Consider the following 115,343-nt stretch of genomic DNA (forward strand, 5'->3'; position numbering starts at 1 on the left):
CGTGTGCGATTTCTTCATGTCGGAGACGGCTTTGGAAGCCGATCTGGTGCTTCCCGTGACCCAGTGGGCGGAAGAAGAAGGCACCCTGACCAACCTCGAGGGGCGGGTCATCCGGCGCCGGCGCGCGCTGACCCCTCCCCCGGGCGTCCGCAGCGAGCTGTGGCTCATGGCCCGGCTGGCTGAATTGCTCCAGGCTCCTTCAACGTTCAGCGACGACCCCGAGACGGTGTTTAGCGAACTCCGCCAGGCCTCTGCCGGCGGGCTGGCCGACTACTCCGGGATCGACTACGCCATGCTGGACCGCGGCGAGGCTGCGTACTGGCCCTACCCCGTGGGCAGCAATGGCACGCCTCGGCTGTTCACCGACCGTTTTGCCCATGCGGATGGCCGGGCCGTGATGGTCCCGGTAACTCCGTCCAAACGGGCCGTTCGCTCGTTTGCGGATGACTCGCTGGCCCTGGCAACCGGCCGCCTCCTGGAGCACTACCAGTCCGGCGCCCAGACCCGCCGCGTTGCGGAGCTGTTGGCGGCCCAACCCCAGGTCCGGCTGCTGATCCATCCTGCGACGGCTGCTTCACGCGGGATCACCGACGGCGACTACGCCACCGTGACCAACGAGCGCGGCGAAGTGCTGTGCCGCGCCGAACTGAGCAACGCCGTGCGGCCCGACACCGTGTTCCTGCCGTTCCACTTCCCCGGCCAGGAGAACGCCAACCGGCTCACGGAGGCCGCGACCGACCCCATCTCCGGCATGCCGGAATTCAAGACCAGCCGGGTATGGGTCCGGCGGGCAGCGTCCACCCCGGTTCCCGCGGTCCTTGCGGATGCGGGACTGCCCTTGCACTCCAAGGAGGCTTCATGAGCGAGCGCATTGTTGTTGTTGGATTCGGCCCCGTGGCCGCGAGGTTGGTGGAGGAACTGGTTCCTGCCGTCCGCTCCGGCCTGGTGCAACTGCTGGTTGTTGGGCAGGAGGCAGAAGCTGCCTACAACCGCGTGATGGTGGCTGAACTGGGCGTGGGACGTACTTCAGTGGAGGCACTGGCAATGGCCGACGCCGCGGAGCTGGAGGCTGCCGGAGTGCAGGTCCGCCTGGGTACCAAGGTCCGCCGGATCGACCGGGCCCGGCAGCACGTCGTGCTCTCGGACGGCTCCGCCGAACACTATGACCGGCTGGTCTTCGCGACAGGATCACGGCCCGTCATCCCCAACCTGACAGGTTTGAACCCGGATCCTGCCGGGCCGGTACTGCCCCCGGGCGTGATCACCCTCCGGGACCTCAATGACGCCGCCGTCCTCCGGGCAGCTGTGGCCGGACGCAAGCGGGTGGTAGTCCTCGGCGGCGGCGTGCTCGGCCTGGAGACGGCCCTCGCTGCCTCGGAAGAAGGGGCGCAGGCCACGGTGGTGCACAACGGCCCCTTCCCCCTGGGCCGCAGCATCGACCGCGGCAGCGGATCGGTCCTGACCAACAGCCTGGGGCCAGCGGCGTCCGCATGGCCGGCAATGCGCGCTCAACCGCAGTGGAAACGTCTGGTCCTGACGGTTCGTTCTCAGCCTTGCTCCTGGACGACGGCTCCGCGATCGACGGCGACCTCCTGGTTTTGTCCTGCGGCGTCCGTCCGCGCATCGGACTGGCCGAGGGCTGCGGCCTTCCGGTCGGCACGGGAATCCTGGTTGACCACCATCTGCGCACGTATCACGAGCCCCACATGTTCGCCATCGGCGACTGCGCGGAAGTGCGCTGCCCTGATGCTTCCTGCGTTGAGTGCCGGACAGCCGGCGGTCCTTCCGGCCTGGTGGGACCGGGGTGGCGCCAGGCGGAGTGGTTGGCCGACTACCTGCTGGTCCTGGCACGCGACGGTCAGGAGGCAGCCGATGCCCTTGAACCGCTCGCCACCGAGAAACCGGGTGTTATTGTCCTGAAGGCCCGTGGCATCAACCTGGCCCTGGCCGGAGACAACCAGGCCGATCCCTGGGATGACGAACTCCTCGAAGCCGGGGCCGTGGCCGGACGCGCCCGTCGGCAAGTGTCGCAATGGGCGGATCCGGAACACGGACGCTACGTCAAGATGACCACTCGCGGCGGAGTGCTGGAAGGGCTCGTCGCCGTCGGAATGCCCCGGACCGCGGCCGAGCTCGTGGTGCTTTTCGAGCGTGCCTCGGAACTCCCGGCGGACCGCTCGCTGCTGCTGCGCCTGGATGGACCTGACCAGCTGGACGGGGCCAACGCCAACAGCAACGACCCCCAACGCACGGTGTGCCGGTGTGCAGGAGTCAGCGCCGCCAGCATCGGGGATTCTGTGGAGGACGGTTGCTCCACCGTGGCCGAGGTTTCCAAGGCCACCCGTGCCGGAACCGGATGCGGCGGCTGCCACGATGACATCAAGGGCCTCATCGAGAAGCACTTCCAGGCGGCGGCTGCCTGAGCCTGGCCCGCCGCCGGCTACATGTGTACGTGCAGGCGCCGGGCGGCTTCCGAGATGGATCCGGTCAGCGACGGGTACACCGTGAAAGTGCTGGCGACGTCGTCGACGTGGAGCTTCTGCGCCACGGCCACGGAGATCGGGAAAATCAGCTCGGAGGCGTTCGGCCCCACCACAACGCCGCCAATGACAGTGCCGGAACCCTTGCGGGCGATGATCTTGACGAAGCCATCCTTGGTGTTGCGCATCTTGGCACGGGCATTGCTCAGCAGGGACAACATCACAACATCGCCCTGGTACTTGCCGGACGCAAGATCCGCCTCGGACACACCCACGGAGGCGATCTCCGGGGACGTGAAGATATTGGAAGCCACCTGGTTGAGCTTGAGGGGCTTCACGCCGTCACCCATGAAGTGGGCAATGGCGATCCTGCCCTGCATCGCGGCGACGGAAGCCAAAGCGAACACGCCCGTGCAGTCGCCGGCAGCGTAGATGTTGGGGGCTGTGGTGCGGGAAACACCGTCAACCTTGATATGCCCGGACTCCGTCACGGCCACGCCGGCTTCTTCCAGCCCGATCCCCGCGGTGTTCGGAATGGAACCAACACAGACCAAGCAGTGGGAGCCTGTCACTTCCGATCCGTCACCCAAGATGACCTTCACGCCGTCGTCCGTCCGCTCAACCGCATTGGCCCGGGAACGGGACAGGACGCGCACGCCGCGACGTTCAAAAACACCTTCAAGGAGCTTGGCGGCATCGGTGTCCTCGCCCGGGAGGACCTGGTCGCGGCTGGAGATCAGCGTGACCTTGGAACCCAGGCCGTTGTACGCAGACGCGAACTCGGCGCCCGTAACACCGGAACCCACCACGATCAGTTCCTCGGGGAGTTCATCCAGGTTGTAGATCTGTGCCCAGTTCAGGATGCGCTCGCCGTCGGGCTTTGCCGTTGGAAGTTCGCGGGGGTGGGCGCCGACGGCCAGGAGGATGGCGTCTGCCTCGATGGTGCGCGTGCCCTCAAGGGTGAGGACCTCAATGGTGTTGTTGTCCAGCAGCTTTCCGGATCCAATGACGATGTCAACGCCCAGGCGCTCAAGGCCTGCACGGATGTCGTTGGACTGGCCCCGCGCAAGGTTCAGGACGCGGTCATTGATGTGCTTGAGGTCTGCATGCGGCTTGGACGCGGAATCGTCAAACTTGACGCCCAGCTCATCGGCTTCGCTGACACGCGTCATCAGGTCTGCGGTGGCGATGAGGGTCTTGGAGGGCACGACGTCGGTCAGCACCGCAGAGCCGCCGAGGCCGGCCCGCTCGATGATGGTGACTTTCGCACCGAGGGAGGCAGCCACCATGGCAGCTTCGTATCCGCCGGGACCACCTCCCAGGATCGCGATTCGGGGGGAACTGAAATCAACTTGGGTGGTCACAATTCCCAATTCTCGCGTATCCATGCCCATGCTGCCAGTCAGCCCAGCCTCACCCTCCATGGCGGCCTCCGATGAGGCCGGACGCGTCCCTACCGGTTTGGCGCGCGCGCAAGGTAGCTTGTACCAGTGAGTAACACTGAGCTGATGAACACAGACCCCTTCGAAGCCGCCAAAGCCGCCGCCGACTACATCGCGTCCGAGACCGGCGTCGAGTCCCACGACGTCGCCCTGGTTTTGGGCTCCGGTTGGGCTGAGGCCGCCAACCTGATCGGCGAGACCACCGCCACGTTGAACGCCTCGGAGGTTCCCGGCTTCCACAAGCCCGCCGTAGTTGGCCATGTGGGCACCATCCGCTCGGTCCTCACCACCGAGGGCAAGCGCGCACTGGTCCTGGGCGCACGGACGCACTTTTACGAGGGCCGGGGCGTCCGGTCCGTCGTCCACGGCGTTCGGACAGCAGCAGCCGCGGGGTGCAAGACACTGGTCCTTACCAATGGTTGCGGCGGACTCAATGAGGACTGGAAGCCCGGCACACCCGTACTGATCAGCGACCACATCAACCTCACCGCCACATCTCCCTTGGAGGGCGCCACCTTCGTGGACCTCACCGACCTCTACTCCGCACGGCTCCGCGACCTGGCCCGTGAAGTGGATCCCTCCCTGCAGGAAGGCGTCTACGCACAGTTCACCGGACCGCACTACGAGACGCCGGCCGAGGTCCAGTACGCCAAGCGCATCGGCGCCGACCTTGTGGGCATGTCCACGGCCTTGGAAGCCATCGCGGGACGGCACGCCGGCATGGAGGTCTTCGGCATCTCACTGGTGACCAACCTCGCCGCGGGCATCAGCCCCGTGCCCCTGAGCCACGCCGAAGTCCTGGAAGCGGGCGAAGCGGCGGGCAAGCGGATATCGACCTTGCTGGCGGGGATCATCGCGAAGCTGTAGCGGACCCCCAATAAATCTGCAGTAGGCACCCAACTGGGTCGCATTACTGCGCGTTTAGAACGTTCAAAACGCGCACTGCTGCGACTCAGTTGGGTGATTGGGGTCAGGAAAGTCCCGGAATAAATCTGCTTTAAGACGCAACATTTGATTCCTCATCTTCATCCGTGGCACGCGCGCGTGTTGGCAATGTAAGCGCTTGCACCACCAGCGCCACCGCCGCCTTCGGGAGGAAGAAACAGGCTTTGCACTCGCGCCTCACACGTGTTTAGCGTGGAGACAGTTCCGGTAAGTCGACGTGCCGGGACAACTCCGGCGGTCACCGAATCCGGCCCGCCGCACCTCGAAACGATGGCGTCCCTCGATGACGCCACCAGCGGATCGACGGACGCCTCGGCTGAGGACTCCCTCATCAAGGGAATCCTTGCCTCCACGAAGTCCAACACTCCGCGAGAAGAGCAAGCATGAACACGCACCCAAGCCCGTTACGGCCGCGCCGCCGTTTGCGAAAGGCAGCCGCCGTCGCAGCGGCGGCAAGCGTTGCTGGCAGCATCCTGCTGGTAACGCCTGCCGCACAGGCCAACCTCCCTGCCGATCCGCCGTCGAGCACCATGCCGGCGCCCACCCCCGGTTTCCCGCTGCCGTCCGTCCACACGCAGCAGGCCTACGATCCGGCAGCCGACTTTACGTCCAAGTGGACCCGCGCCGACGCCAAGCAGATCATGGCGCAGAGCAACCCCAACGTTGCTCCGGGACAGAACTCCATGAGCCCCAACGTCACCATGCCGGAAATCCCCAAGGACTTCCCCGCCATGAACGACGACGTGTGGGTCTGGGACACCTGGTCCCTGACTGACGAGAATGCCAACCAGATCAGCTACAAGGGCTGGGACGTCATCTTCTCGCTGGTCGCCGACCGCCACGCCGGCTATGGTTTCGACCAGCGCCACTGGAACGCCCGGATCGGCTACTTCTTCCGCAAGACCAACGCCGACCCCGCCAAGGACAAGTGGAACTACGGCGGACACCTGTTCCTGGACAACACGTCCATCGGCAACACCGAATGGTCCGGCTCCACGCGCCTGATGCAGGGCAACAAGATCAACGTCTTCTACACGGCCACCACCTTCTACGATGTGGCTGAACGGAACGCCGGCGGCGGCGGAATTGCTCCCGACGCCGTCATCGCCAAGGCGCTGGGGAACATCCACGCCACCAAGGACGGCGTGACGTTCGACGGCTTCCAGCACACGAAGCTGCTTGAGCCGGACGGAAAGCTCTACCAGAACAAAGCCCAGAACCCGGGCTTCGCCTTCCGTGATCCGTACACCTTCGCCGACCCGGCACACCCCGGCAAGACCTTCATGGTGTTCGAAGGCAACACCGGCGGCAACCGCGGCGCGTACAAGTGCAAGCAGGAAGACCTCGGCTACCGCCCGGGCGATCCCCACGCAGAAACCGTGGACCAGGTGAACAGCACCACCGGCGCCTGGTACCAGACCGCGAACGTCGGACTGGCTGTGGCGGACAACAAGGACCTCACCAAGTGGAGCTTCCTGCCGCCGATCCTGTCCGCCAACTGCGTCAACGACCAGACTGAGCGCCCGCAGATCTACATCCAGAACGAGAACGGCAAGAACAAGTACTACCTGTTCACCATCAGCCACCAGTTCACCTACGCAGACGGAATGCGCGGCCCCGATGGCGTCTACGGCTTCGTCGGCGACGGCGTCCGCTCCGACTACCAGCCGGTTAACAACAGCGGCTTGGCTTTGGGTTCCCCCACGGACCTGAACATGCCCGCCAACGCGCCCGAAGGTCCGGACCCGCGCCAGAACGGCCGGCAGTTCCAGGCGTACTCGCACTACGTTCAGCCGGGCGGCCTGGTGCAGTCGTTCATCGACAACGTGGACGGCGTCCGCGGCGGCTCCCTGTCCCCCACCGTGAAGATGAACTTCAAGGCCGGCGTGACGCAGGTGGACCGCAGCTTCGGCAAGAACGGCCTCGGCCCGTTCGGCTACCTGCCCACCAACAAGCGCGTGGGCGGCGAAGGCCTCTACAAGTAACACCGGCCACCGGCCGGCAAGACCGGCCATGAGCCACGGCTGGTGTGCCCGGACCACCACCTCCGGGCACACCAGCCACCCCCCAACCCCAGGATCTTCCCCATGACTTTTCCCAGCCATCACCTGTCCCGCCGCAACCTGCTGGCGGCAAGCGCCGCCGTCGTGGTGTCCTTCGCGGCCGCCTCGTGCACGCCTCCGCGCGGCAATGAAAGCCCGACGCCGGTCCCCGCCTCCCGCGGTCCCAGGCCGTCCGCTTCGGATCCGTGGCGCCCGGCGGTCCACCTGACAGCCGAAAGGAACTGGCTCAACGACCCCAACGGCCTGGTGTACCACGACGGCACCTACCACGCCTTCTACCAGTACAACCCGCGCGGAAACTCGTGGGGCAACATGTCCTGGGGCCACTCCACCAGCAAAGACCTGGTGCATTGGGAACAGCAGCCTGTGGCCTTGGAGGCCAGCGTGGACGAGGAAATCTTCTCCGGCTGCATCGTGGTGGATACCAACAACGCCTCCGGCCTTGGCTCCGCACAGAACCCGCCCCTGGTGGCCCTCTACACCAGCGCCTACGGCAAGAACGGGGCGCTTCCCCAGGGAGCGCAGGCGCAGTCGGCCGCGTACAGCACCGACGGCGGAACCACCTGGCAAAAGCACCGCGGCAACCCCGTGTTGAACCTTGAGCCCACCAACAACAACTTCCGCGATCCCAAAGTCACCTGGTACGAGCCTGGCCGCTACTGGGTCATGACCACCGTGGTGGCCGACGCGCAGGTCGTCAAACTGTTCAAGTCCACCGATCTCCTGCACTGGGACTTCCTGAGCGACTTCTCCGGTGTCGGAGCACAGGGCGGCCTGTGGGAAGTGCCCGAACTCCTTCAGATGAGCGTCGAAGGCTCCACGGCCAAGAAGTGGGTCATGCTGCTCAGCATCAACCCCGGCGGTATTGCCGGAGGATCGGGCATGCAGTACTTTGTGGGCGAATTCGACGGCACACGGTTTACCGCTGAGGACGCCGCCGCACCCGATGCCCCGCTGCAGGAATCGCAATGGCTGGACTACGGCGCCGACTACTACGCTGCGAACTCCATTTCCGGAGCTCCCGGCGGCAAGCCGGTTCTGCTCGGCTGGATGGGCAACTGGGACTACGCCCAGCACGTTCCCACCACACCGTGGCGCGGTGCCATGGCGATTCCGCGCGAGTTGACCTTGGTGCGCGGCGAAAAGCGGTTCGAACTGCGCTCCGGCATCGCGGCCGCAGCACGGGAGGTCTTGGAGCGCGGTGAGGAAAAGAGCAGGAACCTCACCGTGTCCTCCGGAATCGAAGATCTTGGGACGGACTTCGCCGGGCGGACGCAGCTCATGGACCTCGAACTGGACCTCGGCACGGCCAGGGAAGCAGGAATCCTGCTCCGGCACTCCGCTGATGCCAAAGCCGGCCTGCGGATCTCGTATGAGAAGGACTCCGGCACGCTCAAGGTGGACCGCTCGAACGCCGGAACCAGCAACTTCTCCGAGAAGTTCAGTCCCTACCACCAGGTGACCGTCCGCCCTGCTGAGGGCAAGGTGCGCCTGCGGATCCTCCTGGATACGTCGTCTGTGGAGGTATTCGCCCAGGACGGCCAGGCTGTTTTCACTGATGCCTTCTTCCCGGATTGGGACCACGTGGGCGCCTCCGTCTTTAGCACGGAGGGCGAAGCGGCGTTCGCGGTGCGGTCGCGGGCTCTCTAGTTTGTGCTGAGGGGTGAGATCCCGGCATTTACGACCCCCCGTAATGCCGGGATCTCACCCCTCGTTGCCTGTCAGGGCCGGATTGAGGATAGTTTTGTGCTTATGACCTCGAGCGATGCCGCACTTGAACAGCTGATCCGCGACGCCCGCCAGTGGGCTGACGAGGACCCGGATCCTGCCACCTCCGCGACGCTCCGCGACCTGCTCACCCTCGCTTCCGAAGGTGACGCGGTGGCGGCGCAAGAGCTCGGAGACAGCTTCAGCGGCACACTGCAGTTCGGCACGGCCGGCCTCCGTGCAGCGCTCGGGCCAGGACCGAACCGCATGAATCGCGTGGTGGTACGCCGTGCCGCCGCAGGGTTGGCAGCCTTCCTGGTTGACGCGGTTGGTGCTGCTTCGCCGGGAACCCGGCCGCGCGCCGTCGTCGGTTTCGATGCCCGCCACAACTCCGACATCTTCGCCCGGGAGACGGCAGCCATCTTCGCTGCCGCCGGCATCGAGGCGTTCCTCATGCCGGCAGCGCTCCCGACGCCGATCCTCGCCTATGCGGTCCGCGCCCTGGATTGCGACGGCGGCGTGATGGTCACAGCCAGCCACAACCCTCCGCAGGACAACGGTTACAAGGTGTACCTGGGACGGCATGCAGTGCCGGAAAGCGGCCGGGGAGCACAGATCGTCGCGCCGTACGACGCTGAAATCGCGGCGAAAATCGATGCCGTGGGTCCGCTGTCCTCGATTGTTCTGGCCGGGGACGGATGGACGGTGCTACCGGAATCGATCGCTGCGGACTACGAAGACGCCGTCGCCGGGCTGGTGGACAGGGTGCACTTCCCGGCCCGCGACCTCAAGATCGTCCTGACTCCCATGCATGGCGTGGGTGGTGACACTGCCGTTTCGGTCCTGAAGGCAGCAGGCTTCGATGACGTCACGCTCGTGGCAGAGCAGGCCCGCCCCGACCCCGACTTCCCCACTGTCGCGTTCCCCAACCCTGAGGAACCGGGCGCGTTGGACCTGGCGCTGGCTGCCGCCGAAGAGCTGGGCGCGGACATCGTGCTGGCCAACGACCCCGACGCCGACCGTGCCGCGGTTGCCGCGCTGGACCCTGCCACCGAGGCTTGGCGCATGCTGCGCGGCGATGAGGTGGGCGCCCTCCTGGGAGCGCACACGGTGGCCCGGCTTGCCGCCAAGGCCGGCGAGTCCGCAAAGGCCGGCGACGATGGAGCCGAGGGAGTCTTCGCCAACTCGATCGTCTCCTCCAGGCTGCTCTCCCGCATCGCCGCCACCGCCGGCTACGCCCACCAGGAAACACTGACCGGTTTCAAGTGGATCTCGCGTGTTCCGGGCTTGCTTTACGGGTACGAGGAAGCGCTCGGCTACTGCGTCGCGCCGGACCTGGTCCGGGACAAGGACGGAATCTCCGCAGCCGTGTTGATCGCGGAGATGGCCGCCGCTGCCAAGGCTGAAGGCAAGACCGTTTTTGACACCCTCGATGAGCTGTACCTTGTGCACGGACTGCATGCGAGCGACCAGTTGAGCATCCGCGTGGCAGACCTCGGTTTGCTGGATGCCATGATGAACCGCTTGCGGGTCAACCCGCCTGAAGCGTTCGGGGGTTCCGCCGTCGAGGTCTTTACGGACCTTGCCGAAGGCAGCGAAGCCCTGCCGCCCACCGACGGCCTGCTGTACCTGACGCGGGGCCACAGCCGCGTGATCATCCGGCCCAGCGGCACGGAGCCAAAACTGAAGTGTTACCTGGAGGTCATCCAGGCTGTGGAGTCGGCGGCGGAACTTCCTGCTGCCCGCCAGGCAGCGCGGACATCCCTGGATAACGTCCTCAAGGATGTCCGCGAAGCGCTGGGACTCTAGAGTTCAACCTCGATGTAACCGTCAACGACGCGCGTGGCGAAGGTTGCCAGTTTCAGTTCCGGGTTGGTGAAGCACTCGCCGGTTTCGAGGTCGTAGACCTCCTTGTGCAGCGGCGAGGCAATGGTGGGCCGGCTGCCCCGGGAACCGATGATGCCGCGTGCCATGACGTTGGCGAACGTGGCGGGGTCCTGCTGCACGACGGCGTAGACCTCACCGGGCGCCGTACGGAACAGCGCTACCTGGCGGCCGTCGATCAGTGCTGCCTCGCCCCACGCCGGCTCAAGCTCATCCAGCGGGCACACGCGGTGCCATGTGCCGGTGGTGGCCAGGTCCTCTGCACGGTCAAGAATTACGGTCATGTCAACCCCTCTCACAGTGTCCGGGTGCTGGCACTTTCCACCGTCACTCCCCCGGACCGGGCCACGCCTGCGGCCACTCTCCAAAGCTAGGACGCCACTGTTTCAGCCGGAGTCCCGCATTGTGTCCGATGGGTAAAAGAGACCTCACACCCTGCGAAATGCGTTCGTGATGCAGAAGTTAAGATCACGAAACAAAAGGGAAACTGAAGTGAAACTGCCCGTCCCTAGGCTGAATTCACAAGTTGCGGAGATCCGTCTGCGACATTTGCGAAAGGCCCACCAGTGACCGGACACACTTCAAGCACAGAGAACCCGCGCCGCATCGTCGTTGTCGGAGGCGGCCCTGCAGCCCACCGCTTTGCCGATGCCATGTACAACCGCGGTCTCGAAGGCTGGCAGGTTACCGTCCTCACCGAGGAAGCCCACCTCCCCTATGACCGCGTGGCGTTGAGCAAGGCGCTGACCGAGACCGGCGTGGACCTTACCTTGGGCGAGGCGTCCATGTGGGACCACCCGGCCCTGACGCTCAAGACCGGCGAGCGCGCCGTCAAGATCGACGCTGAAGCCAAGAGCGTCCTCACCGCATCGGGCAACAAATACGAATACGACGAACTGGTGGTCGCTTCCGGCTCGGACGCAGCGCGGCTCCCCATCCCCGGCGCTGAGCACACCCACGTTTACCGCACCCTCGAGGACGTCTGGGCCATCAACAAGGCCATCGCGGACCTGGGAGCCAAGCTCGGCCGCAGGGTCAACGCCGTGACGATCGGCGGCGGCCTGTTGGGACTGGAATCCGCTGCCGGCACCGAGCAGCTGGGCGCCAACCCGATCGTCATCAACGGCTCCCCATGGCTCATGAACACCCAGCTGGACGAAGGCGCCGGCCAGGCCCTCGGCAGGTTGATCGAGGCCAAGGGCTTTGAAGTCCACGGCGGCGTGTTCCCGTCCGAGGTACTGACCGACGACGACGGCCAGGTCACCGGGGTGCTGATGGCGGACGGCCGCACCATCCCTGCCGACCTGGTGATCGTGGCAATCGGCGTGAAGCCCCGCGACGACCTTTTCCGCGCAGCCGAAGGCGAGGAGCAGCTCTTCAGCCTGGGCCAGCGCGGCGGCGTGGTCATCAACGACTTCTGCGCCACCGAAGTGGACAACATCTGGGCCATTGGCGAGGTAGCGAACTTCGGCGGCATGTGCCTTGGCCTGGTAGCCCCGGCCAACACCATGGCGGAGATCGTGGCCGACCGGCTGCACGGCGGCGAGGCGACGTTCCCGGGCTTCGACACGGCCACCAAGCTCAAGCTCTCCGGTGTGGATGTGGCCAGCTTCGGTGATGCCTTCGCCAAGACCGAGCATGCTTTGGAAATCGTCTACGCCGACCCCGCCCGGGGTGTCTACCAGAAGATCGTGACCACCGATGATGCCAAGACCCTCCTGGGCGGCATCTTCGTGGGCGACGCCTCCCCGTACATGAGCCTGCGCCCCTTGCTCGGCCGGGAACTGCCCGCCGAGCCCGGCGCCTACTTGAGCGCAGCCGGCGGCGGCGAAGCTCCCGAGACCGAGCTGCCGGATGATGCGATCCTGTGCTCCTGCAACAACGTGGCCGCAGGTTCCATCCGTGACGCCATCAACGGCTGCGGCAGCTGCGAAGGAAACGCCCCCGTCCAGGAACTGGGCGGCTTGAAGGGCTGCACCCGCGCCGGTACCCAGTGCGGTTCCTGCGTGCCGATGCTCAAGAAACTCCTGGAAGGTGAACTGAAGAAGTCCGGCATCGAGGTCTCCAAGGCCTTGTGTGAGCACATCAGCCTTTCCCGCCAGGAACTGTTCGAGACCATCCGTGTCCTGGAGCTGACCTCCTTCGAGGACATCATGGCCAAGTACGGCGCGGGTGAAGGCTGTGATATCTGCAAGCCGACCATCGCCTCCATCCTCGCCAGCCAGCACTCCGCGTACGTGCTCGATGCCGGCCGCGGCACTCTGCAGGACACCAATGACCGGGCCTTGGCCAACATGCAGAAGGACGGCACGTACTCGGTGGTTCCGCGCATCGCAGGCGGCGAGATCACCCCCAAGGGCCTCGGCGTCATCGCCGCTGTTGCCGAGAAGTACGGCCTCTACACGAAAATCACCGGCGGACAGCGCATCGACATGTTCGGTGCACGCCTGGAGCAGCTTCCCGATATCTGGAAGGAACTGGTGGATGCCGGTTTCGAGTCCGGCCAGGCATACGGCAAGAGCCTGCGCACGGTGAAGTCCTGCGTCGGTTCCACCTGGTGCCGCTTCGGCGTCCAGGACTCCGTGCAGATGGCCATCGCGCTGGAACTGCGGTACCGCGGCCTCCGCAGCCCGCACAAGCTGAAAATGGGCGTCTCCGGCTGCGCCCGTGAATGCGCCGAGGCCCGGGGCAAGGACGTTGGCGTGATCGCCACCGCCGACGGCTGGAACCTGTATGTGGGCGGCAACGGCGGTGCCACCCCTGCCCACGCCCAGTTGCTGGCCAAGGACCTGGACGACGACACACTCATCAAGTACATCGACCGCTACCTTATGTACTACATCCGCACTGCGGACCGCCTCCAGCGCACCGCCCGGTGGCAGGAAGAGCTCGACGGCGGGCTGAAGCACGTTGAGGACGTGGTGGTTCACGACTCCCTTGGCATCGCCGCAGAGCTTGAGGCAGCCATGGCCAAGCACATCGACACCTACGAGGACGAATGGGCCGAGACCCTGAAGGATCCGGAGCGCCTCCGCCGTTTCCGTTCCTTCGTCAACGCCCCCAACCAGAAGGACGACTCCATCGCGTTTGTTCCCGAGCGCGGCCAGATCCGTCCGGCAACCCATGAGGAAAAGGGCGCCGTACTCATCGCCTCCACCATCCCGGTCCGCAGCACTGCCGGCGCAGAGAACTAGGGGAATTCCATGCAGCTCACCATCGACCTCACCGGCCGGGACGTCCTGGTCACCGGCTCGGACGTGACCGCCCGCCAGGCAGTACGCCGCTACGAGCAGGCAGGTGCCGCCGTGTACCGGCTCAGCGCTCCGGCCGGCGCGGCTTCCGACGGCCCGCTCCCCGAGCGTCCGTTCCTGGTGGCAGCAGTGGACGACGGCGACGACGGCTGGCTTCCGCTGCTGGAACGCTGCCGCGAGGCCGGAATCCCGGTGGCACATGAACCGGCTGCGGGTCCGGAGGGCCACGTCACCCTGGTCGGCGGCGGACCCGGCGCGCTGGATTTGTTGACCGTGGGCGCCGTCGCCGCCCTGCGCGATGCCGACGTCGTGTTCTACGACCGGCTGGCCCCTTACCAGGAACTGGCCGCTTGGACCTCTGCCGAGTTGGTGGACGTTGGAAAGCAGCCCGGGCATCACAAGGTGACGCAGCGTGACATCGAGAAGCTCATGGTGGAAGCGGCCCTGCTGGGCAGGAACGTGGTCCGGCTCAAGGGCGGTGACCCGTACGTGTTCGGCCGTGGCGGGGAAGAAGTGGCAGCATGCGTTGCCGCGGACGTTCCGGTGCGGGTGATTTCCGGTGTCACCAGCGCCATTTCCGTCCCGGCTGCCGCCGGAATTCCGGTGACCCACAGGGAAGTAAGCCACATGTTCACCGTCGTCTCCGGCCATGCGCCGCTGACCGAGAAGGAGCACCTGCACCTGGCCGGGCTGGGCGGCACCATTGTGGTCCTCATGGGGATCGGCACCCTGCCCCAGCTCGCGGCAGGCCTTCGCCGCGCCGGCATGGAACCGGACATGCCCATGGCCGTTGTGGAGCGCGGGTACCGCCCCGGACAGCGCACTACCATCGCTGATCTGGGTACCATCGAAACGGCAGCTACGGGCTGCAGCAACCCGGCCGTGCTGGTCATCGGCGAGGTAGTCAGGGTTGCCGAGGCCAACCGTAGCCATGCCGATGCGTCCGCTGAACTGAGCCGCCTGGCGGCTTCGCTCCTTGAAGCCTGAAGGTAATTCCATGACTGTTGCACACGCCCTCGACTCCGTGACCCCGTCGGCAGAACCGTCCGAGGCTACGGATTCCGCTGATTTGCCGTTGAATGGTTTTCGCATCGGCGTCACCTCGCACCGCCGCTCACGGGACCTCATCGAAGCCTTGGAACGCCGCGGCGCCAGCGTGCTCCACGCCCCGGCGCTGAAGATAGCCCCCGTCCAGGAAGACCTGGTGCTCATCGAGGATACGCGCACCATCATCGAAGCCCGGCCGGACATCTGCATCGCGACCACCGCGTACGGCATGCGCCGCTGGTGCGAGGCCGCTGACTCGTTCGGCATTGGCGAGCAGCTCCTGGAAACCCTTGCGGCGTGCCGGATGTTCGTCCGGGGACCGAAAGCCCGCGGCGCCGTCCGCGCGGCCGGTCTTGCCGACGTCGGAATCAGCAGTGACGAAACCACGGCAACGCTGGTGGACATGCTCCTGGCCGAGGGGGTCCGCGGCAAGACCGTCGCCGTGCAGCTGCACGGCTACACGGATGTTCGGCAGCTGGAGCGGCTGCGCATGTCCGGCGCCACGGTCCTCACCGTCACCCCGTACCGGTGGGTCAAGCCCGACGGCGAGGACAAGCTGCCGCGCCTGATCGAGGCCGTGGTGGGCGGGAACCTTGACGTCCTCACCTTCACCAGCGCCCCTGCGGTGGATGCGATGTGGAGCACGGCCCACGAGATGGGCCTGTACCGCCAGCTGATCGAGGCCCTGAAGGGACCGGTAACCGTGGCGGCAGTGGGTCCCGTGACCGCCCAGCCACTCGTCGACGCCGGACTGTCGCCCCTGATCCCGGACCGCTACCGGATGGGTGCCTTGATCCGGTTGGTGACCGAGCATCTGTCCCTGAACCACGTCCGCCGCCTGGAAACGAAGAGTGCCACGATCGAGCTGCGTGGCCGCTGCCTGCGCATCAACGGCGAAGTGGTGGAGCTTGCCCCCGCCCCGCTCTTGCTGCTCCGCGCCCTTCTGGGTGCCGGCGGTGCCGTGCTCTCGCGTGAGGCGTTATCGGACCTCCTGGACCTCCGTGGTTCCGTCCACGCGCTGGACATGACAGTGAGCCGGCTGCGCTCGTCCCTTCCGGACCCCAAGCTCGTTGAAACTGTCGTGAAGCGCGGGTACCGGCTGCGCGCCTAGGTTCCGGGCTCATCCTTCTCCCCCTCTCCGCGTACGCCTGATACACTAATTGATGAATTCATCAATTAGTCAATCAGTGCGTATTGGAGATGAGCCTCGTGGCCTATTCAGATGCCCGGGCACCGCTGTATGAGGTCAAAGCCAACTTGTTCAAGGGCTTGGCGCACCCGGTGCGCATCCGGGTCCTTGAATTGCTGGCCGAAGCCCCCGAGGTATCGGTAACGGACCTGTTGTCCGCCACCGGCCTGGAAGCCTCCCATTTGTCGCAGCACCTCTCGGTCTTGCGGCGGTATCAGCTGGTGGTGTCCGAACGGCGCGCTTTGCAGATGTTCTACTCCCTGGCCTACCCGCAGGTGGCCGAGCTGTTGACGGTGGCCAGATCCTTGCTTGGTGAGATCCTGCGCACCACGCGGGACAACCTCGAATCCTCCGATGCTGCAGAGGCATTTCCGGGCGGCACGCCGTGAACACCCTCCACGGCGGCTTGGCTGCCGCCCGGGCATTATTGCCGGGCCGGGGCGACTATGCCGGGCTGCGTGCGTCCTGGCGTTCTGACCTTGTGGCCGGCCTGACAGTAGGAATCGTGGCATTGCCGTTGGCGTTGGCCTTCGGCGTCAGTTCAGGTGCCGGAGCGGCCAGTGGTTTGATTACGGCAGTGGTTGCCGGCCTGGTAGCGGCAGTGTTTGGCGGTTCGCACGTCCAGGTTTCGGGCCCCACCGGGGCGATGGTTGTTGTCCTCGCCCCGGTGATAGCCGCCCACGGACCGGGCGCCCTCGCCGCCGTTTCAGTGCTGGCCGGATTGATTGTCCTGGCTGCAGGGGCGTTGAAACTGGGCCGCGTGGTGACGTTCCTTCCCTGGCCCGTGATCGAGGGCTTCACGGTGGGCATTGCGGCCATTATCTTCCTCCAGCAAGTGCCTGCTGCCCTGGCAACTGACGGCGGTGACTCCACCAATGCCGTGCTGGCCGCAGTGCACGCCGCAGGTGCCGTGAACTCCGCCGGAGCGGGATGGGTTTCGACCGGCGCGTCCCTGGGGATCGTGGCCGTAGTGGCGGCGGTCATGGTGCTGGCCCCGAAGATCCATCCCCGCCTGCCCGGGTCCTTGGTGGCGATCGTGCTGGCCAGCGTTATTGCCGAAGTCTTTGCGCTTCCGGTGGCCAGGATCGGCGCACTGCCCACCAGCTTGCCGGCCCCGGCGCTTCCCGTGCTGAACATGGAGGTTCTGTCCGCGCTGGTTGGTCCGGCGGCAACCATCGCTGCGCTTGCGGCCATCGAATCCTTGCTCTCGGCGAGGGTTGCGTCCTCGATCTCCGACACCGGCGCCTACGATGCCGACCGGGAATTGTTCGGCCAGGGGCTGGCCTCGATCGCGTCCGGGTTCTTTGGCGGCATGCCTGCCACCGGTGCCATCGCGCGGACCGCCGTGAATATCCGTTCCGGAGGCCGGACCAGGGCGGCAGCCATTACCCACGCCCTGGTGCTGTTGGCCGTCGTCTACCTGGCAACCAGCGTGGTGTCCCGCATCCCCTTGGCAGCGTTGGCCGGGGTCCTGATGGTGACGGCGGCCCGGATGGTCTCGCTGCCGACGCTGCGGGCGGTGATCGGCTCCACACGGGCTGACACGATCGTCTTCTTCGTCACCGCCGTCATCACGGTCTCGTTCGACCTGATCGAGGCTGTGGAAATCGGCATCGTCGTTGCCGCCTTCTTCGCCTTGCGTTCCCTGGTGCGCTCCTCCGGTGTCCACCGGGAAGAAATCCCCGGCCCCATCGTGGACGGCGATGAACACATTGCACTGTTCCGCCTTGACGGTGCCTTGTTTTTCGGCGCCGCCGAACGCGTGCTCGAACGCGTCACCGACATCCGGAACGTCGACGTCGTCATCCTCCGGATGTCCCAGTTGCAGATCCTGGACGCCACCGGGGCCCGCGTCATCACTGACATCATCCAGGCTTTGGAGCGGCGCGGGATCACCGTCCTGATCAAAGGCATCCAGGACAGGCACCTGCATTTGGCCACGAAGGTTGGCGTGATTGAGTCCCTTCGCCACCATAAACACCTGTTCAGCGACCTTCCAGCCGCCGTCGAACACGCACGCAGCCACGTCAGCCGGGCCGCTGCAGCACGAACGGCTCAAGCAGCCACCGAGAGAAAGAAAACCGAACCATGAGTGAATCCCTGCCCCCGTGCCCCGAGTGTTCCAGCGGGTACACCTACCAAATGGGCGAGCTGCTCGTCTGCCCCGAATGCGCCCACGAATGGGAGCCCCACGGCGAAGACCCCGACGCCGGCGCCGCGGAGAGGCCGATCAAGGACGCGGTTGGAAACGTTCTCAACGACGGCGACACTGTGACCATCATCAAGGACCTGAAGGTCAAGGGCAGCCCGACCTCCATCAAAGTGGGCACCAAGGTGCGCAACATCCGCTTGGTGGATGGCGTGGGCGATCACGACATCGACTGCAAGGTGGACGGCTTCGGTCCGATGCAGCTGAAGTCGAGCGTCGTGAAGAAGGCCTGACCGGCTACTTCTTGTGCACCAGGTAGATGGCGCCCGTGGTGACATCTTCCTCGAGTGCTTCAAGCGTGCGGCCGCGGGTTTCCGGAACCTGCGTGAAGATGAAGATGAGGGCCGCGATGCCCACCACGCCGAACAGGAAGAACGTTCCCGTGATGCCTACTCCGGCCACGAGTGTGGGGAAGAACAGGCCCAAGAGTGCGTTGGCGATCCAGAGGCAGAACACCGAAAGTCCGATCGCAAAGCCGCGGACATGCAGCGGGAAGATCTCGGACAGCATCACCCACACCGCGATGTTGAGGAAGGTCTGCATGGAACCCACGAACGCCACCACCAGGAAGAGGATCACGAACGGCCGCGCCTCGTTGCCGACCGGCAGGAGGATCGACGCTATGCCGATCAGGAAGTGGCAGATGGTGGTGAGCGTGAAACCAAGCAACAGCGTGGTGCGGCGGTTGATGCGCTGCATCAACGTCAGGGCGATGACACCACCGACGACGGCGATCACGCCGGGCGCGATGTTGGCGATCAGTGCGGCGCTGGAGTCAAAGCCGGCTTCCACGAGCACGGACTGTCCGTAGTACATGATCGAGTTGATACCGGTCAGCTGCTGTGCGACGCCCAGGCCGATGCCCACCAGGATGATGCGCAGGATCCACTTGTCCTTCAATGCCGCCCATGAAGTAGCCTTCGAAGCCTTCTCTTCATCGGCCAGGTGCTTGACGTCGGCCATCTCGGCCTCGGCGCGGTCTTCGGAGCGGATGGTCTTCAGGACAGCAAGCGCCTCGGCGGACCGGCCCTTCGAGATGAGCCAGCGGGGTGATTCGGGCATCCGCAGCATGCCGAAGAACAAGGCAATGGCCGGCAAGGCGGCAACGGCGAGCATAATGCGCCACACCCCGCCGAATTCGCCCCAGATGTTGCCGATGATGGCGTTGACCACGAACGCGGCGAGCTGGCCGATGACGATCATGAGCTCATTGCGGCCGGCCAGGGACCCGCGGATCTCGTACGGTGCCAGCTCGGCGAGGAACACGGGAACAACGGTGGACGCGCCGCCAACGGCGAGGCCAAGGATGATGCGGCCCAGGACCATGACTTCGAAGCCCGGAGCAAAGACGCACGCCAGCGTTCCGAGGAAGAAAAGGGTGGCCAGCAGGATGATGGTCTTCCTGCGGCCCCAGCCGTCGGAAAGCCTTCCGCCCGCCACCGCTCCTGCGGCCGCGCCGAAGAGCAGCGAGCTGGTGACGATTCCTTCCGTCAACGGCGTCAGGGAAAGGTCCACCGTCATTGGCCGGAGGGCTCCGTTGATGACGCCGGTGTCGTAACCAAACAGAAGGCCGCCGAACGTGGCGACCAGGGCTACCAGGCCCAACCGCTTACGGTGTGGGCCGTTCGTCAGCGGAGGCAACACCGCATTATGCGCACTCTCCCGCTGCGTTTGCGTAGCAGACATCAGGACTCCTTTGTCATTGTGTTGCGGGTCATACCCACCCGCTCTGAAACAAGACTAACGCGCGAAAGGCTTAAATGTAAGGTCAAACTAACAAATGACTTTAATTGTTCGGTTTTGTGTCCATGGCAGGATGAAGCCATGGCTTCCGACCGTCCTCCACGTCCGGCCACGCAAAGCGATGTCGCACGCGAGGTTGGAGTATCCCGCACGCTCGTTTCATTTGCCTTCCGCGGCGCGCCCGGGGTGAGCGATGAAACCAAGCAGGCCATTTTCGCCGCCGCCAAACGTCTGGGGTACCGGCCCAACGCAGTAGCCGCCGACCTTGCGCGCAAACACCGCTCCGCCGTCGGGCTTTACCTCCTGGACATCCGCAATGAAATCTACGCCGATATCCTCAGCGGCGTCCGCACAGCGCTCTCCCAGGAGCCCAATAGGCTGATCCTCAGCGTCTCGCGCTCCGTAGACGGCGAGGACCGCGGTGCCGTGGAGTCGTTGATCGAAGCCCGGGTGGGAATCATCATCGCCGCCACACTGCTGGATCCGGACGAAGCCGTCCATGAGATGGCCGCCTCGGTGCCGCTGGTCAGCGTCACGCGACCGGTGGCCGGCGTGGACAGCGTCTACTCCGATGACTCTTTCGGGGCACGCGCCGCGGTGGAGCATCTGTTGACGCTGGGACACACACGGATAGCCCACCTGGCGGGCCCTGCCCATGACGGGCACGTGGTTCGTCGCCGATCCTATGAGCAGGCAATGCGCCGGGCCGGCCTCGCGCCGCAAACATTGTGCGCGGACGATTTCACGCAGGAATCCGGGCACCGGGCCGCAGCACGCCTTTTGGGGCAGGCCGACCGGCCCACCGCGATTTTCTGCCACAACGACCAGCTGGCACTCGGTACCCGGGAAGCTGCCTACGCCATGGGCCTGTCGATCCCCCGGGATTTGTCCCTCATCGGCTATGACAATTCACGGACCGCGGGGCTGCACGGCATCGACCTGACCTCCGTGGACCTCCACGCCGCCCGGCTCGGGGAAGCCGCAGGCCAGGTTGCCCTGGAACGCCTCCGCAACCCCGAGGCACCGGCTGCCGACCGCCGTTTCACTCCCCGCCTGGTGGCGCGGAGCTCGACGGCGCGTCCCGCGTGAGTTTCCGGCCACCTCGCCGACTCCGGTGACTTCGCCGACTTCGCCGGAACAGTGCCCGGTCGCAGGGAAGCCTACGGCGAACGGGCAGCGTTCCCGCGAATCCGACGGCGGATCAGGAGACGTTGAACCCGCCGTTGCTGTGCAGCACCTGCCCGTTGATCCACGAGCCCGCATCAGAGAAAAAGAACCGCACCAACGCCGCAGTGTCCGCGGGCGTGCCGAGGCGCCCGGCCGGGGTGGCCGCCGTCGTCCAGGAGCGGACAGACTCGTCCATCCAGCCGGTATCGATCGGGCCGGGGTTAATGACGTTGGCCCGGACGCCGAGCCCGGAAAGCTCGACGGCGGCTGCCGTCACGATCCGGTCCAGCGCGCCTTTGCTCGCCCCGTACGGCAGGTTGTTGACGGTGTGGTCGCTGGTGAGCGCCACGATCCTGCCTCCTACTTCGCCCGGAGGGACGGCGGGCAGTTGCTCCGCGAGCGCCTTGATAAGGAGCCATGTGGCACGCGCGTTCACGGCGAAGTGGCGGTCCCAGCTCTCGACGGACGTCGTGAGGATGCTGCTGTCCACGGACTCGCAATGGGACATCACAAGGCCGGTCACCTGTCCAAGCGACCGCCCTGCCGCGATCAGTTCGGCGGGGAACCCGGGATCGCTGAGATCGCCGGGAACAAGTACGACGCCGGCGCCACGTTCGCGGCATTCGGCAGCAATGGCGTCGGCATCGTCCGGGGACGCTTCGAGGCCGAGCCGGTCGTCGTAAGGCTTCCAATGGTTAATGACCAGGTTCCAGCCGTCCATGGCAAGCCCTGTGGCCAGGGCAGCTCCGATGGAACGCCGTCTTCCGACGCCGGTGATGACGGCGACCTTTGCAGGATTGTCGAGGCTCATGATCCGACCCTACGTGCCTTGCGGGCCCTGTTCCGCCAACGGGACCGGTGCACAGGCAGAAAAAACCGGGTTACTCCACAGCATGGACAGATACCCGGACCGGTGGGAACATAAGGGCCATAATCCGCGGAGGCATCACCCGGGGCACGTTCGGGTAACTCCAGGTCAGCTCTCGTTTGAGGGGAACGGCCATGGTTCGGCTGGGGAACACGAACACTGGGAACCCGGGTCCACAGCCCGCCGTCGATCCACCACGGCGGGGTGCCCCACCGGAAAAGGTGGACGCAGTAGTGGTCGGGTCCGGTTTCGGCGGTTCCGTGGCAGCCCTTCGCTTGGCCGAGGCCGGACAATCCGTGGTGCTCATGGAACGCGGCAAGCCCTACCCGCCGGGCAGCTTCGCGCGCTCGCCGTCGGAAATGGGCCGGAACTTCTGGGACCCGGACCGCGGCCTCTACGGCCTGTTCGACGCATGGACCTTCCGAGGCACGGAGGGGCTGGTATCCAGCGGGCTGGGCGGCGGTTCCCTGATTTACGCCAACGTGCTGCTGCGCAAGGACGAGAAGTGGTTCGTCAACGAATCCCCTATTCCGGGCGGCGGCTACGAAAACTGGCCGTTCACGCGGGCGGACCTTGATCCTTACTACAAGCTCGCCGAGGACATGCTCCGCCCCGTGCCCTACCCCTACAACGACACCCTCAAGACCCTCGCCATGGAAAAGACGGCGGCCAACCTCGGGTTGTCCATCAGCAGGCCTCCCATCGCCGTCACCTTCGCCACCGGACCCAACGAGGAACCCCGGACCAACCGGCCGCTTCGCCTCCCGGAGTACGGAAGCATCCACGGCCCGGACACGGTCCGGACCACGTGCACCCTCAGCGGCGAGTGCGACATCGGCTGCAACTCCGGCGCCAAGAACACGTTGGACCACAATTACCTGTCGGCCGCGGCCGCGAAGGGCGCCGACGTCCGGACGTTCCACGACGTTCGGGGCATCAGGCCCTTGAACGGCGGAGGCTATGAAGTCCGCTATGTCATCCACCACCCGGACAATAAGGGCGGGCTGCTGGACGAACACATCATCCACTGCCGCCGGCTCCTGCTTGGTGCCGGCACGTTCGGCAGCAACTTCCTGCTCCTCCGCAACCGGGGTTCGCTGCCGGCCCTCAGCGACGCCCTGGGCACCCGGTTCAGCGGCAACGGCGACCTCCTGACGTTCGTCATGGGCGCGAAGACGCCCGGGGAAAACGGCATGCCTCCGGGCGTCCGCACCCTCACCGGCAGCCGGGGTCCGGTCATCACCACTGCGATCCGGGTGCCGGACAGCAATGACGACGACGGCGACGGCCGCGGTTACTACGTGGAAGACGCCGGGTATCCGGCATTCATCAACTGGCTCATGGAAACCGCGCAGCTTCGCACCACCGTCAAGCGCACGGCGAAAGTTGCCGCGCGTTTGCTCACGGACCGGCTCTTTGACGCAGGGCGGTCCAACGTGTCGGCCGACCTTGCCGCTGCCCTCGGCGATGGAAGGTTGTCCTCGAGCTCGGTCCCGCTGCTGGGCATGGGCCGGGACGTTCCCGACGGCGTGCTGACGCTCCGGGACGGACGGCTCGCCGTTTCCTGGACCATGTCCACCTCGAAGGAATACTTCGGGCGGGTGCGGGCCACCATGTCGGCCATTGCCGGGGACCTGGACGGGGACTTCGTGGACAACCCGCTCTGGTGGGCCAAACGGGTCATCACCGTTCATCCCATCGGCGGGGCCCCCGCGGGCAGGCACCCCGGAGAGGGCGTGTGCGATTCGTACGGGGAGGTCTTCGGCTACCCTGGCCTGTTCGTCGTTGACGGCGCCGCGATGCCCGGTCCCGTGGGCGCCAACCCGTCTCTGACCATTGCCGCCTTCGCCGAGAGGGCGTGTGCCCGGATTGTGAACGCCCCGGCCCATCGCGGGATCGTGCCATCTGATGCTGCCGGCGGCCCGGTGGATGCTGATGCGCTGGCTCCACGCGCCCTGGCGCCGGACGCTACCAAGGGCAAGGGCGCGCGCCGGGAGCAACCCGCGGGCGCCCCCGCTTCGCAGACGCGTAGCCGTGGGCTGACGCCGGACGCAGCAAGTGCCCCGCCTTCGACGTCCGTGAGTTTCACCGAGCAGATGCACGGCTGGTTCAGCCCCGGCGTAACAGACCCGGAGAAAGGCCGGAGCCTGGGCCGGGACCGCAACCGGAAGATCATGTTCGAACTAACCATTACCGCCGAGGACATTGACGCCTTCGTGGCCGATCCACAGCATCCGGCAAAAGCGGAGGGATACGTGCTGGCCGATTACTTCGGCGGCCGGATGCCGGTGGAAAAGGGCTGGTTCAACCTGTTCGTCGAGGATGGTTCCACCGATGGGCGTCCGGCGCGCCGCATGCTGTACCGGCTGTGGCTGCGGGATCCCGGCGGCACTCCATTTACCTTTACGGGCTACAAGCAGATCCACAACGAGGCCGGCTTCGATCTCTGGCCGGACACCACCATCCTCTATGCCACGATCCTCCGTGGCCACGTACCACCAAGGGACGGCACACAGGAGGCACCGGAACCCTGCGGTGCGGGCATCCTGTATATCCGCCCCCTGGACTTCGCCAAACAGCTCACCACGTTCCGGGCGGAAGGCCCCGCACCGGCCGCGGGCCTGGCAGCGTTCATGAAGCTCTTCGGGGGCGAGCTCTGGCGGGTGTACGGCCACGGGATCAGGCGGGTGCCCTTCCCTTTCCGGGGCCAAGCCGGCCCCTCGAAGCGGCCAGGACGATGACCCCGCGATGAAAAGCCGGGAGCTCGGGAAGCACCGGGCGCTGCTGGGATTTACCCCGCAGCCGGCTGTCCGCTGGCTCTCCCCCATGTCCCTGGCGCGGACGGCATTGAAGGTCATGGCCGCCACCGTGTTCGCGGACTTCGGCGACAAACGCGAGCTCGAAGGCAGCTTCCCCGACGATCCGCTGCGCTTGGACAAACTTCCCGTACCGGGGCAACCGGCCCAGCCGCCCGTCACGAGCCGGGCTTTGCCGACCCTCGGGACGGGCGCCGGCGCCCCCACTGAGGGCCCGAGTTCCACGCCCGGTGGGCTCTGGCTCGACTTCACTGCCGACCTCGGCGACGGCTTCGACGCCACCTACACTGTGGCCTCTCTCCTGGCACAGGAATCGCTCAAGGTGGACGGCCACGAGCTTCCCCGCGGCCGGGTGCTGGTGCTGGGCGGCGACGAGGTGTACCCCGTGGCATCCCCGTCGGCCTATGAGAACCGCATGGTGGGGCCGTACCGCACCGCGTTCCCGGCCTCGCGGTCCCCGGAGGGCACCCCGCACGGCGGCAACCCTGCCCCGGGGCAAACCGCGCAGATTCCTGTGATGCTCGCGCTCCCCGGCAACCACGACTGGTACGACGGCCTGACCTCGTTCATCCGGACGTTCACCCGGCAACGGAACATCGGCGCGTGGCGGACAATCCAAAGCCGAAGCTATTTCGCCGTCCGGCTGACAGGCGAGGGGCCCGGACCCGGCCGTAAAGGCACCCCCGGCTGGTGGCTGCTGGGCTTGGACAGCCAGCTGGGCCAGTACATCGATGAGCCCCAGCTGGACTACTTCTACCGCAATGTCACCCTCCAACTGCAGCCCGGGGATGCGATCATTCTGTGCGTTGCCGCCCCCGCCTGGGTGGACGCCGACGCTGCCCGCACCGGGGAAAAGCCCAACGAGTTCCGCCAGGCCGACTTCTTCGAACAGGACTACCTGCGGCGACGGTTCAACCCGGAGACCGGCCTGTTCGAACCCACCGGGGCCAGTGTCCGCTTGTGGCTCACGGGGGACCTCCACCACTACTCCCGCTACGAAGAAACCACCCCCGAGCCAAGCACCCCCAACACCCTTGCCGCCAGGACCCAGATGATCACGTGCGGCCTCGGCGGAGCCTACCTTTCGGACGCCCACTGGCTCCCGAAGGAGCTCCTCCTCCCCGCACCGGCAGCGGCAGGAGAAACCTCCGGCGCCCGCCCTCGCACGGACAGTCGCACGGACACTGGCACAGACTCTGACACAGGCACGGACGCTGGACTTGCCGGACGCCGCTTCACCCGCGCCCCCACCATCTACCCCGACCAATCCGAGTCCCACCTCCTGGGCCCGCGGCTGGCCAACCCGTTCTCGCCGTCGTGGCTTCCCGTGCGCAACCCCGGCTTCGGCGTTTCCATGGGAGCCGTGCACGTCGTGGCCGCACTCACCGTCTGGACCGTGTTCAGCGCGTTCCAAGGCGAGTCCTTCGTGGACGCCCTGCGCGGGGCAACCACCGGAAACCTGCCCCTGACCATCACCGTGCTGGTCCTCGCCATGCCGGTCCTCCTGCTCGTGGTCTCCCTGCTGGCACGGGGACTGGGAATTGCCACAGCCGGCATCGTCGTTTTTGCCCGCGGCACGCTGTACCAACTGTCCGCGCTCGCGGTGAGTGCCGCCGTCGTGATCCTCATCCCGTGGCCGCGCCACTGGCCGGACATCCTGGTGGTGCTCGTGGCGCTGGCCCTGGTGCACGGCGGCGGGTGGGTGCTGGGGAGTGAGGCGTTCGCGCTGTTCATCCTGGCCACGCCCAGCGGCGAAGTGGACTCGTGGAAGATGTCCGGGCAGTCGATCGAGGACCACAAGGGCTTCCTCCGCATTCATCTGGGCACCGACGGCAACCTCATCGTCTACCCGCTGGTGGTGGACACCATCTGCCGCGACTGGCGGCTGGCAGACAACGACGACGGCGCGCGGCTGGTTCCGGAGTCCGGTTTGCCGGCCGTGCGGCTTCTTGAAGAACCGATCACCATCGCACGGAAGGGAACCATGCCATGACCATCACCCGCGCCGCGCACCGGACCGAGGTGATCCCGTTCCGTGCCCGGGACAACACTCCCCTGAGCCTGGTCCACGTCACGTCACCGGCCGAACCCACCAAGGGTCCTGTGCTGCTGGTCCATGGGTCCGGCGTCAGGGCGGAACTATTCAGGCCGCCCATCCGCACCACCATCGTGGACGTGCTCCTGGAGGACGGCTGGGATGTTTGGATGCTGAACTGGCGGGCCTCGATCGACCTCGAGCCTTTGTCCTGGACGCTTGCGGACGCCGCGGTGTACGACCACCCGGCCGCCGTCGAGTACGTGCTCCGGGAGACCGGGGCCGACACCATGAAGGCAGTGATCCACTGCCAGGGCTCCACGTCCTTCACGATGTCCGCGGTTGCCGGCCTGCTGCCGCAAGTGGACACAATCGTCTCCAACGCGGTCTCGCTGCACCCTGTGGTCCCCGCCTTCTCGCGCTTGAAGATCGACTACCTCACGCCCGTGGTGAAACTCTTCACCCCGTACCTTTCACCGGCATGGGGCTACAAGTCGCAGGGCTACTTCACCCGGGCCATCCGCGGCCTGGTCAAGGCCACGCACCACGAGTGCGACAACACCGTGTGCAAGATGGTCAGCTTCACCTACGGCAGCGGACGCCCGGCCCTGTGGGCCCATGAAAACCTCGACGACGCAACGCACCAGTGGATCAGCGGCGAGTTCGCAGAAGTACCGGTGACGTTCTTCGAGGAGATGGGCCGCAGCATCAAAGCCGGGCACATGGTCGCGGCAGGCAACCACCCGGAACTGCCGAAGGACTACGTGGCCGAGGCCCCGCAGACGGATGCACGGTTCGCGTTCATCGCCGGACTGGACAACCTGTGTTTCCTGCCCGAGAGCCAGCAGCGCAGCTACGAGTTCTTCCGCAAGCACCGCCCGGGCAAGGACTCCCTGCACCTCATCCCCGGCTACGGGCACTTGGACGTCTTCTTCGGCGAACACGCCTGGCAGGACACTTTCCCCATCATCATCGACGAGCTGAACGGACACCAGGAGCTCAAGCCATGAAAACCCTCACCGAGCTGATCACCCCACTGCTCAAGGTCATGCCCTCCCCCGTACCGCGCCGCCAGGAGCGGTTGCGGGGCCAACACGCCCTGGCGGACGGCATCAAGTACGTCATGCCCGTCAACTCCGACGATTCACCGGTCCTCATGGCGGCTTTCCCCATCAACAAGAAGGCTGCAGCCGCCATCCTTCCCGGACCTGAGCTGCGGCCATTCAGCCTGGGCGGCAAGGGCTTGCTGGTGGTCACGGTGGTCAATTACCGGTCCACGGACATCGGCAAGTACATCGAGTATTCGCTGGCCATCGCCATTACCCACGGCCTGGGACCTGCGCCACCGCTGCTTCCCTTGCTCTTCCAGAAGACGTTCAAGCTTGGCCAGTTCGTGGTGGACCTCCCCGTCAGCACAGAAATCTCCGTCAAGGGCGGCAAGGGCATCTGGGGCATGCCCAAACACCAGGCGAACCTTGACTTCGTGGTGACCGATTCCACGGTTTCCGCCCAGTACGACAAGGACGGCAAGCTCGGTTGCTACATTGAAATCGACCGCCCGGATCCGCTGGGCATCCCGCTGAAACTCGCAGCGTCCAACTACTGCGCGTTCCGGAACATGCTCTGGAAATCGGACATCTACTTTGAAGCCACGGGAGACATTGCTTTCGGGGCACAGGCCAAGGCGCGCCTCATCCTTGGCGACGCGCCCGGCGTCGCACCTTTGAAGAACCTGGAGCCGGAGGCGAAACCGATCTTCACCGCGTGGCTGCCCACGGCCCACGGCGTATTGGACGACCACTATGAGGCCTGGTTCCTGACGGCGCCCACCGAGGCCGGCGCTGCGGGCCTGCGGGGCGGAGAGATGCTGGACAGCGTGGTGAACCTCGGCCAGGGCCAGGAGTGGCTGGCGCCGCCCGACCGCAGCCGGGTGCCGGGCGCCGCGGCCAACACCCCGGGCGGTACCCCATGAACTGGCTGCTGCTCATCAACGCGCTGTACTTCCTGTTCGGCGCCACCATGTACGTGGGCACCATGTGGGTCCTCAAGTTCTTCCTTTACCCCACGTGGCGTTCACTCGCGCGGGACAACGTGGACATGCACTTCGGGATTCCCACCCGTGCCGCCACCAAGTTCTTCACCGTGGTTGTGCCCGTCATGTTCATTTCCGGCGGCATCCTCGTCTGGTCCGAGTGGGGCACTATCCGGGTTGTTCCGGCCATCATCTGCCTGCTTGGCATCATTGTGTTGACCTGGGTGGGACAGGGCATCATCATTCCCATCAACGTCCGGATCCGCGGCGGCGACTTCAAGGACGACGCCGAACTGCGCTCCCTCCTCAAGCGGTGGATGATGCTCAATGACATCCGTTTCTACGTCTCCACGCTGACGTGGGCTGCCATGGTGTGGCTCCTCGTTGACCGGGGCCGGCTGCTGGAGTCGTTCGGGTGAGCGCCCACGCTGAGTCCCGCAAACCACACCCGCCGGGGACCGTGGCCTGGGCAACGGCCGATCCCCTCCGGGCCGTCCTGGCCCTCATCGCGATCATCACGGTGCTGACGGGCGTGGTGGAAGTGCCCTTCGGAGGCCCCCTGCTCCAGTTGCTCGGCGCGGACTCGACCCCGGAAACCCGGCAGCTCTTTGGCACGGTGGGCATGTTCATGGTGGTGGTGGGCGGGCTCCTCCTTCACACCCTGCTCAACACAGTGCCCTCTCCCGAGGTGGTCCTGTGGTCCGGCGTGCAGAAGACCGGGGCCTTCGGAGCCGTAGGGATCGGGTTCCTCAACGGCGTCTTCTCGCCCCTGGCCCTGCTGGTTGCCTTCTTCGACCTCGCGACGGCGGTGCTCCTCTTCATCTACTGGCGGCGGCTCGGTGCCGCGGCCCCGGCGGGACTCACGCCATGAAGCGGTCCTTGGTATTGGCGGGCGGCGGGATGCGCGTTGCATGGCAGGCCGGAGTGGTCAGGGCACTGGCAGAGGAAGGGATCGATTTCCATCACGTGGATGGAACGTCCGGGGGAATCCTCACTGCCGGGATGCTGCTCTCCGGCGTATCCCCGGAGGACATGTGCCGGCGGTGGCTGGACGTTGACGTCAAGGACTTCGGCTCCGCACTGCCCTTGGGCGACTACCTTAAGGGTCCGTGGTCGCTGCCCGCCATCGGCGACGCAGACGGCATCCTCAACAAAGTGTTCCCTGCCCTGGGCGTCGACGCCGACGCCGTGCGCCGGCACGCAACTGCGCCGGACGCCGTCGAAGGTTCCTTCAACGTTGTTGAATTCACCGAAAAGCGATGCCACGCAATCGATGCCAAGGACATCGACGCCGAACTGATGGCCGCGGGCATGTCCCTGCCGATCTTCCTCACTCCCCTCCGCCGCGACGGCAGGATCTGGACCGACGCCGTCTGGGTCCGGGACGCAAACGTCGCCGAGGCACTGCGGCGGGGCGCCGATGAAGTGTGGCTCATCTGGTGCATCGGCAACTCCCCGTATTGGGGTGACGGTCCGCTGGAACAGTACGTCCACATGATCGAGATGAGTGCCATGGGCGCGCTGCTGGCGGACCTCGAGGCGGCCGCGGCGACGGGCCGGCACTTCGTGCTGCACGTCATCAAACCCGAACACCCGCTTCCCCTGGATCCCGAGTTCTACCTGAACCGGGTGGACGCCGGGACGTTGATCGGCATGGGGTACCGCGACGCCCGAAGCTACCTCGATTCCCTGCAACCGGAGGGCGTGGCCAAGGACGCCGGCTGTACTGCCATGACGGATCCGCCCCCCGGAGTCCGCTTCAACGACACCCTGCGGGGAGACATGGGCGGCAGCCCGCTGACGTTCCGGGCCACCGTGGTACTCCCTACAGCTGCCGTCGAAGGGCCGCCCCGGTTCACCGGCTACGTCGACCATGCGGGGGTTGGCGGCCGTGCGTTCGTGGCAGACGGGCGGGTGGAGTCCGACGGCGACCGAGTCACCTACCGCGGAAAGGTCCGTCTGGGCGGTTCCTGGAAGGAACTGAGCGTGACCCGGACCCTGCACGACGACCCCGGGCCGGACGCCTGGATGGACTCGCGCCGCGCAGAACTGGCCCTCGGGGATGCGCGCACCGAAGTGCGGATGACGTTGGCGGACGCGGCAGGGCTCCTGGCCTCCGTTGAACCGGTAGGCGCCCACGGCTTTATTGACCGGGCCGGGGCAGCCGCGGGATTCGCCGCAAACGGACTCCGGGAACTGCTCCACCGCTACTGACCTGCAGCTTTGGCCACATCACCCAGCAAGCGAGAGTGTGATCCAGCTTATTACCGGCGGGTAAACGCCGCGCTACAAACGCGCCTCCAATGGCAACAGCGGGGAAACACCCCCGAAAAACCCGGCTCCTAGGCTGATGGACACAAGCACCAGGCAGGTCACAGCGAAAGGGCCCACCATGTCCTCCTCTTCCCAGCACATCGTCATCGCAGGCGCAGGTCCGGCCGCCCAGGCTTTGGTTCGGCGGCTGGCGGGCAAAGGACCCCGGCCGCAGGGCCAGCGCCTCTTCGACGGCACCATCACGGTCCTGAGCAACCGTGATGAATGCCCGCAGGAACTCCTTGACCTGGCCGGACTGCCCCGCGTGTCCGTCCGCTTCGGCCAGGCGGCAAGCTACATCGATGCTGAAGCCAAGGCAGTCACCACCGTGGACGGCATGGAGTTCGCCTACGACCAACTGGTCATCGCCACCGGCTCAGCTCCCTTGCTGCCGCCGGTCACGGGCGCCTACTGCGGCCTGAGCTACTCCACCATCGACGACGCCGGGCCCATCGGGGAAGCCATCAAGGACGCCACGCGCGTGGTCGGTCACCGGCCGTTGGGGATATTGGTAGGCACCGGACCCGCTGCCGGACAAGCCGAGGCGGTCCTCCGGGCCCGCGGAGTCCGTCCCGTCCGCACCACGCTGCGCCCGGCCGCCGTCGTACCTTCCCTGGCCGGTTCCCCGCTGCCGGCCGCCGGCATCCTCTTCGAGGACGGCAGCAGCATGAACGGCGACCTCGTGGTCCTTGCCGAAGACCGGATCGCCCGCACCGAACTCGCCCTGACGGCGGGCCTGCGGATAGCCTCCGACGGCGGCATCGCAGTCGGGCGCGACCTCGCCACCTCGGTGCCCGGCATTTGGGCGATCGGCGACGCAGCTTCCTGCGACGGCCTGCGGCTGGGGCTGCTCCTCTCCGCCGAATCCTCCGCACTGCTGTGTGCCGCGGGGATTCTTTCAGGTGCCCCGGCGGCCGCTTTCGGGAACGCGGAGGACGCCCGGAAAGCGGCGTGAACAACCACCTGATCGGGCCGTGCAACCTCCGATCGGGCCACGGCACTTATGGCAAGATGGTCCTTTGACGGGCAGTGACAACCCTGCGGCCACCGGGCCGGCCACGCCCGGCACGGAAGGATCCCATGAGCACTGAAGCCGGCATTGCCTCCTACATCGACCACACCCTGCTGAAGCCCGAGGCCAGCGAGGCGGACGTCCTGAAGGTGTGCGCTGAGGCCGTCGAGTACAAATTCAAGTCCGTCTGCGTCAACCCGGTCTGGGTCAAGACCGTCAAGAACGCCCTCAAGGGTTCGGGAGTGCTGACATGCTCCGTGGTGGGCTTCCCGCTCGGTGCCACGCCCAGCGACGTCAAAGCGTTCGAAGCCCGCGGCGCGGTGCTGGACGGAGCGGACGAGGTGGACATGGTGATCAACATTGCCGCCGCGCGTGCCAATGACAAAGGCGCCCTGGTGGAAGACATCGCCAAGGTTGCCGAGAACGTCCACGGAGGCGAAGCCATCCTGAAGGTCATTATTGAAACCTCTTTGCTGAGCGACGAGCAGAAGGTCATTGCCTGCGAGGCTGCCGTGGAGGCGGGCGCCGACTTCGTCAAGACGTCCACCGGTTTCAACGGCGGAGGCGCCACCGCAGAGGACGTTGCCCTGATGCGCAAGGCCGTAGGCCCGGATCTCGGCGTCAAGGCCTCGGGCGGAGTGCGCTCCCTGGCCGACGCACAGGCTATGATAGCTGCTGGTGCAACACGTATCGGAGCGAGCTCCGGGATTGCCATCGTCAAGGGTGAACAGGGTTCATCCGACTACTAAGGCTTCCGGAAGCCGCCACGGAATTTGAGCCCTGCGGGGCCGAGGAGGAATGAATGTCCAAGAACACTGCCCCGATTGAAAAAGAGAACAACCTGGGCACCAGCATTGTCCTGTTCCTGGTGATCATCGTCCTGTTCCTCGGCGCAATCTACTCGCTGTCCTTCCTGACGCTGGACAACCCGTGGCCGATGGCCGTGTGCCTGGGTCTCTTCGCCCTCGCGTTCTGGATCCCGCAGACCATCCTCGGCCGTTCGGACTCGGCAGGCGAAAGCTAAACTTCGTACAACGGCAAGACGTACAACAGCAAGGCCCGGGCGGATTCGCCCGGGCCTTGCTGTTTCCTTGCTGTTTCAGCGGCCCCACGGGATCAGTCCGGCGTCGGAGCGGTCCCTACGGTTTCAGTCCGCGGCGAAATACGTTTCCGCTTTGACGGGGATCACGCCGCTCGGGAACAGGGCATCTGCCTGGGTGGCATATTCGCGTATGCGCGAAAGCTTGGAGGCAGCGCCGGCCTCCCACGTCCAGGGTCGGTAGCCCTGCCGCTCCAGCAATGCCGCGTCCGGTGGTGTCGCCACGTTATAAGGGAAGTCCGAGTACAGGACGACGTTGTCCGGGTGCCCTGCTGCCGCCTCCCGCGTGATCAGATGGTCAACGTGCCGTCCCACTCCCACCGGACAAAATAGCAATTCAGCCTGGGTGCTGGCCATGAGCCCGGCAACTTTGTCCCTCAGCTCCCCAATGAGCGCTTGGTCGCCCGGCGCCACTCTTCCCAAAGCGATATCGAACCGGTAGGTCGGGTAACGGTGCGTCAGTTCAGGAGGCAGCTTGCTCCAGACCTTGCCCACGAGCCCCTGCCTAAGGAACGGCCTGCAATTGCGGAGTGGTTCGCGCTTCCGGAAGAGGGCATCCACCTCTCCCAGGTGCAGGTACTGGACGCCCATGGCAGCCAGCGCGGCCCTGTCCTCGGCCTTGCGGGCTTCAAAGAGCTCCCCGGCGTCGGTGATGCAGCACTGGCCCAGGAACGATCGCGCCGCGCGAGTGTGCGGCGGGGAGCCCTCCTCCGTGAACACGGTGGCCACCACGATGGTGCGCCTTTGCGCCTGGGCCTCGAGCAGCGCACCGCAGGAGAGCACTGCATCATCAAGATGGGGCGACAGCACAAGCCAAGGCGCGTTTCCTGCCATGGAGCGTTCAACCCGTGTTTGCTGTGTCATCTAGTCCCTTTCAACGGCGCTGTCCTGCGGACCGGTTGTTGCAGAAAGTGCCTCCAAGGCGGCACGGTAAGCCTCGGCCTGGCGGTCCGCGAGCGCATCCCAGTTGTAGCCGGCCGCGAACTTCCGTCCTTCCTCAGCCACGGCTTCCAAGCCGGGTTGTGCGTATCGGCGCGTTATCTCGTCTGCGAACGCGCCGACGTCGAACGGCTCAACCAGCCACCCCACCCCTGGCGGGACGATCTCCCGCAGGCACGGGATGTCGAAGGCAATCACCGGCGTGCCCGTCGCCAGGGCATCGATGGCCACGAGTCCAAAGGTCTCGTGCCGCGAAGGCACCACCACCAGGCGCGCCTCGCTGAAAGCGCGGAACTTCTCCTCCCCGGAGAGCCACCCGAGCAACCGCACGCGCTCTGAGAGACCGGCGTCGCGGATGAGCGCACGCAGCTTTGCTTCGTCCGGGCCCGTGCCGGCAATGAGGAGCATCCCGTCCACGTCCGCGCAGCACTTGGCCCAAGCCGCCATCAGCAGGTCCAAGCCTTTGTGGCCGAGTTCCAGGCGCCCGACGAAGAGGACATTTTGGCCTTTGTGGGGCGTTGGTTTCCACGCGGCGGGATCCACGCCGTTTCCGATCACGTCCACATGGATGGCCGGATTCAGTGCAGCAAGGTTGTCTGCGATGCCGCGGGACACTGCAATGAGCCTCCGGTGCTTGCGAACGCCCCATCTTTCCACCCAGTGCAGGGGCAGTTTGTATTGCCGTGCTTTGTCCCTGGCATGCAGCCATTGGACAACGCCGATAGTGGGAAGTTTGGTCCAGAGCGGCGCAGCCATAGTGGAGAAGGGGGCGAAAAAATCCTCCACCACCAGATCGGCCGCCACCCGGCGCCGCCGCACTTCGAAGGGCAACCGCAGCACGTACGCCACCAGCCTGGTGAGCCTGGTGCCGCCACTGCCAAGGCCGATGGGCACATAGCGGACGCCGTCCTGGACCCGTTCCTGCCACCCGGGATACCTAGTGGTGAGCACAGTAACGTCGAATCCCCGGGCGGCAAGGCGCCGGTTGATTTCATGGGTCCGGACGGATCCGCCGCCGGCCCCGGGCATGCGGGGGTCCTCGAACCCCAGATGCAAAACTCTCATGATTACCTTTCTGTCCCGTAGCTCTTGGAGGGCACCCCTACGTTGGCAGCGGCTGCTGCCTGACGTTTGGCCGGATCCACGTACCAGATGGTGGTTGCGCCGTTGGTTGGACCGGCCGTGGTGACCATGGGCGTTGCGTGTTCCTCCAACCAGGCGAGCATGGCGGGATTGGCGTATCCGTAGCCCTGCCTCGTTGGTTTCGATTGGGTGAGGACATAGCTCACGCCGTTTTGTTCCATCAACGGCGCATCCGGCCAGATGCCAAAACGGGGATCGTGCATGTAGGCGAAGTGCCCCGTGCTGTTGGTGACGCTGATCCGCGCGTCGACCGGGAGGTTGGCCTGGATCCACTCATCGGCGCGGACAAATCCGTTGTCCTGGGTCAGGGCGGTCCGCAGTCCCAGCGCCACCGTGAGCACCACGTGGATCACGCCGATCACGGCCAGCACCTTGCGGGTGCCCGGAAACCTCTCCCTGAGCTCCACCACGAACAGGACGGCGCACAGTGCGCCAACCACCATGACGCCGTACCCGTACTGTTCCTCAAAGGTGCCGAACAAAGCGCTGTAAGTTCCCGCGGCGCCAAGCGCCAGGCCGGCCAGCCCCATCAGCCGCCGACCGGCGTGGATGCTGAAGCACAGCAGCAATCCGGCAATAGGGCACAACACCAAGAGGAGATAGCTGGTACCGAATTGCCCTGCCTGCTCCACCAGCCGGGAGTCGATGCTCGGTGACCCCTCCGCGGTGAACCCGGTGGACTTCTCCACCCCGGACATGCGGACAACTCCATGGCTCTTGGCCCACTGCCACGCAGGGAAGTGTCCATGGACAGTCACCACCAGCAGGTAGACGGCGTAGGGAACAATGCCGAAGCCAGTGACCACAAGCCCTTGACGCCATGGGAGGGTCTTCTTCCACGCCAAGGCCGCAAGCACGGTAGCGATAGTGCAAATGAGGAAGAAGTCCTTGCACACCACCGAGTACCCCAGCAGTAAGCCGGCCCCTGCCAACCTCGCAAAGGAACGCAGACGGCCTTCCCCCTCCCGGCTGCCCACCAGGAGCACCATCCCGGCCAGCGCCGGCACCATGGCCGAGGTCTCCAGGAAAGCATGGCTGTTGTTGCGCAGGATGAACGGCTCGAAGGACAAAATCACCGCAGTCAGCCACGCGGCGGCCAAGCCGGCCAGTTTGCGGATCAGCAGGTAGCCCAAACCCACAGTGACGGCTCCCAGGACGGCGTTGAGCCAGCGAAGCTGGAGGGTCATCGGGATGATGTCTCCGGACAGGCCGAACACCTTGATGACGCCGGCTTCGAGCAGGAAGTAGCCCGGAGGGTGCAGGAAGAACGGACCGTCAGGCAACGTCGGAAATTCACCCGCGCCCACCGATTCGCCGAGCCTGACGTACAGCATTTCATCAACCCACAGTTCAAAGCCCCGCTCCAGGCCTAGGGCGCGCACGCCGAATCCTGCCGCGGTCACCAGCACGAACGTGGCGGCCGTGTTGGCGGAGAGGCGGGCTCCGATGCGGGCCAGCCGACCTGCCGGTGGTGTTTGCGGCTTGGACCGCCGGCCCACGAGCTTGGACCGCCGGCCCGCGGCCCGGGATCGCCGCTCCATGGGCGGAGTTCGCCGCCCATGGGGACTGGCAGCGCCGCCGGGCCGCCGCCGTCGTAATATCCGGAGGTCGTTGCGCGTGGGCAGAAGCCCCCGTTGATGGGCAAGGACACCTGTTCCGCCGACGCCGGCCAGCAACAACCACACAACGGGTTGCAGCCGGGCGGCCACACCGAGGACCACCAGAAGGGCCAGGACGCCCGCCGCCCACGCGAAGCCGGACCGCCCCGAACCGGAGGCTGTATGAACGGCCAGAACCGGCCGGGCAATGACAGCCAGCGCCAGAGCCGCAGCCACGGCACCTACGCCACAACCAATGGCCATGCCCCGCACGCCATCGAACTCCCAGCCCGCCCACAAGCCACCCAGCACCAGGACGCAGGCAATGGCGAGGCCCAGTTGGCAGCGGCGGTAGGCGCGCAGGGCCAGGAGGACCGTGGTGAGGACCATCAGGACCGCATAGCCCAGGCCGGCCGCAGCGAGCCACGGCAGGAGCCCCAGGGATCCGTGGTATTTCTGCGGAACAATGAGCCCTGACATCATCGGAGGCGCCGTGGCAATGACGGCAAAAGCTACCGTCCCGAGCTGCCCGAAGGAGACAAAAGCTTCTGCAAGGACCTTCCGGACATACGCTCCCGGACTGCGTAGCAAAGGAAAGGCAACCAGCGCGGTCCCCGCGGCCACATAGACAGGTCCTTTTGCGATGGTGGCCAGCGCCTGGAAGCCTGCCGCCTCCGCGGAGCCACCGCCCAGGAAACCGACCACGACGACGTCGATGCCCACCAGGACGGACACGACGCACAGGACCGAGGCGATGTCGCCGGTTTCAGCCCAGCGCCACTTCTCCCTAAGCACTCCCGGACGCCACGTCAGATCCCGGTAGAAGGACCGCGGCACGGCAAACTGCACCAGGGAGCCCACCGCAAATCCAGCCACTGCTCCCCCAGCGCCCCAGGCAAGGGCGATGACCACCAGGCTGAAGAGCAGCCGAACAAACACCTCGACGATGGTGGTCAGGGAATACCACGGAAATCTCAGCTCGCCCTGAAGCCAGCCGGCATGCGCCGTGACGACGAAGATCCCCAAGGAGCCCAACGCCACAGCTGCCGCCAGGTCCGGACCTGCGAAAACGAGCGCCAACCCTCCCGTGAGCAGCGCCGAAGCCGCGCCCGCCGCCCACGAAACGAAAACCGCGAAGGCCATCCCGTCCCTGCGCTCCTCCGAACCCGCAGGATGGACTGCCACGATGTGGGACAGCGGCAACGGAACCAACGCCGAGGCCACAATTCCCACGATGCCCATGAGCATCGCGGCTGCGGCGAAATGCGTGTAGTCGGTGGTCTCAAGCATGTTGGCCATCAGGAGCGTGCAGACGTAGCTCACTACCCCCACCAGTCCCGCCGAGACCGCCAGGATGCCGCTGTTTTCCGCTACTTTGCTTGCCTGGCCGGCTTTGGCACGGCTTCGGTATGCCGGCGCGCTGCCGGAGCCTGTCCCGCTATAAGTCATGAACAGCGTCGGCAGGAGTGAACCCGTTGCCCGGTCCGGCGAGGAGGCTGCTCCTCCCTGCCGGCCGCACCTCCGCGGCAATCACACCCACGCTTTTCAAGGCAGCGAACGCCTCGAATTCATCGCGCCCTTTGATGAGCACTTCCACGTCGCCCTCGGTCTCCCGCACTTCATCCGTGGGCCTGAGGACGCTCCGTATGCTTCCGAGGTCCACTCCCGCGGGAAGTTCGAAGCGTGCCACGGTGGACATGTCCGAAACGCTGGCATAGCCATCAACGCCCCGGCGGCGCAGGGTCTCCTCCAACAGGACACCGGCTAACAATTCAGAGGAGCGGTCCCAGGTGAAGCACCGGGCCCACTCCTGGCACTGGGCAGACATTGCCTTGGCGGCGTCCGCATCAGCCAAAGCCTCCAACGCGGAAACCATGGCAGCGCCCAGTTCCGTGGGTGTGTCCACGAACCAGCCCGTCCGCCCATCCACCACTGAGTCCCGGATTCCCGGGACCTGCAATGCCAGGCAGGGGACGCCCCACGCTGCGGCCTCCACTACCGAGCATCCCCAACCTTCGGAAGCGGAGGTAGATGTTGTGAGCCAGGCGCGGTTCAAGAGGTTGTCGCGGACTTCGTTGGGCTGGTATCCGTGAAACGTCACTGCGTGGTCCAGTCCGAGGTCCATGGCCAACTGCTGCAAACGGGGCTTCTCCGGACCATCTCCCACGATTTCCAGGCGCAGATTCGGAATACTCCGCGCCGCCAGCGCGAACTGCCCCAGCAACAAGTCCAGCCGCTTGTGGGGAACCAACCGGCTGACGACACCAATGGTTGGTTCCGGGTCCCTGGGCCCCGGCCTTGCGGGCACGTCGATGGTGCCGTTCGGGACCACGTGCACAGGACCGGTGAAGCCAAGCTTGCGCAGCTCCAGTCGCGTGGACACCGATACTGCCGCAATGGCCCGCTGACCGTAGACCGCCTTCGCGCCGCTGTTCTCCAAGAAGCGGCCAAGGGCTGCCAAGGGAGGAGCGAACCTCGTGGCGAACTGCTCTTGATGGACGTGGTGGATCAGTTGGACGATCGGGGTATCAGCCGGTACGAACAACGGAGAGAAGAAGGGGATTCCGTTCTGGCAGTCAACAATTGCATCGAACGTTTCGCCTGACCTCAAAAGCTTGAGCGCTGACCGGGCATAGATGGCCAGGGGCCCGCCTGCACGCAGGACCCGGACGCCGTCGATGACGTCAGCTGCGGCTTGTCCGGTATCCCGGCCGGTGAACCAAGTGACCTTGATTCCGTTCTCAACCCACCTCCGGGAGATCTCGTGCATGTATTGCTCGGCCCCGCCGGCCTGTGAGTGCAACACGTCGCGCCAGTTGAGGACCAGCACGTGTTTCCCAGCGAGCCGCGCGACGGCGGTTTCGTGTGTCAGTACCGCGGTCACGGCGTTGACTTTGGGAGCTGGAAGACGGCGGCGAAACTGGCTACGCCGTCATGGAGGGGCCGGAAGGACGACGATGCGCCATCTGTCCATGCGACCGGCAGTTCAACAATCGGTGCGTCCTGGAGTTGAAGCCTGAGAAGCAGCTCGACGTCGAAGGCGAAGCCTGTTGCCCGGCACTGCACCATGGCAGCGGTGAGCGCATCACGTTCAAAGAACTTGAAGCCGCATTGTGTGTCGGCGATGCCCTTGACCTTTGTCCTGGTCAACGCCCTGAACGCCCTGCCGCCCAGGCGCCGGCCCAGCTGTTGGGGCCGGACGAGCGTGGCGCCGGGCGCATGCCGCGACGCGATCACGGCTGCGGCACCATGCTGCAGATGGGACATGGCAGCAGCCAGGGTCTCCACGGGAGTGGCCATGTCGGCGTCGAAGAAACCAGTAAACCGCGAGGTCCCGCTCAGGAGCCCCCGACGGACGGCAGCGCCCTTGCCACGGCGCGCACAGCCGATCACCGAGATCGGCACCGGGCTTCCCGCTTCCCTGGACAGTTTCCGGACCACCGGCCCTGTTTCGTCCACGCTGGCGTTGTCCACCACCACAATCCGCGAAGACCACGGCTGCGCGGCGAGGAAGTCGGCTGTCTGTCGCAGCGTGCCGGGCAGCCTCGAAGCCTCGTTGTACGCCGGAATAATAACCTCAAGGTCAACGTGTGAGCGCCGCAACGATTGGGTGCGTCGCTGTGCCTCACTTTCCTTGCTGCCTGAATGGATGCCGTGCGAACGGAACAAATCCATGTGAACCTCCAAGTTCCCCAAACCAAAGTCTTACCGGGGCAAAGGCGCCCGTTTGGATGTGGAGGGAGGCCATGAGTCATGACGCGAATTTGATGGACGTTTCAAGCAATGGACCAAACGGGGAGCTCAGGGAAGCTGCAGTGCACCGCCCAAAGCAGCCACCATTCCGGGCCAATGCTGTTGGGCAAGGGTCCAGGCGGAGACGGCCATTCCCACCATGGCGTAGCCGCTCACCGGGATCAGCACCAGCCACTCGCGACGGGATCCCGCGCGGCCGAGCAAGGGCAGGGAAAACGCGCCGTTCGGCCGCCAGATCCCCTTGATGGCCGACTTGCGGAGGAACTTGGGCGGCTTGATGACGATGGGCCATAACAGGGGCACACCGCCCACAGTGATCATGTCCCCCACGATGTGGACCACCACGCCCGTCAGCATGGACAAAGGCAGCCAACCCCACTGGTCCGGCGCGAACCACGTCACCAAGCCGGCCATGACAAGGGCGAAGATCCAGTTGGTGATCCAGCCGGACTTGGGAAACAGCTTCAGGGCCTTGGCCGCGAGGTTGATCATGAACATGCACAGGAGTCCGGCGCCCACGGACAACTTCCCCACCGGCGTGACCATCTGGAACTGGGCGGCCATTGCGGCCAGCACCACGAAGGCGGAGGCTCCCAGCAGCGAGTGCGTCCCCTGGCGGTGCCCGCCGCTGGCCTTCTCGATGCCCACGGCGATCACGTTGGAGACCGGCGGCAGCGAGTTTGCAATGGTGCTGTGCCGGTGGTCCCAGTCGCACACGAGTGCTGTTCCCGCCGTCGCCATGGCCCCGATGAGGATGCCGGTGGAATCCAGCGGGTACCAGCCCAGTGCGTACGGCCCGGTCGAGGCAATAGCGATCCACGCCGCGGCTCCCGACGCGGCGTGGTGTCCTCCCATCATTGACGTCAGCCGGCTTTCACGGGCACGTCGGCGAAGATCGCCTCGATGACGTTGTTGGCCCATTCCAGGATTTCGGCGTCCTGCAGGTCGCGACCGCCGATCCGGGCGGTCTTGGGTTTGGGGATCAACACGGCGTCCAGCGCAGGCTTCACCTGGGAACCGGGGTACATGCGGTTCAGGCGCATGACCTTGGACTCGGGCAGTTGTGCCGGCGAGAAACGGATGAAGTTTCCCTGGAGCGCGACGTCGGACAGGCCGGCTTCGCGGGCCCCCACACGGAAGCGCGCCACGGCGATCAGGTTTTGCACGGGAAGCGGCGGCTCGCCGTACCGGTCCACGAGTTCGGCCAGGACTTCCTCGATGGCCTCGTTGGTGACGGCGGCCGCCAACTTGCGGTAGGCCTCCAGGCGAAGCCGCTCGCCGGGCACGTAGTCATGCGGCAAGTGCGCATTGACGGGAAGCTCGATCTTCATCTCCGCGGCTTTCTCCTCCGCGTCTCCGCGGTACTCGGCCACGGCTTCGCCCACCAGGCGGATGTAGAGGTCGAACCCCACGCCCTGGATGTGGCCGGACTGCTCGCCGCCCAGGAGGTTGCCGGCACCGCGGATTTCGAGGTCCTTCATGGCCAACTGCATACCGGCGCCCAGCTCGTTGTGGGCAGCCACGGCCTTGAGGCGCTCCAACGCCACCTCGCCCAGCGGCTTTTCCGAAGGGTACAGGAAGTAGGCGTAGGCGCGTTCGCGGCCACGGCCCACCCGGCCACGGAGCTGGTGCAGCTGGGACAGGCCATACTTGTCCGCACCGTCCACAATCAGGGTGTTGGCGTTGGAAATGTCCAGTCCGGTCTCAATGATGGTGGTACACACCAGCACGTCGAAGCGTTTCTCCCAGAAGTCCACAATGATCTTTTCCAGGCGGCTTTCGGACATTTGCCCGTGGGCCACTTCCACGCGGGCCTCAGGAACCAGTTCGCGGATCTGTGCCGCAACACGCTCAATGGAAGAGACGCGGTTGTGCACGAAGAACACCTGTCCTTCACGCATGAGCTCGCGGCGGATAGCAGCCGAGGTCTGCTTGTCCGTGTAAGGGCCAACATACGTGAGCACCGGGTGGCGTTCCTCCGGCGGGGTGGCCAGGGTGGAGGTTTCCCGGATGCCTGTCAGGGACATCTCCAAGGTGCGCGGAATCGGCGTGGCGCTCATGGCCAGGACGTCCACATTGGTGCGCATCTTCTTCAGCGCTTCCTTGTGCTCCACGCCAAACCGCTGCTCTTCGTCGACGATCACCAGGCCGAGGTCCTTGAACTCGAAATCCTTGGACAGCAGCCGGTGGGTTCCGATCACGACGTCCACGGAACCGTTCTTGACGCCCTCGGCGGTTTCCTTGGCCTCCTTCGAGCTCTGGAAACGGGACAGCGGCCGCACCCGCAGCGGGAACCCGCTGAAGCGTTCGGTGAAAGTTTCGTAGTGCTGTTGTGCCAGGAGCGTCGTCGGCACGAGGACAGCCACCTGCTTCCCGTCCTGGACGGCCTTGAACGCGGCCCGGACCGCGATTTCGGTCTTGCCGTAGCCAACATCGCCGGACACCAGCCGGTCCATGGGAATCTCGCGTTCCATGTCCGCTTTGACCTCATTGATGGTGGTCAGCTGGTCCGGTGTTTCCACGTACGGGAAGGCTTCTTCAAGCTCGCGCTGCCACGGGGTGTCCGGGGCGAAGGCGTGCCCCCGGCTGGCCATGCGCGCCGAGTAAAGGCGGATCAGCTCCCCGGCGATCTCCTTCACGGCCTTGCGCGCCTTGGACTTGGTGCTGGCCCAGTCGGCGCCGCCCATCTTGCTCAGGGCCGGAGCGTCGCCGCCTACATAGCGGGTCACTTGGTCCAGCTGGTCGGTGGGAACGAACAACCGGTCCCCCGGAGCGCCGCGCTTGGAGGGGGCATACTCCAGGACCAAATACTCCCGAAGGCCCGAATCGGAGGCCGACGTACCGGCAACCTTACGCTGGATCAGCTCCACGAACTTGCCGATTCCGTGCTGTTCATGGACCACGAAATCGCCGGCATGCAGTTGCAGCGGGTCCACGGCATTACGGCGCTTGGACGGCATGCGCCGCATGTCCTTCGTGGAACTTGCCGACGCCCGTCCCAGCAAATCGGCTTCGGTGAGGAGGCCTAGTTTGAGCCCGTCCAGCACAAAACCGCGTCCGACGGCGGCACAGGTCACCTCGATGATTCCGGGCTGCGGCTCCTTGTCCAGGGAGTCCACGCGGCTGCACGGAATCTCGGCGTCGTGGAACAGTTCGGCCAGGCGCTGGGCCGGGCCCGGGCCGTCCGTGACCACCACGATCCGCCACTGGTCGCGGACGCGGGAACCGATGAACTCCAGCATTTCAGCCACGTCGCCTTGATATCCGCGCGGTTCGCGGGCGTGCAGGTTGAGGACGTCGATGTCCAGGACCAGGTCCTCGTCGGAGGCAAGGGATGTGATGGACCACCAGGAAACGCCGTGTCCCAGTGCTGCGGAACGGGTGTCGGTGAGGGATCGGAAGCTGGCCGCGTGCAGGTCCGTGGACGCCCGGGACAACAAGTCCAAAGGCGCGGCGCCGCCGTCGGACGCCGTCGACCAGGCAGCCTCCAGGAATTCCTCGTTGGTGGCCGCGAGGTCGTGGGCCCGGGTACGGACCTTCTCCGGTTCAATGACCACCGTCATGGAGCCTGCGGGCAGCTGGTCCACCAGAGGAACCATGGCGTCCACCAGCACGGGCGCCAGGGATTCCATGCCTTCCACGGCAATGCCGCCGGCGATCTTCTCCAGCATGTCGGCCGCGGCCGGCATGTCCGCCTTCAGTTTGGCCGCGCGGGACATGACCGCGGGGGTGATGAGGATTTCCCGGCACGGCGGGGCGTGGAGCTCCGTGGGGTGGTGGATGCCCGGGGCGGACAACGACCGTTGGTCGGCTACGGCGAACCAGCGCATCTGGTCGATTTCGTCGCCGAAGAACTCCACGCGGATGGGGTGGTCTTCCGTGGGCGGGAAGACGTCCAGGATTCCGCCACGCACCGCAAATTCACCGCGATGGGTCACCATGTCCACCCGGGCGTAGGCCGCGTCGGACAGCGCCCTCACCACGTCGGTGAAGGAGCGCTCCTGCCCTACCTTCAAGGTGACGGGGACGAGGTCGCCCAAGCCGGCCACAATCGGCTGGACCACGGCGCGAACGGGTGCCACCACCACCCGGAGCGGGACCGCCGTCGAACTTTCCGGGTGGGCGAGCCTGCGCAGGACCGACAGGCGGCGTCCCACCGTGTCAGAGCGCGGCGAGAGGCGTTCGTGCGGGAGGGTTTCCCAGCTGGGGAAGGTGGCAACGGAGTCGGCGGGCAGGTAGGAGGCGAGCGCAGCGGTGAGGTCCTCGGCCTCGCGCCCGGTGGCTGTCACGGCCAGTACCACCGGATCACCGGCGGCACCGGTGGCCAGGGCGTCGGCCATTTCGGCGAGCAGGACGGACCGCATGCCGGTGGGCGCGCTGATTTGATAGTCGGTGCTTCGGGACTCGAAAGGCCGCCCAGCCTCTGTTCGAACGCGCGCAAAAGTCTTGTCTTCCGCCAGTGCGCGGCGCAGGCCGTTGAGGCTCATGGCTGAAACTCCTAGGGTGGGTCCAAGGGCAGGCAACACAAATGCCCGGAAATTCGAATGAATGCCGGGTTGATTCCAGCCTACCCCTCCCTCCAGCCCCAGGAGTTCCTTTGCAGCCAGCGCATGAACAGCCGCTTGAAAAACAGCCTGATCCGCAACCTTCCCGCAAGACCGTCCTGGTAACGGGCGCCACCGGCTACATCGGCGGCCGCCTGGTTCCGCGGTTGCTCGAGGCCGGCCACCGGGTGAAAGTGCTGGTCCGCTCCCCGCAGAAGATCGCTGACGTCCCGTGGCACGGCGACGTGGAAATCATCCAGGATTCGCTGGACAACCAGGACACCGCAGCGAGGGCCATGGAAGGCGTGGACGTGCTGTATTACCTGGTCCATTCCATGGCATCGGGCGGCGGCTACGAGGCGAAGGAAGAAGCGATGGCCCGCCTGGTGGCAGCTGCCGCGTCCGCCGCCAAGGTCTCCAGGATCGTTTACCTCGGCGGGCTCCATCCTGACAATGCGCTGCTTTCAACCCATATGCGGTCCAGGGAGAAGGTGGGCCGGGTATTCCTGGAGTCCGGGGTTGATTCCATCGTGTTCCAAGCGGGCGTGGTGATCGGCTCGGGCTCCGCGTCCTTCGAAATGATCCGTCATTTGGCTGACACGCTGCCCGTCATGCCGGCGCCCAGTTGGGTTAATAACCGGATCGAGGCGATCGCGGTACGCGACGTGCTCCACTACCTCGTTGCCGCTGCCACCCTACCGGACAAGCTCAACCGCACCTTCGACATCGGTTCCCGCGATGTCTTGAAGTACAAGGACATGATGAACCAGTACGCCGTGGAGCGTGGCCTCCCCCGGCGGCTGGTCATTGCCCTGCCGGTTCCCGCGCCGAAGCTGGCCGGGCTATGGGTTGCCCTGGTGACACCGATTCCGCTGTCCATGTCCTTTCCGCTGGTGCAGTCACTGCAGCACGACGCTGTGTCGCGGGAGCACGACGTCGACCGTTACATCCCCCTGCCCGACGGCGGCCTGACCCCGTACCGCCGCGCTGTTGCCTTGGCGCTGGGCAAGGAACGTGACGGTCAGGTGGAGACCACGTGGGCCAACGCCGGCGTGGACTCCGATCCCCTCCCAAGCGATCCAGACTGGGCCGGGTACAAGGTGTATGTGGACGAACGGAAATTCCACAGCCCCGCCCGGCCGGAACACGTGTGGACCATCATCGAAGGCATCGGCGGCAAGAACGGCTGGTACTCGTTGCCGTTGGCCTGGCGTATCCGCGGCTGGATGGACAAGCTGCAGGGCGGGGCCGGCCTGCTGCGCGGGCGGCGCCATCCTAAAACACTCAATAGTGGCGAGGTGGTGGATTGGTGGCGGGTGGAGGCCATTGACCGTGGCCACCTGCTGCGCCTGCGGGCGGAGATGCGGGCGCCCGGGCGCGCGTGGCTCGAGTTGGCGGTAGAGCCCGACGGCGACGGCAGCCTCTATCGCCAGCGCGCCATTTTCTTCCCACGCGGCTTGGCAGGAAGGTTGTACTGGCTGGGCGTGTACCCGTTCCACGGTGTGATCTTCCCGTCCATGGCACGTAACATTTCGGCGGCCGCCACGGCCCTTCAGGAAGCATCCCGCGAGCAGGGTGCAGCCGGGGCCGGTTCGGGTGCGGCCAGCGATACCCCGTAGGATGTTGGGAGCTAAAAGAGCTTCAACACCACCACATCCACGGAGGACCCATGGCCCTGAGCGCATCCACCACCCTGCCGCATAGCGTTGACCGCGTCGCCGCTGTATTCGTCGACGAGGACTTCCTGCGTCACACGAGCGAACTGGTGGGCGGCTCCCTGGAATCGTTCACGATCGACGGTGACACCGCCGGCGCGTTCAGCACCACCACCGTCCGCACGCTGCCCACGACGCGGCTGCCGGACATCGCCCGCAAGTTCGTGGGCGAGAGCCTCACGGTCACCCAGACCGAGCAGTGGGAGGCCCCGGCAGCTGACGGGTCCCGCGCCAGCACCATCGCCTTGAAGGTGGCTGGCGCGCCCCTGGATGTCACCGCTGTCCAGCGCCTGGTGGCTGAAGGCGGCAGCACCCGGATCGAGCTGGAGGGCAACGTGAAGTCCTCTGTTCCATTCCTCGGCGGCAAGATCGCCGACGCCGCGGAACCGATGGTCGGCAAGGCCCTGAACATCCAGTCCCAGCAGGCCCAGGCCTGGCTCGAAAGCCACTAGCGTGGAACTTCCCGCAATCCTGGCGGTTGTCCTGATCGTCGCGGGCGTTTGGTCCCTGGTTGTGTGGCCGCAGTTCCTCAAGCGCGTGATGAAGGATCCGCGTGCGCGGGACGCGTCGGGCAAGGCGACCCGGTTCCTGACCGTGCACGTGGTCCTGGTGACCATCTCCATGGTGCTGGGCCTCGCGACGGCGGCGATCGGCGTCGCAGGCCTCGCCACCTGACGCTGGTGCGCCGGACCAGGCCGTGGCCTGGTTAGGTTGTTGTGGCCTGGTTGAGGGCGTCCTCGGCCGCCACCCAGGAAATCATGGCGCACTTGACTCGGGCCGCGTAGCGGGACACGCCTTCAAAGGCTGCGGCGTCCCCAAGGATCTCCGGGTCCGCTTGGACCTTGCCCCGGGACCGGAGGACCTCGCGGAAGTTGTCGATGACCTCGTGCAGCTCCTCCACGGACAGCCCTTCCGCCAGTTCGCTCAACACCGAGGCCGAGGCCATGGAGATGGAGCAGCCGGCACCGTCCCAGCTCACTTGCTTCACCGTGCCATCGGCTACAGCAAGGCGCAGGGTGACCTCGTCACCACACACCGGGTTGAGCTGGTGTGATTGCCCGGTTGCTGCGCCTTCGGGTGCGGCGGTCTGCGCCAGGCCGCTGCCGTGGCGCTGCTTGGAGTGGTCCAGGATGATCTGCTGGTACAACTGGTCGAGACTCATGGTGCTTGCCTGTTCGTCGAAGGGTGAAGGACCGGCGTCAGGCCTGGAAGTAGGCCCGCACGCCGGATACGGCATCGAGGAAAGCGTCGACGTCGTCGGTGGTGTTGTAGAGGTAGGTGCTGGCCCGCGTGGTGGCGGTGAGGCCGAGCCTGCGGTGCAGCGGCTGCGCGCAGTGGTGCCCCACCCGGACGGCGATGCCGCGGTCATCAAGGAACTGCCCGACGTCGTGCGCGTGCACGCCGGCGACGTCGAACGCGGCCAGGCCGATGCGTTCGGAACCGGAGGCCGGGCCCACCACCCTGATTCCGTCGATGGATTCAAGGCCCTTGACCAGCCGCTCGCCCAACTGGGCCTCCCACGCGTGGATGCGGTCGATGCCCGTTTCGGACAGGTAGTTCACGGCCGCGGCGAGGGCGACTGCCTGGGAAATCCGTTGGGTGCCGGCCTCGAAGCGCTGCGGTGCCGGCAAGTATTCTGCCCGGTCCATGGTGACCGTGGTGATCATGGAACCACCCGTCAGGAACGGCGGGAGCACATCCAGGAGCTCCTGCTTGCCGTAGAGCACCCCCACGCCGGTGGGTGCGAGCATCTTGTGGCCTGAGAACACCGCAAAGTCAACGTCCAGGTCCTTGACGTTGACAGGCATGTGCGGCACGGACTGGCAGGCGTCGAGGACCACCAGCGAACCGGCGCGGCGGGCAAGGGCGACCAGTTCACGCACGGGGTTGATGGTGCCCAGGACGTTGGAGGCGTGCGTGAAGGCCAGCACGCGGGTCCGCTCCCCCACGATCTCCGCCGCGGCATCCAGCCGCAGCGTGCCTTCGTCAGTGACGGGAATGTACTTGAGGGTGGCACCGGTGCGGAATGCCAGCTCCTGCCACGGGATCAGGTTGGCGTGGTGCTCCATTTCCGTCACCACGATCTGGTCCCCCGGACCAATGGCGAGGTCCTTCAAGGCCGAATTACCGCGCTCCTGGGCGGCCCACAGCGCGGCGTTGGACAGCGCATAGCTGATGAGGTTCAGGCCTTCGGTGGCATTGGAGGTCCAGACCGTCTCTTCGTAACGGGCACCGATGAAGTCCGCCACGGTCTGCCGTGCGTCCTCGAACGCCTCCGTGGCTTCGACGGCCAGATGGTGGGCGCCGCGGTGCACTGCCGCGTTGCGCTGTTCATAGAATTCCTGCTCGGCTTCGATCACGCTCAACGGATTTTGCGAGGTTGCGCCGGAATCCAGGTAGATCAGTGGCTTGCCGTTGACCTGCTGGTTCAGGACAGGGAAGTCGTTCCGGATCCTCAACACCTCGGCGTTGTCCATGGCTTGCACGGACTGCTGCAGCGATGCGGGAGTTGATACGACGGTCAAGGGTGACTCCTTGGAAAGCCTTCAGGGACACTCAATTATCCCACGGGTGGCCTCAACCGTTGATGTGCTTTCGGGCACGTCAGCGCCCCGCCGGTCCCGGAAGCCAGCCAAGCGGGGGAACATCGCCGCTGTCGATCACCGCACGCAGCCGCTCCGCCATGAGCGAGGCCCGCCGGCTCGCGGCGCCGCGTGCCCGCGCTCCGTATCTCTCCGCCGCTGCGGCGTAGCAGAGCGCCGCATGGGCGAACTGCCTGTTGCCGGCCAAGCTGCGCCCCGCAGCCTCCAGAGCCCTGGGCTCCCCTCCGGACCAGGCCTGCACAAACGTCCGCAAGGAAGCCCCGCCCGCGCCCTCCAGGTTTTCGGCAAGCCCGCCAAGGCGGTTCAACAGGGGCAGATCGTCGACGACGGCGGAACCGGCCTTAAGTGCCAGGAGGGAGAGTGCTTCGGCCTCGATCACGGCGTTGCCCGCATGGAAATCCCCGGCGAGGCCAAGCAGTGGACCGGCGCCATCGACGTAGTCCTGAGCGGCAACGATGAAGAGTGCACAGTGATCGCGCAGCAACCCGGAGTCCGTCGCCAGCATCAGCGGACCTGCCTCGGCCAAGGCTGCCTGGCTTTGGGCGATGCTGGACTTTGCTTCCTGTCCGGCGCCGTCTTGGGCTTCGCAGAAGGCCAGCATGGCCGCGGCAAACGCCAGTACCAGCGGCAGGCCGGCGTCGGCCATATCAGCAACCACCGGCTCCAGCGTCCGGCGGGCAGCGCGGGGAAGTCCCTGGCTCAACTGTGCATAGCCCCGGGCAACCTCAAGACAGCCGGCCAGATGGGCGGGCATGGCATAGCTCGCCCGTGCGTGCAGCACCGCTTCCAAGGGCGCCCACGCGAGGTTGTAACGCAGGCACATAGCGTGCCGGAGCAGGACTCCCGGCCGGAAGATCTCCAGTTCCGGTTCCGCACCGATGGCCAGGACGGCCGCCGTCGACCTCGCCAGGGCTTCCGGGGCGTTTCCTGCCGTGAGCAACTGTCCGGCGTCCCGGACGGCGTCGAGGATGGCCGTTGCCGGTTCGGAGACATCAGCAGCTGCCGGCACCGGGGCCGCGCCCATGAGGCTCAAGGCCGCCAGCCGGCTGGCCGCCGCGGACCTCACACCCGGCTGCCGATCCGCGGTGGCCAGTGCCCGCAGTTCGGGTGTGGCCGCCTGCAGTTGGCCTTCGGCAATGAGTGCCCGGGCCCTCAAGAGCTTGGCTTCAGGCACATTGCCGGGTTCTTTGACGGCTGCGGCGGCGCGGAGGGCCAGCTCTGCGGTGGACGGACTGTCCGCGGCAGGCGCAGCAGACAGGATCAGTTCATCGGACAGGCTCAGCCCGGAGTCCAGGGTCCAGGTCATCCAGCGCAGCATCGCGGGAGCGGACTCCTTGGTCAGCTTGGGACCCTCGACGCCGATCCGGAGGGCCGTGCTGCGCGAACGCGGAACGGACAGCCGGGTGCCCTCGCCCCAAAGCCAGGAACTGGTCCGGACCATGGGCGGGCTGCCGGGGATCAGCCGGATCCGGTTTGCCGCAAGCAAGTTGTCCATGGTCCGCTGTCCGAAGCTGCGTTCCACGGTTTCCAGTGCCACCGGCTCCCCCAGCGCGATGACCTCCAACGCTTGGCGTTCCTCGGGCGGGCAGAGGGCATTTTCCGCCGCCACGTATTCCACCACGCCCGGCCACCGGCAGCGGGCACTCGGGTCCAGGGTCCAGAATCCGCGCCGATGCACCAGCAACTCCGCCCGCCGGGCGTCCTCAACGGCAAGGCACAACAGACCCGCGTTGAAACCGCTGATGACCGCAAAGACGCCGCTGACCCGGCGCTGGATCCGGCCGCCCAGGAGGTCTTCGCACAGTGCCTGGGCTTCCTGGAAGGTGAAGGGCGGCAGGAGATACTGCTCAAGGAAACCGTCTTCCCATAACTGGTAGAGGTCCTGCGGCAAAGGCCTCCTGCTGTCCGCCGTAGCCACCAAAGTGGCACCGAACCCGGGCATCAACTGCAGCAATACGGCCAACGAGTCCGGGTCGACGTGATGGATGTCATCCACCAACAACACCAGCGGAGGACGCCGTCGCGCCGTCATGCTTTTCCGGCCGCGGCGGCGCGGCGCGGGCGTATACAAATAGTCGGCAGGACCGAGGGCTGCGGTGAGCGCCCGGAAAACATGCAGCCCCGGAAGACCGGAGTACTCCCCCGCAGCTTCAGCGCGCGATGTCAGGGCTCCAAAAGGTACGGCTTCGAGTTCAGGCGTGCCTGCGAATGTTCGGACATCCATCGATTCGGGCAATCCGGCCTGGATGGAGAGCAGCAGGTGGCTCTTGCCTGAGCCTTTGTCCCCCACCACCACTATGCCGTTGGTTGACGGTGACGCTATGGCTCCGACGATGAGCTCCAGGAGCTGCCGGCGGTCCGGAAGTGCCGATGGCCCCAACCCTGCTGCGACGGTGTCTTCGTCCAGCCAAGGGTCCGGCAACATGCGCACTCCAATAAGCAGCAAAAGTCCCTTGTTCGGGGAGAAGGTTGAGTCCCGCGAGCGCGGATCCCTGGCCTAGAAGCCGGCGACGGCTGGGGGGAGAGTCTCGGTCTCAGAAGACTCTGTCGCCGCCGGCTTCGTCCAGGGCCGGACCATCTTGCGACGGCCGGAGCACCGGTTCAAAGAGACCACCGATGCGACTGTTGCGACTGGAATTCCGGCGATGCTTGGGGCTAACCGTCCTTCCAAGAAACAGTTAACCGTCTGGCCGAAACCGGATCACCAGTAGTTGGTACTCGATTCCCTGCGCTGTTTGCGGGCCCGGGTACTCCTTTGTACTCAGTCCTTTCGGGGTGCACTACTTGGTCCCGGCGGAGGCAGACAGGCGTTACTCCATTCATTGGCGGAATTCCGGCGGAGCGGCGCGCACCAGTGGTTTCACAAGTGGTTGGACGGTACTCGGAACGCGCCTTCAGCTGCGGACCGCGGCACCCAGATCTTCACGACGCCGGATGCCCAGTTTTGCGTAACTGCGGTAGAGGTGACCCTCCACAGTGCGCACCGAGACCATGAGTTTCTCTGCGATCTGCCGGTCCGTGAGTCCGGAAACAGCGAGGGCAACAATGTCCTGTTCCCTGCGGGTCAGCGGGACGGACCGGTCGGTTTCCGTGTGCGGGTCATGGACCAGGGCACTGCCGAGGTTGGCTTCACTGGCATCACGCAGCACCGCCGCCTGACGCGCTTCGGGACGCTTGCCCTCGGCGTCGAAGGCGTTGGCTGCCTTATCGAATGCCACAGCGGCCGGGCCGGGCATGCCTGCCGCGGCAAGGAGGTTGCCGGCGTTGACGAAGCCGTCCCCAGCCCCGCCGAGCTGGGCCACCGCCAAGGACTCCCAGCCGTTGGCCCACGATCCACCCATGGGTGAAGCGGTATCCCGGATGGCCTCCATGGCCGGAAGATCGCCGAGCTCGGCACGGAGGACGACGTTCTGCAGGAGGACTCCGGACAACCGGTGCAGGGCGGATGACTCCGGCAGCTCGCGCAGCTTTTCCAGCCCCGCGCCCCTGTCCAGGTGTTCTTTGGCGGCCAGTACGAACAGTTCAGCCAGGGCTTCGATGTAGGCCCCGCCGGCTGCGGCCGTGTCCACTTCGCCGGCCAGGCGCCTGGCCAGATCCCTGTCGCCCGTCCGCGCCGCCGCATAGAAGGCCAACGCAACGCCCAGTCGCCGCAACCGCTGCGGGTCCCTGACCTTGAGGGCTTCCACAGCCGGCGTCAGCACCGCAGCGGCCTGCTCCAGCCGGCCTTGACGCAGCAGCGACAAGCCCTGGAGCGTCTGGATGTCTCCACCAAAGATGATCAGTCCCATGGCAGAGCTCGCCGCGTAACGGTCCAGCGCAGATTCCGCGGCCGGCCATTCCCCGGCTTCCAGGGCTGCCAACGCGTACCGGACCACGATGAAATCACTGAAGTAGAGGAGATCATCCTTGTGTTCGTCCAGGAGCACCAAGGCGTCCCGCCCCTTGTCCAAGGCCTGGACCGCCTGGCCCTCCACCATCAGGAGCTCGCACGTCATGGCAAGCAGGAAGAGCTGGTTCATGACGAAATCGGGCTCATCGGCTGCCATGCCCGCCTCGAACTTTTCCAACCCTTCGCGCAGTTCCGCATAGTGGCCCGAGTGGGCCAAGGCCGCGAGTTCCAAGGCGTCTGCGTGGCGCCGGATCTCGGCCACCTTCGCCGGATCCGCGCTGTGCCGCGCAGCCAGGCCTTCGGCCGCGGCCCGGGCGTCAGCAGCAATATCTGCCGACGAGTCGCCAAGAGCCGATCGGGCGGCCGCCCACAGGAGGCCTGCTCCCAAAGGACCGGACGGATCTGCGTCCAGGAAACCCGAATCTTCCTCGAGCAGCCGTACGGCAGCGCGGTAGTCGCCGTCGTTATAGCTGACCATTGCCATGACCACGCGGGCCCGGGGACGCAGCATCTCTGAACGCACTTTCGCGGCTGCCGCCATGGCCAGCTGGTTTTGCAGCAGCTTCGCTGCCAGGAAGGCGGCCTGCAGGAGCTGTTCGTCCTCGACGTCGGCTCCGCAGTCCAGCGCCCAGCTCACCATCCGCAGCAAACCCTCAGCGGTGGCCGGCTCCGCGGCCAGGTGGTGGACCATCCGCTGGCGTATCTGGAGGCTGCGCGCCGGGGACACGATCTGGCGCAGGGCTTCCCCGTACATCGGGTGCCACATCTTCAGGGGACTTCCGATGCCGTTCGTGGACAGGACCAGCCGGTTGTCCAATAACGAGCGGACGGTGTCCCTGCCGACCAGTGAATCCAGCACGGCCGCCGGGACCGGCTCGGACAACGCCACCACGAACATCGCTTCGCGTTCTGCCTCGCTGGTCCGGAGGACTTTGTTCCGGACAACCTCTGCCAACCCCTCGCCGCTACCGGTCAGGGCGCGGGTCAGGAACCAGACTCCGTTGCGCCTGACGAGGTTCCCGTCAGCCTTGGCATCCTCCACCAGGGAACGGAGCAGGAGCGGGTTGCCCTCGGAGACCGTGTGCAGGACGTCGGCGGTGCTGGCCATGACGGTTCCGCCCAGCATCTTCTCTGCCAGTTCCGTGACGGTTTCCTGCTCCAAGGGGTGCAGCTCCATGCGTTCGGCCAAGCCGTCGTACCAGAGCTGGAGCAGGGCGGGCGGGAGCCCGGGCCTCGGACGGCTCGTAGCCACCAACCTGGCCCAACCCGCCGTCACCAACTCCGCGAGGATCTGCGTGCTCCCCTCATCCAGGTCGTGGGCGTCGTCAACCACCAGCAAGAGGCGGTTGCCTTCGCTGCCCCGCCTTTTTTCGAACTGGGACCAGAACTCCCGCAGGATGGCCACGGGAGAGGTGGCCTGGTCCACCGGCAGGTCCAGCAGGTACGGCGCCAGCACCCCGAACGGAACAGCGGACAACGCAGGACTGCCGTGGACGTGCATCACCACCATTTCGCCGGACAGGCGGGAGGCAAGCTCTGCCGCCATGGCCGTCTTGCCGATGCCCGGGTCAGCGATGAGCAGTACTGCCCCCGCGCCTTCCTGTGTCAAAATTTCCGTGGCCAGGTCCAATTCTGCTTCCCGGCCCACCAGGTACTCAGCCTGCATCGGCGAATCTCACCGAGTAGTCCGTCACCGGGTATGCCTGCTCAGAGGAGACCATTGAGCTCACCCCGCGACGACACCCCGAGCTTGGTAAACACCTGGTAGAGGTGGCCTTCCACTGTGCGCACAGACACCCCAATATCCATCGCGATTTCACGGTTGCTGACACCCTTTCCAGCGAGTTTGGCGATTTGCCGTTCGCGCTCGGTCAACACCGGCGCGTCACTGCGAGGTTGGATCGGCAGGGCCGACACGGATTGTTCGAGCCGTTCCAGGCGGAGCTGGGCCGTCCTGGCCGTGGTGGTCTCGCCGGCGTCGCGGGCGAAGTCCAGGGCCATCGCGACGCACCGGGCCTCCACCACCAGCAAGTCCAGCGCTGCCGCGGCATCGGCGGCGGCCAAAAGGGCTTTGGAGCTGCGGAGCAATGAGCCTCGGGCCAGCTGTCCGGCAATTTCGGCCAAGGGACCCTGGCGGTTTCCGGCGATGTCCTCCAAAAGGCGGTATTCGGCGTCCGTACCTTCGACCGTCGCGCCGAAAAGGCAGATCCCCGCCGTCGTAAACCGCTGGTTGTCGAAGTCCTCGCGGACTTTCGCCAGGAGCCGCTGCTTGACGTCGGGGTCGCCCATCCAGCGGCCGGCCATGTCCGCGCAGAAACCGGCCACGGATTCCGAGAAGTACGTGCCCGTCCCCCGGCAGGTCCGGTACAGGTCCAGGTAGCGTCCGGCTTCCAAGGAGTTGCCCAGTTGTGCGTAGGCGAAGGCCGTGGCGGCGTAGGCGACTTTGACCAGGTTCATGGCCGGGCGAAGCTCGAGTTGGGCAGCCGCGGAGCGCAGCGGTTCAATGGCGCTGGATGGCTTGCCTGCATACGCATACGCCAGGCCGATGCCCAGCTCAGTGATGGCTCCACGGAACTGGAGGCGGGAGGGCTTGGACGGGGCGCGGCGCATGAGCTCGATGCACTTACGCCACTGGCCGGACAACAGCAGGGCCAGGAACGCATGCCGGGCCAGGGCCTCCTCCAAGGGCGCGGGGCTCCCTGCCTCACGCAGAGCCTGGGACATGCTGCGGGCCAGTTGCTGGGCTTCCAGCTCCCGGCCCAGGATGCAGCGGGCTTCGATCAGGAAGAAACCGGACCGCAGCCAGTGCTCCCGGTCAAAGTCCGGGTCCTGCTGCAGCTCCGCTTCCAGGTCCTCGATGATCCGTGCGTACTCTCCCATGTACGTCTGGTACTCGTAGTTGCACAAGCGCATGCGGTTTCTGGCACGGCGTAAGGCCCGCGCTCCGTGCCCGGCCCTGGCCTCCATGTCATCCAGGGCAGCGTTGGCCTCCGCAATGACGCCGGGAACCATACCGGAGCGCCCGTCGATCCATGTCATCGCCTGGCACTTGGCCGCCATGATTTCCGCGAATTCAACGGGTTCCAATGCCGCCAACTGGTCCTCAGTGACCTCATCGAGGGCTTGCGCGGCATGCAGCGGCAAATCGAGCATCAGGTACGCGGCCGCCTTGAGCCGCTGGCCGGGAACCCATTCGGGGTCCTTCGGGTCCAGGGAGAGCGTGCATTGGATGGCGAAGTTGGGATCGTAATCGTCCAGGGCTGCCCGACCGGCGGCAAGCGCGTGGGCAGGCGACGGCGACGGCTCATCCTCGCAGGCATGCATCCACGCCGCGTAGCTCAACAGGTCCTGCGGTGCCAGGCCCTCGAGTTCGGGTTCCTTTGGCCCCAGCAGCATCAGCCACAGTTCCCGGCGGCGCCTGGTGCTGAGCCAACCGCGGACCACTTCGCCGAGGTACGGGTCGCGGAGCGACACCCAGTGCTCACCGGTACGGTCTATTGCCAGGAGGCCGGATTCCTCCATTTCCACCAGCACTTCGGTGCTGAAGATCGCTGCGAGGTCCACGAGGGTTGCGCGCTGCGCACACGCCAGGATTTCAATGACAGTCCGGTTGGTTTGTGGCTCGCGGGCCAGCCTGGAACGGACAAAGTCCTCCACCACCGTGGCACCTTCGAGCTTGATCCGGTCGCGCAACGTCCACACGGAGTCATTGAGGACCAGGTTGCCGGAGTGCCGCTGTTCATCCAGCAGGGCGTGCAGCAGCATCGGGTTGCCGCCCACGGCCGAGTGCAGGGAGCCGACCAGTGTGGACGACACATAGTGTCCCAGCACGGAGCCGAGCACTTGCTTGGTCTGTTCCTCCGTCAAGGTGTTCAGATGGACCTCGCCCAACTGGCCCTCCAGGACCAGGCGATGGAAATCTGCAGGGAGGTCACTGGCGCGTTGCACGGTGGCAATGACCTTGGCCGTTCCAGTGGCCATGAGGTTGAGCAGCACGCCGGTGCTCATGGGGTCCATGCCTCCGGCGTTATCCACGATGAACACCGTCTGGCGTCCCGCCGCTTCCGCCCGGATCAGGGACGTCACCGAGTGCAGGATCCCGGTGGGAGTACTGACTGCTTCGGAAGGGAGGCGGGCGAGGAGAAAGCCGAGGCACCCGTACGGGGTTTGTCCGCCGGCCAAAGTGTTGCGCAACTGCAGGCTGTGGACCTTCGGACCGAGGGAAGCAACCACAGCGCGGGCCAGTCCGGATTTTCCGATGCCCCGGTCTCCTGTGAGTATCACGCCGTAGGAGTTCGGAGCTTCAAGGTGCTTGCCGGCCCTCGCCAAGTCATGGCTCCGGGCCAGGAGGGACCACGTTTGACGGTCGGATGGTCCGCCAACAAGATCGGGAGCCGCAGCCCTGGCCGCGCCTCCCCGGTTCCTGTTAAGCAACTCCGCCGACACCCGCACCCCTCGCTCAGTTCCCCCGTGCACCTGCGTACCATGCACACTACCGCCGGGGCGCGACACTTTATAGGGCCAAGGGTCCCATCGACCGTAAGGCTTTGATCAGGCTTTCCTCAAGATTTGCTCAAGATCGCGCGGCGTGGTGTTTTTGTTGGGCGGACAACAAGCCCTCAGTGATAAGGAGCTCCACGGCATCAGCCGCCTCATCCAGCAGGAACGGCAAGTCCTTCTTCTCCTGGGTAGCGAAGTCACGGAGCACGAAGTCGGCTGTATCCATGCGTCCCGGAGGACGTCCCACGCCCACGCGGACCCGGAGGTAATCCTTGGTGGCGAGGGCCTTGGAAATGTCGCGAAGACCGTTATGGCCGCCTTCCCCGCCACCGATCTTCAGTTTCACCGTGTTGAACGGGATGTCGATCTCGTCGTGGACGGCGATCACGTGGTCCGGAGCCACATCGAAAAACTTGGCCAACGCGGAGACAGGCCCCCCGGAAACATTCATGTACGTCATCGGCTTGGCAAGGACCACGCGCGGGCCGCCGATGCCCAAACGGCCCTCCACCACTTGGGCGCGGGATTTGTGGACCTTGAACTTGCCGCCGATGCGCGATGCGAGTTCATCCAGCACCATCTGGCCCACGTTGTGGCGGTTACCGCTGTATTCGCTGCCGGGGTTGCCGAGGCCAACAATGAGCCAGGTGTCAGTCATGGATTCAATCCTAGGGAATGGAAGAAGGTGCAGGTCAGGCGACAAAGGAAAGTGGCCGGACCCCCATGGGACCCGGCCACTCTCAAGGCAATAGCAGCCTCAGGCAGTCAGAAGACTACTCAGCGGCTTCTTCGGCTGCGGGAGCCTCTTCGCCTTCAGCAGCTTCTTCACCGGCTGCGGAAGCGGTGGCCTCGGAGATGTTGACCACCAGGGTGTCGGCTTCGGTCAGCAGGCTGACGCCCTTGGGGAGCACGACGTCGGAAGCGTGGACGTGCGCGCCGGCTTCGCGGCCTTCGATGTCAACCTCAAGGGCGGTCGGCAGGTGGGTTGCCTCGGCCTCAACGGAGATGGTGACGGCTTCCTGGTTGGCAACGGCGCCCGGAGCAACTTCACCGGTTACGTGAACGGGAACGTCCACGGTTACCTTCTCGCCCTGGCGGACGGTCAGGAGGTCCATGTGCTCGATGGTCTGCTTGATAGCGTTGCGCTGGATGTCCTTGACGATCGTCAGGTGGGCTTCACCGTTGATGTCCAGGTTCAGCAGGGCGTTGGCAACGCGGACTGCCAGGGTGGTCTCGCGGCCCGGGAGGGTTACGTGGACCGGCTCGGCACCGTGGCCGTAGATGACTGCGGGGATGCGGCCTGCGACGCGGGCACGGCGGGCGTAGCCCTTGCCGAATTCGGTGCGCAGTTCTGCTGCGAGCTTCTGCTCAGACATGTGTACTCCTTGATTACTGGTGTGCCGCCGAGGCGGCATGGTGATCAGCAAGGGCGGAGGTCTGGAGTGACCTTCCACGCCCGCGGGCCCGGGCTTGAGCGCCGGCCCGCCTTCGTCGAAGGAGGTTACAGACCCAGTCGATGACGGAGACACTTTCCCGGTTGTGAAACCAGGGGTGCTCTCCCTCGCCAAGGTATCCCCGAAAGTTTACCAGCGGTGCCTGGCAAAATGAAAACGGGCCATCGGACGCCGCTGGGGCGGCCGATGGCCCGTCTACGTACAGCAGTCCGGCGTTACGCCTTGCCGTCAAAGAGGCTGGTGACCGAACCGTCGTCGAACACTTCACGGATGGCGCGGGCAATCAACGGTGCGATGGACAGCACCGTCAGCTGCGGGAAGCGCTTCTCGGCAGGAATCGGCAGGGTGTTGGTGACCACCACTTCACGTGCACCCGACTCGGCCAGGCGCTGGGCTGCGGGATCGGAGAACACGGCGTGCGTGCAGGCAATGATGACGTCCTTGGCCCCGGCGTTCTTCAGGACCTGGACGGCGCCGGAAATGGTTCCACCGGTATCGATCATGTCGTCGATCAGGACGCAGGTGCGGCCTTCGACCTGGCCCACGACGGTCTTGGACACGGCCTGGTTGGGCACGGTCAGGTCGCGGCTCTTGTGCACGAAAGCCAAAGGGGCGCCGCCGAGGCGTTCGGCCCACTGTTCGGCAACGCGGACGCGGCCGGTGTCGGGCGAAACGACAGTGATGTTGTCAGCTTCCACCTTGGTGCGGATGTAGTCGGCCAGGAGCGGGATGGCCATCAAGTGGTCAACGGGGCCGTCGAAGAAGCCCTGGATCTGCGAGGTGTGCAGGTCCACCGACATGATGCGGTCAGCGCCGGCGGTCTTGTAGAGATCAGCGACCAGGCGGGCGGAGATGGGTTCGCGGCCACGGCCCTTCTTGTCCTGGCGGGAGTAGGGGTAGAACGGCGAAACCACCGTGATGCGCTTGGCAGAGGCGCGCTTGAGGGAGTCGATCATGATCAACTGCTCCATCAGCCAGTTGTTAAGCGGTGCCGGGTGCGCCTGGATAACAAATGCATCCGTACCACGAACGCTCTCGGCCGACCGCACATAGATTTCCCCGTTGGCGAAGTCGTACGCGTCCACCGGAAGGAGTTCGGTTTCCAGTTCCTTTGCGATTTCCTGCGCCAGCTCCGGATGTGCCCGTCCGGAGGCGAGAACCAGTTTCTTCTCGCCGTGTGCGGTAATTTCGCTCATTCCTATTTGCCTTCTTCTGTGGTTGCCGGGGATGGTGAAGATGTGGGGGCGGCAGCCAGCCGCGGTTCCAGTGCCGCTTCGGCAAGGCGGGCGGAGACGGAGCCTTCACGGTTTGCCAGGACCCAGCCTTCGGCGTTCCGCTGGGCGGCGACGTTCAGGGCAAGGGCGCCTGCGGGCACGTCCTTGCGGATCACGGCACCGGCACCGCTGTAAGCGCCGTCACCTACGGTCACCGGGGCCACGAAAACCGTATTCGAACCCGTGCGGACGCCCGAGCCGATCACCGTACGGTGCTTGTTCTCGCCGTCGTAATTGGCTGTGATGTTGCCGCAACCAATGTTGGTGTCCTCGCCGATTTCGGCGTCACCGGCGTACCCGAGGTGGGACAGCTTGGAACCGCGGCCAATGGTGACATTCTTGGTCTCATAGAAGGCGCCGATCTTGCCCGTCTCGCCAAGGACCGTGCCCGGGCGGAGGTACGTGAACGGTCCAACGCTTGCCTTGGCACCGATGGTGGAACCGGATCCGTGCGTGCGGACAACCTTGGCGCCCTCACCCACGTTCACGTCGGTGAGCGTCGTGTCAGGACCGACGACGGCGTCCCTCGCCACGGTAGTGGAACCGTGCAGTTGCGTATTGGGCAGCAGCCGGACGTCCTCGTCCAGGGTCACGGTGGAATCGATCCAGGTGGTGGCAGGGTCCACTACCGTCACACCGGCGCGCATCCAGGATTCGATGATGCGGCGGTTGTGCTCGGCGCCCAGCGCGGACAACTGGATGCGGTCGTTGGCGCCTTCAACCTGCCAGCGGTCATTGGTGACGACGGCGGCAACCCGGCCACCGGCGTCGCGCGCCAGGCCAAGGACGTCGGTCAAGTACATCTCACCCTGGGCGTTGTCCGTGGTGACGCTTTCCAGGGAGCTGCGAAGGACGGCGGCGTCGAAAGCGTAGATGCCGGAGTTGATCTCGCGGATGCTGCGTTCTTCTTCCGAGGCATCCTTGTGCTCGCGGATACCCAGCACAGTTCCGTCTTCGGCACGGAGGATCCGGCCGTAGCCGGTGGCGTCGTCCAGGACCGCGGTCAGGACCGTCACTGCGTTGCCCTGGGATTCGTGGGTGGAGACCAGTTCGCCCAGCAATTCACCCGTGAGCAGGGGAACATCGCCGTAGGTAACAACCACGGTGCCGGTGACTTCAAACTGGGCATCGAGGGCCTTCAGCGCCACTTCCACGGCGCGTCCCGTGCCGGGAACGTCGTCCTGGTCCACGATCAGGGCCTCGGGGTCCTGCGTGGAGATGTGCCCGGCCACGCGGTCACGCTCGTGGCGGACTACAAGGGCAAGCCTCTGCGGGTTAAGCGAACGGGCGGCGAGGATGGCGTGGCCAACCATGGAACGGCCGCCGATTTCGTGGAGAATCTTGGGAGTCCGCGACTTCATTCGCGTTCCGGCACCTGCGGCCAGGACGATGACCGCTGCGGGACCGGTGGTTTCGGGGCTCACGTACTGGCTCTCCTTGCTCGGTTTGTCCCGGATGACCCGGCTTCGGAATACTGCCATCCAAGCCTTGGACCCAGACACCGCTCGAGCCGTTCCAGGTACAGAGTGGAGCGCATTCCGACCGTTCCGCCCATAGGATTCGAACCTATACTCCACGGCTCCAAAGGCCGGGGTGCTGCCGTTACACCAGAGCGGACCGTGCATGCCCGGCGAACCCAAGTCCTGAGGCTTGGAAGCCTTCCCGGCTAACCGGGATGCACACACAAGAAACTAGTTTGCCATGACCTTTGCGTGCTTCGCGACTTGACCGGCGCGCACCGGCCCGGAAATGCCCGTTCGGCACGGTATCAGCGGTCCTGTCCGGCTCGAATACTGCCGGTGGTGCATGATGGACAAGTGAGCAAGCGCACTGAATTTTCCCGGTCAATCCCGTCCCGCGGGCCCTCGGAACACGCCTCCGGGGGCACCACGGTCCGTGCCAGGATGACCGGCCAACAACGTCGCGAGCAGCTCATCGGGATTGGCCGGTCATTATTCGCTGCCCGCGGGCTGGACGGCACCACCATCGAGGAAATCGCAGCGACTGCCGGGGTTTCCAAACCGGTCATCTACGAGCACTTCGGTTCCAAGGAGGGCCTCTACCGGCAGGTGGTCGATGCGGAATTCCGGATCCTGCTGGACTCCATCACCGAGGCCCTCAGCACCGAGGCCAAGCCCCGCGTCCTGGTGGAGCGGGCGGCCTTGGCCCTGCTGGGCTACATCGAGGAACGCACCGACGGTTTCCGCATCCTCATGCGCGACGCACCGCCGTCGCAACCCGAAGGTGCCTTCTCCACCCTGCTCTCGCATGTCACCGCCAGGGTGGAACACCTGCTGTCCGACGAGTTCGCCCGCCGCGGTTTCAGCGCCGCGGACGGTGCCATGTACGCGCAAATGCTCGTGGGCATGGTGGCGATGACGGGCCAATGGTGGCTGGACAGCCGGCAGCCGGACAAGAGGGCCGTAGCGGCACACTTGGTGAACCTGGCCTGGAACGGCCTGACCGGCCTCCAAAAGGAGCCCGCCCTCCGCTCCGCCCCCTGATCCTCTATCACATCCCAACGCCCCCACGGCGTTCCTCTATCACATCCCAACCGCTTGCGGGCGTTCCTCTATCACATCCCAACCGCTTGCGGGCGTTCCTCTATCACGGCGGATAGGATCCCGGAATGACTGCACTGCAGATTTACGCCCTCTTCCCCGGCACTGCGCGCGAGGCTCTTACCTTCTACGCGGGAGTCTTCGGCGGCACTCTTGCCCTCTACTCCTATGAGGAATTTGGACGCGTTGACGGACCGGCAGACGCAATCGCACACGGCGTCCTCGACGGACCAGTGAGCCTTGCTGGAGCCGACGCCTCGGAGGGTGGGACGAGCGTCCGCATGGAGTGCCTCATGCTCTCGCTCCTTGGCACAGCTGCCCCGGCGGTTCTCCACCAGTGGTTCGACAAACTCGCCGACGGCGGCAAGGTAGTCGATCCCTTGGGCCCGAAGCCGTGGGGCGCATCTGATGGTCAGGTGATAGACCGCTACGGCCTGCACTGGCTCCTGGGGTACGAACCGGCCCCACAAACCGACGGGACGTGAAAGAGCAACCCCCACAAACCGACGGGACGTGAAAGAGCAACCCCCACAAACCGACGGAAGGTGATAGAGCGTTGCTCGGGCGGGCTTATTCCCCGAGGACTTCAGCGGCTTCGAGCCACTCGAGCTCCAGGCCTTCCTTCTCCTCGAGGAGTTCCTGCAGCTTGGCGTTGAGTTCCCCGAGGGCGTCGAAGTCGCCGGATTCGGACTTGGTTGCCATCTGGGCGTGGAGCTTCTCCTCCTGCTGGGCCAACTTTCCGAGCTGACGGTCGATCCTGTTGAGGTCCTTCCGCGCTTCGCGTTTTTCGGCCTCGCTGGGTCCATCCGCCGACGTCGGAGCGGAACCTCCCGCAGAACCGGCGGTAGGTGCGGTGGAACCGCCGAGGGACCCGGAAGCCAGGGCGGCTTCGCGCAGTTCGAGGTACTGGTCCACGCCGCCGGGCAGCCCACGGAGCTTCCCATCACCGAGCAATGCCATTTGATGGTCGGTGACGCGCTCCAGCAGGTACCGGTCGTGGCTGACAACCACCAGCGTTCCGGGCCAGCCGTCCAAGACGTCTTCCACGGCGGCCAGGGTGTCGGTGTCGAGGTCGTTGGTGGGCTCGTCCAGCATGAGGACGTTGGGCTCCCCCACTAGCAGGCGCAGGAGTTGGAGGCGGCGGCGCTCACCACCGGACAGGTCGGAGACCGGCGTCCACTGCTTTTCCTTGGTGAAGCCCAGCTGCTCCACAAGTTGCCCGGCCGTGAACTCTTTGCCGCCAACGCTGAACGAGCGCTTCTCGCGTTCAATGACCTCAATGACACGGAGGTCCGAGACCTCGTCAAGTTCCTTCACGTCCTGCGTAAGGACAGCCGTGACCACGGTCTTACCGCGCTTGAGCCGACCCGACGTTGGTTGGATGTCGCCGTTCAGGAGCCGCAGCAGCGTGGACTTGCCGGCGCCGTTGACCCCCACCAGCCCCAGGCGCTCCCCCGGCGCCAACCGCAGCGTGATGTTGTTGAACAGCTTCTGCCCGGATTCGCCCCCCTCAAAATCGAGGGTGATGTTCTCCAGGTCCAGCACGTCCTTGCCCAGCCGGGCGGTGGCCATCTTGCTCAGCGCCACGGAGTCGCGGGGTTCGGGGACGTCGGAGATGAGCTCGTTGGCGGCTTCGATGCGGAACTTGGGCTTGGAGGTCCGGGCCGGTGCGCCACGCCTCAGCCAGGCGAGTTCCTTCTTGACCAGTTGCTGGCGCTTATTCTCGACGACGGCGGCCATGCGGTCGCGCTCGGCGCGCGCCAGGACGTAGGCGGCGTACCCGCCGTCGAACATGTCCACCATGGCGTCGTGGACTTCCCAGGTGTAGTTGCAGACCTCGTCGAGGAACCAGCGGTCGTGGGTGACCACCAGGAACGCGCCTTGGTTGGCGCGCCAGCGTGACTTGAGGTGCCGCGCCAGCCAGGCAACGCCTTCGACGTCGAGGTGGTTGGTCGGTTCGTCCAGCATGATGACGTCGTGGTCGCCGATGAGGAGCTTGGCCAGTGCCACCCGCCGCTTCTGGCCGCCGGAGAGCGAGTGCACGTTGGCGTGCCAGTCAACATCGCCTACGAGGCCGCCCATGATTTCCCGGATCTTCGGGTTCGCTGCCCATTCGTGGTCCGCCTGGTCGCCGACGATCGCGGCACCTACTGTCAGGTCGCCGTCGAGCACGTCGCTCTGGTCCAGGTAGCCCACAGTGACGTCGTTGCGTTTGGTGACCCGGCCCGAGTCCGGAGTGGATCGCAGCGCAAGCAGCCGCATGAGAGTGGACTTTCCGTCGCCGTTGCGGCCGACCATGCCGATCCGGTCGCCATCCTCCAAACCGAGGGTGACGCCGTCGAGCACGGTGCGGGTGCCAAAGGTGACAGAGAGGTTTTCGCCGCCAAGCAGGTGGGCCAATGGGTACTACTTTCTGGAGCTGGTGTGCAGGGAGCTGTTAAAGGCAGGGAGTTACTAAAGGAGGGTATCGGAGATGATCCGGGCGCCTGGCACGGGTCCGTGCACAGCGATGGCGTTGTGCCCCCGGTGTATCAGGTCTTCGGCCAGCACGGAGGCGGCAGCGGGATCCCTCGCCAGGAGGGCCACGGTGGGTCCGGAGCCTGAGACCATTCCGGCCAGGGCGCCTTGCGCCTCCCCAAGCCCGATTGTGTCGCGAAGCTGCGGGGCCAGGGCAATCGAGGCTCTTTGCAAATCGTTGACAAGGACCCGGCTCAGGGTTTCAGGATCGCCGTTCCGTAGGGCCTGGAGGATGGTTGGATCCACCTCCACGGGTTCCGGAACCTCCGCGCCTTCCGAATCCCGCAGCCCATCCAGCGTGCGGAATACGTCCGGGGTCGACAGTCCGTAGTCGGCGAAAACCAGCACCCAGTCTATCTGTGCTTTGGCCAGTGCCGGCGAGAGCTTGTCCCCTACCCCGAGCCCGACCGCGGTCCCGCCCAGGAGCGAGAACGGCACATCCGCGCCAAGTTCGGCGGCCACGTGGGCAAGTTCCTCGCGGGAGAGGCCGCTGTTCCACAGGGCATCGCACGCCAGCAGCGTGGCCGCGGCATCGGCGGACCCCCCGCCCATCCCGCCGGCGACGGGAACGCGCTTGGTGATCTCCAAGTGAACGCCGGTTGGTTTCTCCGACATCTCGGCCATCACGGCGGCTGCCTTGTAAGCAAGGTTGCGCTCATCCAGCGGGATATCGACGCCGTCCAGGTCCAAGGTGCTCGCGGGGCTGATGCTGACGGTGATCCCGGGGGCTTCCGTGCTGGTCGCAGCGACCTCCTCGTACAAGGACACTGCCAGGTAGACGCTGGCCACGGAGTGGTAGCCATCGGGTCGCAAGGGTCCCACGGCCAGTGAGACGTTGACTTTGCCGGGCGCTTTCACCCGGACCGTGCGTGCACGGAAGCGCTCCCCTTGGTAGGGCAGTTCCCCGGGCTTGCGGATTCCCGGGGTCATACTGCTGCCGGGTGGCGCGCTTCGGCGATCCGCACGTACGCGCCAATGTCCAGGACTTCGCCGCGTGCGGTGGGGTCCACCCCTGCAGCTACCAGGCACCGTTCGGCCTCCACGGCACCGCCTGCCCAACCGGCCAGCGCAGCCCTGAGCGTCTTGCGCCGCTGCGCAAACGCGGCGTCGATGACGGCGAAGACCTGGTCCCGCGTCACGTGGGTGGCGGGCGGCTCGTGGCGCGTGAATTCCACCAGGCCCGAATGGATCTTGGGTGCCGGCCAGAACACGTTCATGCCGATCACACCGGCCTTGCGCATGCGACCGTACCAGGCGGCCTTGACGGACGGGACGCCGTAAATCTTGGAGCCCGGCGACGCCGCGAGGCGGTCGGCCACCTCGTCCTGCACCATCACCAGGCCGTGGCGCAGGCCCGGGAAGTGCTGGAGCAAATGCAGCACCACGGGGACGGCCACGTTGTAGGGCAGGTTGGCCACCAAGGCAGTGGGCTCCACCGGCAGTTCGGTCACCTTCATGGCATCGGACAGCACCAGGTGGAAGCGCTCCTCGGCCTGGGGCCGCCAGGTACGGACGGTCTCCGGCAGCTTGCCGGCCAGCACGGGATCGATTTCGACGGCGACTACCTCGCGGGCCGCGTCCAGCAGGCCCAACGTCAGCGAGCCAAGGCCGGGTCCAACTTCCAGCACGGTCTCGTCCGGGTCGATGCCGGCCGCGGACACGATCCTGCGAATGGTGTTGCCGTCGATCACAAAGTTCTGCCCCAGGGTCTTGGTGGGGCGGACACCGATTTCCTCGGCTAACCGTCGGATGTCAGTTGCGCCCAGCAAAGGCGCGACGGCGGCGGGTTCGGAATTCGGTTCAGTCACCTAGGTATCGTATCGTCTGCGCCGGGCTAGGCTGCGTGCGCGCAGCCCCAGTCGCGGAGGCCGTTCTTGGCGTAGAGGCGGTTGGCGATATCGATCTGCTGTGCCTTGGTGGCAAGGTTGGCGGTCGGTGCGTAGGCGCCACCACCGTTGGCGAGCCAGGTGGGGCTGGAGAACTGGAGGCCGCCGTAGTAGCCGTTGCCGGTGTTGATGGACCAGTTGCCGCCGGATTCACACTGGGCGATACGGTCCCACATTGCTTCGTTGGGAGCACCGGTGGGGCCGCTGGATACGGGAGCGGCTGCCTTCGCTGCTGCCACCGGACGTGCCTTGGTTCCAACAGCCACCTTCTCGGTGACGGGCTGGGTGGTCACGTTGCTGGAGACCAGGGTGCGGGAGGCTTCACGGCCATCCACGAGGACCAGCTTGAACGTCTTGACCACGGAGCCGGCAACGCCCTTCTGCGTTACCTTTTCCTCACCCTTGTAGAGCTCCGCGCTTTCGCTCTTGACGCTCTCGAACGGGACTTCCTCGGTGGTCTCGGCAGTCTTGCTGGTGTCCACGCGGGAGACCTTGATGACCATGTCCTGGACAATGGGGGCGTTGCTCGGCTGGGAGACGCGGTCATTGGCACCCACGGTGATCCCGGCGTCCTTGAGGACCTCGGCGACGTCGGAGGCCGTGGTAGTGGTGCTGGTGTCCTTGCCGTCGGCTACGAGGCTGATGGTCTTGGGCGTGGAGATGGACACGAAGGAACCCTGGACTTCGAGGGAAGCATCCTTGGGCTGGGAAATTTCGGAAGAACCGGCCACGCCGAGTTCGCTGACCAGGCCTGCCACATCGGGAGCGTTGGTGTTGACCGTCTTCCGGGCGCCGTCCAGTTCGATGGAGACGGCCTTGGCGAGGTTGACGTTCACCACGGAGCCGTTTTCCACCCGGGAATCCAGCGCGGGGGTCACCCGGTCATCGTTCTTCAGTTCAACCTTGGCTGCCTTGACCACCTGGTCGACGGTTCCGCCAAAGGTCTGGATGGAGCTCACTTTTCCGTCGACGTTCAAGGTGACCGTCTTGTTGTTGCCCACGAAAGCAACGACACCGGCTACCAGTGCCACTAACACCAGCACCTGGGCGCCCACTTTGAGGAAACTGAACTTGCCGTCCGTTGTGAAGAACTTGATCACGTTTGCCCATAACTCTCAGACCATCCGGGCACGGGGAAAAGCGCAAAGAAACATACCAGCGGCAAAACAGAGGGGCCTGGCCCATGCCCGGTCCCACGCTTCACTGCCGGCTGCTGCGCCGTCACGACATTCAACTGGTGAGTCCGGATCATGCCGAACCAGTTGTCCGAAGGCCTTCCCCGACCCCGGCTATTTGGTTCACAGTAACCGATTTGTTATAAACGAGCCAATCAAAATGCATACCGGGTATTCAGCATCACATCGAATACCTGCACGTCAGATGGCCCTTATGCCCATGATCCGTAGGCATTGACGGTGTTTTCCGCGAGGCGCGAACACAGCTCGGAGAGGTCATCTCCAGTCACATCGGCCATGTAACGGACCGTGTAGGGAACCATGTAGCTTGCGTTGGGACGTCCCCGGTAAGGGTGCGGGGTGAGGAACGGCGAATCGGTCTCCACCAGCACCCTGGATGGTTCCGCGATGGCCAGGGCGTCCCTGAGGTTCTGCGCGCTCTTGAACGTCATGGTCCCGGCGAAGGACATGTACCAGCCGTTGTCATTGCAGATCCTCGCCAGATCCTCGTCGCCGGAAAAGCAATGGAAGACCACCCGCTCCGGAGCACCCTCTTCCTTGAGCACCTGCACCACGTCGTCGTGGGCATCGCGGTCGTGGATCTGCAGGGTGAGGTCAAGGCGCTTGGCAATATCTATGTGGCGCCGGAAGGAATGGCGCTGATGCGCCAGTCCGTCGCCGTGCGTGCGGAAGAAGTCCAGGCCGGTCTCGCCGATGGCACGGATCCTGGGATGGCGGGCAAGGTCTTCGATCTCGGCGAGCGCTGATTCCAGCTCACCGCGTCCGGCGTAAACGGGAGCATCGTTCGGATGGATCGCCACTGCGCCCAGAAGCCGCGGGTCGGCTTCCACCGCTTGCACGGTGAACCTGGAGGACCCGAGGTCGCACCCTACCTGGATGGCTCCTTGAACACCGACGGCGGCGGCCGCATCCATGGCGTCGGCGACGCTTACCTCGATCAGGCCGTGCCGGAAGTCCAGGTGCGTGTGGTTGTCCATCACGGGGACGGGGAGCGCTTGGGGCGCGGGTGGATATTCCTTGCGCGATGCCTTGGCATCGTCTGGGTCTGCGGACGAGCGATAGGGAGCAGGGGCGAGGGAATTGCACATGCTCCCACCTTATTCGGACCGCGGTCCTCCCCCATCCCCGCGGCCCGCGGTGACGAACTCCATGCAGCACACAAATTCCCCCTGCACTATGTCAGCGACGCCCAAAGTCTGGGTAGGCTGGAACGGACAAGGCGGCCAACGCCGGCACGTTGCCGGGCGGGCGGCCACGGCTGAAGGGCATTCCATGGAGTCCAAGCGACGCGCCACTGTTGAACCAGCTTCTTTTCCGGGCGGGGCGTACAGCGCTGTGCCCTTGGACGCTGCAGACAACGGGAATGCGTCGCGCAACCCGGACGCCGTGCACAACGGGCACAAGCCGCACGTCATGGACGCCGAACGCTTCCACGATTCCAGCCAACGGATCCTCGGTGCGATCAGCAAGGTGATCGATGGGAAGGCCGACGCCGCCAAGTTGGCCCTGACGGTCCTCCTGGCCCAGGGGCACCTGCTGCTTGAGGACGTGCCGGGAGTAGGAAAAACACTGCTGGCCAAGACGCTTGCCAGAACCGTTGACTGCACGGTTTCCCGGATCCAGTTCACCCCGGACCTCCTGCCTTCGGATGTCACGGGCGTCTCCATCTATAACCAGTCCTCCCGGCAGTTCGAGTTCCGGCCCGGGGCCGTTTTCGCAAACATCGTGATTGGTGACGAGATCAACCGTGCTTCGGCCAAGACCCAGTCCGCACTGCTCGAGTGCATGGAGGAGCACCAGGTCACCGTGGACGGGCACTCCTATCCGTTGGCCCTGCCGTTCATGGTGGTCGCTACCCAGAACCCCATCGAGATGGAGGGCACCTACCCGCTTCCCGAGGCCCAGCGCGACCGTTTCATGGCGCGCATCTCCATGGGCTACCCGGACCGGGATGCGGAAATCGAAATGCTGGAGACCCACCAGGCTGTTTCGCCCTTGGCCAAGGTGACGCCGGTGGTCACCGCCAACGACGTCGCAGCCATGATTGCCACGGTCCAGCAGGTGTACGTGTCCCCTGCCATCAAGGAGTACACCGTAGCCATAGGCCGCGCGACCCGCGAAAGTGCCCGGTTGCGGCTGGGTGCCAGTCCGCGCTCCTTGCTCCAGTTGCTGCGCGCCGCGAAGGCAACCGCTGCCTTGGACGGCAGGGACTTCGTTCTCCCTGACGATGTAGTGGACGTCGCCGAGTCCGTCCTGGCGCATCGCATCATCCTGGACAGGAAAGCGGCGAGCGCCGGCGACACCCCCCAGACCGTCCTGCGCGGAATCCTTGCCTCGCTCCCGGTCGCCCAGGAACCGCCCGGCGCGTGGCGCAGGGATAAGCAAAGCGCCTAGGCGGTCCGGATGGCACTCGTGGATCGGCTTCCCAAGCATCTGTTCACCAACCGGGGTTGGGGTTTGCTGGCCGCAGGCGTGGTGTCCATCGTCTGTGCCCACATCATGGGCCGGCGCGACTTGCTCACCTTGGCAGTGTTCCTGATTTTGCTGCCCCTTGTGGCACTGGCGGGGGTCCGTGTCCTCAAACCAAAATTCCAGGTGTACCGGGAGTTCAATCCCTCCACTGTGGAAACCGCCATGGCAACCACCGTGCGGTTGGCCGTGGCCCGTACCTCGTACGGCACCGGTCAGGTGGTCATGGAGGAGCAGCTTCCGCCCCGTTTCGGGGATCCGCCTGCGTTCCGTTTCCCTGCACGCTCCGCCACCGGCGGAAGCAGCCGCTATGAGTACCATCTCCGTTCCGGGAAGCGCGGCCAATTCCGGATCGGTCCGGTCACCGCGGAGTTCAGCGATCCGTTTGGCCTGTCCTTGCGCCGCCATTCAATCGACGACGGCGACCTCCTCACCGTGACGCCCGCCGCCGTCGAACTTCCCGCGACGGGACTTGCAGGGGCCCGGGGAAATGACGGCGTCACGGCAACCCGGATCCGCGCCAACCCGAGCGATGACGACATCATGACCCGCGAGTACCGCCATGGTGATCCGATGCGCCGGGTTCACTGGCCGGCAACGGCGCGCCACGGGCAATTGATGGTGCGCCAGGAAGAGTCCGTGACCACTCCCGAGGCCACGATCGTCCTGGACCAGCGGCTGGCAGCCTTTGCCCCAAGCACCGGTTCAGTCCTCGGGAGCCATGACGAGGACACTGATCTGCTGACCACGCCCGGTTTCGAGTGGGTGGTGACGGCTGCAATGTCCATCAGCGCACACTTGTCCGAGCGGAACTATTCGCTGCGAATGTTGGACGCCTCGGGGCATCCCGCCTTCAGCCACTCAAGATCCGCTCCTGACGCCACCGCGGAGGAATTCAGCGGGGCGGGCGGTTTGCACGCCATCGCCGAGGGCCTGGCAGCAATTGAGTTGACCGGTCCCCGGCATCACCGGCCCGAGCACGCCCGCCAGGACGAAGAAGCGTCTGCGGACCGGCGCAACCCGGGCAGGACCCCTGCAGCCGTCCGAGGTCCTGGCCGCGCCGCCAGGAATGTCGATGAATCGCCGGAAGGCGGAGACTCGGCATTCGATGATCTGCTCATGGACAAGCTCGCGGCCCATCGGCTGCGCGGCCCCCTCCTGGCGCTGCTTGGCAACCTGACCGTGCCCGAGGCCAAAGCCCTGGCTCCGGCTGCAGCCTATGGTGCCAACGCTTTTGCGCTGCTGGTTACTGATTCTTCCCGCAACAACGAGCAAGTCCTGGAGATTCTGCGGCAGGGTGGATGGCGGGCCGTCGCCGTTACGTCAAGGACGCCGTTGGCGGCTGCCTGGGCGGCGTTTGATGAGGGCGGAATGGTTGCTGCGGCTGCGGCCGCCATGGACGTCCGACGGGGAGCGGCGGTGCCGCGATGACCGTCACTTCGCGGCCGAGCGCAGATCCCCGGAGCAAAACTTCGACGCCGGGCACACGGCGCCGCACCTCGGGCCCGGGTCCTGGCGTTTTCCCTTGGGCGATGGCCGGGGCCATTTCCGTGGGCGTACTGGGTGCCGCGCTTTCACTGAACGGGGTTTTCCGGGGTTGGGCGTGGTTCATGCCGCTGATCACCACCGTGGTTGCCGTGGCGCTGACGCTGGCCGTGCTGCGCTCCTTGCGCGTGCAACCGTTGCTGGCCACCATTGGCTCCTTGGCTTCCCTGATCGGGGTCCTGGCTTTCACGTTCTGCCGGCAGGAAAGCCTCCTGGGGTTCATCCCCACGCCGAAGACGCTCCAGGCAGTGGGAAGGCTCATCAAGCGTGCCGGGGAAACCGTGGTTTCCGAGAGCGCTCCAGTAGCTCCAAACGTCGGCATCGTCTTTGTCACGTGCGCTTGCCTTGGGCTTTTGGTGGTTTTGATCGATGCCTTGGCCGTCCCCCTTTCCATGCCTGCGGCGAGTGGCATCGGCCTGCTGGCCATCATGGTTGTTCCGGCCACCATCAAACCGCAAAGCGTCGGCGTGCCGGGCTTTATCGGCGCAACCATCGGGTTCCTGCTGATCCTCGGTTGCAGCCAATGGTTCGCTCCCGACTCCCGGCTGCAATCCGGGGCTCCGCGGGGCGCTGGCCAGTTCAAGCGCTTGGTGGTCACAGGGGTGCTGACCCTTGGCCTGGCGATGGTGGTGCCGCTGGCAATACCGGGTTTCGACAACGGCACCTTCCCGCAAGGCTCGCGGCTCACGCCCTGGGGAACCTCGAACGGGCTCAACCCCATGATCACCCTGGGCAACAGCCTCCGCAGCCCCAGCGGCGCGGGCCGGATTACTTACGCCACCAGTTCCAGCGGACCGTTGTACCTGCGCTCGGTCACCATTGACCACTTCGACGGCGAAACCTGGGCGCCGGACGATCGTGCCGGCTCGCGGCGGGCGGGGGCGGACCGGATCGAGGCCGGATACTCCGTCCAGGGAGAAATAGTCAACGCCGTCACGTCCATCAACGCAGGACTGTTCACCAGCCCGTATCTGCCTGCACCCTTTGCACCGGTGTCCGTCAACGGGCTCAACGGACGCTGGACGTGGGACCCCGACACGCTGAGCATCATGAGCACGGAAACCAGCACCCTGGCACAGCGGTACGTCGTGTTTTCTGCGGCGCCCAAGGTCACCGCCCAGGCTTTGTCCCAGGCGAACGCTGCGCCCCGCTCCATTTCCGAGGACTTCCTGCGCATCCCCGGAAACCTCCCGGGCATCGTCCGGGACACAGCCCGGACGGTAACGGCATCGGCGGGCAACAATTACGCCAAGGCGCTGGCCATCCAGAAATACCTCCGCTCAGGCGAGTTCATCTACTCCCTCCAGGCTCCGGTTCAAAACGGGTATGACGGCAACGGCCTGTCCGTCCTGGCGGATTTCCTTTCCGTCAAGAGCGGCTACTGCGTCCATTTCGCATCGGCGATGGCTGTGATGGCGCGGGTTGAGGGCATCCCCAGCCGAATCGCCGTCGGGTACGCACCGGGCCGGCTGACCGGCGAATCCGTGGCGTTGGTGGGCCAAGGTTCCTTCCCCGAGTATGAAGTGGACGCCCGTGACGCCCATGCATGGCCGGAACTGTACTTCGAAGGCCTCGGGTGGGTTCCTTTTGAGCCGACGCCTTCCCGCGGCGTCGTTCCCGAATATGCCACCGAGGCTTCCACTACCGGGAACCTCAGCACGAACACCGATGAGAAGGACGTTCCCAGCACCGCGCCGACGCCCGTTCCCACCACGGCGCCGCTGCCCGGTATCGACACCCCGGCCCAAGGGCCTGTTCAGGGCAACCCGCTTCCCGCTATTGCCGCGACATCCGCCGCCGTCGTCCTCCTGGCTGCGTTCCTGGGTTCTCCGCGCATTACCCGCTCCGTGCTTCGTCGCCGCCGGCTGAAGCGCCGGAAACCCGGGGACGATCAGCCGCTCCCGGAGTACCCGTCCGCAGGATTGGCGTGGGCCGAGTTGCTGGCCCTGGCCACGGACTTTGGCGTACCCTCCACGCCAAGCGAAACCCCACGGCATTTCTCGGCAAGGTTCCGCTCCAGCCCGGTGCTTGGTGACCCTGGCGGGTTCGACGACGCCGCTCACCGGGCGGTTGCCTCCCTCGCCGCCGATTTCGAACGTCAGCGCTATGGCCGCCCCTCGGATACCGCTGCCGCGTCCGCAGCGTCCAGGATCGCCGTCATCCGTGAGTCGCTGCGCAACAATTCGGGCTGGTGGGTCCGTTTCCGGGCGGACTGGCTTCCGCCGTCGTTGATGCGCCGGTGGCTCCACGCGCTCGGCGCGCCTTTCCGGGCTCTGGCCTCGGTCACGAGGCGGGCCGGTTCCGGGCTTGCCAGGTCATGGCGGGGGTTGCGGCAGCTGCTCCCCCAGCGCCGCTGACCGCGCGGGGTCACAGCCGGACCCACACAGGGCCGCATAGGGCCGCACAGTAAAAAGACCCTGCCCCTCGGAACGTGTGGTTCCAGGGGCAGGGTCTTTCCTGCATCTACCGGCTTGTTGCGGGAGCGGTGGACACGGAAGGGATGCTAGTCGGCGTAGGGGTCCGCGATACCTACGTACTGGGTGTAGAGGTACTCTTCGATGCCCTCTGCGCCGCCTTCGCGGCCCAGGCCGGACTGCTTGACGCCGCCGAACGGAGCAGCGGCGTTGGAGATGACTCCGGCGTTCAGGCCGAGCATGCCGGTCTCGAGCTTCTCGCTGACACGCAGGCCGCGGTTGAGGTCCTTGGTGAAGACGTAGGCAACCAGGCCGTATTCGGTGTTGTTGGCCAGGCGGACTGCGTCGTCTTCGGTGGAGAACGTGATGATCGGGGCAACCGGTCCGAAGATTTCTTCCTTGAGGATGCGGGCGTCCTCGGCCACGTTCTTCAGCACGGTGGGCTGGTAGAAGTAGCCGGGACCGTCGACGGCGGCACCACCGGTGACTGCCTCGGCGCCGCCTGCGACTGCCTCGCTGACCAGGGCGTGGACGCCGTCGCGGGCTTTGCCGTCGATCAGCGGGCCAACCTTGGATTCGGGCTCGGTGCCGCGGGCGGTGGTGAGGGAACCGATCTTCGCTGCGAACTTCTCAGCGAAAGCGTCGGCAACGGACTCGTGGACGATGAAGCGGTTGGCTGCTGTGCAGGCCTCGCCCATGTTGCGCATCTTCGCAGCAATGGCGCCTTCAACGGCCTTGTCCAGGTCGGCGTCTTCGAAGACGACGAACGGGGCGTTGCCGCCCAGTTCCATGGAGGTGCGCAGGACCTTGTCCGCGGCCTCACGGATGAGGGCCTGCCCCACCGGGGTGGAGCCGGTGAAGGAGATCTTGCGGAGACGGTCATCCTTGATCAGCGGGCCGGTGACGGCACCTGCGGTGGAGGTCTGGATGACGTTCAGGACACCTGCGGGAAGGCCGGCTTCCTGCATGACCTGTGCAAAGAGGAGGCTCGTCAGCGGGGTGAGGTTGGCGGGCTTGAGCACCATGGTGCAACCGGCGGCAACCGCGGGGGCAATCTTGCGGGTGGCCATGGCCAGCGGGAAGTTCCACGGAGTGATCAGCAGGCAGGGACCCACGGGCTTCTTCTGGACCAGGAGGCGGTTCTTGCCGTCCGGGGCTGCGGAGTAGCGGCCGGAGACACGGACTGCTTCTTCGGAGAACCAGCGCAGGAACTCGGCACCGTAGGTTACTTCACCGCGGGCTTCGGCCAGGGGCTTGCCCATTTCGAGGGTCATCAGCAGTGCGAAGTCTTCGGCACGCTCTGTCACCATGTCGAACGCCCGGCGCAGGATTTCGCCGCGTTCGCGCGGTGCCGTGCGGGCCCAGTCGGCCTGGGCAGCAGCGGCTGCGTCCAGGGCAGCGGCGCCGTCTTCCGGACCGGCGTCGGAGATGCTGAGCAGCACCTTGCCCGTGGCCGGGTCCTCAACATCAAAGGTCTTTCCGGATCCCGCGGGGCGCCACTGACCGTTGATCAGCAGGCCAGTAGGGACGGAAGCCAGCAGTTCGCTTTCGCGTTCAGCCGTGACAGTCATGGCGACTCCTTCGTCTTGGGTGCTTTGGAGTGTTGCACCACTAGGGTTCCTTGCCAGAAGTGGCTTGAATTACTGCCACGGTACTGCCCGGCCGGAAGGAGTGTCTACGCCTGTGCGCACTGCACAGCGCCCCCTTAATTGTGCAGCTGCACAGCACTTCCTAGCGCGCCGCGAGGACCGCCGCGTAGAGTTCGCGCTTGCTGATGCGGGCATCTTCGGCAACTGCGGCCACGGCCTCTTTCAGGCGGATGCCTTGGGTTACCAGCTCATTGACAGCCGCCACGTGGTCTTCCGGTTTTCCGGGCGCCTGTTCAGGTGCACCGCCCACCACCACGGCGATTTCCCCACGGACCTCGTTGTTCTCGGCCCATTCCAGGAGTTCGCGCAAGGACCCGCGGATGACTTCCTCGTAGGTTTTTGTCAGCTCACGGCACACCGCTCCACGCCGCTCCGGACCAAACCGCTCATGGAGGGCACGCAACATCACTTCGAGCCGGTGCGGGGCCTCGAAGAACACCATGGTGCGGCGTTCGTCGGCCAGCTCGCCCAGCCGGGAATTCCGCTCCCCGGATTTGCGGGGCAGGAAGCCTTCAAAGCAGAAGCGGTCCGTCGGGAGGCCGGACAACGCCAGGGCAGTCAGCACCGCCGAAGGGCCGGGAACCGCGGTGACGGTCAGGCCCGCGGCAACAGCGCCTTCGACCAGACGGAAGCCGGGGTCGGAAACCGCAGGCATGCCCGCGTCACTGACCATGAGGATGCTCTTGCCCTCGCGCACCTGGTCCAGAAGTTCGCCGGTCTTGGCCACCTCATTGTGCTCGTGGTAGCTGATCACGCGGCCGGATACCTCAACGCCAAGGGCTTGGACCAGGCGATGGAGCCGGCGGGTGTCCTCCGCAGCGATGATGTCCGATGTGCCGAGGAGCTCGATCAGCCGCGAGGATGCGTCGCCCACATTGCCGATCGGTGTGGCGGCCAGGACGATCCTGCCAATACCGGGGGTTCCCCGCTCCGGAGACTGCACGGTTTCCGGAGCGGAAAATTCATCATCCAGGGGGTTCTCAACAGGGGTGCTGCGTTCTTCGTCCACTTGCCAAGCCTACTGCCCCGGCCAGCCGTTCAAAGGCAGTTCCGGTTTCTCCCAAGGACGGAAAGGTAGCATGGGGCGGGTGAACCAGTCGTCCGTTCCTGCCACCGATTCCGGAACTGCCGAATCGCCGGTCCCCTCCCGGGACACCGACGGAACGGCGGCCGCTGACACGAAAGAACCGGTAAGGGAACTGACTACTTGGGAGCTCCCGCAAAACCACCGAAAGGACGCCCGGCTTAAGCCGCGCGGGCTGGAGCGGCAATCCTGGATCGCACGGCCGGCTGAAGCCTTCACCTCGAAGAGCCTCCGGAACCGCCTCATTGGCGGCATTCACAGCTGGCGGGACTACCCGCCGTCGTTGCGTCTCTGGTTTTGGCTCATCCCTGCCCTGACCGCCGTCCTGGCCGGCGTACTCCGCTTCGTCCGCCTTGAGGTTCCGCACAGCCTCGTGTTCGACGAGACCTACTACGTCAAGGACGCCTACTCCTACCTGGTGAGTGGCTACGAACGGAGCTGGCCGGCCAAGGCCAATGATTCCTTCAACGCCGGCAACCCCGACGTCCTCCTGAACAGTCCTGAGTATGTAGTCCACCCGCCTGTGGGCAAGTGGATGATCGCGTTCGGCATGTGGCTTTTCGGAGCAGACAACCCCTTCGGGTGGCGATTCGGCGCGGCTTTGATCGGTACACTGACGGTTTTCCTGGTGTCCCTGATCGCACTCAAGCTCTTCCGCTCGCACACCCTCGGTCTGGTTGCCGGAGTGCTGCTTGCAGTGGACGGCCACCACCTGGTGCTCTCCAGGACATCCCTGCTGGATATTTTCCTGGCCTTCTGGATCCTGGCTGCGTTCGGCGCCTTGCTGTTGGACCGCGACGACGGCCGCCGTCGTTTGGCTTCCCGGCTCGCCGCACAAGCGGCTGCTTCGCCCGGCGGGGTGCCATCCCCGCTTCAACTCCTCTCCGGACCATGGCTGGGCATGCGTTGGTGGCGCCTGGTTGCGGGCCTATGCCTCGGCTTGGCGGTGGGCACCAAGTGGTCCGCCCTCTCCTTCGTGGCCGTGTTCGGTCTGATGACGGTCTTCTGGGACATGAGTGCCCGCAGGATTGCAGGAATCCGGAGCTGGGCCAGCGCGGCGATCATCAAGGACGGCATCGCGGCCTTCTTCACCATCATCCCCGTCGTATGCGTGACGTATGTGGCCACCTGGACCGGGTGGTTCCTGTCCAAGGACGCCTATTACCGCCAATGGGCTGCCACCAACCCTTCGCCCGGCTGGGACTGGCTGCCCAACCCGATTCGCTCCCTGGCGCACTACCACCTGGAGGCGTACAAGTTCCATCAGGGCCTCAGCTCGGACCACCCATACGAATCGAGTCCCTGGACGTGGCTGGTGATGGGCCGGCCCACGTCCTTCTACTACCAGGCCCCCAAGCAGGGCACGTCCGGTTGCGTTGTTGAAACGTGCTCCTCGGCGATCCTTCCAGTCGGAAACCCCGTCGTGTGGTGGGGCGGCACCATTGCCCTGGTCATCCTTCTTTTTTGGTGGGCGGGCCGGCGTGACTGGCGTGCCGGAGCCATCCTGGCCGGGGTCGCCGCAGGCTATCTCCCGTGGTTCATGTATCCCGAACGCACCATGTTCGTGTTCTATGCAGTGTCCTTCGAGCCCTTCCTGGTCCTTGCCCTCACCTACGTCCTCGGCTTGGCGCTGGGGCGGAGCAACGATCCACCCTGGCGGCGCCGCTCAGGGCTGTACGTCGTGGGTCTCGTGGTGATGCTCGCTGTGATTGCCACGGCATTCTTCTACCCCGTCCTGACGGCAGAGGTCATCAGTTACCAGGACTGGCGGATGAGGATGTGGATGCCTTCATGGATTTAGGCTGATCCATGGAAGAGATGCGCGGGCAACGGCACATAGCCAAGCCCGGAAAGCGAGGAGGGTCGTGAGGGAAGCAAGCACAGAGCTTCTGGTGGAGGCCGATGAGGACAGCAACGTCACGGACCTCCTCCTGGAACGGTGCAACAAAGATCCCTTTGGCATCCTCTATGCCCACAAGACACCCAACGGCTGGTTGAACGTCACGGCATCCCGGTTCCTGGCCGACGTCAGCGCACTCGCCAAGGGCCTGATTGCAGGAGGACTCAACCCCGGAGATCCGGTGGCTGTCCTCTCCCGCTCCAGCTTTGAGTGGACGCTGGTGGATTTCGCCATTTGGATGGCCGGCGGGGTTACCGTTCCCATTTACGAGACGTCATCGGCAAGCCAGATCGAATGGATCCTGGTGGACTCCGGAGCCCGCCGCGTCTTCGTCGAGGACACAGCCAAGGCTGAACTGGTCCGGACTGTGGTGGACAAGTCGGCCGCCCTGGGTGATGACCTGGTCACCATCATCCGCATGGAACACGAAGGTGAGGCACCGCACCTGACCAGCGTGTCCGCCGTCGGGACCGGCATCACCGACGCTGAGCTGGAACGGCAACGCAGCGCCGCGAACCTGGCTGATGTCGCATCGATTGTCTACACCTCCGGCACCACGGGCAGGCCAAAGGGGTGCGAAATCACCCATGGCAACTTTGTCCGCATCACCCGCAACGTCATTCCTTTCCTGCCTGAACTGCTCATGCAGCCGGGGGCAAGGACCCTGATGTTCCTGCCGTTGGCCCATGTCCTGGCGCGGGCAGTGCAGGTGGTCTCAATGACCGGCGGGATCACCATGGGCCACAGCGCAGGAGCGAGCGGGTTGATGGATGACCTCGGCGCCTTCAAACCGACGTTCCTGCTGGCTGTCCCCCGCATCTTCGAAAAGGTCTACGCCGGAGCCGGGCACAAGGCTGCCATGAGCGGCAAAGGGCGGCTCTTCGCCGCGGCATCGTCAACGGCCGTGGAATATTCGACGGCGGCTGCCCTCGCCTCGCGCGGGCAGGGCACCGGGCCCGGCTGGACGTTGCGCGCCAAGCATGCGGTGTTCAACAAGCTCCTCTACCCCAAAGTCCGTGAGGTCTTCGGCGGGGCCGTGGGCTACACGGTTTCCGGCGCCAGTCCCCTGAGCCTTCGGGAGAACCACTTCTTCCACGGGGCCGGCGTTCCTGTCCTGGAAGGCTACGGGCTGACCGAAACCACTGCCCCCTGCACGGTCAACACACCCAGCATGTTCCGCATCGGCACCGTAGGCATTCCCCTCCCCGGGACCACCATCCGGATAGCCGCCGACGGAGAAATCCTGGTGAAGGGCATCGGCGTCTTCAAGGGTTACCACAACAACCCGGCCGCCACGGAGGCAGCGTTCGTCGACGGGTTCTTCCGAACGGGAGACCTCGGCGAACTCGACCAGGACGGATTCCTCACCATCACCGGCCGCAAGAAGGACCTGCTGGTCACTGCCGGTGGCAAGAACATCGCCCCGGCACCGCTGGAGGAGAAGCTCCGTGAACACCAACTGGTGGGCCAGGCAGTGGTCGTCGGCGATGGAAAGCCGTTCGTTGCCGCATTGATCGCCCTCGATCCTGAAGGACTCGCGGATTGGTGCGCGGAGAACAAGCTCGGTGCGCTTTCCCTCCAGGAAGCATCCACAGACCCGCGGGTACGCGCTGAAGTGCAGTCCGCCGTTGATGAAGCCAACAAGCTGGTGTCCGCCGCAGAGTCCATCCGGAAGTTCGACTTCATCACCAGCGAACTCACCGAAGAATCGGGCCACCTCACGCCGTCGCTGAAGCTGAAGCGCGATGTGGTGACGAACGACTTCGCCAAGCTGGTGGAGAAGCTCTACGCAAAGTAGCGCCACCTGGGCTGAAAAGCAGCCTTACCGCGTGGTGCTTGCTGATTCCTTCGTGGGGTCTGCAGCCTCGGCCTCAACATCGGCAGCTTCGTCGGCATCCGCCGACTTGGCTCCCAGACCGCGACGACGGCGCGTGGGCCACGTCAGGATGAAGGTCACCGTGGCTGCCAGGAACACCAGGGCGCCGATGACGATTCCGGCATCGACCCAGAACTGGCCGGGGAAAAGGCGGATGAGCGTATCCTCGAGCGAGAAAGTCCACGTGCCGCTGGCGAAGAAGATGCGGTGGAACTCGGTGAAGAACTGCTGCCAGCTCAGGACAGCCAACACGGCAAGACCGATGATGATCACCAGCGTGACGATCGAGCCGGCGAACAGGCCGCGGCGGACACCGCCGTCGCTCTTCTTCCGGAGGTACATGATGGCGATGAAGCTCAGGATGATCAGCAGGAGGCCGGCCCCGAAGGAAGACAGGATGACCAGCTTGACGTCGGCCATGTGGGAAACTTCGGAGTCCTTGAACAGCTGGTTGCCGTCCTCATGAACCAGGCCGCCCAAGTACCGCGGACCAGCCCAGTTGCTGAGGTAGTCCACGGCGTAGGAGCCGTAGGTCATGCGGTCCTCGGTGCTGAACCCGTAGCCGTCCCCGGGGAAACCCGGCCGGTTGTACTCGATCCAGAGGAACAGGGGGCTGGCTACTGCACGGACGGCAAGCACCAGCAAGATGATGGGAAAGAAAATCGCGAGCAGCACTTGGAAGATGCGGGGCGCCAATGGCTTCACCTTGGCCGCTTGCTCGCGCTCTGCGTTGCGGCGGGCAACTTCCTCTTCGGGCGGACGGACCTGAAGGGCCGACGTCGGTAACGGCTCCGAGTGCGACGCGCCGCCGGTTGGTTTGCCGGCAGGGGAAGAACCTGCGAACAGCGGGGGCTCGGGCTCAGTTTCCGCAGCTTCGGCGGCCTTGCGGCCGGCGCGGCTTTCGGGCTGGGTTCCAGCGCGGCTTTCGGGCTGGGCTCCCGTCGGGGCCGCGGGTTGGGATCCAGTCGTGGGCGCCGGCTGGGCTTTTGTTGCTGCATCGGCTGGGGCGGAGTTCCCCGCAGCCGACGTGGCGCCGGACGATGCGGGCTTCATCCATTCGAAGGCCGGTTCATCGGGATCGTCGTGGACGTCCGTGTCCGGTTCTTGTGGTTTCGGGCTCTTGTCGCTCACAGCGGTTTCACTTCCGTAGGCATCGACCGGCCACTGCGTGCTGCCGGATTCTTGTCTGCATTCGAGCCTACAGTCCGCCCTTGCACCGAAACAGGAGCCACCCCGCCGTCGGCAAGATTGAAACGTAACTGTAAGGTGCCTACGCAGCTATGCCCCGGTATCCGGCGTCGTTCGTTTCCAGGTCTCCCGTTTCCCCGGCGCGGAAGGCACGTCCGCCCAGCAGCAGCGCGTACACCCAGTAGGCGGCGAGGACCATCGCCCCGATAGTGATCTTGGCCCACACCGGCAAGGGGCTGGGCGTCACGAATGCTTCTACGACGCCGGAGACAAGCAGCACCAGAACCAGTCCCAGCGTAACGGTCACCAAGGACCGGCCTTCCTCCGCAACAGCCTGGAGCCGGGTTCTCGGGCCCGGTTGGACCATGGCCCAGAAGATCTTTAATCCGGCTGCGCAAGCAATGAAGACGGCCGTCAGTTCCATCAGGCCATGCGGGAGGATGTAACTGAAGAAGATGTCCAGCTTCCCGGTCGCCACGAAGACTCCGGCCGCGGCTCCTACCGCCTGGGCGTTGAGGAAGAGGATCATGGGCACCCAGAATCCGGTGATGCCGAAGGCAACAGCCTGCGCGGAGATCCAGGCATTGTTGGTCCACACGGCACCGGCGAATGATGCTGCGGGATTTTCGGAATAGTAGTCGATGAAGTCGTCCTCGACGTACCGGCGGATATTGTCGTCGCTGCCGAATACCGCCCGCAAGGCCTCCGGCGAGGTACCGATCCACAACGCATACGCCCCACCCACCGCCAAGAAGAAAAGTCCGCACCACACGGTCAGCCAACGGATCCGGTAGAAAGCCGCAGGCAACGCGATCACAAAGAAGTGGGCCAGGTCTTCCATGAAGTTGGACCTGGCCCCTGTAAACCGGGTACGGGCCTGGGCCAAGGCTGCGGACAGGGACGACGACAAGGCCGATTCCGGCGCCACGGAACGGATCAGCGAGAGGTGCGCTGACACGGTTTGGTACAGCCTCAGCAACTCGTCGGCCTCTTCCCCGGTCAGCCGCCGTTTATGGGCCAGGTAAGTAAGCCTGGACCATTTGCTCCCGTTGACGGCTGAGAAGGCATCAATGTCCACGGCTCCACCCTAGTCCCTGACACGCGCGCGGCAGCGGGGACGCGGCTAGACTCAGTGCAGCAAAGGCAGGTCATGCTTTTCGCAGGGCAAAAAGCTACGAGAGAGGCGGCGCCCGGTTGAGTTCAATCGTCACAGGCGAGGCAGTAGTCCTTGAACTGCGCCCAGCATCATTCGCCGCCCGCGCCCTGGGCCTGGTCCTGGACGTCATCGCGAACGTCGTGCTGCTCATCCTGCTGATCATCCTCGTCGGCTTCGCCGCACCGGACCTGGACGCGGCCGCAACGCGGGCCATCATCCTGGCCTGCGTCGTTTTCTCGTTCGTCATCGTCCCGGTCACGGTGGAAACCCTCACCCGTGGTCGTTCCCTGGGCAAGCTTGCCGCAGGACTCCGCATTGTCCGCGACGACGGCGGTTCCATCCGGTTCCGGCATGCGGTTATCCGCGGCCTGCTCGGATTCCTCGAAATCTACGTGACGTTTGGTGGACTCGCCATTGGTGTGGCGCTGTTCAGCGAGAAGTCCAAACGGTTGGGTGACATCGTGGCCGGAACATACTCCCTTCGCCAGAGGGTTCCTGTGGAACCGCGTATCCTCCCTGCCGCGCCACCGTACCTTCAAGCGTGGGTGGCCATGGCCGACATCGGGCGCATCCCGGACAATACCGCGCGCCGTGCGGCGACGTTCGTCCAACAGGCGTATCGGATGGCGCCGGCATCGCGAACCAACATGGCCATTGCCTTGGCTTCCGAACTTGCCAGCTATGTGGCTCCGCCCCCGCCGGCAGGAACCATGCCCGGAGATTACATCGGGGCAGTCCTGGGCGAACGCCGGAACCGGGAGTACGAGCGGCTCAAGCGTGCCGAGCAACGCAATCTGGCCACCGGTGAAAGGCTCCGCAAGCTGCCGTTCACGGAGCGCTGACTGCACCCAAGCAGGTCGCCTTAGTGCGCGTTTAGACCCGTCATAACGCGCTTAACTGCGACCCACTTGGGTTAGGGGCCTACCTTTGGGCGTAGCTTGCCCATGGAATGTTCCAGTCACCGAAGCCTTCGAGCGGCTCGACGGCGGGGGCGCCCGTGTTGAGGATCTGCACGACGTCGCCGGTCTTCATGTTGTTGAAGAACCAGGCGGCATCCTCAGGCAAGAGGCCTACGCAACCGTGCGACACATTGGCGCGTCCGATGGCACCCCAGGCGGCCTCCAAAGCCTGGTGAACGTAGACGCCGGACCACGTCAGCCGGTTGGCGTACTCCACCACCAGCGGCGGATAGTAGCCCTTGTCCCCCGGCTTCAGCCCGATGGTCCCGGCGTTGAAGTTGGAGTGGCGTTCCTGCTCCATGATCACCGCATAGCCCGTGGGCGAGAGCCAGTCCTCCCCGCCCAGGGACACCGGCGCTGTGTGTGCCAGCTTGCCGTCGATGTACACGTTCATGGTCTTGGTGGTGTCATCAACCACGGCTATGCGCTGCGGACCGGTGGTGAAGGTGGACGTGACGTCCCCGTTCCCGATCATTCCGTTGCCGAAGTCGACGCCCAGGAGTTTCATGTCCACCGTGACAGTGGTTCCCGCGGCCCAGAAGGCTTCGGGCCGGATGCGTACCTTCTTGTCCGAGTACCAGTGCCACGCCACCGGCTGTCCCGAGGAGACAGTGATAGCAACGCGCTTTTCCATGGCGGCCTTGTCCAGGATCGGTTCGCTGAAGTTGATCTCGATCGGCTGGCCTGATCCTGCCACGGTGCCGTTGCGGGGATAGATGGACGCGTCAGCTTCATAGGCTGCCGAGACGGTGGTGAAAGTCTGGTTTCTGGTGGTTTCCTTGCCGGCGGAGTCCGCCACCGTAAAGGAGTAGCTGTACTGGGTCTTGAACTTCAGGACCTCCAGCGTGGTCCACGTGCTGCCGTCCGGACTGATCTTCCCTTGCACGGGAGTACCCCCGTCAGCAGGAACCAGGCGGACGTCCTTGATTTTGCCGTTGACTGCTTTGACCTGCGGGCCGACCACCGGATTCCACTCCACCGCGCCATCGAGCGGAGTGACGCCCAGTTCCACAGGCTTGGCCTCGGGAGCTGGCGACTGCACCATTCCGGGGTCATTGGAAGCGGAACCCGGCAGCAGGCCGGGGATGGTGGCCACACCGATCCCGCCGGCCACAATGGCCGCGCAGATCCCGATGATCGCAACAACCTTGCCTGTTTTCCGCTTTGCGACTTCGGTCATGGTTCCTGTCTTCCTGTCCCCCGGCAGCTTTACTGAACAGTCAATTTTAGCCGAAAGGCCGGCCACGCAGATTCGCGTGTCCGGCCTTCCAGTTCTTGCCACAAGGCTTAGTAGCGATAATGCTCCGGCTTGTAGGGACCGGCAACGTCGAGGTCCAGGTATTCGGCCTGTTCCTTGCTCAGTTCGGTCAGCTCCACACCAAGCGCGTCAAGGTGGAGGCGTGCCACCTTCTCGTCGAGGATCTTCGGCAGGACGTAAACCTGCTTCTCATACTCACGTTCACCGGCAGGCTGATCGCGCTTGGTCCAGAGTTCGATCTGCGCGATGGTCTGGTTGGCGAAGGAGTTGCTCATGACGAACGACGGGTGGCCCGTGGCATTGCCAAGGTTCAGGAGGCGGCCTTCGGAGAGCACGATGATGGAGCGCTCGTTGTCCGTTCCGGAGTCGAAGACCCATTCGTGGACCTGCGGCTTGATTTCAACCTTCTTGACGCCGGGAAGCTTGGCGAGCCCTGCGATGTCGATCTCGTTGTCGAAGTGGCCGATGTTGCCCACAATCGCCTTGTTCTTCATGCCCACCATGTGCTCGGCCAGGATAACGTCCTTGTTGCCGGTGGTGGTGATGAAGATGTCACCCTGCGCCAGAACCGTCTCCAGCTTGGCGACCTGGTATCCGTCCATGGCGGCCTGCAGGGCACAAATGGGGTCGATCTCGGTAACCACGACGCGGGAACCCTGGCCCCGGAGCGCCTCGGCCGCACCCTTGCCGACGTCGCCATAGCCACAAACGACGGCGACCTTGCCGCCCATGAGGACGTCGGTGGCCCGGTTGATGCCATCAGGGAGGGAGTGGCGGATGCCGTATTTGTTGTCGAACTTGCTCTTGGTCACGGAGTCGTTGACGTTGATGGCCGGGAAGAGGAGCTTGCCCTGCTCGGCGAGCTGGTACAGGCGGTGGACACCCGTGGTGGTCTCCTCGGTGACGCCCTTAATGCGGGCCGCGGTGCGCGTCCACTTCTGCGGGTCCTCGGCAAGCGTGCGGCGAAGGACGTCCAGGATGATGCCGTATTCCTCGGGGTCCTCGTCGGTTGTAGCCGGGACAGCCCCGGCGGCTTCGAACTCAACGCCCTTATGCAGCAGGAGCGTTGCGTCGCCGCCGTCGTCGAGGATCATGTTGGGGCCCAACTCCGGGTTGCTGTCGGCACCCGGCCAGGTGAGGATCTGCTCTGCGGTCCACCAGTACTCTTCCAGGGTTTCGCCCTTCCAGGCGAAGACGGGAACACCCTGCGGGTCTTGCGGAGTTCCCTTGCCAACCACGACGGCGGCCGCGGCCTCATCCTGGGTGGAGAAAATGTTGCACGATGCCCAGCGGACTTCGGCGCCCAAAGCGGTGAGGGTCTCAATCAGCACGGCAGTCTGCACGGTCATGTGCAGCGAGCCGGCAATCCGGGCACCCTTCAGGGGCTGGGAGGCGCCGAATTCTGCGCGCAGCGACATCAGACCCGGCATTTCGTGTTCGGCGAGGCGGATCTGGTGGCGTCCGGCCTCGGCCAGGGAGATGTCGGCTACTTTGTAGTCAAAAGTCATGGGTGTCCTTCGATGTACCTTGTGGAATTCGTGTCTTGGGAGAATCAGGCGTCGGCGGCCGGAAGAAGGTCCGGCGGCAGGAGCAGGGGAATTCCGTCTTCGATTCCGTAACGGACCTTGTTGCCGGCGGCGTCGGCCTCCGTGGAGACGAGCTCCTCGCCTTCCTGCACCAGCGCAGACCCTGTCACCGGGCAACGCAGGATGGACAACAGTTCAGGACTTACCTTTGGCATGGTGAATGCTCCCTGGATGGCGCCGGGCATGGCGCCACGGGCTGATTGTTCTGCAGGTTCCAGCCTACCGCGCGGGACTAACCGTCACGGAGCCGGCGAAATATTGCCTCCGTGCCCGGGCTGGCCGCCAGGTCAGGAAGGTTCGCGCAGGACCCTCAGGTGTCCCCTTCGGGTGCCCTCAACTGCGGCAGGCGGTTCCACCGGAGTGCGCGGGGTACGGGCAGGGCTTTCCGGTGCTGCGGATGCGGCTTCCCGCACTGCGTTCGCAAGGGCCAGCAGATCATCCGGCCCCGGCTGCGGCGGGGTGCCCGGCATGGCCAGGCGAAGCACTTCCCATCCCCGCGGGACGGTCAGCGTCTCCGCGTGCTGGGCACAGAGGTCATAGGCGTGGGGTTCGGCGTACGTTGCCAACGGACCCAGAACGGCGGTCGACTCGGCATAGACGTACGTCAAAGTAGCTACCGCTGACTGGCGGCAGGCTGATCTTGAACACTGGCGAATAGCACCCACAACATCCCAGATTAGCCGCTGTTGACCCCTGGAGCATGCATTGACGGGCACAGCAGGCCGCTTTTCGGCACCAAAGCAGGGCCCGACGGCGGCGCCGGCCCCATGATGTCGCGCTGGCGGTTGGGCGGGACTACAGTCGTTGTATGCAGTCACAGCCACAGGTTCCTGGCTTCACCATCCAGTGGAATGAGGCCAACGGCAGTCAGGCCACTGACCCTGCTGCGCAAGCCCCCCGCGGGTTCCGGCGGCGCCGTCGCAACCGTCACGGGCGGGGCCTGCGGGGCGAGCTGATGCTACCCAACCTTCCGGGCTTCCGGTCCCGCTCCGAGCGCTTCGATGACATGGTGCTCGACTCGGCCGAACGGCTGCAGGAGATGTGGGGCCAGCAACTCGATGGCGTGCTCTTTGCCGTGGATGAGATCCCGCCCCGGCTGGAGCAGCTGGTCGCCGAACGCACGGCAGCGCCCATGGGGGCATACACGCCGGCCCGTGGAGGCGAACCTCCCATGATCACGGTGTACCGGCGGGTTGTTGAACAGGCTGCGGGCACCCGCGAGGAACTCCAGGACCTGGTCCATGACGTTGTGGTGGAGTACACGGCCGAGATGCTCGGAGTGCCACCTGAGACGCTCGACCCCGTGTACCGCCGTCGTTATCAGTAGGACGGCGTGCCGGCAGCCTCAAGCCGGACTGCACCGCGTACCGCGCCGGCTGCAGGCCGCTCAGTAACCGACCGTGACGGGTACCTTCCGCAGGCCGTCCGCGGCGTCCTGAATGGCCAGCACGGACACGTCGGGACGGTCTTTGTTTCCCAGGACCACGGAACCGTAGACCGGATCACCTTCAGCTGAAACCACGTAACCCGCTACCGCAGCACCGCCCGACGTCGCCGGGAGCTCGATCAGGGACGTCGTGCCGCCGGACATATCGACGTCCACGGACTTCCCGACCTTGCCATCGGCGGTCACCGGGGCATAGCTCACGGTTGCCCGCCCTTCCGGCACCCCGAAACTGAAGAAGCTCTGGCCCGCACGCGGAGCAGCTACCAAGTGCTGGCTGCCCAGACGGGAAGCAGAAGGGGACCAGGCAAAGTCGGCCGGTGAGTCAGCCTTGGCTCCCCGGACAACGCGGGTGGAGGCCACGAACGCCACGTCCGAGCTCGCCGTGACGGTGTAACTGCCGGAAGGAAGTCCGTCCAGCTTCAACGACGCAACAGTGCCGCCCTTCACGGTCACCACTCCCCCGTCGGGGATTTGCCGTTCTCCGTTGGCGCCGTAGACCTTCACCTGCACCACGGCGTCACTGGAGCCCGGAACGGCCAGTTGGAGCGACGGGACAGCATCGGTGAAACCTGGCTTCCCGCCGAGTGCCTGAACAGCTGCGGCGTCCTGGATATCGACGCCGGACATCACCTGAAGCGTGGACGGCGCCGTGCCGGGCGAGAGGAAATCGACGCCGCCGGGGACAAGCCCCCGCAGGGCGCTCTGCTGGATGGTTCCGGCCACGGGCCCGCCGGTACTGCGGACGTGCACCGCCAGTTCCGACTCGTTCGGGGCCAATCCAGCCAGGTTCACCGAGCGTGTGGTCCCCGGCGCGACCAGGAGGCCCCTGGCACCGGGAGCTTGGATCTGCCCCTGGGCACCAAAGAGGTCCAGGCTGACCGTGGCAGGGGTCTCGGACGCATTGCTGAGGTTGAGCACCGCAGTCCGGCCCAAAGCCGTGTTGGCGCCGAGCAACCATGAGTCGTTTCCGGGTTGCTGGCACTGCGCGGCCGCCATGCCCCGCAGGTCACCGTCCGTGGCCGAATAGCTGAGGTTTGCCGACAGGGAAGCCTGTTCGTTTCCGATCGCATCCGCGCCCACCACTGCCGGGGACGTCACGGACGTGATGGAAGCAACGGCTGCGGCCAGCACGGGCGGACCCGGCGTGGGCGAGGGCGTGCTGGTGGGAGCCTGGGCGATCCTGGCTATGCCCTTGCCGTCCAGGGACGTGACGTTGCTTCCGGGGACCGTTCCGGCCGGATTGCTGAGGACGACGGCGTTGAGCGCACTCGTCGCGGTTGTCGATACCGGGCTGAAGTCGGCATCGGTATCCACATCGGTTCCAGTGACCAACCGGGCAGGCTCAGGGCAGACGCCAAGCGACCGCCCGGCAGGGACATCGGCTTGCTTCACTTCGACGTTGCTGCTGCCCGTTGGACCGGGAACCATTCCGGATGCTGCCACGGCGCCTCCCCCGGCGGCCAGGATCACCACAGCGGACACCACGCCGCCGACAACGCCCTTATTGGAACCGCGCCGGCTCTTGGAATTGCGCCGGTTGTCCCGGCCCGCTTTCTCCTGCTCGTCAGACACTGCTGTACTCCTTACGGAGGGAAACTTCGTCCCTTGTCATGCCGGTCCGGGAACGGCGGGCGGGTACGGGTACGGCCAGGAGTGCCGTGAGCCCGAATACCAGCACCTGCAGGATTCCCAGCCATAGGGCCCAGGGGTTGGTGTGGCGAATTTCAAGGTGCCCGCCGGTGGCGGGAAGTTCGAAGGCCTGGGACCAGCCGGACGTCGTGGCAGGGAGCTCCTTGCCGTCCAACCACGCCTTCCAGCCGGTGTCGAAGCGCTCAGCGAGTACCACCTTGCGCCCCGGGTCGCCTGGGGGCACGTCCCCGGCCACGCTCACGTCCTCGGAAGGCAGGGCACCGATCACGGTGTCCTTGGCGTCAATGATCCGTGCGCGGACAGCGGTGTCCGAGACCGTGGTGGCCGCCGCTCCGCGCGGAGTGACGCGCCACAGCCATCCAGCTTCGGTTTGCCCCACAGCAACAAGTCCGGGAACTGCGTCGATCCGGCTGGCGGTCAGTTGCGCGGCGCTGTCCGCAGCCTTGAGGACCACGAAACCTGCGCCGAGTTGTTCCAGATCAGCACGTGGATCCACCCCCGTGCTCGCCACGATCGTCGCTACGGCCCTGCGGAGCGAGGCGGTTGCGGCGTCGTCGGTGTTCATTTCCTCCCGGCCCGGCGCACCGCTGATGGTGCGGGCCGAGGCGATCGTGGAAAGGCTGTCCAGAGTGGTACCGGCACCCCGCATCAATGACGACGTGAACTCGCCCTGCTCGCCGCTGGTGATAACCAGCGTCCTGGTACGCTCGGGTCCCTCGCCGCGGTCGACGGCGGTGGCCGGCAGGGTGGCGGTCGCCACCGCCCGGACCTGTCGTGGAGCGCCGAGTGAGGCGGCCGCACCGGCCTGCGCACGTTGGGTCGTCGGGGCATCCGATTGCAGGACATTCTGCGCTACCCAAGCGCCCATGCCGGCCAACGGGCCGGCCAACAGGACGGCGACGGTGACGCCCGAGACGGCTCCGCGCAGCGACGGCTTCCAATGCCCTGCACCCGCGGACCGGGACGTGCCGAAGATACGGTCGGCGCCGATCATCGCAGCACCCAACAGCAGTACCCCGGCCGCCGAAACAGCCGGTCCCGTGAAGGGGCCGGCCAGTACGTTGTTGTTCACGCCCGTAGCCACATGCCCGAACAACCAGCTGCAGGCAAGAGTGGCCAGGGCGGCCAGCCAGAAAATACGGGCCAGGACCATGCGCTTACCGGGCAGGAACAAGGCGACGACAGCAAGCGCCAGCACCGGGACGCCGATCAGCAATGCAAGGATGAGGGCCCAGGGAACCGACCCCGGTCCAAAGAGCCCCAGACCGGTTAGTCCGCCGTCGACGTCGAACGCCAGCGGCTGCCCAAGGAGTTGCTGCCAAAGCGGTGCAGCTTCGAAGAACCGGGGCACGCCGGGATCGGCGAGCAAGGAGCGGGGACGGTCCGCGGCGGAAATCGCATACGGGATAAAGAGTGCGGCGCTGGGCAGAAGCGACCACCACAACGTTTTTCCCCGACGTCCCAAAACAACGGCAGCCAGGACGATGGCTACGGCGATGGGCCCCAGCAACGAGGGAGCTGATGCCGTAATGGCAGCCATCACCAGGCCCGCTGCAGCAGCTGCGGTCCATGAGGGCACTCCGTTGACCCCGGGCTTGCTTCGGCCCTGGGCGGGACGGCGGGCGGGGAGTTGGTGCCGGCCACCGTTGGCCAATGCTGAACCGGACGCCCGCAACAGCGCCAAGAGCAGCAAGGGCATCAGGACATGTGCCACGAGGGCACCAAGACGGCCCTCATTGACGGCAATCAAAAGTGCAGGCGCGCTCCCCCAGACAAGGGCCGCTACCATCCTGAAACGGCGGAGTCTCGTCAACGCACCAACGGCGAACCAAGCGCCCAGTGCGGACAGGGGCAGGGCCAGGACCAACAGCCAGCTCATCGCTGCGTTGCCGTCGCCCCAGCCCAGGATGGAGATCGCCCACAGAACGTATCCGAATGGATCACCATGGCCGGGCAATCCGGCGCCCAACGAAATCCACCACGTGGAGGCGTTGTCCCACATGGCTCCCGGAGTCGCGGACACCGGCAGGAGGCTTCCTCCTGTAACTGCTCCCGTGCGGAGAAGCCCGAGAAGTCCCACCATCGCTGCGGCAAGGGTGACGAGGACCGCTGCCACCGCTCCGGTCCCCACCCAACCGCGCTCGTTCGTGGCCAGTGCCGCGAAGTCGTCCGTGGAGTCTCCGCTGGGTTCCGGTGCCAGGAGATCGGAGACCTCTTGGCGCTCTTCAGGGGGTCGGATGGCTTCCAGCAGCGAACGCCGGTGCGCGCGGACCTCGCGCGAGGAGCGTTGGAGTCCCCGGACCACGGTCCGGTGCAGGCTCCGCGTCCGGGAGGCTGAGCGTCGGCTTCGCACCACTGCCATTGGACGGGCAAGGGCGGAAACCGTGGAGGTGAATTGCGAGAAGCCGTAGCCGGGTTCCTTCACCAGGATGCTGAGGACCAGGCGCAGCAAAGAGCCCAGCAGCGCGCCCACAGCGTGGAACGGCACTTTCCACCAGGCAGTGTGTTTGAGGCGGAGGTGGATCTGGGCCTTGCGGGCAGCCGCGGAGGTTCCCAGGCCGTTGGGGCGGTGCTCCACGTGGAACATCCGTGCGCTGGGAACAACAACCACGCGGTTGCCTGCAAGCCAGTTCCGCCAGCAGAAGTCGACGTCATCGCCGCTCCCGGGCAGTGCTGGGTCGAAGCCGCCAAACTGCTCCCAGACATCGCGTCGGATCAACATGCCTGCCGAATTGACCGCGAAGGTGTCGGTGCGGGCATCGTATTGGCCCTGGTCCACCTCGTCTGCGTCGATCAGCGTCAGGCGTTCTGCCCATCGGCTCGTGGACAAGCCCACATCAACCAAGTGCCGCTCGTTGTCCCAGCCCAACTGTTTGCAACCGGCAACTGTGACCGACGTAGTCCGCTCAACGGCGTGGAGGAGTTCCGCCAGCGCATCCGGGGCCGGGGCCGCGTCATCATGAAGCAACCAGATCCATTCCGTTGTTTCCGACGACGTTGATCCGGCGGGAGCCAACTGCTCCAATCCGGACCGGACGGCAGAACCAAACCCGGCTTTTGCGTGGTGGTGAAGTTCCACCACGTTTGAATCGCCGAGGACATTGCGGAGCAGTTCCGCCGAATGGTCGGTCGATCCAGCATCAACGCCAATGGCGGCATCTGCCGAACGCGTCTGGTTCGACAATGCCGCCAATGTCCTGGGGAGATAGTTCCCGCCGTCGTGGGCAACCACGACGGCGGTAACGTGCACTTCCTTAAGAATTAGACCGCTCGCTTCCTTAGCCGACGACGCTCACGCTCGGAGAGGCCGCCCCAAATACCGAATCGTTCGTCGTTCGCGAGGGCGTACTCAAGGCACTGCGAGCGGACGTTGCACGCTCCGCAGACCTTCTTGGCGTCCCTGGTGGAACCGCCTTTTTCAGGGAAGAACGCTTCGGGGTCGGTCTGTGCGCACAGCGCATCCGTCTGCCAGCCAAGCTCACCTTCATCATCGAAGTCAGCCTGCGTAGGCAACCCGATCCAGACAGGCTGCACCGGGTTTTCAAGCGGACGGCGCAACTCCATGGGTGGATCGTCAAGTTCGTCCTCAGCCGCGGCGGGGTCGTCCCCGATCAAGGCCTCGTGGGCTGCGAGGAGCGCCGTTGCCTGCTCCTCCAGCGATTGCTGCACGTTCTGGTTGTATTTCTCTGCCGCTTCGGGATCCGCCGGATCCACATACCAATCCCCGGGTACTTCCCGCGACCGGTATTTCACCGACGCGTGTTCTGCGACGACTGCATCTTCCTGGATACGCAACGCTTGCCCCATGGCGTCCCTCCTGATTTTGCAGCTGCTGCTTGGATGTTTTCCGATTCCCGGTGTTTGTTCCGGTCCTCTGTGCAGCGGCGTTTGATTACTAATTACACGTGTGTAACTAGCTGCCAGTCAAGCCGCGCCGGGATAATAATCAAGAATCTGTAGAAACGTGGGCTGCGCCACGCCCAACGTTTTGGGACCGACCCCCGGGCGTGGCGGAACCAAAACGAAAGCGTCGTCCCGCTTGCCGCCCGCGTACCCCGGCTTTCCGCGGATTCCCGCCATGGCTGCCGGCCCCGCCAGCGAATGGACTAATTCTGGTGTGCGGCATTTCACACAGGGCATCCCGCTGCCCGTGCAACGCGTGCCAAGATGGACCCATGAGTATCCCGGCAGCCAACTTGATGTCCGCCCTGCGATCCGGCCACTCCACCTCGCCGAGGCTCACGTGGTACGGCCCCGACTCCGAACGGGTGGAATTGTCCGGCCGGGTCCTGGACAACTGGGTGGCCAAAACCAGCAACCTGCTGCAGGACGAACTCGACGCCGAACCGGGCACGGCCATCAGGATCGATCTCCCTGCGCACTGGAAGTCCTTTGTGTGGGCGCTGGCCGCTTGGCAGCTCGGCATGGAAGTTGTTCTGGACGGCTCAGCCGCAGATCTGCTGGTGACTAATGATCCCTCTGACCACCCGGGCGCGGCATACGACGCTGTCGTGGCTGTACCCCTCGCGGCGCTGGCCATGAGCTGGCCGGGCGAGCTGCCTCCCGGCGTCGTTGACTACGCTGCCGAAGTGCGTTCCCACGGTGACGTATTCATGGTGCACAACGAGCCCACCCCGGAACTCGCAGCCGTGCGTGGCAACGCCGGCTATGCCCACGCGGATCTTATGGAGCAGTTTGCGGAAGCCGCCCAGCCCGGCGTCCGTCTGCTGGTGCGGGCCTCCGAAGGACTGGAGTCCGGACTGTCGGCAGCTCTTGGCGCCTGGCAGGGGGACGGTTCAGTGGTGTTGGTGCACGAGGATGTGGACGTGACCGAGCATCTGCTCGAGAACGAGCGCGTTAGCCGTTCGTAGGCCCGTCAACCGTTCTTTATGCGGGGAAACTCGCCCGTTGGAGGTCCGGCGTGGCCGGCATCGGCGGTTCCGCCCTGGGCTTTGTGGTGGACCTCGAGGATCTCGTGGTCGTGCGAGAACTCGGGCTCTGCATCGAGTTCTTCGTTGAAGACCCAGAAACGGTAGGCGAAGAACCGGAAGATCGTCCCGAGGATCAAGCCCACTACGCTGCCGGCGATGAACAGTGATGGTTTGTCATTGAGGTTGAGGATGTACTTGGCAACCCACACGCAGCCCGACGCAATGAGAAGCCCGACGAAGTTCATGACGGCAAAGAGAACGGCCTCACGGACAACATTCGCTTGCTTCCGGTGACGGAAGGTCCAGAACCTGTTGGCAATCCAGGAAAAAATACTCGCAACGATCGTCGCGATCGCCTTGGCCCAGACCTCGCTGCCGTGCATGGGACCCGAAAAGAGCCAAATGAAAACGGCGGAGTCAATGACGAAAGCTACACCTCCAACGGCGCCGAACTTGGCTACTTCGCGCCAGAAGAGCGAGGCAAGTCCGCGGATGCGATCTGCAAGTGTGGTGATCATGACCCTCCAAGGCCGTTGAAAATTAGGGCCGGTGGGCCTCATCCATTTTAGCGCCGATTTTTTTGGGTTGCCTTGGAGCAGCCTGTACAGACGCTGTTTGACGGTACTTCCAGGGTCCTCCGCGGCCCTTAAAACACAGGTGGCAACGCTCCTGAACACAGTTGACTACGTTCCTGCCCGCAGTTGACTACGCTGGGGAATCCGTGATCGAGCCGCTGGTTCGGTAGGCTGAACCTTGTGACTTTTCCTGTTATTGGCGTTGTTGGCGGAGGCCAACTCGCACGCATGATGGCCCCGCCCGCTACTGCACTGGGCTTTGAACTACGCGTCCTGGCCGAAGGTGAGGACGTTTCAGCGGTAGCCGCCGTGGCCACAGCGCCTGTTGGCGATTACAAGGACCTGGACACCCTCCTTGAGTTTGCCAAGGGCGTGGATGTCCTGACCTTTGATCACGAACACGTCCCCACGGACCACTTGCACGCCCTGCTTGACGCCGGCGTGAACGTCCAACCCGGGCCGGAGTCACTGGTGAACGCCCAGGACAAACTGGTGATGCGTGCCGCGATCGACCGCCTCGGACTTCCCAACCCCGAGTGGGCTGCCGTGAGCACTGTGGAGGAGCTGGTGGCGTTCGGAGACAAGATCGGCTGGCCGGTGGTCCTGAAGACACCCCGCGGCGGTTATGACGGCAAGGGCGTGCGCATCGTCGACTCCCCCGAGGATGCCGCAGACACCGCCAGCTGGTTCCAGGCCATGAGTCCCCTCCTTGCCGAAGCCAAGGTGGACTTCAGCCGCGAGCTCTCCGCCCTGGTTGCGCGGACACCCAGCGGCGAGGCCCGTGCGTGGCCAGTGGTGCACACCATCCAAGTGGACGGGGTGTGCGATGAAGTCATTGCCCCCGCCCAGAACATCTCCGTGGAAGTGGCTGCCGCAGCCGAGGATGCTGCCCTGCGCATCGCCACGGAGCTTGGCGTCACGGGCGTCATGGCGGCTGAACTCTTTGAAACCCCGGGCGTCGGTGCCGGCTTCCTCATCAACGAGCTCGCCATGCGCCCGCACAACACCGGCCACTGGACCCAGGACGGCTCCATCACGAGCCAATTCGAACAGCACTTGCGCGCGGTCCTGGACCTTCCGCTGGGTGCCACGGACGCCCTGGCACCCGTGGCCGTCATGAAGAACTTCCTGGGCGGGGAAAACCAGGATCTTTTTGCTGCCTTCCCCCTGGCCCTGGCCTTTGAACCGGCTGCCAAGGTGCACTGCTACGGCAAGTCCGTGCGCCCCGGCCGCAAGATCGGCCACGTCAACCTGTTGGGCACAACCGCCTCCGACGTGGATTCCGTCCGTGCCCGCGCAACGGCAGTCGCAAACACCATCCGGGACGGCCGCGTCCCGTCGGAATCCTCTGAGGAGAACGCATGACAAACCCCACAGTCGCTCCCTTGGTAGGCCTCGTGATGGGTTCGGATTCGGACTGGCCGGTCATGGAGGCCGCGGCCGATGCTTTGGCGGAGTTCGGCATTCCGTTCGAGGCAGACGTCGTTTCCGCCCACCGGATGCCCACGGAGATGATCCGGTACGGCCAGACCGCCCATGAGCGCGGACTTCGCGTCATCATCGCCGGCGCCGGCGGAGCGGCACACCTGCCTGGCATGCTGGCCTCCGTCACGCCCCTTCCCGTGATTGGTGTTCCCGTTCCCTTGAAGACCCTGGACGGCATGGACTCGTTGTTGTCCATCGTCCAGATGCCTGCCGGCGTTCCGGTGGCCACCGTCTCGATCGCCGGTGCCCGGAACGCAGGCTTGCTGGCCGTCCGGATGCTGGCATCAGGAACTGACGACCTCGCTGTCCGCCTCCGCGAAGACCTCCTCACCTTCGCCCGGGAACTGAACGATACCGCCACCAGGAAGGGCGAAAACCTGCGGCAGAAAGTCAGCGAGGTCTTCGCTTCCGCAAACACTTCCGAGGGGAGCACCCGCTAGGAAGGCCGCGGATGACCACCATGAACCAGAACACCAGTCAGCGAGGCGGAGCCCTGACTGATCCCGTCAGATATCCGTCCGGGGCCAGCGCCCCGGTGCGGACCAAACGCGCGTTCGTGCTGGTCCTCCTCACCTTGTTCGTCCCCGGCAGCGCCCAGATCGTAGCCGGCGACCGGAAACTCGGCCGCCTTGCCCTGCGCGTAACCCTCGCAGTCTGGGCGGTAGCGATCCTGGCTTTACTGATCGCCGTCCTGAACCGCAGCCTCCTGCTGGGCATAGTGACGCACCCCGTCGGCTCCCTTGTGATCATCGTGGTGCTCATTGCCTTGGCCCTTGGCTGGGCCTTCCTGTTCCTCAACACACTCCGGATCATCCGTCCGGTTTTGCTGGCCCCGGGCATGCGGCCCATCATCGCCGTCGTGCTGGTCGCTGCCACTGTCCTGGGGAGCGGTTCACTCGGCTACCTCGCCTACGTCCTGAATGTCAGCAGGAACGCGATCAGCAGCATCTTCAATGCCGGGCCCGCCATTGATCCGGTAGACGGACGCTACAACTTCCTTATGATGGGCGGCGACGCCGGAGATGACCGCACCGGCCGCCGTCCGGACAGCCTCTCCGTCATCAGCGTGGACGCCAAGACCGGCGAAAGCGCCATCATCTCGGTGCCCCGAAACCTCCAGAATGCGCAGTTCAGCGAAGATTCGCCGATGCGCAAGATCTACCCCGACGGGTACAACTGCGGCAACGAGTGCCTCATCAACGCCGTCAACACGGAAGTCACCAACAACTACCAGGACCTGTACCCCGGCGTCGCAGACCCCGGGGCCCAAGCCACCCTTGAAGCGGTGTCCGGAACACTTGGCATCACTGTCCAGGCCTATGTCCTGGTGGACATGGACGGTTTCGCAAAACTGATCGACGCCATGGGCGGCATCCGTATCAAGGCCGGCGGCTGGGTTCCCATCAGCGGGCCCGTCACCGACGAAGCCAACGGAATCCACGGCATGCCTGACGGTTGGATCCCGGCCGGCGACCAGCACCTGGATGGCTTCCACGCCCTGTGGTACGGACGGTCCCGCGAGTTCGTGGACGACTACGCCCGCATCGCCCGCCAGCAGTGCGTGCAGCAGGCCATGCTGAAGCAGTTGGATCCGGCAACCCTGCTGACCAAGTTCGAGGACATCGCCAACGCAGGGACCAAGGTGGTGGATTCGAACATCTCGTCATCCCAGTTGGGCAGCTTCGTCGACCTCGCTTTGAAATCGAAGAACCAGCCGGTCAAACGCCTCACCATCGGCCCGCCGGACTTCGACGCCTCCTTCTCCACGGTGCCCGATTTCGACCTGATCCATTCAAGGGTCCAGCAACTGCTGACGCCTTCCAACGGACCCAAGGCCAACGACTCCATAGTGTCCAACACCGCGCCGGGAGCGGGTCCAATAGTCGCCTCCGGTCCGGTTCAACCGCAGCTCTCCCTCCAACAGCAGGCAGCCGTCCAGCCAGCAGTTCTCAAGCCCGCCGGCCAGCAGCCCTCGCCGTCGTCGTCGGACTTCACTCCGGTCACCACCACCCCTGACGGCACCCCGATCACCGAGGAACTGCTCAACGGCCTCAAAGCGCAGGGTGACGAACAGGGTATCCGTAACCTCGTGGCCACCAATGGCCAGTGCGCCCCGCTCTAACCGCCCCTTTTCATCCCATTCCGAGCAACATAAGGACTTCTTTCCGTGTATCTGATTGAGAATGTTTTGCGGCCCTACGTGTGGGGTTCGACGACGGCGATCGCGGACTTGCTGGGGCGGCCCGCTTCGGGGGGTCCGGAAGCGGAGCTTTGGATCGGGGCCCATCCGGATTCGCCGTCCACCGCCATCCACCCCAACGGCGTGACGCAGTCCCTGGATGAATTAATCGCCTCGAACCCGCTACACCATCTGGGCGCAGAGAGCCTGGCGGAGTTCGGCCCCCGGCTGCCCTTCCTGACCAAGGTCCTCGCAGCTGAGCAGCCGCTGTCCCTGCAGGTACACCCGAGCCTGGAGCAGGCGCGCGAGGGTTTCGCACGGGAGAATGCTGCAGGGTTGCCCGCGGATGCCGCCGAGCGGAACTACCGCGATGACAACCACAAGCCGGAGTTGATCTTCGCCCTGACGCCGTTCCGGGCCCTGTGCGGTTTCCGGTCCGCCGCAGCCGCGAAGGGCATCTTCGAACACCTTGCGACGATCCTGGATTCGGCAGCCATGGATGCCCCGGACACCATCACGGGCGTCATCGCCGATCTTGGCCAGCCTGACGAGTCCGCAGCGCTCCGGGCCGCTTTTACCCGGCTGATTGAAGGTGGACGCACGGTTTCCGGAGCCGTGGTCGCCGTGGAATCCGTGCTCCGCGCAGGTGCTCCGCGGGAACCGCACCAGGAAGCGCTGACCACCCTGCTGGACATCAACGACGCCTTCCCCGGCGATCCCGGCGTCCTCATTTCGCTGCTGCTGAACCTTGTGTCCTTGGAGCCGGGGCAAGCAATATACCTCCCTGCCGGGAACATCCACGCCTACATCCGGGGCTTGGGCATTGAGGTCATGGCGTCCTCGGACAACGTGCTCCGCGGCGGGCTCACGCCAAAGCATGTGGATGTGGCCGAACTGCTCAAGACCGTCCGCTTCGAGTCTTTGGGCGTGCCCAGGGTATTGGCCGAGGGCACGGAATTCGGGCAGGAACTGTACCGTCCGCCTTTCAAGGAATTCCAGCTCCAACGGATCGAACTGGGTCCGGACGCAGCCCCGGTGCCTTTGGCACAAACCGGTCCGGCCGTCGTCGTGGTTGTTGCCGGAACTGTGGTACTCGACTCCCCCAAGAGCGATCTCCGCGTGCAGCGCGGTGGCGCCGCGTTCATCCCGGAGATTGAGAACCCGGTCAACGTACACCCTGTCCAGGGTGCCACCGGAACCAGCGTGGCCTTCGCCGTGACCACCGGACTGGGGAAATAAGCATGGACCATTTCCTGCAGACGCCCGCGTGGGCCGGTGTCCAGCGTGCCCTCGGCCGCCGGGTCCATGAGAAATCGGGACCGGGCTGGAGCTTCCTCGCGATCGAGGAAAAGAACCCCGCCGGCAAGGTTCTCTACTCCCCCTACGGACCCGTGGCAGATTCCGTGGAAGCGTTCGACGCCGCCACGGCGGCTCTGGTGGCCCTGGCCAAGGAGGTCCATGCTGTCTTCGTGCGCATGGAGCCCGTTGCGGCTGGATTCACAGCGTCCGACGCCGGAGCCCTCCTGCGAGCCCGCGGGCTGCGGCCGGCGCCGGTCAACCAGCAGCCGGAGCTGAGCTGGGTGGTTGACCTTGAGGGGGACTTCAAGGACGTGCTGGCCGGGATGAAGCCGACCAACCGCAACCTTTACCGCAACATCCACAAGAAGGGTGTGACGTTCCGGACGTCGCAGGACTCCGCCGACGTTTCCGTCCTGCTGCACTTCCTGCACCTCACCGCGGCCCGGAACGGATTCAAACCGCAGAGTGACGGGTACCTGACCACCGTTGCGCAGTCGCTGCTACCCTCCGGCGCGGGCACGTTGTTCATCGCCGAGCTTGAGGGCGAGCCGATCGCGGCGGCCTTCGCCTACGACTCCGCCGATACCCGCGTCTACGCCCATGCAGCCCTGGACGACGCCCACCGGAAGCTCAGCGCGGGCATCCCCTTGCTGGTCAACCTCATGGCCGATGCCAAGGAGAAGGGCCTCAAGCACGTGGACCTGTGGGGCGTGGCCCCGGAAGGCGAACCGGACCACAAGTGGGCGGGCTTCACGGCCTTCAAGAAGTCCTTCGGCGGACGCGAGGTGTCCTACCCCGGCACCTGGGACCTCCCGGTCAACAAAGCCCGCTACGGCGCCTACCAACTGGCCAGGAAACTCCGCGACACAGCAAAAACCCTGCGCAACAAACTTCCCCGCCCCTAATCACCCCAAGAAGCGCCAAGGTTAAACCGCGGCACCAAAACGCACCGGGATAGCGAAAGGCGCCCCATCGCGTCAGCGGCATCAAATCGACGAGGAACGAGGAGATAGCCGCAGAGCGATGGGGCGCCTTTCGCGCCCAGGGCGCGATGAGCCGGGGGTACTAAGCCTTGCGCGCGTACGTCTCCCACTTGGACGCCAGGTGCTCTGCGTCCACGAAGCGCACGGTTCCGGACTTGGAGCGCATGACGATCGACTGGGTGAGCACGCGGTCCTTCGTGTAGCGGACGCCACGCAGGAGGTCGCCGTCAGTGATACCGGTGGCTGCAAAGTAGCAGTTGTCCGAGGTGACGAGGTCGTTGGTGGACAGGACGCGGTCAAGGTCGTGACCGGCGTCGATGGCCTTCTGCTTCTCGTCATCGGAGGTGGGCCAGAGACGGCCCTGGATCACGCCGCCCAAGGACTTGATGGCGCAGGCTGCAACGATGCCTTCGGGGGTGCCGCCGATGCCCATGAGGGCGTCGACGCCGGTGCCGGTACGGGCCGCGGCAATGGCGCCGGCTACGTCGCCGTCCATGATGAACTTGGTGCGCGCACCTGCCTCGCGGATTTCCTCCACGAGCGGGCGGTGGCGGTCGCGGTCAAGGATCATGACGTTGAGCTGGTTGACCTTGACGCCCTTTGCCTTGGCAATGAGGTGCAGGTTTTGCTTGACCGGGAGGCGGAGGTCCACCATGTCGGCGGCTTCGGGGCCTGTGACGAGCTTCTCCATGTAGAAGACGGCCGAGGGGTCGAACATCGATCCGCGCTCGGCAACCGCCAGGACTGCCAGGGCGTTGTTGATGCCAAGGGCGGTCAGGCGGGTTCCGTCGATGGGGTCGACGGCGACGTCGCATTCAGGGCCGGTGCCGTCGCCAACCTGCTCACCGTTGAACAGCATGGGGGCTTCGTCTTTTTCGCCTTCACCAATCACCACGACGCCGTTGAAGTGGACGGTGTGAAGGAACGAACGCATGGCATCCACGGCGGCGCCGTCTGCCTTGTTCTTGTCGCCGAAACCAACCCAGTGGCCACCGGCAATGGCCGCGGCCTCGGTGACACGGACGAGTTCCAGCGCGAGGTTGCGGTCGGGTTCGTCGGTGCCGACGGCGAGCGACGGCGAAATCGTGGAATACTGCTGGGTCATTGGTGCAGGAGACACTTGAACCTCTTCTTCGAGTGACGATTCACGGGGCCGGACACGGTTGCACTGGGGCTAACCCGGGGTCCCTACCAACGATCATAGTCGCCAGAGGGGCTTGGAGCCTCTGGATGACCACCGCCCGCAATGCCCGCGGCGAGGTTCCCGGTTGTGTGTTAGGTGCGGCGATGAGGGACTATGGAAGGGTGAGTGAAACGCAGGACAAGCCCGCCGCCGGCAATGACCAGACCGCCCCGGAGCCCCATTCGAACAACGCCCCGGACGCCTCGGAAGCCCCGTACAAACCCGTCATTGCGGCGAAGGCGGCAAAACGCGCCAATGCTTCGGTCATCGGCATGGTTATTGCCCTGGTCCTCTGCGTCCTCGCATTCCTTCCTGTGGTCTTGATGAATCCGGCCCCCAAGGGCGAGAACTTCCGGCCCGCCGTCGACGTCCCTGCGATCGCCCGGAACGCTGCGGATGTGGCCGGATTCACACCCGTAACTCCGGATACCGGTGACACATTCCGGCCCAACTACGCCCGTTGGGAAAGCGGCACGGGCACAGGCGTCCCCACGTGGGAAGTCGGCTACCTGACGCCGAAGGAAGCCTTCATCGGCCTGACCCAGACCCGGGAAGCGAACCCCACCTGGGTCCTCCAGCAGACCGGCAACCTGCCCGTGACGGGAACCCGGAACGCCGGCGGACAGGACTGGGAGCTTCGCGATTCCGGCAAGGAAAAGCGCAGCATGACCCTTGAGTACAAAGGCACCACCATCATCCTCAGCGGCACAGCGAACCTTGAGGAATTCGCGGCCCTGGCTGCCGCCGTCGTGAAGTCCGCAGACGAGGCTCCTGCGGCCGGCGCGCCGGCCACGACTCCGGCTCCCTGACGCCGGACGCAACACTTCGTGACCTAAGGGTCAGGCGCCGTAAAGTAATAAGGTGCCTACTTATTTGACTCCAGCCCTTGCCTGGCGCCGGCTGCGCGAGGGTAATGAACGCTTTGTTTCCGGCGAATCCCGCCACCCCAACCAGGACGCGGCCCGTCGTTCGTCGCTTCTTGAGGGCCAGAATCCTTTCGCGGTCATCTTTGGCTGCGCGGATTCGCGCCTCGCGGCAGAGATCATCTTCGACCTCGGGCTGGGCGACGCCTTCGTGGTGCGGACAGCAGGCCAGGTGATCGATGACGCGGTCCTGGGTTCGCTCGAGTACAGCATCAGCGAACTCAAAGTTCCGCTGATCGCCATCCTGGGCCACGACAGCTGCGGGGCAGTTACCGCGACCAAGGGCGCGGTGGAAACCGGTGAGATGCCTCCGGGCTTCATCAGGGACCTCGTCGAACGCATTACCCCGTCGGTGCTCACGGCCAAGCGCAATGGCCAGGAAGAGGTCAACGACATGGTGGTGGAGCACGTCAAGCAGACCGCGCAGCGCCTCGCGGACAGCTCCCGTGTGATTTCCGACGCCATTGAAGAAGGCCGCGTTGCCGTCATCGGTCTTTCCTACAAGCTTGGCGAGGGCCAGGCGGCCCTTGTTTCCGCGATCGGCGACGTTTAAGGGCTCGTGCCCCGGCCTTCCAGCCGGGGCACGTAGCACTGACCTCCTGGTTTTCGATGGAGCCTGAAGTCGCCCTAAGCTAGCCCCATGACTTCCACCACTGAGTTCCGTATTGAACATGACACCATGGGCGAAGTTCGCGTCCCCGTGAACGCCCTGTACCGCGCCCAGACGCAGCGCGCCGTGGAGAACTTCCCGATTTCCGGCAAGACCCTGGAACGTGCGCACATTGAGGCCCTTGCCCGCGTCAAGAAGGCTGCTGCACTCGCGAACGCCGAACTGGGGGTGCTCGATGGCGAGCTCGCCGAAGCTATCGCCGCTGCAGCCGATGAGGTTGCCACCGGCAAGTATGACGGCGACTTCCCGATCGATGTCTTCCAGACCGGTTCGGGCACGTCGTCCAACATGAACACCAACGAGGTCATCGCCGAACTCGCGTCGCGTGCTCTCTCCGCTGCCGGCAGCGACAAGGTGGTCCACCCCAACGACCACGTCAACGCTTCCCAGTCCTCCAACGACGTCTTCCCGACCTCCGTGCACGTTGCCGCCACCTCCGCCCTGATGAACGACCTGATCCCGGCGTTGGAGTACCTGGCAGCATCGCTTGAGCGCAAGGCCGCTGAGTTCAAGGACGTCGTCAAGTCCGGCCGTACGCACCTCATGGACGCCACCCCGGTCACGCTCGGCCAGGAGTTCGGCGGCTACGCAGCCCAGGTCCGCTACGGCATTGAGCGCATCAACGCCGCACTCCCCCGCGTTGCCGAGGTTCCCCTGGGCGGCACGGCCGTGGGCACCGGCATCAACACTCCGGCAGGCTTCCCGGAACGCGTCATTGAACTCCTCGCAGCCGACACTGGCCTGCCCCTCACCGAGGCCCGCGACCACTTCGAAGCCCAGGCCAACCGCGACGGCCTCATCGAGGGCTCCAGCCAGCTGCGCAACATTGCGATCTCCTTCATGAAGATCAACAATGACCTCCGCTGGATGGGATCGGGCCCCAACACCGGCCTCGGCGAAATCGCGATTCCGGACCTGCAGCCGGGCTCCTCGATCATGCCGGGCAAGGTCAACCCGGTGATCTGCGAGGCGTCCATCATGGTGTGTGCCCAGGTCATCGGCAACGACACCGCCATTGCATGGTCCGGCACCAACGGCGCTTTCGAGCTCAACGTCGGCATCCCCGTCATGGCCGCCAACCTGCTTGAGTCCATCCGCCTGCTGGCCAACACCAGCCGCGTCATGGCCGACAAGATGATCGACGGCATCACCGCCAACGTCGAGCGCGCACGCTTCCTGGCCGAGGCCTCCCCCTCGATCGTGACCCCGCTGAACAAGTACATCGGTTACGAGAACGCCGCGAAGATCGCCAAGCTCGCCGTCAAGGACGGTTTGACCGTCCGCCAGGCCACGGAACAGCTTGGCTTCGTGGGTGAGGGCGAAGGCAAGGTCTCCGAGGCGGACCTGGACAAGGCCCTGGATGTCACCACCATGACCGCCCCGGCGCACAAGGCATAGTCCCCGCCGCCTCCGGCGAGGCATGAGTGAGTACGACGACGGCCGGTTGCCTTCCCGCACGGGAGGTGGCCGGCCGTCGTCGTTCTGTGTGGGATCAAGCCGGTAAAACCACCATGGCGGCGGCCGCGCCGGCCAGCATGAACGGACCGAAAGGAATAGCGGAGCCAAGATTGGCCCGGCGCGCCACCAGGACTACCACTCCCCACAGTCCGCCCAGAAGGAAGGCCGCGAATGTGCCCGCGAAGACGTGCCCCCATCCCAGGTATCCCAGGTACAGGCCGAGCACCCCTGCCAGTTTGACGTCGCCGAACCCCATGCCCGGCGGGTAGACGGTGCGCAGCAGGAAGTAGAACAGCCACAGTGCCGCACCTCCGGCAAGGACATTGAGGCCCGGCACGCCGAAGAGGGGTGCGCCGAGGTCCTTGTCCGCACCCCCTATGGCGGCGACTACTGCAGCGCCCGGAAGCAGAACGCCTGCCACTCCGTAGGAGGGAAAGACGATGCGGTTGGGCAAAAGGTGGCTTCGGATATCGATCACGGTCAGCCGCGCTGCCATGACCAGGAAGAACAGGCATGCCAGCAGCACCAGCCAGAATCCAAAAGGGCTGGCGGTCCAGAGCTCGGCAAGTCGTCGAATCACCATCGGATGCTACCGCGGATTGGGCCCGGGACCGGATTGCACCACTGGGTACACTGTGGATATGGGGTTCCGGAACCTGTGCCGCTCTTCACCGTGGAGATGGACAAGCCTGCGTTTCGAATACCTCGAACTGCCGGCAACGGGCGCTGCCATGGTCCGTGCCTGGTTGAGGCGTCCGGGGGCACTGAGGCTGGAGAGCCCCGACGGCAAGCTGCTCTACAGCACCACCGGCATCAACGACTCCAAGGATGAGTTCTACGTCAGCTCCACACGCCGTTCATGGCTCCTGCCTCCGCATCTGGTGACCCCTGTCTATGACGACGCCGGCCTGGTGCAGCGGCGGCCGGAAGCGGCCTACGGTGAACCGTCGTTCGGCAACGGCAGGCTGGCGGCGGCGCTGGACCCCGTGGAGTTGGCGGGCAATGCCCCCGTGCCCCTGGAGTTCCCCGAGTCCAACCCGGTCTCCTTTCCGGAGCCGCGCGAGGTGGACCATGAGGGCCGCCCGGCTTTGGAGGCCATAGTCACCCGCGGCCGGACATACCGCCCCCTGGACCCGGACCAGCCTTTGGCGCATCCGGGCCGCACGCTCATCCGCATCGATATCCAGACGGGCGTTTGCGTCGCGAGCCGGTCGCTCGACGGCGATTCGTCCGGAAAAGGTCACTGGCTCAAGATCCTGGGCGTTGACGAGTACATGCTGGACGACCTTTTCCTGGCCGAATCCATGAACCTCACTGACGTCCGCCGGCACATCCCTTGGGACATCGGCCCCGCAGCCTGACCACCACGAACGGGAAGCTTGGCTAGACTACGGCGATGACTTCGTTGGCAGACATCTGGCCCCCTTTCGCCCTCACACTGGCCACCCCGCGGCTGAGCTTGCGGCCAATTTTCGACGCCGACATCCCGGCTGCCGTCGCGGCCGCCCGTTCCGGCGTCCACCAGCCGGGCAAGAGCCCGTTCAGCACCCCGTGGGCGGAGTTACCGGAGGACGAGCTGGCACCGAACATGGCCCAGTGGTACTGGCGCTGCCGTGCCGGCTTCACCCGCGAATCATGGACGCTCCTGCTGGGCGTTTGGCAGGACGGTGAACTCCTCGGCGTCCAGGACCTTGGGGCCAGGAACTTCGCCGTCCTCAAAACGGTCAGCACCGGGTCCTGGCTCAAGCAAACGGCTCAGGGCCGCGGCATCGGCAAGGAGATGCGCGCCGCCGTCGTGAGCTTCGCGTTCGATTACCTGGGCGCCGACGTCGCCGAATCCGAAGCTGCAGCCTGGAACAAGCAGTCCTTGGGCGTCTCCACCAGTCTCGGCTACGAACCCAACGGCCTCTTCCGGGACTCTTGGGGCACCAAGGTGGAGGAAGTCCAAAGGGTCCGCCTCACCCCACCCACCTTCAAGCGCCCCGACTGGCCCCTCAAAGTCCAAGGCCACGAAGGGCTGAAAACCTACTTGGGTCTCTGACGGCTAGCCCGCGCGCGACGGCGGGCTCCCGGAAAGGAGCGCATCGCGACGCATCGGCCCCCTAAGGTCGCTTAGCGACCGAAGGGGGCCTTATGCGTTGTGTCTAAGCGACGGCGGGAGGCCGCTGTCGCGCGGACCTAACTGTTGCGGCAGACACCCTAGATTTCTGCCCCTTCGAGCAGATCCGTTACGAGCGCCGCAATCGGTGAACGCTCGGAGCGGGTGAGGGTGATGTGGCCGAACAGCGGATGGCCCTTGAACGTTTCGACGACGGCGGCCACGCCGTCGTGCCTGCCGACGCGGAGGTTGTCGCGCTGGGCAACGTCGTGCGTAAGGACAATCTTGGAGTTCTGCCCTATGCGGCTCATGACCGTCAGGAGCACGTTCTTCTCCAGGGACTGGGCCTCATCAACGATCACGAAGGCGTCGTGCAGCGAGCGGCCACGGATGTGCGTGAGGGGAAGTACCTCCAGCATCCCGCGGTCCATGACTTCTTCGACGACCTCTTCGCTGACCAAGGCGCCGAGGGTGTCGAACACGGCCTGGGCCCAGGGGTTCATCTTTTCCGACTCGGAGCCCGGGAGGTAGCCCAGCTCCTGGCCACCCACCGCGTAGAGCGGGCGGAAGACGACGACCTTGCGGTGCTCACGGCGTTCCAGGACTGCTTCCAGGCCGGCACACAATGCCAAAGCGGACTTGCCCGTGCCGGCGCGTCCGCCGATCGACACGATGCCGACGGAGGGGTCCATGAGGAGGTCAATGGCGAGCCGCTGTTCGGCGGAGCGGCCGTGCAATCCGAAGACGTCGCGATCGCCCTTGACGAGCCGCACCTGCTTGTCGTGGCCAACCCTGCCGAGGGCCGAGCCACGGTTGGAGAGGAGCACCAGCCCGGTGTTGACGGGCAATTCCGCAGCCGCCGGGATGAAGACGGGTTCGTGGCCGTAGAGGGTACTGATCTCCTGCTCGTTGGCCTCGATCTCGGCCATGCCGGTCCAGCCTGAGTCCTTGACCAGTTCGTTGCGGTACTCATCAGCCTGGAGGCCCATGGCTGATGCCTTGACCCGCATCGGCAGGTCTTTGGAAACGACTGTGACGTTGCGTCCTTCATTGGCCAGGTTCTTGGCCACGGCCAGGATCCGGCTGTCGTTGTCGCCGCCGCGGAAGCCCGCGGGGAGCACCTCCGGGGAGATGTGGTTCAGTTCAACGCGCAGCATCCCGCCCTCCGAGCCTATGGGGATGGCGTGGTCCAGGCCGCCGTGCTCGATCCGGAGGTCATCGAGGAGCCTCAATGCCTTGCGGGCAAAGTACCCCAGCTCGGGATCGTGGCGTTTGCCTTCCAACTCGCTGATGACCACGATCGGAACGATCACCTCGTGCTCGGCGAAGCGCAGCAGGGCGTGCGGATCGGAGAGAAGCACGGACGTGTCGATGACGTAGCTGTGGCCAGTGGGTGACGCGGCGCTTATTGTCCCTTTGGTGGCGCGTTTGGCGCGGGAGGTAGCTGCACTTTCCCCGTCGGAAACCATTGCGGGCAGTTGCTCTGAAATAGCCACATCGACTCCAGCCCCGGGCGTTGCCCGGCCTTATGGTGAAAGCGGCTCGGCCGGAAGGCCGGGCGTGGCCTCCCCTGTAACTGGTGCGATGTTCCGCTCCATCTACTGGCCTCCCCGATCAGCGGGCGGTTTTGCCTGCTGATGGGAATAACGTAATCCCGCCCACAATCATTTCCGTGGTCCTCCCCCGGCAAGTCGCGGGTCGGGAGGATGAATTTTTCGTAAACCGGATGTCCCGGCTACCGAGGACCAGGCCTGCAGTGTGGTGCTAGGAACCGAAGCGCCGCTGGCGGCCTGCGTAATCGCGGAGGGCGCGCAGGAAGTCGACCTTGCGGAAGGCGGGCCACAGGGCTTCACAGAAGTAGAACTCGCTGTAGGCGCTCTGCCACATCAGGAAGCCGGAGAGCCGCTGCTCGCCCGAGGTCCGGATGACCAGGTCCGGGTCCGGCTGGCCACGGGTGTAAAGGAAGCGGGAGATGTCGTCCACCGACAGCTCGTCAGCCACGTCTGCCATATTCCGGCCCTTGGCGACGGCGTCGTGCAGAAGTTCGCGGACGGCGTCGACGATTTCGCGGCGGCCCCCGTAGCCCACAGCGACGTTGACGTGGATCTTCTCGTGGACGGGCGTCCTGGCTGTCAGCTTGTTGAGGCGTTCAGCGAGGTAATCGGGCAGGAGCTCCGGTGCGCCCATGGCATGGACGGAGATGTCGGCGTTTTCATCCAGCCGGTCCATGGTGTTGGCGATGATGCCCATCAGGAGGTCGAGTTCCTCCCCCGAGCGGTTCATGTTGTCCGTGGACAGCATGTAGAGGGTGACTACCTTGACTCCGAGTTCCTGGCACCAGCCAAGGAACTCGTGGATTTTATCCGCGCCCGCTTGGTGGCCCTGGCTTGTTGGGGCGTTGAATTGCCTGGCCCACCTGCGGTTGCCGTCAACCATGACGCCTATGTGACGCGGAATTCTTTCATGGTCCAGGGATTTGAGGAGGCGGCGCTCGTAGAAGCCATAGAGGAAACCGGGCAGTTCCACCGGACTCTCACCTGACTTCCTTGCTGTTTTCGATCAACCGCCTGTTTCGATCAACCGCCTGATTTCGATCAACCGCGCACTGTCAAGGCTACCTGCCCGGACAGCCCGGCCAGTGCAGGCAACACTTCGGAGTGAGGCCAAGGATTTATTACCAACCAGTAACTTACCGAAGCGTAAGTTATGCTGGAAGGATGGTCGAACTGCTCAATGACAAGCCGCTGTGGCGCGGTTGGATCCACGCCGTAGCGACGCCTTTTGCCTTGGCTGCGGGAATCGTTTTGGTGGTACTGGCCCCTACCGTGGACCGCAAAATCACCTCCGGTATCTACGCCCTGACGGGTGTCCTCCTGTTCGGCGTGAGCGCGGTCTACCACCGCGGCAACTGGGCCCCGACTGCCAGGATGGTCCTCAAAAGGCTGGACCACACCAACATCATGCTGGTGATTGCCGGCAGCTACACGCCGCTCGCCTGGTCCCTGCTGGAACGCTCCCAAGCCGTAACGCTCCTGTGGATCATCTGGTCCGCGGCGATCGCAGGCGTCCTCTTCAGGGTCATCTGGACCCATGCCCCGAGGTGGCTTTACGTCCCTGTCTACATTGCACTCGGCTGCGGGGCCTTGTTCTACCTTCCGCAGTTCTTCACCGCGAATGCCGCAGCAGCGATTCTGATTTGCGTGGGCGGGGCTTTCTACATCGCCGGAGCAGTGTTCTATGGCCTTAAGAAACCCAATTTCAGCGCCACCCACTTCGGTTTCCACGAGCTGTTCCACGCCTTCACGGTGTTTGGCTTCGCCTCCCACTTCATCGCGATCATGATTGCCGTGCTCAGCTAGTCATCGCCGCCAGCCGGACCCTCACCTCAGCCGCCGTTTGCAGGGGTCGTTCACACACCATGTCCCGGCAGAGATACACCCGGGGAGAGCCGTCGGCAACCCCTGAACGGTGCTGCAACAAAGGCACCTCGACGCCGGCAGCCGGGGACCCGCCGTCGTCATCGGACTGCAGCGCCACCACCATGCCCGGGCTTGGCGAGCCCAGCAGCGAGGCGTGCAGTTCCGCCCGTGCCGGCGAAGCGGGACCAACGACGGCGGCTTCCACCGGCCCGGCAAGTGCGGCTTGCGCCGTGGCCAGGAGCCACCCTGCCACGCGGGGTGCACGAACGGCCAGCGGTGGGAGCAAACCCGAGGATGATGTTGCCTGCCATCAGCCGGTGGGCATGGGAGCCGGAGTACGCCGCGTAGCTCAGCAGCGCCCCTGCAAACGCCGAAGCTCCGCTTGGCGCGGCGTTGTCGAACGGGTCCAAGGACGATTGCTGCCCTTGGGCGTTGAAGACCTGGGCGGACTCCCCTGCCGAATCAGCCAGCTTCCTGTCCTCCACAAAGCGGTCTGCCGCTGCCAGCACCAGGCTTTCGGCGAGCGCGTACCACCGCGTCCTGCCCGTGACTGCGTATAGCGCGAAGAGTCCCTCGGCGCAGAAGGCGTAGTCCTCCAGCAAACCGCCGATCCCCCGGGCCACGGATTCATGCGAAACCCTGGTGAGGAGCCGGTCCGAAGCGTTCCAGTGCACGCGCTCCAGATACGAGGCGATGTTTTCTGCCGCGTCCACGTAGTCCGTCCTGCCCATCACAGCACCGGCTTCCGCCAGGGCCGCTACCGCCAGGCCATTCCAGCCCGCCACCACCTTGTTGTCGCTGGTGGGCTGATTCCGCTGATTCCGTGCTGCCAGAAGTGCCGGCCGGACGCGCTCCCACAAGGCCTGCTCCGCTTCGCCGAATGCGCGTCCGGGATGCAGCGGTGAACCCAAACCGGACACCGTGCCCTCAGGGGACACGTTCATCAGGGCACCTACGGCGGCTGCATCCCCCGGGCCCAGGACCTCACTCAAGGTCTCCGGCGTCCACAGGTACGCCGCGCCCTCGTGGTGCACGCCGTCAACCACCGTGTCGGCGTCCACAGGTACGCCGCGCCCTCGTGGTGCACGCCGTCAACCACCGTGTCGGCGTCCAACGACGACGCCAGCGCGCCACCTTCCAGTGTCAGGGAGTCGAGCATCCAGTCGGCGCAGCCGATGGCAACCTCAGCGGCCTCCGCAGCGCCGATAACCGGGTTCCCGCCCAGTCTCACCCAGTGGGTGTAGACGCGCAGGAGCTGGGCGTTGTCGTACAGCATCTTTTCAAAGTGCGGCACGGACCAGTCCGCCGTCACCGAGTACCGGGCAAAACCGCCGTCGAGCTGGTCCCGCAGGGCGGAGCGCGCCATGGCGGCCAATGCCCGGCCGGCCATGTCGCGGGCGGCTTCGGCGGTATCCGAGGGCACCGCGGCATGGCGGATCAGGAATTCAAGGACGGCCGACGGCGGGAATTTGGGGGCGGTGCCGAACCCGCCGGCGTCGGGGTCTTCCGACCTCGCCAACGCGCCGACAGCTTCGGAGAGCAGCCCGGCGTCGAGCGGTTCGGGCGGGCCATCCAACCTCACCGCAGCACTCAGCTGGGCGCTTCCCATACTGGCGGCGAGCCCCCTGGCGTTCTGCTCGACGGCATCGCGACGCTCCACCCAGGCCTCATGGACGGCCTCCAGGACGTTCCTGAAGGAGGGCCTGCCGGGCAGCGGCACGGGCGGGAAGTATGTGCCGGCATGGCAGGCCAAACCATCCGGGGTGAGGAAGACCGACATCGGCCAGCCGCCCTCCCCGCTGATTGCCTGGGTGGCGGCCATGTACACTGAATCGACGTCCGGACGCTCTTCGCGGTCCACCTTGACCGGGACAAAGTGCGCGTTCAGGTAGTCGGCAGTTTCCTGGTCTTCGAACGACTCGTGGGCCATGACATGGCACCAGTGGCAGGCCGCATATCCGATGGAAAGGAAGACGGGAACATCCCGGGAGGCGGCCAAGGCGAAGGCTTCATCACCAAAGGGACGCCAAAACACCGGATTGCCGGCATGCTGGCGCAGATAGGCAGAGGGTTCGGTGCCCAGCGCGTTGGATGCGCCGGGCCATGGTGCTTCCGGGCGGTCAGCGTGACCCGGGAGCGTCATTGCCGTTCTCGTCGCTCGAAGGTCCTGCCTCCGCGGCCAAGCGGGCCTCTTCCACCTGCGCCCGGTAACGCACGCGGCGGATCCGGCGGACCATGTCCACGATCAGGAAGGTGGTGAGGATGACGATGAATGCCGTGAGGACGAAACCCCACGTTCCCGGCGTTACCTGGTCCTCGGACAGGCCCGGGCGCAGCGTGCCGGTGGGATCGGGCGACGGGCTGACGGTCAGGGCGAGGAGCAAGTGGTGCACGTTCAAACCTTCTATGGGAGTTGATGCATACCGGTCCGGGCGGAACTGGAAGCCTGGGGGCGTCCGGGCAACTTCTACAAACGATAGAAAGCCGGCTCTCCCTATCTTATCCCCGCGAAGAGATCCTTTTCCGGCAGTTCCGATTCGACCTTTGACTGGATGAGGGTGTAGTCCTCCCACGGCCACACCGTACGTTGGAAGTCCGAAGACACGGCGAAGAAGAAACCCACGGGGTCGATCTGGGTCTTGTGGGCCTTCAGTGCCTCATCCCGCTTCCCGAAGAAGTCCCCGCAGTCGATCTGGGTGGTGGTCTGATGGGCCGCGGCCGGCGGAGTGTGGCCTTCGGCGTCGGCTTCCAACCACGCTGCGAGCCTTTCCGCGTACGGCGACTGCAGGCCGGCCTCTTCCAAAGCGAAGTGCAGGGCGCGGAAACGCTCGGGACTGAAAGCGCGATCGTAGTACAGCTTGCTTGGCTGCCACGGTTCGCCGATGCCCGGATACCTGGCGGGGTCGCCTGCTGCTTCGAAGGCCTCAACTGCGACCTTGTGGGCCATGATGTGGTCCGGGTGGGGGTACCCGCCGTTCTCGTCGTAGCTGATGATCACGTGCGGCTTGAAGTCCCGGACCAACCGGACCAATGGCGCAGTGGCCCGCTCCAGCGGCTGCAACGCGAAGCATCCCGGCGGAAGCGC

The 115,343-nt window shown here is 65.3% G+C and carries 92 protein-coding genes, 1 tRNA gene and 1 pseudogene (2 of these 94 cut by a window edge); 48 read left to right on the forward strand and 46 right to left on the reverse strand.

Annotated elements, in window-relative coordinates; translation table 11 throughout:
* Positions 1-862, forward strand: partial view of a molybdopterin oxidoreductase family protein gene (locus OCL88_RS00170; protein ID WP_264961182.1) — the final stretch only. 1,340 nt of this gene lie to the left of the window's left edge; the window shows 862 of its 2,202 coding nt (coding positions 1,341-2,202); its start codon lies beyond the left edge, outside the window; it ends in the stop codon at positions 860-862.
* A pseudogene (locus OCL88_RS00175) lies at positions 859-2,423 on the forward strand (FAD-dependent oxidoreductase). Before OCL88_RS00170 ends, OCL88_RS00175 begins: the two are co-directional and overlap by 4 nt.
* Positions 2,424-2,440: 17 nt before the next feature.
* On the opposite strand, the gene OCL88_RS00180 reads toward OCL88_RS00175, so the two are convergent.
* A complete protein-coding gene (locus OCL88_RS00180) occupies positions 2,441-3,844 on the reverse strand; it encodes an NAD(P)H-quinone dehydrogenase (RefSeq protein WP_264961183.1) in 1,404 nt (467 codons plus the stop codon).
* A 144-nt stretch (positions 3,845-3,988) separates the two neighbouring features.
* Between OCL88_RS00180 and OCL88_RS00185 the strand changes: the two genes are divergently transcribed.
* The 5 genes from OCL88_RS00185 to OCL88_RS00205 all read left to right on the forward strand — a co-directional run bounded on the left by OCL88_RS00185 (position 3,989) and on the right by OCL88_RS00205 (position 10,446).
* Entirely contained in the window at positions 3,989-4,789 is an 801-nt protein-coding gene (locus OCL88_RS00185) for a purine-nucleoside phosphorylase (protein WP_264961184.1), read from the forward strand.
* A gap of 270 nt (positions 4,790-5,059) precedes the next feature.
* Positions 5,060-5,254 carry a hypothetical protein gene (locus tag OCL88_RS00190; protein WP_139126740.1) on the forward strand — a complete coding sequence of 65 codons (195 nt, stop codon included), beginning with the start codon at positions 5,060-5,062 and terminating at the stop codon, positions 5,252-5,254.
* On the forward strand, positions 5,251-6,852 hold the full coding sequence (locus tag OCL88_RS00195; protein WP_166185280.1) for a glycoside hydrolase family 68 protein: 1,602 nt from the start codon (positions 5,251-5,253) through the stop codon (positions 6,850-6,852). Before OCL88_RS00190 ends, OCL88_RS00195 begins: the two co-directional genes overlap by 4 nt.
* Positions 6,853-6,954: 102 nt before the next feature.
* Positions 6,955-8,580: a glycoside hydrolase family 32 protein gene (locus OCL88_RS00200; RefSeq protein WP_264961185.1), complete on the forward strand. Its 1,626-nt coding sequence runs from the start codon at positions 6,955-6,957 to the stop codon at positions 8,578-8,580.
* A gap of 102 nt (positions 8,581-8,682) precedes the next feature.
* Positions 8,683-10,446, forward strand: coding sequence for a phospho-sugar mutase (locus tag OCL88_RS00205; RefSeq protein WP_264961186.1), 1,764 nt, complete (start codon positions 8,683-8,685; stop codon positions 10,444-10,446).
* On the opposite strand, the gene nirD is transcribed toward OCL88_RS00205, so the two are convergent.
* The gene (gene nirD, locus OCL88_RS00210; protein ID WP_069694760.1) at positions 10,443-10,805 is read right to left on the reverse strand and encodes a nitrite reductase small subunit NirD; all 363 of its coding nucleotides are present in this window, start codon (positions 10,803-10,805) and stop codon (positions 10,443-10,445) included. The genes OCL88_RS00205 and nirD overlap by 4 nt on opposite strands.
* 282 nt (positions 10,806-11,087) lie before the next feature.
* Here nirD and nirB point away from each other — a divergent pair, with 282 nt between their 5' ends.
* The 6 genes from nirB to OCL88_RS00240 all read left to right on the forward strand — a co-directional run bounded on the left by nirB (position 11,088) and on the right by OCL88_RS00240 (position 18,450).
* Entirely contained in the window at positions 11,088-13,715 is a 2,628-nt protein-coding gene (gene nirB, locus OCL88_RS00215) for a nitrite reductase large subunit NirB (RefSeq protein ID WP_264961187.1), read from the forward strand.
* Between the two features lie 9 nt (positions 13,716-13,724).
* Entirely contained in the window at positions 13,725-14,759 is a 1,035-nt protein-coding gene (gene cobA, locus OCL88_RS00220) for a uroporphyrinogen-III C-methyltransferase (protein ID WP_264961188.1), read from the forward strand.
* Between the two features lie 10 nt (positions 14,760-14,769).
* On the forward strand, positions 14,770-15,930 hold the full coding sequence (locus OCL88_RS00225; protein WP_166185265.1) for a uroporphyrinogen-III synthase: 1,161 nt from the start codon (positions 14,770-14,772) through the stop codon (positions 15,928-15,930).
* A gap of 98 nt (positions 15,931-16,028) precedes the next feature.
* Positions 16,029-16,397 carry an ArsR/SmtB family transcription factor gene (locus OCL88_RS00230; protein ID WP_043426374.1) on the forward strand — a complete coding sequence of 123 codons (369 nt, stop codon included), beginning with the start codon at positions 16,029-16,031 and terminating at the stop codon, positions 16,395-16,397.
* A complete protein-coding gene (locus OCL88_RS00235) occupies positions 16,394-18,100 on the forward strand; it encodes a SulP family inorganic anion transporter (RefSeq protein WP_264961189.1) in 1,707 nt (568 codons plus the stop codon). Before OCL88_RS00230 ends, OCL88_RS00235 begins: the two co-directional genes overlap by 4 nt.
* Positions 18,097-18,450: a zinc ribbon domain-containing protein YjdM gene (locus OCL88_RS00240; protein ID WP_264961190.1), complete on the forward strand. Its 354-nt coding sequence runs from the start codon at positions 18,097-18,099 to the stop codon at positions 18,448-18,450. Before OCL88_RS00235 ends, OCL88_RS00240 begins: the two co-directional genes overlap by 4 nt.
* Before the next feature lie 4 nt (positions 18,451-18,454).
* Here the strand turns inward: OCL88_RS00240 and OCL88_RS00245 are convergent, their stop codons facing one another.
* Complete coding sequence (locus OCL88_RS00245) at positions 18,455-19,903, reverse strand: sugar porter family MFS transporter (protein WP_264961191.1); 1,449 nt, start codon at positions 19,901-19,903, stop codon at positions 18,455-18,457.
* Positions 19,904-20,041: 138 nt separating this feature from the next.
* Here OCL88_RS00245 and OCL88_RS00250 point away from each other — a divergent pair, with 138 nt between their 5' ends.
* Positions 20,042-21,049, forward strand: a complete 1,008-nt coding sequence (locus OCL88_RS00250) for a LacI family DNA-binding transcriptional regulator (protein WP_264961192.1) — start codon at positions 20,042-20,044, stop codon at positions 21,047-21,049.
* A gap of 112 nt (positions 21,050-21,161) precedes the next feature.
* Here the strand turns inward: OCL88_RS00250 and OCL88_RS00255 are convergent, their stop codons facing one another.
* Complete coding sequence (locus OCL88_RS00255; protein WP_264961193.1) at positions 21,162-21,938, reverse strand: SDR family oxidoreductase; 777 nt, start codon at positions 21,936-21,938, stop codon at positions 21,162-21,164.
* A 290-nt stretch (positions 21,939-22,228) separates the two neighbouring features.
* On the opposite strand from OCL88_RS00255, the gene OCL88_RS00260 reads away from it, so the two are divergent.
* The 10 genes from OCL88_RS00260 to OCL88_RS00305 all read left to right on the forward strand — a co-directional run bounded on the left by OCL88_RS00260 (position 22,229) and on the right by OCL88_RS00305 (position 33,227).
* A complete protein-coding gene (locus OCL88_RS00260; RefSeq protein ID WP_264961194.1) occupies positions 22,229-24,736 on the forward strand; it encodes a GMC oxidoreductase in 2,508 nt (835 codons plus the stop codon).
* Between the two features lie 7 nt (positions 24,737-24,743).
* Complete coding sequence (locus tag OCL88_RS00265) at positions 24,744-26,804, forward strand: hypothetical protein (RefSeq protein ID WP_264961195.1); 2,061 nt, start codon at positions 24,744-24,746, stop codon at positions 26,802-26,804.
* Positions 26,801-27,856 (forward strand): alpha/beta hydrolase, encoded by a 1,056-nt coding sequence (locus OCL88_RS00270; RefSeq protein ID WP_264961196.1) that lies wholly within the window; start codon positions 26,801-26,803, stop codon positions 27,854-27,856. Before OCL88_RS00265 ends, OCL88_RS00270 begins: the two co-directional genes overlap by 4 nt.
* Positions 27,853-28,818: an acetoacetate decarboxylase family protein gene (locus OCL88_RS00275; RefSeq protein ID WP_264961197.1), complete on the forward strand. Its 966-nt coding sequence runs from the start codon at positions 27,853-27,855 to the stop codon at positions 28,816-28,818. The genes OCL88_RS00270 and OCL88_RS00275 overlap by 4 nt, the downstream gene beginning before the upstream one ends.
* Complete coding sequence (locus OCL88_RS00280; RefSeq protein ID WP_062095778.1) at positions 28,815-29,297, forward strand: DUF1772 domain-containing protein; 483 nt, start codon at positions 28,815-28,817, stop codon at positions 29,295-29,297. The genes OCL88_RS00275 and OCL88_RS00280 overlap by 4 nt, the downstream gene beginning before the upstream one ends.
* A complete protein-coding gene (locus OCL88_RS00285) occupies positions 29,294-29,749 on the forward strand; it encodes a hypothetical protein (RefSeq protein ID WP_264961198.1) in 456 nt (151 codons plus the stop codon). The genes OCL88_RS00280 and OCL88_RS00285 overlap by 4 nt, the downstream gene beginning before the upstream one ends.
* Complete coding sequence (locus tag OCL88_RS00290; RefSeq protein WP_264961199.1) at positions 29,746-31,092, forward strand: patatin-like phospholipase family protein; 1,347 nt, start codon at positions 29,746-29,748, stop codon at positions 31,090-31,092. Before OCL88_RS00285 ends, OCL88_RS00290 begins: the two co-directional genes overlap by 4 nt.
* A 178-nt stretch (positions 31,093-31,270) precedes the next feature.
* Positions 31,271-32,146, forward strand: coding sequence for an FAD-dependent oxidoreductase (locus OCL88_RS00295; protein WP_264961200.1), 876 nt, complete (start codon positions 31,271-31,273; stop codon positions 32,144-32,146).
* Positions 32,147-32,271: 125 nt separating this feature from the next.
* Positions 32,272-32,952, forward strand: a complete 681-nt coding sequence (gene deoC / locus OCL88_RS00300; protein WP_264961201.1) for a deoxyribose-phosphate aldolase — start codon at positions 32,272-32,274, stop codon at positions 32,950-32,952.
* A gap of 53 nt (positions 32,953-33,005) precedes the next feature.
* Entirely contained in the window at positions 33,006-33,227 is a 222-nt protein-coding gene (locus tag OCL88_RS00305) for a hypothetical protein (RefSeq protein WP_201434580.1), read from the forward strand.
* Positions 33,228-33,350: 123 nt separating this feature from the next.
* On the opposite strand, the gene OCL88_RS00310 is transcribed toward OCL88_RS00305, so the two are convergent.
* From OCL88_RS00310 to mfd, 7 genes are all read right to left on the reverse strand, one after another.
* Positions 33,351-34,166, reverse strand: coding sequence for a PIG-L deacetylase family protein (locus tag OCL88_RS00310; RefSeq protein ID WP_264961202.1), 816 nt, complete (start codon positions 34,164-34,166; stop codon positions 33,351-33,353).
* Entirely contained in the window at positions 34,167-35,306 is a 1,140-nt protein-coding gene (locus tag OCL88_RS00315) for a glycosyltransferase family 4 protein (protein WP_264961203.1), read from the reverse strand.
* Positions 35,307-35,308: 2 nt separating this feature from the next.
* On the reverse strand, positions 35,309-38,431 hold the full coding sequence (locus OCL88_RS00320) for a hypothetical protein (protein ID WP_264961204.1): 3,123 nt from the start codon (positions 38,429-38,431) through the stop codon (positions 35,309-35,311).
* Positions 38,421-39,866, reverse strand: coding sequence for a glycosyltransferase family 4 protein (locus tag OCL88_RS00325; RefSeq protein WP_264961205.1), 1,446 nt, complete (start codon positions 39,864-39,866; stop codon positions 38,421-38,423). Before OCL88_RS00325 ends, OCL88_RS00320 begins: the two co-directional genes overlap by 11 nt.
* Entirely contained in the window at positions 39,863-40,657 is a 795-nt protein-coding gene (locus OCL88_RS00330) for a glycosyltransferase (RefSeq protein ID WP_264961206.1), read from the reverse strand. Before OCL88_RS00330 ends, OCL88_RS00325 begins: the two co-directional genes overlap by 4 nt.
* A 126-nt stretch (positions 40,658-40,783) precedes the next feature.
* Positions 40,784-41,593, reverse strand: a complete 810-nt coding sequence (locus OCL88_RS00335) for a metal-dependent hydrolase (protein ID WP_264961290.1) — start codon at positions 41,591-41,593, stop codon at positions 40,784-40,786.
* A 5-nt stretch (positions 41,594-41,598) separates the two neighbouring features.
* A complete protein-coding gene (gene mfd / locus OCL88_RS00340) occupies positions 41,599-45,222 on the reverse strand; it encodes a transcription-repair coupling factor (protein WP_264961207.1) in 3,624 nt (1,207 codons plus the stop codon).
* 41 nt (positions 45,223-45,263) lie between these two features.
* Here mfd and OCL88_RS00345 point away from each other — a divergent pair, with 41 nt between their 5' ends.
* Genes OCL88_RS00345 through OCL88_RS00355 form a run of 3 tightly spaced genes read left to right on the forward strand, consistent with a single transcriptional unit; the run spans position 45,264 to position 47,669 of the window.
* Positions 45,264-46,898, forward strand: coding sequence for an SDR family oxidoreductase (locus OCL88_RS00345; RefSeq protein WP_410868108.1), 1,635 nt, complete (start codon positions 45,264-45,266; stop codon positions 46,896-46,898).
* A 50-nt stretch (positions 46,899-46,948) separates the two neighbouring features.
* Positions 46,949-47,446 (forward strand): DUF2505 domain-containing protein, encoded by a 498-nt coding sequence (locus OCL88_RS00350; RefSeq protein WP_021471449.1) that lies wholly within the window; start codon positions 46,949-46,951, stop codon positions 47,444-47,446.
* A gap of 1 nt (position 47,447) precedes the next feature.
* Positions 47,448-47,669 (forward strand): SCO4848 family membrane protein, encoded by a 222-nt coding sequence (locus tag OCL88_RS00355; protein WP_264961209.1) that lies wholly within the window; start codon positions 47,448-47,450, stop codon positions 47,667-47,669.
* Between the two features lie 31 nt (positions 47,670-47,700).
* Here the strand turns inward: OCL88_RS00355 and sufU are convergent, their stop codons facing one another.
* The 10 genes from sufU to OCL88_RS00405 form a co-directional block, all read right to left on the reverse strand.
* Positions 47,701-48,156, reverse strand: a complete 456-nt coding sequence (sufU, locus tag OCL88_RS00360) for a Fe-S cluster assembly sulfur transfer protein SufU (RefSeq protein WP_264961210.1) — start codon at positions 48,154-48,156, stop codon at positions 47,701-47,703.
* 37 nt (positions 48,157-48,193) lie between these two features.
* Entirely contained in the window at positions 48,194-49,519 is a 1,326-nt protein-coding gene (locus OCL88_RS00365) for a cysteine desulfurase (RefSeq protein ID WP_264961211.1), read from the reverse strand.
* A gap of 79 nt (positions 49,520-49,598) precedes the next feature.
* Entirely contained in the window at positions 49,599-52,022 is a 2,424-nt protein-coding gene (locus OCL88_RS00370) for an ATP-binding protein (RefSeq protein WP_264961212.1), read from the reverse strand.
* A gap of 469 nt (positions 52,023-52,491) precedes the next feature.
* Positions 52,492-55,152 (reverse strand): AAA family ATPase, encoded by a 2,661-nt coding sequence (locus OCL88_RS00375; RefSeq protein ID WP_264961213.1) that lies wholly within the window; start codon positions 55,150-55,152, stop codon positions 52,492-52,494.
* Between the two features lie 41 nt (positions 55,153-55,193).
* The gene (locus OCL88_RS00380; protein ID WP_264961214.1) at positions 55,194-57,932 is read right to left on the reverse strand and encodes a helix-turn-helix transcriptional regulator; all 2,739 of its coding nucleotides are present in this window, start codon (positions 57,930-57,932) and stop codon (positions 55,194-55,196) included.
* Between the two features lie 127 nt (positions 57,933-58,059).
* Positions 58,060-58,644, reverse strand: coding sequence for an aminoacyl-tRNA hydrolase (gene pth / locus OCL88_RS00385; protein ID WP_264961215.1), 585 nt, complete (start codon positions 58,642-58,644; stop codon positions 58,060-58,062).
* A 115-nt stretch (positions 58,645-58,759) separates the two neighbouring features.
* Entirely contained in the window at positions 58,760-59,362 is a 603-nt protein-coding gene (locus OCL88_RS00390) for a 50S ribosomal protein L25/general stress protein Ctc (protein ID WP_021471458.1), read from the reverse strand.
* A 293-nt stretch (positions 59,363-59,655) separates the two neighbouring features.
* Entirely contained in the window at positions 59,656-60,636 is a 981-nt protein-coding gene (locus OCL88_RS00395; protein WP_021471459.1) for a ribose-phosphate diphosphokinase, read from the reverse strand.
* 2 nt (positions 60,637-60,638) lie between these two features.
* On the reverse strand, positions 60,639-62,138 hold the full coding sequence (glmU, locus tag OCL88_RS00400) for a bifunctional UDP-N-acetylglucosamine diphosphorylase/glucosamine-1-phosphate N-acetyltransferase GlmU (protein WP_264961291.1): 1,500 nt from the start codon (positions 62,136-62,138) through the stop codon (positions 60,639-60,641).
* A 121-nt stretch (positions 62,139-62,259) separates the two neighbouring features.
* A tRNA-Gln gene (locus OCL88_RS00405) sits at positions 62,260-62,331 on the reverse strand.
* Between the two features lie 287 nt (positions 62,332-62,618).
* On the opposite strand from OCL88_RS00405, the gene OCL88_RS00410 reads away from it, so the two are divergent.
* Together OCL88_RS00410 and OCL88_RS00415 are read left to right on the forward strand one after the other, a co-directional pair.
* The gene (locus OCL88_RS00410; protein WP_264961292.1) at positions 62,619-63,218 is read left to right on the forward strand and encodes a TetR/AcrR family transcriptional regulator; all 600 of its coding nucleotides are present in this window, start codon (positions 62,619-62,621) and stop codon (positions 63,216-63,218) included.
* A gap of 125 nt (positions 63,219-63,343) precedes the next feature.
* Positions 63,344-63,760 carry a VOC family protein gene (locus OCL88_RS00415; RefSeq protein WP_264961216.1) on the forward strand — a complete coding sequence of 139 codons (417 nt, stop codon included), beginning with the start codon at positions 63,344-63,346 and terminating at the stop codon, positions 63,758-63,760.
* Between the two features lie 85 nt (positions 63,761-63,845).
* Here OCL88_RS00415 and OCL88_RS00420 read toward each other — a convergent pair whose 3' ends face one another.
* The 5 genes from OCL88_RS00420 to OCL88_RS00445 form a co-directional block, all read right to left on the reverse strand.
* Positions 63,846-65,675 carry an ABC-F family ATP-binding cassette domain-containing protein gene (locus tag OCL88_RS00420; protein WP_264961217.1) on the reverse strand — a complete coding sequence of 610 codons (1,830 nt, stop codon included), beginning with the start codon at positions 65,673-65,675 and terminating at the stop codon, positions 63,846-63,848.
* A gap of 54 nt (positions 65,676-65,729) precedes the next feature.
* Positions 65,730-66,722 carry a 4-(cytidine 5'-diphospho)-2-C-methyl-D-erythritol kinase gene (locus tag OCL88_RS00425; RefSeq protein ID WP_264961218.1) on the reverse strand — a complete coding sequence of 331 codons (993 nt, stop codon included), beginning with the start codon at positions 66,720-66,722 and terminating at the stop codon, positions 65,730-65,732.
* Entirely contained in the window at positions 66,719-67,600 is an 882-nt protein-coding gene (rsmA, locus tag OCL88_RS00430; protein ID WP_021471465.1) for a 16S rRNA (adenine(1518)-N(6)/adenine(1519)-N(6))-dimethyltransferase RsmA, read from the reverse strand. Before rsmA ends, OCL88_RS00425 begins: the two co-directional genes overlap by 4 nt.
* A 26-nt stretch (positions 67,601-67,626) precedes the next feature.
* On the reverse strand, positions 67,627-68,778 hold the full coding sequence (locus tag OCL88_RS21150) for a resuscitation-promoting factor (RefSeq protein ID WP_021471466.1): 1,152 nt from the start codon (positions 68,776-68,778) through the stop codon (positions 67,627-67,629).
* A 287-nt stretch (positions 68,779-69,065) separates the two neighbouring features.
* Positions 69,066-69,962, reverse strand: a complete 897-nt coding sequence (locus OCL88_RS00445; protein ID WP_264961219.1) for a TatD family hydrolase — start codon at positions 69,960-69,962, stop codon at positions 69,066-69,068.
* 184 nt (positions 69,963-70,146) lie between these two features.
* Here OCL88_RS00445 and OCL88_RS00450 point away from each other — a divergent pair, with 184 nt between their 5' ends.
* Genes OCL88_RS00450 through OCL88_RS00460 form a run of 3 tightly spaced genes read left to right on the forward strand, consistent with a single transcriptional unit; the run spans position 70,147 to position 75,245 of the window.
* Positions 70,147-71,268, forward strand: coding sequence for an AAA family ATPase (locus OCL88_RS00450; protein ID WP_264961293.1), 1,122 nt, complete (start codon positions 70,147-70,149; stop codon positions 71,266-71,268).
* Positions 71,269-71,277: 9 nt separating this feature from the next.
* Complete coding sequence (locus OCL88_RS00455) at positions 71,278-72,774, forward strand: DUF58 domain-containing protein (protein ID WP_264961220.1); 1,497 nt, start codon at positions 71,278-71,280, stop codon at positions 72,772-72,774.
* Positions 72,771-75,245 carry a transglutaminaseTgpA domain-containing protein gene (locus OCL88_RS00460; protein WP_410868102.1) on the forward strand — a complete coding sequence of 825 codons (2,475 nt, stop codon included), beginning with the start codon at positions 72,771-72,773 and terminating at the stop codon, positions 75,243-75,245. Before OCL88_RS00455 ends, OCL88_RS00460 begins: the two co-directional genes overlap by 4 nt.
* A gap of 146 nt (positions 75,246-75,391) precedes the next feature.
* Here the strand turns inward: OCL88_RS00460 and OCL88_RS00465 are convergent, their stop codons facing one another.
* Positions 75,392-76,873 carry an NAD-dependent succinate-semialdehyde dehydrogenase gene (locus tag OCL88_RS00465; RefSeq protein WP_264961222.1) on the reverse strand — a complete coding sequence of 494 codons (1,482 nt, stop codon included), beginning with the start codon at positions 76,871-76,873 and terminating at the stop codon, positions 75,392-75,394.
* A gap of 160 nt (positions 76,874-77,033) precedes the next feature.
* A complete protein-coding gene (gene rsmI / locus OCL88_RS00470) occupies positions 77,034-77,924 on the reverse strand; it encodes a 16S rRNA (cytidine(1402)-2'-O)-methyltransferase (protein WP_410868116.1) in 891 nt (296 codons plus the stop codon).
* Between the two features lie 106 nt (positions 77,925-78,030).
* Here rsmI and OCL88_RS00475 point away from each other — a divergent pair, with 106 nt between their 5' ends.
* Together OCL88_RS00475 and OCL88_RS00480 are read left to right on the forward strand one after the other, a co-directional pair.
* The gene (locus OCL88_RS00475) at positions 78,031-79,836 is read left to right on the forward strand and encodes a dolichyl-phosphate-mannose--protein mannosyltransferase (RefSeq protein ID WP_410868100.1); all 1,806 of its coding nucleotides are present in this window, start codon (positions 78,031-78,033) and stop codon (positions 79,834-79,836) included.
* Positions 79,837-79,900: 64 nt separating this feature from the next.
* The gene (locus tag OCL88_RS00480) at positions 79,901-81,733 is read left to right on the forward strand and encodes an AMP-dependent synthetase/ligase (protein ID WP_264961224.1); all 1,833 of its coding nucleotides are present in this window, start codon (positions 79,901-79,903) and stop codon (positions 81,731-81,733) included.
* Positions 81,734-81,757: 24 nt separating this feature from the next.
* Here OCL88_RS00480 and OCL88_RS00485 read toward each other — a convergent pair whose 3' ends face one another.
* Together OCL88_RS00485 and OCL88_RS00490 are read right to left on the reverse strand one after the other, a co-directional pair.
* On the reverse strand, positions 81,758-82,942 hold the full coding sequence (locus OCL88_RS00485; RefSeq protein WP_264961225.1) for a TIGR01906 family membrane protein: 1,185 nt from the start codon (positions 82,940-82,942) through the stop codon (positions 81,758-81,760).
* A 139-nt stretch (positions 82,943-83,081) separates the two neighbouring features.
* The gene (locus OCL88_RS00490; protein ID WP_264961226.1) at positions 83,082-84,077 is read right to left on the reverse strand and encodes a stage II sporulation protein M; all 996 of its coding nucleotides are present in this window, start codon (positions 84,075-84,077) and stop codon (positions 83,082-83,084) included.
* Between the two features lie 116 nt (positions 84,078-84,193).
* On the opposite strand from OCL88_RS00490, the gene OCL88_RS00495 reads away from it, so the two are divergent.
* Entirely contained in the window at positions 84,194-84,997 is an 804-nt protein-coding gene (locus tag OCL88_RS00495) for an RDD family protein (protein WP_264961227.1), read from the forward strand.
* 79 nt (positions 84,998-85,076) lie between these two features.
* Here the strand turns inward: OCL88_RS00495 and OCL88_RS00500 are convergent, their stop codons facing one another.
* The 4 genes from OCL88_RS00500 to OCL88_RS00515 all read right to left on the reverse strand — a co-directional run bounded on the left by OCL88_RS00500 (position 85,077) and on the right by OCL88_RS00515 (position 88,623).
* Positions 85,077-86,294, reverse strand: coding sequence for a L,D-transpeptidase (locus OCL88_RS00500; protein WP_264961228.1), 1,218 nt, complete (start codon positions 86,292-86,294; stop codon positions 85,077-85,079).
* A gap of 107 nt (positions 86,295-86,401) precedes the next feature.
* Positions 86,402-87,880, reverse strand: a complete 1,479-nt coding sequence (gene ahcY, locus OCL88_RS00505) for an adenosylhomocysteinase (RefSeq protein ID WP_264961229.1) — start codon at positions 87,878-87,880, stop codon at positions 86,402-86,404.
* 44 nt (positions 87,881-87,924) lie between these two features.
* A complete protein-coding gene (locus tag OCL88_RS00510; protein ID WP_062099075.1) occupies positions 87,925-88,113 on the reverse strand; it encodes a hypothetical protein in 189 nt (62 codons plus the stop codon).
* Between the two features lie 132 nt (positions 88,114-88,245).
* On the reverse strand, positions 88,246-88,623 hold the full coding sequence (locus tag OCL88_RS00515) for a DUF3499 domain-containing protein (protein ID WP_031216227.1): 378 nt from the start codon (positions 88,621-88,623) through the stop codon (positions 88,246-88,248).
* A gap of 143 nt (positions 88,624-88,766) precedes the next feature.
* On the opposite strand from OCL88_RS00515, the gene OCL88_RS00520 reads away from it, so the two are divergent.
* Positions 88,767-89,285: a metallopeptidase family protein gene (locus OCL88_RS00520; RefSeq protein ID WP_021471482.1), complete on the forward strand. Its 519-nt coding sequence runs from the start codon at positions 88,767-88,769 to the stop codon at positions 89,283-89,285.
* Between the two features lie 60 nt (positions 89,286-89,345).
* Here OCL88_RS00520 and OCL88_RS00525 read toward each other — a convergent pair whose 3' ends face one another.
* The 3 genes from OCL88_RS00525 to OCL88_RS00535 are packed head-to-tail and all read right to left on the reverse strand — an operon-like array spanning position 89,346 to position 94,862.
* Positions 89,346-90,977 (reverse strand): DUF5719 family protein, encoded by a 1,632-nt coding sequence (locus OCL88_RS00525; RefSeq protein WP_264961230.1) that lies wholly within the window; start codon positions 90,975-90,977, stop codon positions 89,346-89,348.
* Positions 90,970-94,305, reverse strand: coding sequence for a glycosyltransferase family 2 protein (locus tag OCL88_RS00530; RefSeq protein ID WP_264961231.1), 3,336 nt, complete (start codon positions 94,303-94,305; stop codon positions 90,970-90,972). The genes OCL88_RS00525 and OCL88_RS00530 overlap by 8 nt, the downstream gene beginning before the upstream one ends.
* A gap of 11 nt (positions 94,306-94,316) precedes the next feature.
* Entirely contained in the window at positions 94,317-94,862 is a 546-nt protein-coding gene (locus OCL88_RS00535) for a WhiB family transcriptional regulator (protein ID WP_021471485.1), read from the reverse strand.
* Positions 94,863-95,230: 368 nt separating this feature from the next.
* Here OCL88_RS00535 and OCL88_RS00540 point away from each other — a divergent pair, with 368 nt between their 5' ends.
* Positions 95,231-95,926 carry a TIGR03089 family protein gene (locus OCL88_RS00540; RefSeq protein ID WP_264961232.1) on the forward strand — a complete coding sequence of 232 codons (696 nt, stop codon included), beginning with the start codon at positions 95,231-95,233 and terminating at the stop codon, positions 95,924-95,926.
* Positions 95,927-95,931: 5 nt separating this feature from the next.
* Here OCL88_RS00540 and OCL88_RS00545 read toward each other — a convergent pair whose 3' ends face one another.
* Positions 95,932-96,504: a GtrA family protein gene (locus tag OCL88_RS00545; RefSeq protein WP_264961233.1), complete on the reverse strand. Its 573-nt coding sequence runs from the start codon at positions 96,502-96,504 to the stop codon at positions 95,932-95,934.
* Between the two features lie 237 nt (positions 96,505-96,741).
* Here OCL88_RS00545 and OCL88_RS00550 point away from each other — a divergent pair, with 237 nt between their 5' ends.
* From OCL88_RS00550 to OCL88_RS00570, 5 genes are read left to right on the forward strand one after another with little or no spacing between them, the layout of a single operon-like run.
* Positions 96,742-97,926: a 5-(carboxyamino)imidazole ribonucleotide synthase gene (locus OCL88_RS00550; protein ID WP_264961234.1), complete on the forward strand. Its 1,185-nt coding sequence runs from the start codon at positions 96,742-96,744 to the stop codon at positions 97,924-97,926.
* On the forward strand, positions 97,923-98,486 hold the full coding sequence (gene purE / locus OCL88_RS00555) for a 5-(carboxyamino)imidazole ribonucleotide mutase (RefSeq protein WP_264961235.1): 564 nt from the start codon (positions 97,923-97,925) through the stop codon (positions 98,484-98,486). The genes OCL88_RS00550 and purE overlap by 4 nt, the downstream gene beginning before the upstream one ends.
* 11 nt (positions 98,487-98,497) lie before the next feature.
* Entirely contained in the window at positions 98,498-100,168 is a 1,671-nt protein-coding gene (locus OCL88_RS00560) for an LCP family protein (protein WP_264961236.1), read from the forward strand.
* A gap of 45 nt (positions 100,169-100,213) precedes the next feature.
* Positions 100,214-101,464: a mannose-6-phosphate isomerase, class I gene (manA, locus tag OCL88_RS00565; protein WP_264961237.1), complete on the forward strand. Its 1,251-nt coding sequence runs from the start codon at positions 100,214-100,216 to the stop codon at positions 101,462-101,464.
* A 2-nt stretch (positions 101,465-101,466) separates the two neighbouring features.
* Entirely contained in the window at positions 101,467-102,429 is a 963-nt protein-coding gene (locus tag OCL88_RS00570) for a lipid II:glycine glycyltransferase FemX (RefSeq protein ID WP_264961238.1), read from the forward strand.
* A 160-nt stretch (positions 102,430-102,589) separates the two neighbouring features.
* On the opposite strand, the gene glpX is transcribed toward OCL88_RS00570, so the two are convergent.
* Complete coding sequence (glpX, locus tag OCL88_RS00575) at positions 102,590-103,612, reverse strand: class II fructose-bisphosphatase (RefSeq protein WP_264961239.1); 1,023 nt, start codon at positions 103,610-103,612, stop codon at positions 102,590-102,592.
* Positions 103,613-103,812: 200 nt separating this feature from the next.
* Between glpX and OCL88_RS00580 the strand changes: the two genes are divergently transcribed.
* From OCL88_RS00580 to OCL88_RS00590, 3 genes are all read left to right on the forward strand, one after another.
* On the forward strand, positions 103,813-104,499 hold the full coding sequence (locus OCL88_RS00580; RefSeq protein WP_264961240.1) for a DUF4245 domain-containing protein: 687 nt from the start codon (positions 103,813-103,815) through the stop codon (positions 104,497-104,499).
* 52 nt (positions 104,500-104,551) lie between these two features.
* Positions 104,552-105,166, forward strand: a complete 615-nt coding sequence (locus OCL88_RS00585; protein WP_031216233.1) for a carbonic anhydrase — start codon at positions 104,552-104,554, stop codon at positions 105,164-105,166.
* Positions 105,167-105,253: 87 nt separating this feature from the next.
* A complete protein-coding gene (locus OCL88_RS00590) occupies positions 105,254-106,681 on the forward strand; it encodes a class II fumarate hydratase (protein ID WP_021471496.1) in 1,428 nt (475 codons plus the stop codon).
* A gap of 94 nt (positions 106,682-106,775) precedes the next feature.
* On the opposite strand, the gene OCL88_RS00595 is transcribed toward OCL88_RS00590, so the two are convergent.
* A complete protein-coding gene (locus OCL88_RS00595) occupies positions 106,776-107,321 on the reverse strand; it encodes a prepilin peptidase (RefSeq protein WP_264961241.1) in 546 nt (181 codons plus the stop codon).
* Between the two features lie 61 nt (positions 107,322-107,382).
* Here OCL88_RS00595 and OCL88_RS00600 point away from each other — a divergent pair, with 61 nt between their 5' ends.
* Complete coding sequence (locus tag OCL88_RS00600) at positions 107,383-108,102, forward strand: hypothetical protein (RefSeq protein WP_264961242.1); 720 nt, start codon at positions 107,383-107,385, stop codon at positions 108,100-108,102.
* A gap of 35 nt (positions 108,103-108,137) precedes the next feature.
* Entirely contained in the window at positions 108,138-108,782 is a 645-nt protein-coding gene (locus OCL88_RS00605; RefSeq protein ID WP_264961243.1) for a GNAT family N-acetyltransferase, read from the forward strand.
* Between the two features lie 158 nt (positions 108,783-108,940).
* Here OCL88_RS00605 and OCL88_RS00610 read toward each other — a convergent pair whose 3' ends face one another.
* Together OCL88_RS00610 and OCL88_RS00615 are read right to left on the reverse strand one after the other, a co-directional pair.
* Positions 108,941-110,308: a PhoH family protein gene (locus OCL88_RS00610; RefSeq protein WP_254455157.1), complete on the reverse strand. Its 1,368-nt coding sequence runs from the start codon at positions 110,306-110,308 to the stop codon at positions 108,941-108,943.
* A gap of 295 nt (positions 110,309-110,603) precedes the next feature.
* A complete protein-coding gene (locus tag OCL88_RS00615) occupies positions 110,604-111,365 on the reverse strand; it encodes an isoprenyl transferase (protein WP_021471501.1) in 762 nt (253 codons plus the stop codon).
* 191 nt (positions 111,366-111,556) lie between these two features.
* Between OCL88_RS00615 and trhA the strand changes: the two genes are divergently transcribed.
* Complete coding sequence (gene trhA, locus OCL88_RS00620; protein ID WP_021471502.1) at positions 111,557-112,198, forward strand: PAQR family membrane homeostasis protein TrhA; 642 nt, start codon at positions 111,557-111,559, stop codon at positions 112,196-112,198.
* Between the two features lie 158 nt (positions 112,199-112,356).
* On the opposite strand, the gene OCL88_RS00625 is transcribed toward trhA, so the two are convergent.
* The 4 genes from OCL88_RS00625 to mca all read right to left on the reverse strand — a co-directional run.
* A complete protein-coding gene (locus OCL88_RS00625; protein WP_264961244.1) occupies positions 112,357-113,319 on the reverse strand; it encodes a hypothetical protein in 963 nt (320 codons plus the stop codon).
* Positions 113,247-114,401: a thioredoxin domain-containing protein gene (locus OCL88_RS00630; RefSeq protein WP_264961245.1), complete on the reverse strand. Its 1,155-nt coding sequence runs from the start codon at positions 114,399-114,401 to the stop codon at positions 113,247-113,249. Before OCL88_RS00630 ends, OCL88_RS00625 begins: the two co-directional genes overlap by 73 nt.
* Positions 114,379-114,651: a hypothetical protein gene (locus OCL88_RS00635; protein WP_021471504.1), complete on the reverse strand. Its 273-nt coding sequence runs from the start codon at positions 114,649-114,651 to the stop codon at positions 114,379-114,381. Before OCL88_RS00635 ends, OCL88_RS00630 begins: the two co-directional genes overlap by 23 nt.
* Positions 114,652-114,752: 101 nt before the next feature.
* Positions 114,753-115,343, reverse strand: the 3' portion of a protein-coding gene (gene mca / locus OCL88_RS00640) for a mycothiol conjugate amidase Mca (RefSeq protein ID WP_264961246.1). Its footprint extends 312 nt past the window's final position; the window shows 591 of its 903 coding nt (coding positions 313-903); its start codon lies off the right edge, out of view; it ends in the stop codon at positions 114,753-114,755.

It is taken from the genome of Paenarthrobacter sp. PAE-2, from assembly GCF_026013155.1.
GTDB classification, from domain to species: domain Bacteria; phylum Actinomycetota; class Actinomycetes; order Actinomycetales; family Micrococcaceae; genus Arthrobacter; species Arthrobacter ureafaciens.

Coding starts and splice junctions, on each gene's coding strand:
- OCL88_RS00570 (WP_264961238.1), top strand. CDS start 101,467: ATGGACCATTTCCTGCAGACGCCCGCGTGGGCCGGTGTCCAGCGTGCC.
- OCL88_RS00545 (WP_264961233.1), bottom strand. CDS start 96,504: ATGATCACCACACTTGCAGATCGCATCCGCGGACTTGCCTCGCTCTTC.
- OCL88_RS00305 (WP_201434580.1), top strand. CDS start 33,006: ATGTCCAAGAACACTGCCCCGATTGAAAAAGAGAACAACCTGGGCACC.
- OCL88_RS00200 (WP_264961185.1), top strand. CDS start 6,955: ATGACTTTTCCCAGCCATCACCTGTCCCGCCGCAACCTGCTGGCGGCA.
- OCL88_RS00395 (WP_021471459.1), bottom strand. CDS start 60,636: ATGAGCGAAATTACCGCACACGGCGAGAAGAAACTGGTTCTCGCCTCC.
- OCL88_RS00630 (WP_264961245.1), bottom strand. CDS start 114,401: ATGACGCTCCCGGGTCACGCTGACCGCCCGGAAGCACCATGGCCCGGC.
- OCL88_RS00500 (WP_264961228.1), bottom strand. CDS start 86,294: ATGACCGAAGTCGCAAAGCGGAAAACAGGCAAGGTTGTTGCGATCATC.
- OCL88_RS00450 (WP_264961293.1), top strand. CDS start 70,147: ATGGAGTCCAAGCGACGCGCCACTGTTGAACCAGCTTCTTTTCCGGGC.
- OCL88_RS00250 (WP_264961192.1), top strand. CDS start 20,042: ATGGCTTCCGACCGTCCTCCACGTCCGGCCACGCAAAGCGATGTCGCA.
- pth (WP_264961215.1), bottom strand. CDS start 58,644: ATGACTGACACCTGGCTCATTGTTGGCCTCGGCAACCCCGGCAGCGAA.
- mfd (WP_264961207.1), bottom strand. CDS start 45,222: ATGAGCCTCAACGGCCTGCGCCGCGCACTGGCGGAAGACAAGACTTTT.
- OCL88_RS00510 (WP_062099075.1), bottom strand. CDS start 88,113: ATGCCAAAGGTAAGTCCTGAACTGTTGTCCATCCTGCGTTGCCCGGTG.
- OCL88_RS00465 (WP_264961222.1), bottom strand. CDS start 76,873: ATGACTGTCACGGCTGAACGCGAAAGCGAACTGCTGGCTTCCGTCCCT.
- OCL88_RS00610 (WP_254455157.1), bottom strand. CDS start 110,308: ATGGTTTCCGACGGGGAAAGTGCAGCTACCTCCCGCGCCAAACGCGCC.
- OCL88_RS00350 (WP_021471449.1), top strand. CDS start 46,949: ATGGCCCTGAGCGCATCCACCACCCTGCCGCATAGCGTTGACCGCGTC.
- ahcY (WP_264961229.1), bottom strand. CDS start 87,880: ATGACTTTTGACTACAAAGTAGCCGACATCTCCCTGGCCGAGGCCGGA.
- OCL88_RS00290 (WP_264961199.1), top strand. CDS start 29,746: ATGAAGCGGTCCTTGGTATTGGCGGGCGGCGGGATGCGCGTTGCATGG.
- OCL88_RS00270 (WP_264961196.1), top strand. CDS start 26,801: ATGACCATCACCCGCGCCGCGCACCGGACCGAGGTGATCCCGTTCCGT.
- OCL88_RS00255 (WP_264961193.1), bottom strand. CDS start 21,938: ATGAGCCTCGACAATCCTGCAAAGGTCGCCGTCATCACCGGCGTCGGA.
- OCL88_RS00605 (WP_264961243.1), top strand. CDS start 108,138: ATGACTTCGTTGGCAGACATCTGGCCCCCTTTCGCCCTCACACTGGCC.
- OCL88_RS00335 (WP_264961290.1), bottom strand. CDS start 41,593: ATGATGGGAGGACACCACGCCGCGTCGGGAGCCGCGGCGTGGATCGCT.
- trhA (WP_021471502.1), top strand. CDS start 111,557: ATGGTCGAACTGCTCAATGACAAGCCGCTGTGGCGCGGTTGGATCCAC.
- OCL88_RS00280 (WP_062095778.1), top strand. CDS start 28,815: ATGAACTGGCTGCTGCTCATCAACGCGCTGTACTTCCTGTTCGGCGCC.
- purE (WP_264961235.1), top strand. CDS start 97,923: ATGACAAACCCCACAGTCGCTCCCTTGGTAGGCCTCGTGATGGGTTCG.
- OCL88_RS00240 (WP_264961190.1), top strand. CDS start 18,097: ATGAGTGAATCCCTGCCCCCGTGCCCCGAGTGTTCCAGCGGGTACACC.
- OCL88_RS00520 (WP_021471482.1), top strand. CDS start 88,767: ATGCAGTCACAGCCACAGGTTCCTGGCTTCACCATCCAGTGGAATGAG.
- deoC (WP_264961201.1), top strand. CDS start 32,272: ATGAGCACTGAAGCCGGCATTGCCTCCTACATCGACCACACCCTGCTG.
- OCL88_RS00275 (WP_264961197.1), top strand. CDS start 27,853: ATGAAAACCCTCACCGAGCTGATCACCCCACTGCTCAAGGTCATGCCC.
- OCL88_RS00600 (WP_264961242.1), top strand. CDS start 107,383: ATGGGGTTCCGGAACCTGTGCCGCTCTTCACCGTGGAGATGGACAAGC.
- OCL88_RS00205 (WP_264961186.1), top strand. CDS start 8,683: ATGACCTCGAGCGATGCCGCACTTGAACAGCTGATCCGCGACGCCCGC.
- nirD (WP_069694760.1), bottom strand. CDS start 10,805: ATGACCGTAATTCTTGACCGTGCAGAGGACCTGGCCACCACCGGCACA.
- OCL88_RS00345 (WP_410868108.1), top strand. CDS start 45,264: ATGCCCGGAAATTCGAATGAATGCCGGGTTGATTCCAGCCTACCCCTC.
- OCL88_RS00315 (WP_264961203.1), bottom strand. CDS start 35,306: ATGAGAGTTTTGCATCTGGGGTTCGAGGACCCCCGCATGCCCGGGGCC.
- OCL88_RS00225 (WP_166185265.1), top strand. CDS start 14,770: ATGACTGTTGCACACGCCCTCGACTCCGTGACCCCGTCGGCAGAACCG.
- OCL88_RS00535 (WP_021471485.1), bottom strand. CDS start 94,862: ATGGGGCAAGCGTTGCGTATCCAGGAAGATGCAGTCGTCGCAGAACAC.
- OCL88_RS00590 (WP_021471496.1), top strand. CDS start 105,254: ATGACTTCCACCACTGAGTTCCGTATTGAACATGACACCATGGGCGAA.
- OCL88_RS00445 (WP_264961219.1), bottom strand. CDS start 69,962: ATGTGCAATTCCCTCGCCCCTGCTCCCTATCGCTCGTCCGCAGACCCA.
- OCL88_RS00245 (WP_264961191.1), bottom strand. CDS start 19,903: ATGTCTGCTACGCAAACGCAGCGGGAGAGTGCGCATAATGCGGTGTTG.
- sufU (WP_264961210.1), bottom strand. CDS start 48,156: ATGAGTCTCGACCAGTTGTACCAGCAGATCATCCTGGACCACTCCAAG.
- OCL88_RS00195 (WP_166185280.1), top strand. CDS start 5,251: ATGAACACGCACCCAAGCCCGTTACGGCCGCGCCGCCGTTTGCGAAAG.
- OCL88_RS00560 (WP_264961236.1), top strand. CDS start 98,498: ATGACCACCATGAACCAGAACACCAGTCAGCGAGGCGGAGCCCTGACT.
- OCL88_RS00425 (WP_264961218.1), bottom strand. CDS start 66,722: ATGACCCCGGGAATCCGCAAGCCCGGGGAACTGCCCTACCAAGGGGAG.
- OCL88_RS00375 (WP_264961213.1), bottom strand. CDS start 55,152: ATGCAGGCTGAGTACCTGGTGGGCCGGGAAGCAGAATTGGACCTGGCC.
- OCL88_RS00540 (WP_264961232.1), top strand. CDS start 95,231: ATGAGTATCCCGGCAGCCAACTTGATGTCCGCCCTGCGATCCGGCCAC.
- OCL88_RS00310 (WP_264961202.1), bottom strand. CDS start 34,166: ATGACACAGCAAACACGGGTTGAACGCTCCATGGCAGGAAACGCGCCT.
- OCL88_RS00390 (WP_021471458.1), bottom strand. CDS start 59,362: ATGTCTGAGCAGAAGCTCGCAGCAGAACTGCGCACCGAATTCGGCAAG.
- OCL88_RS00415 (WP_264961216.1), top strand. CDS start 63,344: ATGACTGCACTGCAGATTTACGCCCTCTTCCCCGGCACTGCGCGCGAG.
- OCL88_RS00295 (WP_264961200.1), top strand. CDS start 31,271: ATGTCCTCCTCTTCCCAGCACATCGTCATCGCAGGCGCAGGTCCGGCC.
- OCL88_RS00330 (WP_264961206.1), bottom strand. CDS start 40,657: ATGGATTTGTTCCGTTCGCACGGCATCCATTCAGGCAGCAAGGAAAGT.
- OCL88_RS00455 (WP_264961220.1), top strand. CDS start 71,278: ATGGCACTCGTGGATCGGCTTCCCAAGCATCTGTTCACCAACCGGGGT.
- OCL88_RS00185 (WP_264961184.1), top strand. CDS start 3,989: ATGAACACAGACCCCTTCGAAGCCGCCAAAGCCGCCGCCGACTACATC.
- OCL88_RS00410 (WP_264961292.1), top strand. CDS start 62,619: ATGACCGGCCAACAACGTCGCGAGCAGCTCATCGGGATTGGCCGGTCA.
- OCL88_RS00460 (WP_410868102.1), top strand. CDS start 72,771: ATGACCGTCACTTCGCGGCCGAGCGCAGATCCCCGGAGCAAAACTTCG.
- OCL88_RS00320 (WP_264961204.1), bottom strand. CDS start 38,431: ATGACTTATAGCGGGACAGGCTCCGGCAGCGCGCCGGCATACCGAAGC.
- OCL88_RS00475 (WP_410868100.1), top strand. CDS start 78,031: ATGGGGCGGGTGAACCAGTCGTCCGTTCCTGCCACCGATTCCGGAACT.
- cobA (WP_264961188.1), top strand. CDS start 13,725: ATGCAGCTCACCATCGACCTCACCGGCCGGGACGTCCTGGTCACCGGC.
- glpX (WP_264961239.1), bottom strand. CDS start 103,612: ATGACCCAGCAGTATTCCACGATTTCGCCGTCGCTCGCCGTCGGCACC.
- OCL88_RS00370 (WP_264961212.1), bottom strand. CDS start 52,022: ATGTTGCCGGACCCTTGGCTGGACGAAGACACCGTCGCAGCAGGGTTG.
- OCL88_RS00265 (WP_264961195.1), top strand. CDS start 24,744: ATGAAAAGCCGGGAGCTCGGGAAGCACCGGGCGCTGCTGGGATTTACC.